The sequence below is a fragment of the Vibrio sp. 2433-A1 genome (assembly GCF_056726085.1).
In genome coordinates this window covers 57,672-173,014 of the sequence record NZ_JBRESC010000007.1, presented here as the reverse complement: position 1 = coordinate 173,014, position 115,343 = coordinate 57,672, and the positions used below count along the sequence as shown (strand labels likewise).

Below are 115,343 nucleotides of genomic sequence, written 5' to 3'. Positions count from 1 at the left end.
TCTCATGCTTCAATGCGCGATGACTTTGAAATCACCGTGCCTGAGATTGATACCCTAGTAGATATCGTCAAAGAGGTAATCGGCGAACAAGGCGGCGTGCGTATGACAGGCGGTGGTTTTGGTGGCTGTATTGTTTCTGTGATGCCGCCTGCGTTGGTTGAACAAGTGAAAGTTGCGGTTGAAGAAAAGTATCAAGCAGCGACAGGGCTGAAAGAGTCCATTTACGTCTGCCAAGCAAAAGATGGCGCAGGCATTGTGGAGTAATGAACGTAGTGACTCATCCTCTTTTTCAAATAATGACTGAGCAGCCTGCCTACGATGGTAAGCCTGCTCAGCTTGTGGAATTGACCAATGCATCGGGGGTTAGCATTGTGTTGATGGACATCGGGGCTACTTGGCTCAGTTGTCGGCTACCCTTGGCATGCGGGGAGCATCGTGAAGTTGTATTGGGTGTAGGGTCCATGTCTGACTTCGAGTGCCAACAAAGTTACATGGGGGTAACAGTTGGTCGTTATGCAAACCGTATTGCCAATGGTCGTTTCCATATCAATGGCCGTGACTATCAATTAGTGACCAACCAAGCGGGTAACTGCTTGCATGGTGGCGTTTCAGGGTTTGATAAATTGCGTTGGAACATCGTCGAACAAAGTACCAGCCGCGTGGTGTTTAGTTTACATTCAGCCGATGGTGACCAAGGTTTCCCGGGCAACTTAGAGGTCTCTGTTCGTTATCAGCTAAATGATGATGGTAAATTCGATATTGAATATATCGCTCATACCGATCAAGCCACGCCAGTGAACTTAACGAATCACGCCTATTTTAATCTTAATGGTACGGGTAGTGAGCTAGATGCGCTTAATCACCAACTGACTATCAAGGCTGATTATTACTTGCCAACCAGTGATGTCGGCATTCCTCTTGGTGAGTTAGAAACGGTACAAGGAACTGGGTTCGATTTTCGACATCCTAAGAGTGTTAGCCAAGACCTTTTGCTAGATGAACAACAGCAAGTTGCTAAAGGCTATGATCACAGCTACTGGTTTGACCCGAATCGTGACACTCAAAGTCCTGTGGCCACTTTAGTCAGTCAAGATCAGCAAGTGAGTGTGTCAGTGATGACCGATAAACCTGCAATGCAACTCTATACGGGTAATTGGTTAGCAGGAACGCCTGCGAGAAATGGTCAAGAGTATGCAGACTATTCAGGGTTGGCGCTAGAGACTCAGTTTTTGCCTGACTCGCCGAATCACCCTGAGTGGCAGCAGCCAAGTTGTATTCTGCTACCGGGCGAAGAGTATTGCTATAAAACCACCTATCAATTTGGTTTTTAGCCTAGGTGAAACAGTGCTTATTATTAAAAACGCCAGTCGAGTGACTGGCGTTCTTTAGGCTTGAAAACTACAAATCTTCAAACTCATCGATGGCGAGTCTCGCCTCAGAAACCGTGCAGCCAGATTGTGCGACCAATTGGTTTAGCGTGATATTGGGTGAATCAGCAATCAGAGCCGCAAGGTCAACCACAGGTGTCGGCAGTGTTTTATCGATCGCGGTTACAATCCATCGCGTATCTTCGGTGGTTAACTGGCTTTTTAGTTGCCGTAACGACGCTTCTTCTCCACTGAGCAGCCAATTACGTGAACGTCGGATACGCTTTATCTGGCAGCCTTGTTCTGTCATAAGCTGAATGACTTGCGCTTTATCTGCGACGCGGTGAACAAAGCTGTTTAGCGGAACCGAAATCATAACTGTTGGAGTAGGGAGGTTGCAGTCAAGAGTGGAACTCACTTTAGCGCAACCTTGTTTAAACTGCTACAGCGCACCTCTAATACAGCATTGCTCTTTTCCTGTTTGATAACTGCTTCCTATTAGCTTCGATAGTTATTCCCTATCAGAGCTATAGAAACGTTCAAATTTACCTATTAAGTCTCTCGGGGCAATATATCTCCATCGACGCAAGGCAGCGTTCACAAACACTAGATTAGAAAGAGAGTAAAATCATGATCAACACAGAAATCAAACCATTCAACGCAACAGCATTCAAAAACGGCGAATTCGTAGAAATCACAGAGCAAGATGTGAAAGGTAAGTGGGCAGTATTCTTCTTCTACCCAGCTGATTTTACTTTCGTATGTCCTACTGAACTTGTTGACCTACAAGAAAAATACGCAGAACTTCAGTCTCGCGGCGTAGAAGTTTACTCAGTATCAACAGATACTCACTTCTCACACAAAGCGTGGCACGATACTTCAGACAAGATCGGCACTATTGAATACTTCATGGTAGGCGACCAAACAGGCACTATCACTAACAACTTTAACGTAATGCGTGAAGGTCAAGGTCTAGCAGACCGTGCTACGTTCCTAATCGACCCACAAGGTGTTATCCAAGCGATGGAAATCACTGCTGAAGGTATCGGTCGTGACGCTGAAGACCTACTACGTAAAGTAAAAGCGGCACAGTACGTTGCAAACAACCCAGGTGAAGTTTGCCCAGCTAAATGGAAAGAAGGTGAAGAGACTCTAGCACCATCTCTAGACCTAGTAGGTAAAATCTAAGCTCTAATTAATTAGAACCTAGTTTAAGGTACATTGAGTCCGCGCTCCTAAAGGGCTCGGTGTACCGCCCTAACTGTAAAGCCACATCGTTATTCGGTGTGGCTTTTTTGTTTTATCCCTAGCTCTGGGCTTATTTGTTTTCTGATAGGTTTTGCCTACCAAAGTGATAGAAACGTTCGAATTTACCAATCTTAGCGATCACGGCAAACTAACTCCATCAGCGCAAAAGAGCGCATCACGAAACAGATTTTATACAAATTCGGGAAGGCACGATTATGTTAGACCAAGCGATGAAGCAGCAGCTTAAAGCATACCTAGAAAACCTAAAAACAGACGTTCAACTTGTTCTTAGCCTTGATAGCAGCGAAACCGCAACTAAGCTACAAGCGCTTGCTGACGATATCGCGTCACTGACTGATAAAGTTCAAGTATTACGTGATGACAGCGCAAGTGCACGTAAGCCAATCATGCAGGTTGTGAACCAAGAGAAAGGTACTGCGATTGGTTTTGCGGGTCTGCCAATGGGTCATGAGTTTACTTCTTTAGTACTTGCACTGCTTCATAGCGGCGGTCACCCGATTAAATTGGAAGCGGACGTAATCGAGCAGATCAAACAGTTAGATAAAGAGCTGAATGTTGAAATCTTTATCTCGCTATCGTGCCAAAACTGTCCAGAAGTGGTTCAGGCATTCAATATGATGTCGGCAATCAACCCGCTAATCAAAACCACTATGATTGATGGTGCGGCATTCCAAGATGAAGTGAAATCACGCGACATAATGGCAGTACCAAGTGTGTTTGTTAACGGTGAGCTATTTGGCCAAGGTCGTATGTCACTGGCTGAGATCCTAAACAAAGTAGACTCAGGCGCAGCAGAGAAGAAAGCGGCGAGCTTAAATGAACAAGCGCCATTTGATGTTTTGGTTGTCGGTGGTGGTCCAGCGGGTTCTTCAGCGGCAATCTACGCTGCACGTAAAGGTATTCGCACTGGTGTGGTTGCAGACCGTTTTGGTGGCCAAGTGATGGATACTATGGCGATTGAAAACTTTATCTCAGTTAAAGCGACAACCGGTCCTAAGTTAGTCGCGAGCCTAGAAGAGCACGTAAAAGAGTACGGCGTAGAGGTGATGACTGAGCAGCGTGCAGCGAACATTATCGACGCAGAAGATAGCGAAGATGGTTACATTCACGTTGAACTTGAAAGTGGCGCAGTACTACGAGCTCGCTCAGTGATCACTAGCACTGGTGCACGCTGGCGTGAAATGAACGTACCGGGTGAACAAGAGTACCGCAACAAAGGTGTCGCTTACTGCCCACACTGTGACGGTCCACTGTTCAAAGGTAAAAAAACGGCGGTTATCGGTGGTGGTAACTCAGGCATTGAAGCGGCGATTGACCTAGCGGGTATTGTTGAGCACGTAACGGTTCTTGAGTTTGCTGACACACTACGCGCTGACCAAGTTCTTATCGACAAAGCTAACGCAACCGCAAACATTGAAATCATCAAAATGGCACAAACGACTCAAGTACTTGGTGATGGCAACCGTGTGACAGGCCTAGAGTACAAAGACCGCAGTACAGATGAGCTTAAGCAGATTGAACTTGCGGGTATCTTTGTTCAAATTGGTTTGATGCCAAACAGCGAATGGCTGAAAGGAACTAAGGTTGAACTCTCTCCTCGTGGTGAGATTGTGATTGACGCTCATGGCGCGACATCAATGAAAGGTGTATTTGCTGCTGGTGATGTAACAACAGTTCCTTACAAGCAGATCATTATTGCGATGGGTGAAGGTGCTAAAGCAAGTTTAGGTGCGTTTGATTACCTAATTCGTACTCCGGCTCCAACTAAGGTCGCCGAGCCAGCGTAATAGATTTATTGTCCATATATATTTGCAAACATTTGGTCGACTATCCGACACCACTTCCAAGCGATTGGAAGTGGTTTTTTTATGTTTGGAGCTATGAGCGAGTTTCAAACCATTGCTGCATAAAATCGGTAAAGGCGGACAGTTTGACGCTGCTTCTTAGCTGCGGCGGGTAGATCAGGTAAATAGCGCTTTCGGCAATCACATAATCTTGCAGTAGTTGAACCAAAGAACCGTTATCGAGTGCTGGTTGAACTAAGTAACAGGGCATTTTTATGATGCCTTTGCCTTTTTCTGCAGCAGCGAGTAATAACTGATTGTCGCTGATCAACATATCACCATGAGTGCTGACTTGTTCACTTTTCCCTTGTTTTGAGAACTGCCACTGGCGCAAGTTTGGATCGGACATGCAGTTGTGTTTAATCAAATCACTCGGTGTCAGTGGTGTTCCTTTGCGGGCTAAATAGTCTGGTGAAGCGCAGCAAATATGCTGATACGGCATCAGCTTCTTCGCCACCATATTATCGGGTGGTGTATTGGTGGCGCGAATGGCTAAATCAAAATGGCTGTTAGCTAAATCTTGTCGGTTATAGCCGATGTCGAGGTCAAACTCGATGTCAGGATGAAGCTGTTGAAATTGATGGCAAATATCGACTAAGAATCGGTGGCTGAAAATGGTTGGAGCGGTAATGCGCAGTAAGCCACTCACCTCAGACTTGGTATGGTCGAGCTCTTTTTCTAGCTCAAGGATTGAGGCGTTGATGCCATGCATTTTGGCTAATATTTTCTCACCTGCCGCGGTGAGTCGCACACTGCGCGTCGAGCGGATCAATAAGCTGGTGGCAAGCTCTTGTTCAAGTTGGTTGATTTGAGAGGATAAGTAGCTGCGAGAAATACCCAGTGACTCTGCGGCTTTCGAAAAGCTTAACTGCTTGGCTACTTCACTAAATAGCGCGTAGCGTTCAAAGCGTTTGTGCATCTTGTGCATGGTTAGATCTCTTAATAGCCGCTAATGATAGTGATTATATCGTGCTATATAAGAAATTAAAGTGAGCCTATTGTGCGTTATATCGAATTATCTTTTCTGGTTAAGTGGTTTAATCGCAGTTAGCGCAGTCAGTATACTGGGTGCAGCACAGCACAGCACGTAGCACGGCTATGTAGCAAACCAAAATAAGGGTATATAACATGCAGAAGACGCATCCGGTATTTTCACCACTGATTCAAGGTTACTGGCGTATGGCCGAGTGGAACATGACCACTCAGCAGCAGCACGCTTTTGTTAAGCAGCATATTGAGTTGGGGATCACTACAGTCGATCACGCGCCTGTATATGGCCCAGAGTCAGCATGTGAGCGCATGTTTGGTGATGTTCTATCGCTTGACCCTAGTCTGCGTGATCAGATTGAAATTGTCTCCAAATGCGGTATTTATCGCGGAGAAGGTAAGCAAGTTAACCATTACGATAGCAGCAAAGCGGCGATTATTGCCTCGGCTGAAGAGTCCCTTTCACGCCTAAAAACAGAGCAATTGGATGTGTTATTGTTGCACCGCCCTGATTTATTGATGGATGCGGATGAAGCGGCTGAGGCTTTTGCCCAGTTAAAAGCGGCGGGTAAAGTGAAACACTTCGGTGTATCGAACTTTACGCCATCTCAGTTTGAGTTACTGCAATCACGTCTAGATACGCCACTGATCACTAACCAAGTAGAGATTAACCCAGTTAACCTGCAGGTCACAGAAGACGGTACTTTAGATCAACTGCAACGTCACCGCGTTCAGCCAATGGCTTGGTCATGTTTAGCGGGGGGGGTATTTTCACTGACAACAGTGAGCAAATGGTTCGTCTGCGTGAAACATTGACTGACATTGCTGAAGAAATTGGCGCAGCATCTATCGACCAAGTGCTGTTTGCTTGGGTAATGAATATGCCGTCAAAGCCAGTACCGATTATTGGTAGCGGTAATATTGAGCGCGTTAAAACGGCAGTTGGTGCATTGGAGCTAACTCTGACTCAAGAGCAATGGTATCGAGTTTGGGTAGCGTCGAAAGGTCACGGCGTTGCGTAAGCCATTTAGATAATCAAAGGGCATCACTGAAAAGTGATGCCCTTTTTGTTTTGATTCAGTTGGAGACTTTTTCGACCGAATTGCGTCTGACTAAAGTTGGTGTGAACACCATCGCATCCGTGCTTGTCTGCTCGGCCTTAGCAAGGTTTAAGGCTAAGTGCGCGGCACGTTCTGCCATCATGGCGATTGGGTAGCGAATGGTTGTTAAGCGTGGGCTCACGTAGCGGGCAATCAAGCCATCATCAAAGCCCATCATTGAAATTTGATCTGGGACCTTAAGACCATTTTCATCCAACACGGACAACGCGCCAGCCGCCATGTAGTCGTTATAGGCAACAACGGCGGTGATATCGACCGACTTAGTCAGCAGGTTAGTCATCGCCACTTCACCGCCATCACTGTCTGGCTCACCATATTCAATGTAGTTATCTGGCAGCGAGATATTGTTTTCACGTAGTGCGGCTAAGTAGCCTTCAACGCGTTGGTTGGAGTCTTCGATGTTGTGTGAAGAGGCGACACAGGCAATTTTTTTGTGTCCGTGTCGAATCAAATATTCCGTCGCAAGATAGGCGCCTTTGAAGTTATCCAGCGAGATACAACGCTCGGCGATTTCTGGGATGTGTCGATTGATCACCACCAAGCCTTTTACCTCTTTGGCGTAGCCGAGTAGTTCTTCATCGGATAAGCCTTTCGAGTGAATTACCAGCGCCTCACAGCGATTGTTGATCAAAAGTTCGATCGCTTTTCGTTCTTGCTCAGGGTCGTGGTAGCCATTGCCGATCAAGATATGTTTGCCGTGCTCGTGCGCGACGCTATCTACCGATTTTACCAGTGTGCCGAAGAAAGGATCCGATACGTCTGATACCAGAATACCGACTGTATTACTGCTTTGACTGACGAGCGCTTTGGCTGCGGCATTTGGTCGATAGCCTAATTGCGCCATCGCTTTGGTGACAGATTCAACCGATGCTTTACTCGCTTTGGGTGATTTGTTGATCACTCTTGATACAGTAGCAATTGAGACGCCGGCTTCTCGTGCTACATCTTTAATGGTCGCCATGTTAGACCTCAATAAATTTCACTGTGACCATTTAACCTTGAGCGTGTAAATAACGCAATATGATTACATTTAAGATTGAAAAAATGAGATCTTTACCACTTGTAATACATGGGATTACTGATAGTGTAAACGTTGTCTTTTAGTAAACTTTTACCAAATCAACAAGCACTGAGGATTATCATGGAAACGATCGCTTATACTGACTTCGCTAAATTGGAAATGCGTACCGGAAAAATCATTGAAGTGGCTCGCCACGAAAACGCAGATAAGCTCTATATTGTGCAGATTGATGTCGGTGAAAAAACGCTGCAGACGGTGACAAGTCTTGTGCCTTACTACACTGAAGAACAATTGATGGGCAAAGAAGTCGTCGTACTGTGTAACCTAGCGAAAGCGAAAATGCGCGGTGAAACCTCTGAGTGCATGTTGCTCTGTGCAGAAACGGATGATGAATCGGAAAGTGTGCTACTTACCCCAGAGCGATCAATGCCTGCTGGGGTTCGTATCGTTTAACTAGAGCTGTCTCTCTATTCGGCTGAGGGTTGTTCAGGACCTTGCTTCAGCCACCAGAGCATCAATAATATTGTGGTGCTCTGATTTTACGCCCGCCAAGTTGCCATATTTCGGTTGGTGACGATCGTTTTCTAATGGGAAGTTCCAACCTATGGTATGTTCAACGAACTCTTTAGCAAATTGCTCTGAGATTTCTAGACAGCCAGCAAGTACGGTATCGACGTAAGTTTGCATGATTGGACTCAATGAACACGGCGGTTCAGGACTATCTTTAACGTAGACCCAGATTTGATCTTGCTGAGCAAAGTTAACTGATGAGTCAATGTTGTTGAGTTCTATCTGAATACGATGATAACCGCGCTCGCGAATATCAAATTCCGCTAATCCTTGCTCACTGACAGCCAATAAAACACCATTGACCTTTCCATGCCCCTTATCGACGACAAGAGGGGAGAGGATATAGCTGTCATCAACTTTACCCCAATAACGTTTAAGGCCAGTCACGGTTGCAGGTTCGGCTTGCGATGTTTGTCCCGTCAACTGACGAGAAGCTGAATTCATTAAGCTTCCGTAGCCAAAAATGTAGTGCGTCATTCATCCCTCCAACTTACAGCGACACTTGAACAATCTAAGCTAGCATCTTTGACCAGAAAATAAATCAATATTTTAAACATGACAGAGTCATAATGACTCGATTTTTATGTGTCGTTATGACTTTTTTATAGGCGTAACCTATGAGAAGTACCTTGTTTTTAAAGTCTTTCACAGTTGGAACACTTCTTGCGATAGTCAAAATAGTTAAACAAGTTTACAAAATCATAGTTAATAGCCGGGAGTTGTTCAGTGCTTAATATTACTGACAAAAAAGTTGAAGAAGCGATTCCGCCCGTATTGCGTCTAGGATTTAGACCATTTTTCTTATTGGGTTCTATATACGCGGTGATTGCCATTGCGTTGTGGGTATGGATGTTTCAAACCGGAAAGCCGTCAGCGCTAAACGTACCAGTCCTGTGGTGGCACGTGCATGAGATGCTGTTTGGCTTTGCGATGGCGATAGTGGCAGGCTTTGTATTGACCGCGGTGCAAAACTGGACCGGAATCAACGGCACTAAACATCATCGATTAGCGATATTGGTGATGTTGTGGGGGCTCCCACGGGTGTTATTTTGGACGCCTGCTCCTCTATGGCTGATTTCGTCTATCGAAGCTCTGTTCCTCGCGTTTACCGCTTATGAAGTGGGCTCTCGGGTAGTGAAAGCAAAAGGATGGCGCAATCTGTTCTTTGTCCCTCTATTCGTCTTAGCAATCGCGGCTAACTTTGCTAGTTACGCGACGATTAAAGGGATGCCACCATTTCCTTCTTCAGCGGTTTGGCATGCGATGCTGTGGTGGTTCACCATGCTGCTATCTATTATGGGTAGTCGTGTGATTCCATTTTTTACTGCGCGACGTTTCAACTTTGAAAAGCCGCAGCCAATTGTTTGGTTAGATTGGGCAGCAAACTTACCTTTAGCGGGTCTGTTTATTTTGAGCTTCTTCCCGATGACGTTTGCCCAGCTTGGTCAACCGCTGATGGTGATTTCTGGTTTGGCTCATTTGGTCAGAGTGATGCGTTGGCAGCCGTGGCGCACATTAAGCGAGCCTTTGGTTTGGTCATTGCACGCAACCTATCTGTGTATTCCGGTGAGTTTGTTATTACGCGGCTTACTGACCAATCCGTTTATGAGTCACAATATGCTACACGTATTTGCAATTGGTGCGATTGGTGGGGTTATCTTAGCGATGATCGCTCGTGTCACCATGGGCCATACTGGTCGCGCTATTTATCAAGGGCCGAACATGAGCATTGCTTTTGCATCGATCGTTTTAGCGGCAATTGTACGCAGTGTTGGTGCTGCTTTCTTCCCTGCCTACCTAATTGAAGTAGTGAATATCAGCGCCTTGTTGTGGGTATTAGCGTTTGCTTTGTATGTGGCGAGATTTGGTAAGATGTTGATTAATGCCCGCGTCGATGGGCATCCGGGCTAACTATATTGAACGACAGAAACGAAAAAGGCTTGGTGTGTACCAAGCCTTTTTGCTTGAGATTAGCCCGCTTTATTGACTTCACTTATTGTCACTACTTTGTCTTGCAGTGATTGGTGAATGTAGTCAGCAATAGCGCTCTGTTCCTCTTCTGATAGATAGAGGCCCAGTTTAGTTCGGCGCCATAAGATGTCTTCTTGAGTGACCGCCAGTTCGTGATTGATCAAGTAATCAATTTCAAGCTGATAAACACCTTGAGCCCCTTGCGAGAACTCGGTTCCCATATCGGCAAGACTGGTTTTTCCATCGAGCATTTTCCACGTATAGGTACCAAATTGAGTTACGTAACGAAGGATCAAGGCTTCAGGCAACCATGAGTATTTGGCTTGAATCGTTTGAGCGAGCTGCTCTCGACTACAGCTAAAGTTACCACCTGGTAAGGTTTGATTTGCGGTCCAAGGGCTGCCCATATTCGATAAATACGGCTCAAGCTTTTTCAGTGCTGCCTCACCCAACTTACGATAGGTAGTCAGCTTACCGCCAAACACAGATAGCAACGGAGCTTGATCGAGTTCTGCCTCCAGCTCCAAGGTGTAGTCGCGAGTGATCGCTTGTGGTGAGTCCGATTCATCATCACACAGTGGGCGAACACCACTGTAAGTCCACACTACATCGTCACGCTCTAGTTGCTTAACGAAGTGCTGGTTGACGATATCAATCAAGTAATCCACTTCATCATCGGAGATCGCTACTTTTCTAGGATCGCCCTTGTACTCAACATCAGTGGTGCCGATGATCGAAAACTTATCCAGATAAGGGATCATAAACACGATACGATTATCTTTGTTTTGTAAGATGTAAGCTTGTGGCTCGTCATGGATACGTGGCACAACAATGTGTGAGCCTTTAATTAGGCGAATGTTACGTGGCGAAGCTTGCTCTAAACCATCATCGAAGAACTGTTTCACCCAAGGGCCAGCGGCGTTCACTAAGGTTTTTGCTTTACGCTCAAAACGCTGATCGGTCATCACATCGTGTACCGTCACATGCCAAATGCCATTTTCTCGGTGCGCTTTTTCTACTCGGCAATAGTTGCGAGCTTCAGCGTTGTTTTCTTTTGCTGCTAGCACGTTTAATAGCACCAAACGAGCATCGTCCACCCAGCAATCTGAGTACTCAAAGCCTTTCTTCATTTCTGGCTTGAGTAGGCCAGACTTAGATAAATCCACCCCTTTACTGGCTGGTAAGGTGGTGCGTTTCCCCAAATTATCGTAAAGGAATAAGCCACAGCGAATCATCCATGCTGGGCGTAAAAATGGGCGATGGGGTAAACGAAAACGCATAGGCCTAGCGACATGAGGTGCTTTTCTTAATAGCACTTCACGCTCTGCAAGTGCTTCAGAGACTAAACGAAACTCATAGTGCTCAAGATAACGTAATCCGCCATGGATCAGTTTTGAGCTTGCAGAAGATGTTGCAGAAGCAAAGTCATTGGCTTCGTATAAGCCGACAGAAAGACCACGGCCGGCAGCGTCTGCTGCGATGCCTGCGCCATTAATGCCACCACCGATAACAATCAAGTCGAGAATTTCTGATGCATTCGATGCAGTCGCATTGTGTTGGATACTCATAAATTTTGACCTCTTGGTGAGCGAACGAGCATTTTGGAACATGGAATTATCGTAACTTAGGTTTCGTTCTTGATCATCCTTTATTTTCGTTTATGAGCGTTTTGTGTGATTTAGGCATGAAAAAACCTTCTATAAAGTGTAGAAGGTTTCGTTTTATGAGCAAGTTTGATTGTTATTCGGCTGAATAACTTTCTATAACTTCCAATGGAATCGAGTGTTCTTTAAGAATGGTTTGAATCTCTTTTGGTGGATGTCGGTTGGTAAACAGCATATGCAGCTGGGAGATATTACCGAGCTTAACCATGGCATTGCGACCAAATTTGGTATGGTCAACGGCTAAGAAGACGCTGCGACTGTTCTCTATGATCGCTTGTTTGACTCTCACCTCATGGTAATCGAAATCGAGCAGTGAGCCATCAAAGTCGATGCCACTGATACCGAGAATACCGAAATCTAAACGGAACTGCTTAACAAAATCGAGGGTTGCTTCACCCACGATACCGCCGTCGCGATTACGAACTTCACCGCCAGCCAAAATGACTTTGAATTCAGGGTTAGGCAACAAAATAGTCGCAACGTTAATATTGTTGGTCACAACACGTAACTGCTTATGGTTTTTGTTCAATGCGCGCGCAACCGCTTCTGGTGTGGTACCGATATCAATAAAAAGTGTGGCACCATCTGGAATATGCTTAACTAACTCTTCGGCAATGAGGTCTTTTTCATTAAAGTTCAGTGATTTACGAGTTGTATAGCTGGTGTTTTCCGAGCTTAGTGGAATCGTTGCGCCACCGTGGTATCGGCGAATTTTATTATCATCCGCAAGCTCGTTGAGATCGCGGCGGATGGTTTGCGGGCTAACATTAAACTTTTCTACCAGTTCATCCGTGCTGACGTAGCCCTGCTGTTGAACCAGCTCAATGATCTGCTGGTGTCTTGGTATTTGCTTCACTTATTACTCCCTGACCGAGGTCGAAACTTTCGAATTGGTGATTTCGAAAAGCCGCACTCGATAATTTTACTACGGCTATTGTGCTCGAATTTGCGTATATAGAGAAGGGGAAGTCATAAGGAATAGGGGATAAGACGCAAAAAGGGCGCAAAATTGCGCCCTTAACTTATTCATTCAACGAGAAATTAATCTTCGTCGTCGTGCATCTCAGCCCAGGTCTGTGCACATTTCACCGCGCGTTTCCAACCTTTGTAGCGACGGCTGCGTTTTTCTTCATCATGGTGAGGAAGGAACGTACGATCCAATACCGCTTTACCTTGTAGCTCGTCGATATTGTTCCAGTAACCTACCGCTAAACCCGCTAGGTAAGCAGCGCCAAGAGCCGTTACTTCGGTCACTTCAGGGCGGTGAACTTCGGTATCGAGTACATCAGACTGGAACTGCATTAGGAAGTTATTCGCCACAGCGCCGCCATCAACGCGTAGGTTAGCCAGCTTAATACCCGAGTCAGCTTGCATTGCGTCAAGAACGTCACGTGTTTGGTAAGCGATACCTTCCAGTGTTGCGCGGATAATGTGGTTAGAGTTAACACCACGTGTTAGACCAACGATTGTGCCACGAGCGTATGCATCCCAATATGGTGCGCCAAGACCCGTAAAGGCAGGAACCACATACACACCGTTTGAAGAGTCGACTTTAGTTGCGAAGTACTCTGAATCTTTTGCATCCGCGAGAAGTTTCATTTCATCACGTAGCCACTGGATTGAAGCGCCGCCCATAAATACCGCACCTTCAAGAGCGTAAGCAGGCTCACCTGTTGGACCACAAGCTAGTGTTGTCAGTAGGCCATTTTTTGAGGTGACTTTCTCTTGGCCGGTATTCATTAGCAAGAAACAACCCGTGCCATAAGTGTTTTTCGCTTGTCCTGCTTCAACACACATTTGACCATAAAGCGCCGCTTGTTGGTCACCAGCAATACCAGCAATAGGAATACGCGTACCGCCTTTACCACCAATGTTGGTTTGGCCGTACACTTCCGATGAGCGTTTCACTTCAGGCATCATTGATGCAGGAATACCAAGCTCATCCAACATTTTTTGATCCCAGCAAAGGTCATTGATGTTGAATAGCATAGTACGAGATGCGTTGGTGTAATCAGTGACATGAACACGGCCTTGAGTCATTTTCCACACTAGCCAAGTATCCACGGTACCGAACAGCAGTTTACCCGCTTCAGCATCTTCACGAGCGCCTTCTACGTTATCAAGAATCCACTTTACTTTCGTGCCCGAGAAATAAGGGTCTAGCACTAAACCTGTGTTATCACGTACGTAATCTTCAAGGCCGCGCTCTTTTAAATCTTCACAGATATCGGCAGTACGACGACATTGCCAAACAATTGCGTTGTAAACTGGTTTACCGGTTTCTTTGTTCCAAACGACAGTGGTTTCGCGTTGGTTAGTGATACCAATACCCACTAATTGGTCGCTGCGGATGCCCGACTTGCCTAATGCCTCAACCAGTGTTGAACTTTGTGTTGCCCAGATTTCCAGAGGATCGTGCTCAACCCAGCCTGCTTTAGGATAAATTTGTGTGAACTCACGCTGCGCTACGCTAACGATATTCGCATCGTGGTCTAGGATTACGGCGCGAGAGCTTGTTGTGCCTTGATCTAGGGCGACAATGTACTTTTGCTCAGTCATGGTAAGAATCCTTTTTGTTTTGTTATTTATATTTTAGTTAATACAGGGTTGGAAAGTTATGCGCGTGCTTCTTGAGCTTCGTCTTCTTGATCGCATTGGTTTGGAATTGTGCAACCTTGACCTTGTTGAGGTAAGTAAGCCGCGATTGCTTTCGGGTATAACCAACCACCGAAACAAGCACCAGCAATAGGAGCAAGAATCGGAACGATGAAGTATGGAATATCTTTCGCACCGGTTAGCGCGTATTCCCAGCCAGCAAAGTAAGCGAATAGTTTCGGACCAAAGTCACGAGCAGGGTTCATTGCGAAACCAGTTAGCGGGCCTAAAGAGCCACCAATCACTGCGATAAGAATACCGATCAGTAGTGGGTTCATTGCACCGCGAGAAGCTCCATTACTTTCATCCCCCAGAGCCAAAATAACGAACATCAGCACAGCAGTAATAACAAACTCCACAGCAAAAGCGCCGAAGAAAGAGAGTGAAGCGTGTGGGTATGTTGAGAAAATACCTGCTGTTGCTAAGGCATCTTTGCTGTCACGAGTAAAGCCATGAGCGATTTCGTAGTCAGTAAATAGGTTGCTGTATAGGGCGTAAACCAGTGCCGCAGAACAGAATGCACCTAATAGCTGTGAGATGATGTAAGGGATGACTTTTGCTTTATCAAAACCATGGAATGCCGCAAGGGCGATGGTTACCGCTGGGTTAATGTGCGCTCCTGATACTCCGGCAGTACAATAGATAGCGATGGCGACGCCGAATCCCCACATGATACTAATTTCCCATTGTCCAAATGTTGCTCCGGTTAATACCAAAGCTGCCACACAGCCAACGCCAAAAAAGATCAGTAGTCCGGTACCGATAAACTCGGCCAAGCATTCACCTAGTAGGGTAGGTTGTTTGTTCGTTGTCATTTTCAAAGTCCTTTGTCGTTTGTGCTTATCTAGCACGGTGATATTGTGCATATTTAAGCGGGTTCGAAAATAAACGAGCATTAAAAGTGAGCGTTTGAGCATAAAATTGTTAATCAACTCCACTTTATTTGTTAAATAACGCAGCTTTTAGAACAAAAGTGAAACTGATATGAACGTAATTGCTCGGAGAGGAAATTAGAAGTGGCTAAATTAACGCTGAATCACGCATATAACAACTGGTAAGATGAGTCTGCAAGCGGGAAGTGTGAAGGTGGTGCGGAATTGGTGAATAGTTATCCAGCCAAACAAGAGCCAAAAAAAAGGCTGGCACTTTCATGCCAGCCATAGTTTATCCGTTTTCGCTTAGTTGTTGCTGTGAAGCTCAGAGTTCAGTTCAACAGCGGTTTTGTTTGCTAGACATTCGATTTGACCAGTCACTGAGTTGCGACGGAATAGTAGGTCAGAAACACCAGCAAGGTCGCGAGCTTTAACCACTTCAACTTCTTTGCCTTCAGCAATCATACGAACTTTAGAACCTGCTGTTACGTACAGACCAGACTCAACCGTACAACGGTCACCTAGTGGGAAACCAAGACCAGCGTTAGCGCCTAGCAGTGAGTTTTCACCGATAGAAACAACCACTGTACCACCACCAGATAGTGTGCCCATGATAGAAGCGCCACCGCCGATGTCTGAACCGTTACCAACAACAACACCTGCAGAGATACGACCTTCAACCATGCTTACGCCAGTTGTACCTGCGTTGAAGTTGATGAAGCCTTCGTGCATAACCGTTGTGCCTTCACCCACGTGCGCACCAAGACGAACGCGTGAAGTATCAGCAATACGAACGCCTGTTGGAACCACGTAATCAACCATTTTAGGGAACTTGTCTACACAATCTACCGACAGCGCGCGACCTGCTAGGCGTGCTTCGATTTGACGATCAGCAAGTTCTGGTAGATCGATAGGGCCTTCGTTAGTCCATGCAATGTTGTGCAATAGACCGAAGATACCATCAAGAACAGTGCCGTGTGGTTGAACTAGACGGTTAGAGATAAGTTGTAGCTTAAGGAAGCCTTCTGCAACCGATGCTGGTTTCTCATCTGTCGCAAGTACAACAAGTACTAGCGGTTGTGAAGATTGCGCTGCTTTTGCTGCGAAAGATGCGTTTGCAGCGTCGCCATTTGCTTCAAATGCTGCCGCTAGATCTGCACTTTGCGCTGCTGAGATCTCGATAGCTTGGTTGCCTTGTTCGTAACCTGCAACTTTCGCTACTGCTTCAACAAGCGCGTCAGCTGGGTTTAGAGCTGGGTTAGGGAAAAATGCTTCAATGACCTTTCCGTCACGGTTTTTCGTTGCCGTACCAAAGGCTAGAGAAAAGTAAGCCATGTTGAATCTCCATGTTTTGAATTTGTTGTGAGAGCGTTTTTGCTCGTTCAAATTAAGTTATAGTCATCATAAAGAGAGGCGATTCGACTTTAAAGAGCAGAGCTGGATAAAGTCTGTAAGCCGATATTTTTTGTCTCTTTAGAGATATGTTTGTCTGTTAAGAAATGTCCGGGTTTCTTGAGTTTGCCCTCGTTAAAACTTAATAACATCAGGTAAATAGAGCTTTATAAGCTTGCTCTATTCCTTCGATGAGCATTTGCATTCCTATCACCGCAAGAATTAACCCCATCATTCGAGTAATCACGTTTAACGCGCTTGGCCCTACCGCTTTTACAAAACGTTCACCGAAAACAAAAAGAACATAGGTCAGTGCGCACAATAGACCGAAAGCAATAATGGTGATGACGGTTTCATACACTCCCCCCGTTGTTGCAAAGTTCATTGCGGTCGCGATAGTGCCTGGGCCAGCTAAGATTGGCATTGCTAACGGCGAAACAGCAATACTCAAGGCGGCATCTTTTTGTGCGTCTGAGTTGACCTTTTCTTTGGTGGTACTGTGTGTTGAGTCCCCTTGCAGCATATGGAAGCCAATTAAAAAGACCAGTATTCCGCCGGTGATACGCAGGGCGTAGAGGGTGATGCCAAACAGATCGAAAATGACTTTTCCTGAAATGGCAAACGTCGACACAATCAAGAATGCGATCAATACCGAGCGAAAGGCTACTGACTTTATTGTTTCTCGGTCATTGCCGTTGGTTAGGCCAAGAAAGATAGGTGTATTCGCGACAGGATTCATGATCGCAAAAAAGCCCATAAAGACTGTTATGGTGTGAATGATCAGCTCTTTCATATTATTCCTTTAATAGAAGTGGAGAGGTGTCACTTTGCTACTTGTGTAGACTAGATATTAAATCAACACTGGACAAAAAACAGCCTATTTATCAGGGGGGGACTAGGTGTTCTCAAAGTGCAGAACGATAAGAAACAAGCGCGAGTGTTGGTGGATGATTTATCTGTTTTGAGCAAAAAGAAAACCCAAAGCAGAGCTTTGGGTTTTGATTTAAGACTTTACTTAGAACTGATTGGCGTTTGCGCTTTTCACGCTTAGTGCTTTTTAGCTTTATATCTACCAACCGTCATACCCGATGAGCGTGGGTATGGTAAGCAAGTAATTACTTGCTTAGGTCTTCTGCGTGCTCAGATAGGAACGCAGCAACACCTTTTGGAGATGCGTCCATACCTGCTTTACCTTCTTCCCATTGTGCAGGACATACTTCGCCGTGCTTCTGGTGGAAGTTAAGAGCGTCAACCATGCGTAGCATTTCGTCGATGTTACGGCCTAGTGGTAGGTCGTTAACAACTTGGTGACGTACTAGACCGTCTTCGTCGATTAGGAAAGAGCCACGGAAAGCAACGCCTGCTTCTGGGTGCTCAACGTCGTAAGCTTTACAGATTTCGTGCTTAACGTCAGCTACTAGTGGGTACTTAACTTGACCGATACCGCCATCTTCGATAGCAGTGTTACGCCATGCGTTGTGAGAGAACTGAGAATCGATTGAAACACCGATTACTTCAACACCTTTAGCTTGGAAATCAGCTAGACGGTTGTCGAAAGCGATTAGCTCAGATGGGCAAACGAAAGTGAAATCTAGTGGGTAGAAGAAAACGACTGCTTTCTTACCTTTAGTGAACTCTGCAAAGTTGAAGTTATCAACGATCTCACCGTTACCTAGAACAGCTGCAGCAGTAAAATCTGGGGCTTGACGACCTACTAGTACCATTTTTTTGCTCCTAAAATATATGGTTAGTTCCAAACCAAGATAAGTATGATTGGTTTGGTCCGTGTTTGTACGCGACAAACTATAGTACAAATTGTACTATGTAAAAAAGCGAATTAAATAGATTAGGTTAATCGAAAAAAGCGATAAGTCGTTTTTTATTAACTTGGTCAATATCCAGTCAGATTTTATCGATATATCTATGAATAAGTGGCCTAGTCTCAAACAATTGCATTATCTCATCACCCTACATGAAACTCGTCACTTTAGTGAAGCGGCTGAAAAGTGTTTTGTCAGTCAGTCGACCTTAAGTAAAGGTATCCAAAACCTTGAAGAACTGATTGGTTGCCCTCTTTATGAAAAGAAAGATAAGAAAAGCCCATTGGTCTTTACTCAAGCTGGTGAGCTGGTGGTCCAGCAAGGTCGTGAGTTGCTGGCTAAAGGGCAAGATCTCGTCGAACTTGGTCGCGTGTGCCAAGGGGGGGAGATGGAAGGGCAGTTGCGGGTGGGTTGTATTCCAACGATCGCTCCTTTTTTATTGTGTGATTTAGTCCAAGAGGTTAATAAGCGTTTTCCGCAATTGAACCTATTACTAAGAGAAGACACCACAACTAACCTTCTTGATGCACTGCGCCATGGTGATCTAGATGTGCTGATCTTAGCCTTACCGGTTGAGATTGATGGTATGGATAGCCGCATTGTCGGTAATGACCCGTTCAGAATGATCATCAGCCAGAATCAAGCGGACGCAATCCAAACCCCAATCAAGTACGCCGACTTGCCCAATGAGTTTGTGTTCTTATTAGAGAAAGAGCACTGTCTAACAGAGCATGCAGTTTCTGCGTGTAAGCTAACTGATAAAGAGAAGATTAACCCATTCTCTGCCACCAGTTTGCACACCTTAGTACAAATGGTTGCCAACGGTATGGGCACCACCTTTATTCCGCAAATGGCCATCGACCATGGTCTGATAGAGAATCAAAACTTAGTCGTGGTTGATGCACCTGGCCAGCAAGCGCATCGTCACATTGGCTTAGTTTGGCGTCCAAGCTCATCGCGTGTGAGCACATTTGATCAATTAGCAGATGTTGTTTCTGAGCTACTTTAGCGATAAGTAGTAGTCCAAATCTCCGTTAAATCCATTAAAAGCACACTAGTTTTAGTGTGTTTTTTAGCATTTTATTCTGTTGGTGAACTTTGACTTGTAAAATTTCACAACAGAACCTTGATGAAGCTTTCATTAAATTGTGAAATTTCACAGTGTGAATTTTACAGTTCATAATTTTCTTCTTGTTTGATTAAGCGGTTGCATATCACCGTTAAGCCCAGTCTCATCTAAGTTTCCCTTCGGGCATTTAAAATTAAACGCCTGTTTGAAACGGTTTTACATGTCTAATTTCACTGTAATTAAATTACGTAACTCATTACGTTTTGGTGATCGGAGTCAATGGTTTGTGCGGCGCGGAATAAAACTTCAAATTTAACGTTTTGTTTACTTTAGTACTTTTACTCTAGCATAGTTTGGTATAGCTTAAATGTAAGCCCAGTAAGACTTATGTCTAGATTGAAAAGCTCGCCTGAGTCGGTCAATCTAACTGGCAAGACAACAAGAAACCTAGTCAATTGACAATCAGTAAGGATGTTTGATTGTTGTTTGATAGTTACAAATGTAATTAAGGTGACGTTCCGCTCGATGTGTTCATCGAAAGGTTCATAAAGGAAAAAGATTATGCTTGCTAATACACCAGATAGAGACAAAACAACAGTAGAAGCCCAAGAAACCCTACTAAACGAAGGCATGCTTAGTGTTACCGGTACCCTTTCACCAGAACACCAAGCGATTTTCCCTGTTGAAGCCCAAACTTTTTTATCTCTGCTGTGTGACAAGTTCGCTAGTCAGGTCGAACAGCTGCTTACTGCTCGTGAAGAGAAGCAAGCAAAGATCGATGCTGGCGAGCTGCCGGATTTCCTAGAGGATACGCAAGATATCCGTGAAGGAAGCTGGAAGATCCAAGGGATTCCAAAAGATCTACAAGATCGCCGAGTCGAAATCACTGGCCCCACAGACCGTAAAATGGTGATTAATGCACTGAATGCCAATGTGAAAGTATTCATGGCGGACTTTGAAGATTCGATGGCACCCGCTTGGAGTAAGGTGCTAGATGGACAGATTAACTTGCGCGATGCAGTTAATGGCGACATCAGCTATACCAATCCGGTTAATGGCAAGCACTATGCGCTGGAGTCCGAACCAGCGGTTTTAATCTGCCGAGTACGTGGTCTACATCTAAAAGAAAAACACGTGACATTCAACGGTCAGATTATCCCTGGGGCGCTGTTTGACTTTGCGCTTTACTTTTACAACAACTACGCCAATTTGTTGAAAAAAGGCAGCGGTCCCTACTTTTATATTCCTAAGTTGCAGTCTCATAAAGAAGCGCAGTGGTGGAGCCAAGTATTCCACTTCACTGAAGACTATTTTGGCCTAGATACTGGCACGATAAAGGCCACTGTTCTTATTGAGACTTTGCCTGCTGTGTTTGAGATGGATGAAATTTTGTTCTCACTCAAAGAGCACATCGTTGGCCTTAACTGTGGCCGTTGGGACTACATCTTTAGCTACATCAAAACTTTGAAGAAACACCCCGACCGCGTGCTGCCGGATCGTCAAGTGGTGACAATGGATAAGCCGTTCCTGAATGCCTACTCGCGTTTACTCGTTCGTACTTGTCATAAACGTGGTGCTTTTGCTATGGGAGGGATGGCCGCCTTTATCCCTGCGAAAGACCCACAAACCAATCAGCAGGTGCTCGATAAGGTACATAACGATAAGTCGCTCGAAGCGAACAACGGACACGATGGCACTTGGGTTGCTCACCCGGGCTTAGCAGATACTGCTCTAGCGGTGTTTGACTTGGCATTAGGAGAGCGTACCAACCAGCTAAACGTCTCACGACATCAAGATGCGCCAGTGACAGCAGAAGATCTTCTCGCGCCATGTGATGGTGAGATCACTGAACAAGGCATGCGTCATAACATTCGTGTTGCGCTGCAATACATCGAAGCGTGGATCTCTGGCAATGGTTGTGTACCGATTTACGGTTTGATGGAAGACGCGGCAACCGCAGAAATCTCCCGCGCCTCAATCTGGCAATGGATTCAACATGGCAAGGCGCTTGATAACGGCCAAACGGTCACTAACGAACTGTTTGAGCTCTACCTTGCGCAAGAAATTGAAGTAGTGAAAGAGGAAGTAGGGCAAGAGCGCTACGAGTCTGGACGCTTTGAAGAAGCCGCAGTGCTGATGGCGAAACTGACCACCAGTGATGAATTAACCAATTTCTTAACTATTCCGGGTTACGACTACTTGGACTAAAGGACTCTGTCATCCTCCCTATAGGGAATGACAAACATATTCAAACAATAACGTGAATCGTCTGCGGCAGAGCAGGAAGTACTGCCAAGGAACAAGGAAACATAGCGCCCGTTACACAACATAAGAAGCGCTCATCAAAAGAGGGATAAACCGATGACTAACTTAACTCGCCGCCAACAAATCGAAGCTCTGGAAAAAGACTGGGCAACTAACCCACGCTGGAAGAACGTTAAGCGTCCTTATACGGCTGAAGAAGTAGTAGAACTACGTGGCTCAATGGTGCCTGCTAACACCATCGCCCAACGTGGTGCTGACAAGCTATGGTCACTGGTCAACGGTGATGCGAAAAAAGGCTATGTGAACTGTCTTGGTGCTCTAACGGGTGGTCAAGCTGTACAGCAAGCGAAAGCAGGCATCGAAGCGATTTACCTTTCAGGCTGGCAGGTAGCAGCAGATAACAACACGGCTTCAACTATGTACCCTGACCAATCGCTATACCCAGTAGATTCTGTTCCTTCAGTGGTTAAGCGTATCAATAACTCATTCCGCCGCGCAGACCAAATTCAGTGGTCAAATGGTAAGTCGCCAGAATCTGAAGGTGGTATTGATTACTTCCTACCAATCGTAGCGGATGCTGAAGCAGGCTTTGGCGGTGTACTTAACGCTTACGAATTAATGAAGTCGATGATTGATGCCGGTGCAGCTGGCGTGCACTTCGAAGACCAATTAGCGTCAGTGAAGAAATGTGGCCACATGGGTGGTAAAGTACTGGTTCCAACTCAAGAAGCGGTGCAAAAGCTAGTCGCAGCTCGTCTAGCAGCAGACGTTTCAGGAACGACAACACTGGTTATCGCTCGTACGGATGCAAACGCAGCTGACCTGATTACTTCAGATTGTGACCCATACGATAAAGACTTCATCGAAGGTGAACGCACTCAAGAAGGTTTCTACCGTGTTCGCGCCGGCATTGACCAAGCTATCTCTCGTGGTCTGGCTTATGCGCCATATGCAGACCTTATTTGGTGTGAGACAGCAACGCCTTGTCTAGAAGAAGCCCGCAAGTTTGCAGAAGCGATTCATGCAGAATACCCTGGTCAATTGTTGGCTTACAACTGTTCACCTTCGTTCAACTGGGAGAAAAACCTAGATGCAGAGACGATTGCTAAGTTCCAGCAAGAGCTGTCTGACATGGGTTACAAGTACCAATTCATCACACTAGCAGGTATTCACAACATGTGGTTCAACATGTTCGAACTTGCGCATGATTACGCACAAGGTGAAGGTATGCGCCACTACGTTGAGAAAGTTCAGCGTCCTGAGTTCCAAGCGGCAGAAAAAGGCTATACCTTCGTAGCTCACCAACAAGAAGTGGGTACCGGTTACTTCGATAAGATGACTAACACGATTCAAGGTGGTAACTCTTCAGTCACTGCATTGACGGGGTCAACCGAAGAAGACCAATTCTAAGAATCCCTAGCCATTAGTACCGCATCTCGTGAGCCACAATACGCAGGCTTTGGCTCACTAGACTTTGGGTATAGATATTCTGTTTAGGCATTAACTTTGACATGCTTTTGAGCGGCTTTCGCCGCTCTTTTTTGTGCCTTAAAGTTTGAAAAAGCTTAACAGATCTTTTTGTTTTACCGCCAAAGAGGCAAGCTCTTCACTGGCGCTCTTACTTTGCTGAATACCGGACACATTTTGGTTGACCAGATCGAAGGTAATAGAAACGTTTTGTGAAATGTCTTGTGTCACACCTGACTGCTCTTCAGATGCGGTCGCAACCTGAGTGTTCATATCAGAAATCAAAGCAACCGACTCAGTAATCGAGGTAAATGCAGATCTAAGCTCTGCACTGTATTTATGTGACTCCTCAGCAAGGGTTAAGTTAGATTGCATAAACTGATTGGCATCTTTTGCTTGAGCTTGTAAGCGCGAGATGATTTCTTGAATATCGACGGTTGATTGCTGCGTTTTCGCTGCCAATGAACGTACTTCATCGGCAACAACAGCAAATCCACGTCCTTGCTCTCCAGCGCGAGCAGCCTCGATCGCTGCGTTCAATGCAAGTAAGTTAGTTTGCTCTGAAATAGAGTTAATCACTTCCACGACCGTACCAATCTCTACAGAGTACTCTTGCAGTTGGTTAACAATTTTCGATGTTTCGCTAATCGAACTGTCCACTTTGCTTGCAATTTGGTCTGAGGAGTCGAGAGAGTTACCGCCATTTTGCACATTAGTGGATGCTTCTGATGCTGCGTTTTCAGCGTTCGCTGCATTTTGGCTCACTTCACTTGCGGTGCTCGAAAGCTCATTGATCGCCGTTGCAATTTGCTCCATTTGGCTCAGCTCTTGACGAGCGTTGTTTTCTGTTTCACCCATTACCGCCGACAGCTCAACTGAAGCGGATGAGACATTGTCTGAGATCTGGTGGAAGCCATCAATGATTCGGCGAAGCTCTGTACGCATTTGCAAGATGTTGGCGTAAATCCCGCTTTCATTGCCTGTTGTTTGGATATGGTTGGATAAGTCACCCTTGGATACGTCTGCGACAATTTTTTCAATATCGCTTGGTTCGCCACCCACAACTTTCAGCACGCTACGATAAATCGCAATGGCAATGCCTAGCGCGATAATGATCACGATTGCAGAAAGTACAAAAATAGTCCACTGAGCATTTGAGAAGCGCTCAACCATTTCAGGGCCGACGGAATCCTGCTTATTCTTGGTGGCGAGCTTTATTTCTTCGATTGTTAGTGCAGCAGAGGCCCCTAATACATCCAAGGTTCCAGAGATGATTTGATTGCGTGAGTTGATGGTTTGGACTACTCCCGCAAAGGTGTTTCGATACTGGTCGAAAGATTGCTGGAATGTTTTTAGGTTCGACACTTGTTGTGCTGATATCAGTTGAGACTCAACTTTATTGACTAGCTCGGCAACGATTGAAAACTCGTTCTCTGCTCGCTCAGCATCACTTTGCGAATTACTGGTTAGAAACTTTGATGCGTAGAGGCGAGAGAGCAATAAGTGTTGTTGTAAGGTACCCGCGCTAATTGCCACGTCTAAGTCATCTTCAGTCGCTGCTCGATTCATAATCTCCGTTACCGACTTACGCATATTTAGGCCCAGAGGAGTAAGGTGTTCATTGACTAATGTATTGCGTTGGTTGACCAACTGAATGACCTGATTAAATCCGTCTTTATATTGCTTGAGCTGATTTTCAATCGAGATGAATTCTGACTTGTGCGCATCGTCAATATGCGAATCAAGCACACCATTTATAAGGTTGATTGAGGTAGTGATGCGTTTATCCAGCTCTGCAATATTCGCAGCGTCATGATTCTTAATGTACTTAAGCGCTGCGAGGCGAGCCTCTAGAACATTGGCTTGAATCCTACCCGTAGAAACACTGGTTAAGGCAAGAGCTCGATAGGTGTTGAAACCGTCACTTGATTGATAAAAGCGCAGTGATGCAACGACGGAAATGATCAAAATTAGGCCTAGGATTACGCCAAACCCTAGAGTTAATAGTTTTTTAAGGCTCATACCAATGTCCCTGTTTGGCTTAGGTGAGAACTGACGAAATGTACAATTTGATTGATATAGTTATAAGTAAATTATAATGGGAATATTTGGATTCTGCTGATCTTGAAACAGGGAAATTTAAATAAACTGATAAGGTAGAGCTTTAATGGCTGTAGGTTTAGGGAAATTGCTGACATAAACATCGTAGATGTCAGCAATTTGGGGAGTTAATGGTCAAGGTAAGAGAGCAATAGTGAGCGGTTTGGCAGAGCACTCATTGCCCCTTTTTTCGTCGTTGCCAATGCGCCACAGATATTGCCCCAACGAACGGCTTCAATCACTTTAGCTTCATGCTGCCAATCATCATGCTGGGAGAGGTAGGCAAGTAAGCCACTGACAAATGCGTCTCCAGCTCCTGTCGTATCGACAACGTTGACGGGTATGGAATCGACTTGGTGTTGTTGACCGTTAACGATCGCCAGCGCGCCATTTCCTCCTAGGGTGATGAGCACCAGAGGAATTGAGTAACGAGATAGCTCTGTTAATCCCTTATCAAGAGAGGAAGTTTCCGTTAAATAGAGTAGCTCTTCTTCTGAAAACTTAACCACGTCGGCCAGTTTTATCGCACTTATTACAACGGGACGAATTTCTTGCGGCTGCTGCCAGACTTCATTACGTAGGTTAGGATCAAAGCTTACAAAACCATTTGCTTCTTTCATCGCTTTCATTGCTGCTAAGGTAGTGAAACGGCTCGGTTCGTTGGCAAGGGCTATTGAACAGCAGTGAAGCCATTGGTTTGCTTCAAACGAGGGAATATCAGTGAGCTGAGTGAATTGGTCAGCGCTTGGCTTAACCATAAAGGTAAATGAGCGTTCACCGTGATCATCAAGGTCAACAATTACGGTTGAGGTGCGCTGCTCATCATCCAGTGTTAGGTGAGTGATATCGATGTTTTCACTGGCTAACACCTCAGCCATAAAGCGGCCTAAAGGATCATCACCCACACGCCCAAAAAATCCACATTGGCCAGAAAGTCTTGCAATGCCAACAGCGACGTTAGCTGGAGCGCCGCCCGGACATTTTAGGTAGGTATTGTCGCCATCTGGAATTAGGTCTACTACAGCATCACCGGTGAGCCAAACTTTGTTCATGATTCGTTCCTTACAAAGGCGCCCATCGGAGCATAGCAAGATGGGCTAGGTCATTGGTGCACCTAGGGGGCAGTACACCAACGAATTTATAGTTATTGACTGTTTTTTACTGGGTTGTAGATGCGGGTCAGGACAAAAGCGGTCGCAAACGAACTTGCAATAACCGTTAGATAGCCCAGAACTGCTGTTAATGATTGCGAGTAAAGCAAGATTCCTGGAATGAAGGTAATACCCATACCGGTCGCACTGATGTTTAGTACGTAAGTAACCAAACCACCCACAGCGCCACCGACCATACCGAACATGAACACTTTACTGTATTGAAGGTTGACGCCAAACAATAGTGGTTCAGTGATACCAAACAGTGTCGACATTGACGCACTGTAAGCATTACCTTTCTTGATCTTGTCTTTTAGCAGCGTCGCCACCGCGATAGCAGCACCAAATTGACCAGCCATTGAAGCCGTACCTAGAGGCTGAAGTGGGTTTACACCTGTTTCATTAAGCAGGCCGATTTCAATCACGCCTAATGCGTGGTGCAGTCCGGTGATCACGATCATTTGTTGAACAGCACCATAAAGGATATAACCTAGGCCAAGCGGAAGGTCGAGTGCCATGCGTACCAATGAAGTACAGCCGTGCTCAATGGTTTGTAAGATTGGGCCAAAGCCGAACAGGATGACGAACACGGCAATTGTGATGGTCAAAAATGGAGTAAAGACTAAGTCCATACTGGCTGGAACAAAGCGGCGCAGGTTGCGTTCTAAGTAAGAGACAAACCAACCAGCAAATATCGCCGGCAGTACCGTACCTTGGTAGCCCACCAGTGGGAAGTTGATACCAAGCAGATTGACCATCATCGGTTCTGCGCCACCATTAGCAACCACCCAAGCATTAGGCAGTTGCGGGGCAACCATCATCAAACCGACGACAATGGCGATAATCGCATTACCACCAAATTTCTTTGCCGCAGAATAAGCGATTAAAACGGGTAAGAAGGCAAAGGCGGTATCGGTCAGCATGCTAAACAGCGCGAGTGTCTCTGGTGAGAAATCGACGCCTGAGTGCAGCATCATGCCACGCAAACCCATTAATAAGCCGGTAGTGACCAGTGCAGGGATCAGCGGAATCAAAATGTCAGCAAGAGTACGAACGATTTTTTGACTCGCCGTCATATCGGCAAACGCATCTTGTTTGAAATCGTTAGTGTCAAACTCGCCACCCAAGGCACGCTTGAGCGAATCATAGACATGAGAAACCTTGCCAGTACCAATAATGAACTGGTGTTGGCCTGACTGATAAAAGTAACCGCTGATTTGGCTAATCTCTTTGGCTTTATCAGTATTGACCTTGTCATTGTCTTTAAGGATAAGTCGCAGACGCGTAGCACAATGCTCTGCGTTGCGGATGTTGTCTAGGCCTCCGATACTATCCAGTATCTCGTTCACGGTAGCGTCATAATTCATTTTGTTCACCACTTTATTATATTGTAAGGTAGGTTAGCTGGGTATCGATGTCTGCACCTTTTTTAGTCGATATAATTAGCTGGTGGTTTTCTTGCTCGGGGAAGAAAAGACAGGTAAATACATCTCGGCCATCATTAATATAAATTTCAATAATGCTTTGATCGCAAATGAAGTGAATATTGTTAATGTCGTAATCTGTTTGGTGTTGACGTTTATTTCCATACTCCCAATCTTGGGTATGATGGTCATATAGCGCTCTATCTAAAGTAATGGTGTTATTATTGATAGTCAGCGTTAACTCTTTACCACTTTGTGTGTTCAAAGAAATGGTTATATTTTCCTCTTTCGATAAGTTATTAACCTCTAGAGAAAAAGATAAACTTTCTAGTTCAACTCCTTGATGTTTTGATTTATATCCAATTTGTTTTATTAATGAATCGGAATTAATAATGTTTGGTCGTTGAATAAGTCGATTATTTTCAACGGCTAGTTCTCTAGTGAGAGTCAAGCAGTGAATCCAACCCTGTTGTTCGCTCGGCAAGTGTTCATCTGTCCCGGCCCATGCAATCAGTGTTTGTTTCTTTGGCGCATTCGCCATGGTTTGCGGTGCGTAGAAATCAAAGCCACGGTCGAGTTCATCCCAATGACGAACAGTGAACGTAAGCTGCTCGAAATCCACTTGGCCTAAGCAGTAAATAACGTTGAATTTATTGTGGAAGCGAGTTCCATCAACAGTCACACCTTGTGGAGAAAATATCAGCACGTCATGACCATCGACTTCTAGCAGGTCAGGGCACTCATACATGTAGGCATCAAGAAAGTCGCCGCTGACTTGAATGTCCAGTGTCCCTTTGAACTCCCAGTCGAGTAAATCAGGCGATTGGTACACGATGATCTCACCGCTTAAATTAGACTCTCGCTGAGCGCCTAGTAACATAAAGTAGTGACTACCACGTTTAACGATTTTTGGATCGCGTACATGGCCAGTGTAGCCTTGTGGTACTGATTCAATCAGCGGATTGAGAGCGTGTTTAGTCACTTGATTGTTTTTATCTAAGATCGCTAAACACTGGTTGGCATCGCGTTCATCACCACGTTTAACATTACCGGTGTAGAATAGGTAACTACGATCATTTTCAACCACAGCACCACCTGAATAAGCACCGTGAGACTCATAATCTTCTAACGGGGTTATTTTTGAACCATGCTCTGTCCAATTTAATAAATCATCAGAGGCTAAATGCATCCAATGTTTCATTCCATGGTAAGTATCAAATGGAAACCATTGGTAAAATAAGTGATATTGATTATTAAAATAACAAAAACCATTCGGGTCGTTTAACAACCCATGTGGTGGGTTAATATGAAATAGTGGACGAAATGAATTTTTTGATTTTATTTCTTCAAACTTTTTAATATCTAATGCCGTTGCCGTGTTGATGGTTTTATATTTTTGTTGTTGCACGTTACTTACCTAATCACCTTGGGTTGAAGAAATCATAGAGAGCTTGATAAGGGGTGAAAATAGTGACGCACTTTTATTCATTAAATTTGACGGCATTTTGAACAAATAGAGAACAGGTTGTGATGTAACACAAAGTCTTGTTACATGGTAAGGGGTAATATCTGACGTTGATTGATAGAAACGTTGGATGGAAGTGCAATGACGATTCGTGATGTAGCTAAAAGGGCAGGAGTCTCTATTGCGACAGTGTCTAGAGTGCTCAATGGTAGTGAGGGTGTTTCTGTTGAAGCAAAGCAAGCGGTAGAGTCGGCTATGACAGAACTGAATTATCAAAAGCCTCCGCAGAAGCGCAAAAAGCCAACCAAGCTGTTCGCCGTCATTGTGCGCAATATGTCTAACCCGTTTTTTTCACAACTGGTCGATGTATTGGAAGAAGAGGCATACAAGCATGGCCGCAGCTTACTGTTGTTTAATAGTCGCAATAACCTTCAGCTAGAAAAGACCTTTTTGTCTGAGTGTATTAATCACAAAGTGGATGGGGTATTTCTTATCCCTCGTTCGCTAAAAGAGGAGCATTTAGCGCCTTTGAAAGCGCTGCCTTTTCCGGTTGTATTGCTGACCGCAACCGCAACCGGCACCATTAGTATTGGTACTCATCATCAGCACGGCGGAGAGCTTGCAGCTAAACACTTTGTTCAGCAGGGCTATCGGAAGCTGGGTTACATCGGAGCCAGTGACACAAAGTCTGATCGACTAATCGGTTATCAAAACGAGTTGTCTAGGCTAGGGATAGAGTTGCCACTGGAATCGGTTCTTGCTCCGTATGATTCTGACTCTTTACGTAATTACATTGAAAAGTGGATCACGCAAAATCCCCAGCCTATCGAGGGAGTGTTTTGCTCCGACGATATTTCTGCCAGCCATTTGCACAATGCGCTACAAGAGCAAAAAGTGAGTCATAGGGTCGACATCATAGGTTTTGATGACACCTTTATTGCTCAGTCACTTGGCTTCTCAAGTATTAAACAGCCAATTAGAAAAATTGCTTTATTGGGCTTTGATATGATGATTGAAGCGATTCAGCAAGGTGAGGTAGTGCAGCGTTTGGTGCTATTAGAGCCAACGCTGTCGGTTAGAAGCCATCCTTCATTGCAAACCGTGTCTCGTCGACCTGAAATCTTGCGTAACGATTAGCAAGCATCATCACGCTATCAACAGCTGCATATTTATAAGGGCAGCTGATTTAGCGTGATGACATTGATGTGATTAATCGACTTCCTCGGGCTCAACTTCTTCTTGAAGCTCAAGCAAGTTGATCGCAATAGAGACAAAGTCGCTATCCGTAATGATGCCCACTAGCTGCCCTTTTTCAACCACAGGTAAGCAACCCACTTTGTGTTTTTGCATGTAAATTGCGCTTTCTTTCAAACCTGCTTGTGGTGCCACTGACATAATACTGGTCTTCATGACTTCATAGAGTGGTGTATTGAGCGTGTAAGATTGACTTTCTGGGAGCTTTTGTAGGCTAGATTCTTGAGCGGCGAGTACATCACGTTGCGAAACGACGCCAAGCAACTTTTTATCCGCATCGATGATCGGAACATGGCGGATGTCGAGCGCTTCCATCATGCTTTTGGCATCGGCGAGATTGTGAGATCGAAGAAGCGTATGCGGGTTACGCGTCATCATGTCTTCTACCTTAATCATTGCTGCCTCCTGAGTTATTATTCTTTGCTCTTTAAATATAGTGATTTTCTTGGTCTGAGTTTGAGAGATAAACCTGTTTTTAAAGCTATAACCACGATTTTTTTGCGGTAAATCAATTGATGAATAATTCAGCAGAAAAATAGATGCGCTTTAGAGCAAAGTAGCGCAAATGATTACAATAATTCACATCTCTTTTCTTGCTATTGCTCGCACGGACAATATACTAGTCGGCTGCGAAAAACTCGTCGTCTGTTTGTGACAGAATCAGTTCGACTTCCATTACGACATAAGAAACCACGGCTAAAGATTAGTAACATGCAAGTATCAGATTTTCACTTTGACTTACCGGATGAGCTTATTGCTCGTTACCCACAACCTGAGCGTACTGCAAGCCGTTTACTACAAATGGATGGCAATACCGGTGAGCTTGTTGATGGCACATTTACTGATGTGTTAGGGCAAGTTCAGCCAGGCGACTTAGTTGTATTTAACAATACACGAGTGATTCCAGCACGTATGTTTGGCCGCAAAGAGTCAGGCGGAAAATTAGAAGTGTTGGTTGAGCGTGTTGTTGATGAAAAAAGCATTCTTGCTCATGTTCGCTGTTCAAAGTCACCAAAGCCGGGCAGTACAATTTTTGTCGGTGAGAATGATGAGTTTTCTGCAGAAATGGTCGCGCGTCATGATGCACTGTTTGAGTTAAAGTTTAACTCAGAGCAAAACGTTCTGGCGGTACTGGAAGAGATCGGCCACATGCCACTTCCACCTTACATTGACCGTCCAGACGACGATTCAGACAAAGAGCGCTACCAAACGGTTTATAATCAAAAGCCGGGTGCCGTAGCCGCGCCAACAGCGGGTCTTCATTTTGATGAACCTTTGCTTGAGAAGATCAAAGCAAAAGGTGCTGAGTTTGCTTACGTTACTTTGCATGTAGGTGCAGGAACGTTCCAGCCAGTGAAAGTAGATAACATTGATGAACACCACATGCATGCCGAGTACGTTGAAGTACCGCAAGAAGTGGTCGATGCAATCAATGCAACGAAAGCTCGTGGTGGTCGAATCATTGCTGTGGGTACGACATCGGTGCGCTCGCTAGAAAGTGCAGCGCAAGATGCGATTAAGAAGGGCACGGAACTGGTTCCGTTCTTCGGTGATACCGAGATCTTTATCTACCCTGGTTACGAATATCAGTTAGTAGATTGCCTAATCACTAACTTCCACTTGCCTGAGTCAACGCTCATCATGTTGGTGAGCGCTTTTGCAGGTTATGACAATACGATGAACGCATATAAGCACGCTGTAGAGAACAAGTACCGCTTTTTCTCGTATGGCGATTCAATGTTCATTAAAAAGAAAACGGTGTAGATTACTTTGAGAGATTCCTGACATCTCGTACCTCGATTCAGCAATGACAAACGTTGGTTTTGATAGCCTAATATGTTATTCGATGAGTGAGATACTCAAACTCAGTCATTCCATAGAGTGAGGAACGAACGAGTAGGGAATCTCTTATGTTCAGCAAGGAGCTGAACGCAAACAATTTACGAGTGCTAGCAGCAAGCTAGGAAGTAGGGTAGAAGGCTACCTTATCTCTCGCATGGAAGGCGACCGCTCCTCATAGAGCTTAAAGCTCTGAACTTAATGTCAGACTGTTTCTCTGACAACCGGAGGCTTCGTGAAGTTAAAATTCGATCTTAAGAAAAAAGACGGTGTTGCGCGTCGTGGTCAACTGACCTTTGAACGTGGCACAGTCCAAACACCAGCATTCATGCCAGTAGGTACTTACGGTACTGTTAAAGGTATGACTCCTGAAGAAGTAAAAGGCACAGGTGCTGAAATTCTTCTTGGTAACACTTTCCACCTATGGCTACGCCCGGGTCAGGAAGTCATGAAAATGCACGGTGACCTACACGACTTTATGAACTGGCAAGGTCCGATCCTTACTGATTCAGGCGGTTTCCAAGTATTCAGCCTAGGTAAGATGCGTACTATCACTGAGAAAGGTGTACATTTCCGTAACCCTGTAAACGGTGACAAGATCTTCATGGACGCGGAAAAGTCGATGGAAATCCAAAAAGACCTAGGTTCTGACATCGTAATGATTTTCGACGAGTGTACGCCATACCCAGCGACACACAACGAAGCGAAGAAATCGATGGAAATGTCACTACGTTGGGCACAGCGCTCACGTGACCACTTCGATAAACTAGAAAACCCGAACAACCTATTTGGTATCGTTCAAGGTGGTGTTTACGAAGATCTACGTGATGTGTCTGTCAAAGGTCTAACTGAGATCGGTTTTGACGGTTATGCAGTCGGCGGCCTAGCAGTTGGCGAGCCAAAAGAAGACATGCACCGTATTCTTGAGCACACATGTCCTCAGTTACCAGAAGACAAGCCTCGTTACCTAATGGGTGTAGGTAAACCTGAAGACCTAGTTGAAGGTGTTCGTCGTGGTATCGATATGTTTGACTGTGTAATGCCAACGCGTAACGCACGTAATGGTCACCTATTTGTGACTGGCGGTGTGATCAAGATCCGTAATGCGAAACACAAAACAGATACAACTGCATTAGATCCGCACTGTGACTGTTACACTTGTCAAAACTACTCTAAGTCGTACCTTCACCACCTAGAGCGTTGTAACGAAATTCTAGGTGCTCGTCTAAATACGATTCACAACCTACGTTACTACCAGCGTCTGATGGAAAGCATTCGTACGGCAATTGATGAAGATCGTTTTGATGAGTTCGTGCAAGAGTTCTATGAGCGTCGTGGCCGTGAAGTTCCGCCACTGGCAAAAGAGCAATAATCGGCACATTTAAGAATTAGAGCCTTTGGCATTACGCCAGAGGCTTTTGCTAATAAAGTAGGCAAACGCACGCTATTTTTGAGAGAGCGATCTCTATTGGTCACTCTCAGACTTGAAACTAATTGGCGAATGCCCAACTTGGACACTAATAAAAAATAATAGAGGATATTTTAATGTTTATTTCTCAAGCTCACGCAGCATCAGAAGGCGCACCAGCAGGCGGCGGTTTTGAAATGCTAATCATGCTAGGTATGTTCGCGGTGATCTTCTACTTCATGATCTACCGTCCACAAGCTAAGCGTGTAAAAGAGCACAAGAACCTAATGGGCTCGATGGGTAAAGGTGATGAAGTGCTAACTAGTGGTGGCCTAGTGGGTAAAATCACTAAAATCGCAGAAGACAACGACTACATCTCTATCGAGCTGAACACAAATAACGAAGTTGTTATCAAGAAAGACTTCGTTACTGCAGTGCTACCAAAAGGTACGCTAAAGTCTCTATAAACAGCTAAAGGATCTCCGCTGTGCTAAACCGCTATCCAATATGGAAGTATCTGATGGTGGTGTTTACCATCGCTATCGCAGCATTGTATGCACTTCCAAATCTCTACGGTGAAGATCCGGCTATTCAAGTTACAGGGGCGCGTGGCGCCTCTGTAGATATGTCAACGCTGGATTCTGTCACTAAAGCTCTTGATGATCAGGGCTTATCTCATAAATCCATTGCTCTAGAAAATGGATCTATTCTTGTTCGTTTCAATGACACTGACACTCAAATCAGTGCTCGCGATATCATCAACGAATCGCTCGGCAAAGACAAAATTGTTGCTCTAAACCTTGCTCCTGCAACCCCTGACTGGCTTGAATTAATTGGTGCTGCACCAATGAAGCTGGGTCTTGACCTACGTGGTGGTGTTCACTTCTTAATGGAAGTGGATATGGACGCTGCAATGGAAAAGCTGGTTGGTCAACAGGAAGAAGCATTCCGTAGTGAACTACGTGAAGCAAAAATTCGTTACCGCTCAATTCGCCCTGCAGGTAAAGATGGCGTTGAAGTTCTCTTGCGTAATGCAGAACAACTTGCTGAAGCAGAAGCACTGCTAAAGAAAAACCATCCAGACATGATCTTTGTTGATTCTGAATCGAATGGTCGCTTTGCATTGAGCGCAACCTTTACTGAGCAACGTCTAACTGAAATTCGCAACTATGCGGTAGAGCAGAACATTACGATTCTACGTAACCGTGTAAACGAATTAGGTGTTGCTGAGCCTCTTGTTCAGCGTCAAGGTGCAAGCCGTATCGTAGTTGAGCTGCCAGGTATTCAAGACACCGCTCGTGCCAAAGAAATTCTTGGTGCGACTGCAACGCTAGAGTTCCGTGAAGTGGACTCGAAAGCAGACCTTGCTGCAGCGGCCAATGGTCGTGCGCCGGCAGGCAGCGAAATCAAGCAAGATCGTGATGGTCGCCCTGTTGTGCTTAAGAAGCGCGTCATTCTAGGTGGTCAAAGCATTACTGACGCAAGTTCAAGTGTTGATGAATATGGTCGTCCACAAGTTAACATCTCGCTAGACAGTGAGGGTGGTAACAAGATGGCTGCGTTCTCTCGCCAGAACATTGGTAAGCTAATGGCAACGGTTTTCGCAGAATACAAAGACAGTGGTCGCCGTACTCCTGAGGGCCGCGTAATTCTGAACAAGCATGAAGAAGTGATTAACCAAGCAACGATTCAATCGGCTCTTGGACGTAACTTCCGTATTACTGGTATCGACTCAGCTGCAGAAGCGCACAACCTGGCACTTCTACTTCGCGCAGGTGCTTTGATTGCGCCTATCTCGATTGTTGAAGAACGTACCATCGGTCCATCTATGGGTCAGCAGAACATCGATATGGGTATCCAAGCGATGATCTGGGGTATGGTTGCGGTAATGCTATTCACGCTGATGTACTACCGTAAGTTCGGTCTGATTGCTAACGTGGCGCTAATGGCGAACCTAGTGTTAATCATTGGTATAATGTCGATGATTCCAGGGGCAACCATGACGCTACCAGGTATTGCCGGTATCGTTCTGACCGTTGGTATGGCCGTCGATGCGAACGTACTGATCTTTGAACGTATCCGTGAAGAACTTCGTGATGGCCGCAGCCCTCAGCAAGCGATTCACCAAGGTTACGCCAACGCGTTTAGTACTATCGCCGATGCAAACATCACCACGCTGATCACCGCGATTATCCTATTTGCAGTGGGTACAGGTGCGATCAAAGGTTTCGCCGTGACACTGTCTATCGGTATCTTAACTTCTATGTTTACAGCTATTGTAGGTACACGTTGTATTGTGAACCTTGCATATGGTGGTAAGCGAATCAACAAACTGTCGATCTAAGGCTAGGAATTAGTATGTTTCAGATTCTAAAAGCAGAAAAAGCGATCGACTTTATGCGTTGGTCGAAGCTGGCATTTGTGTTCTCAATTCTGATGATTGGTGCGTCAATCTTCACTCTTTCAACCAAGTGGTTGAACTGGGGTCTAGATTTTACGGGCGGTACCTTGATTGAAGTGGGTTTTGAGCAACCAGCAAACCTTGAAGATATTCGTGGTGCACTTGAAGCAAAGGGCTTTGGTGACGCAACGGTACAGAACTTCGGTAGTGCGCGTGACGTAATGGTTCGTCTACGTCCTCGTGATGACATGGCGGGTGAGACTTTGGGTAACCAGATTCTTAACGCCATCAAGGACGGTACGGGCGAAAGTGTTGAAATGCGACGTATTGAATTCGTTGGCCCTAACGTAGGTGATGAGCTTACTGAAGCTGGCGGTCTTGCGATTCTTGTGTCTCTAATCTGTATCCTGATCTACGTATCGGTTCGATTTGAGTGGCGTCTAGCGGCGGGTGCGGTATTAGCTCTAGCACACGACGTTATTATTACACTGGGCGTGTTCTCTATGATGCAAATCGAAGTGGACTTGACCATTGTCGCAGCACTACTAACGGTTGTCGGTTACTCGCTCAATGATACTATCGTTGTATTTGACCGCATTCGTGAAAACTTCCGTAAGATGCGTAAAGGCGAAGCCGCTGAAATTATGAACAGCTCGATCACCCAAACATTGAGCCGTACATTGATTACATCGGGTACTACTTTATTCGTAGTTATTGCTCTGTTTACGCAGGGTGGTGCGATGATTCACGGTTTCGCAACTGCACTTCTACTCGGCATTACAGTAGGTACTTACTCTTCAATCTATGTTGCTTCCGCACTAGCATTGAAGCTAGGTATTACTAAAGAGCACCTAATGCCACCTCAAGTAGAAAAAGAAGGTGCAGAGTTTGATGAGATGCCATAAGGTATTAAGTCAAAGATCTTAATCAAAGCCGCTGTTATTCAGCGGCTTTTTTGTTTTATAGAGGAATAGACTTCTGGTCTGTTTTATTGAGTGATATACATATCACGCGAGTAACGAATATGGCTTGGATTGTTTGTACTATAGCCACCGACATTTGTGTGTTTCAAAATAGCTTTTGTTTCAAAGTAAATAGGTGCAACAGGCATTTGGTCAATCAAAAGAGCTTCTGCTTGATGATAAATTGAGTTGCGTAGTTCTAAATCCATGGTGACTTTTGATTGTGCTATCAGCTTATCGTATTGTTTGTTGCTCCATTTTCCTGGATTGTATCCACCTGTTGTAAACATATCTAAGAAAGTTGATGCTTCATTGTAATCGCCGCCCCATTGGAAGCTAAATAGAGTCACATCCCCTTGTCGTACTTTCTGCAAGAAGCTTTTAATATCTTGCTTATGTAGATGAACCTTTATCCCAAGATTAGCTTTTAGCATCGCTGCCACTGCATTACCTAATTTAGTTAACTCGCTATCGCTACTATATTCAAAAGTGACTTCAAGTGGGTGCTGTTGGTCATAACCTGCTTGTTTGATTAACTCGCGAGCTTTTTCCGCTCGTTGTTTTTGCGTCATTGCTTTCCATGGAGCATCTGGCAGTGAATAATTAGCCGTTGCTGGAGGAACAAAGCTATAAGCAGATTGATAGTCTTTATGAAATAGCTTTTGCGTAATGACATCACGATCAATGCTGTAACTAAAGGCTTTACGGACACGAGGATCGTTAAAAGGTGCTTTGGTTGTATTGAAGCCGATAAAGTACTCACCAATTTTGGGACTAATGATGAGATTTTCTGGAGCGGTTGCTTTTATATGCTCAATTTGTCCGACAGGAACATGGCCAGTAATACTGATCTCTTTAGTACGAAAACGGTTATATTCTGATGTAGCATCTGATAGGGCAAGGTAAGTGACCTTGTTTAGCTTGGTATTTTCATTATTCCAGTACTTAGGGTTTCGTACCGCCTCTATTCTTTCGTTAAGAACATGCTTTGATAGGGTAAAAGCTGAACTGACAACAATATGCTCAGGTGTCGTCCACTTTTCTCCATACTTTTTTACCACTTGTTCTGGAACTGCAAACATACTTTCATGGATCAACATAGAGGTAAAGTATGGCAAAGGTTTATCTAACTCAATCACAAGTGTGAGGTCATCTATTGCATGAATGCCTAACTCAGCGACAGGTAATTGTCCATTGATTATCTTTTGAGCATTCTTGATGTGAGCTACTTCGTAGTACCAGGAATATGGTGCACCAGACCTCGGATTGGCGACTCGCTTGAAAGCAAATTCAAAATCAGATGCTTTAATTGGCGTCCCATCAGACCATAGGGCTCCATGACGCAAATGAAAGGTGTAAGTAAACCCATCATTCGATACTTCCCAGTTTGTCGCAAGTGCAGGGATAATATTTCCATTTGAATCTTGTGTTACTAGCCCCTCAAACATGTCATTGACGATCGATGAACTTGAGCCTGTAGATGAATAAGCAGGATCGAGACTTGGTGGCTCATCAAAATTTCCACGAACTAATTCTTGTTTGACAGCCAGCTTCACTCCTTTTGGTATTTCAGCTGCGAAAAGGGGAGAAGACTGTATAAAAATGATGCTTGCTGAAAGCAATAAACTGGAAGTTTTATTTAACATTAGATTCTCATCATTACATTTATATTGGTGGCTTATTTGCTACCCTTTTGTATATTGGTGGTGAGTGGATTATCTTGTAACAAAATGTTACGTATAGAGCTATGTCACACTATTTTTAATTCATTTACAAATACCCACTTTGCATAATATAGATGCAAAGTTTCTACTGAGTGTTTGACTGTGATGCAGTTGGGGAAAGGATTAATACGACGATTGACGGCGTTTATCACCTTCGCAGCTTTACCCCAAATCGCATTGAAGAAACTGATATGGATATCTTCGCCTTGGACGGGAAGTTAATCAGTGACAGTGAGATGATTTCATTGCGCTTTGTGTCTTGCGATTGAGCAGAGAGAATTTGTTGGGTGAATATTGTGCGATCTTGTCGCACACTTAAATAGAGGCTACAGACTTCGAATGATAACTTGCTATGATGAATGAAAATAATAAATAGGAAGCAAGTTATGCCACATTTACGTTTTCGTGCAGTCGAGCCACAAACGGTTCAAACACTATCTAAGCCTTTAATTGATGAACTTCAACCTTTAATGGACTGTCCTCGAGAAGACTTTACCTGCGAGTATATCTATTCAACATTTTTCCACGAAGGAGAAGTGAGCAGCGCTTACCCGTTTGTAGAGGTGTTGTGGTTTGCTCGTGGCCAAGAAGTTCAAGATGCAGTCGCTAAGGCGATTACCTCGCAAGTTCGTGGTGTGATTGGTGAAGATATCGATGTCGCAGTGATTTTTATCGCGCTTGATGCCAAGGGCTATTACGATAATGGTGAGCATTACTAAGTAAGTTCAGTTAACCAGTTTTCATCAGGGGAGAAAGCGATGCAGGCTAGTATGGATACATGGCGTAAACTGTCTTTGTTATACTCTTCTTTGCTGTTTGCTTCCACGGTAGCTGCGACTCCGTGGGAGAAAATAGACGCCCCTTCAAATGGTTCACCCCAAGCGATTGGCAGCTACGCTAATGGCTGTTTGTCCGGTGGTGCAGCATTACCGCTAAAAGGAGAGGGCTATCAAGTTATCCGTAGTCAACGTGAGCGTTACTATGGTCACCCGAATGCGATCGGTTTTATTGAGCGTTTAGCTTATTTGTCACGTAATGAACTAAAAACCAATATCTTGATTGGTGATATATCTCTGCCTCAAGGTGGGCGATTTTCATCAGGGCACTCTAGCCACCAAACGGGGTTAGATATCGATATTTGGCTTAAGTTAGCGGACACGCCGCTTTCCGAACCTCAGTTAGCACAGCCGACGCCTCATAGTGTGGTCAGCTTAAAGCAGTACCAGCTACTCAAAAACAACTGGGACGAACGTCATTTCGAGTTAGTAAAATTTGCCGCCAGCGATGAGCAGGTTGCACGTATCTTTGTCCACCCGGTGATAAAAGAAAAATTGTGTACGACTGAGCAAAGTAATGAGCGAGAGTGGCTGCGAAAAGTGCGTCCATGGTGGGGGCATCATTACCATATGCATGTCCGTTTGAACTGCCCTGAAAGAAGTCAAAACTGCAAACCTCAAGCTGAGCCGCCTAAAGGGGATGGTTGCGGTGCTGAGCTAACAAGTTGGAAACCACAGCCTAAGCCAGCAGGCCCTAAAGTTGCCTCTATAAAAACGAAGAAGAAATCACCGAAAGTGATGCCCGAACAGTGTCAACAACTTCTGGTCGTAAATGGGCGTTGATAAATTCATAATAGCCACACTGTTACTCTTGTTTTTGTAATTTTATTTCACATATCCCGAACTCTAAGTACGAATAATTCGAACTCTGATTCCTTGTCTCTGTTTGGTTACATTTCCTTTCTTTTTTTGTAATTTTAGCTACACTTTTGCGTCTTTTGTGACGATTTTGACGGCTCTTTTTGCCACTTTAGTTGATATAAATCATGGCTATAGAGAACCAGGACGCCTGATTTTCTCTGACCATAAATCCAAACGGTCTCTTTTTTCGTAAATAAATTACAGTTAACTACGTTTTAAGCACGACACGTTATTGAGGAACCGAGATGTTAGATACCCTCATGCTGTCGCGGATTCAGTTCGCGGCCAATATCAGCTTTCACATTCTTTTTCCGACCATCACCATCGCTTTGGCTTGGATGTTGGTCTTTTTTAAGTGGCGCTACAATCGTACTCAAGCGCCTGTTTGGCTCGATGTTTATTATTTCTGGGTCAAAGTTTTCGCGCTGACATTTGCTTTGGGCGTCGTGTCGGGCATTACGATGAGTTTTCAATTTGGTACAAACTGGCCTGGCTTTATGGAGCGAGTCGGCAACGTCGCAGGACCGCTATTAGGCTATGAGGTGATGACCGCATTCTTTATGGAAGCGACTTTCCTTGGGGTGATGTTGTTTGGTCGAGGCCGCGTCCCTGATTGGTTTCATACCCTTGCCACTGTGTTGGTTGCAGTGGGAACAACCATGTCAGCGTTTTGGATTTTAGTACTCAACAGTTGGATGCATACGCCAAGTGGCTATGAAGTGGTCGATGGCATTGTGCACGTCACCAGTTGGAAAGAAGTGATTTTCAACCCTTCGCTTCCTTACCGCTTTGCTCACACTTTGTTCGCCTCCGCCTTGACGGCAAGCTTCTTAATCGCAGGTATCTCTGCTTATCAAGTGATTAAGCAGCCGAACCATCGAGCCGCGAAATTGGGCTTGAAAGTCTCTCTATTTGCGGCAGCAGGATTTATACCGCTGCAGATATTAGTTGGGGATTTGCATGGATTGAATACCCTAGAGCATCAACCTGCCAAAATCGCTGCGATGGAAGGGGTTTGGGAAACGGAGCAAGGCGCACCTTTGCTGTTGTTTGCAATGCCGAACGAAGAGACGCGAAGCAATGATTTTTCTGTTGGTATTCCTAAGCTCGCGAGCCTGATATTGACGCATGATCTTAACGGCGAGATTGCGGGGTTGAATGAGTTTGCGCCGGATCACCCACCGGTTAAGCCGCTTTTCTTTGGTTTCAGAGTCATGGTTGGGGTCGGTGTGTTGATGTTATTGGTCAGTTGGTTTGGGGCGGCTAGGTTGGCTCGCAAAAAAGCACTGCCGAAGCCCTATCTTTATACCGTGATGGCGATGACGTTTTCCGGCTGGGTAGCAACATTGGCGGGATGGTACGTGACAGAGATAGGCAGGCAGCCGTGGCTTGTGAGTGGAGTTCTGAGAACCTCTGAAGCCGTGACCCCAGTTGCTAGCAGCCAAGTCATGATTTCGCTGGTTATGTATTTAGTGATCTACGCGATTTTGCTGGTGGCGTACATTCACACTCTGTTCTATTTGGCACGTAAAGACGTGGCAGCGCATCAAGTTACTCTAGAGCAACAAGAGGCCTAATCATGCTCGACTATTTACCAGAAATTTATCTTTTGCTGCTTGGCTTTTCGGTCTTTATGTATGCAGTGCTAGACGGCTACGATTTGGGCGTGGGGATCTTGTTGCCCAGTGATAATGAAGTTCAACGCGATAGGATGATCGCCTCGATTGGACCATTTTGGGATGCCAATGAAACCTGGTTGGTACTCGCAGTGGGTATTTTGTTAATCGCCTTTCCTAGCGCACACAGTTTGATCCTTACCGAGCTTTATCTGCCAACGGCGATTATGCTGATTGCGCTAATCATGCGAGGGGTGGCTTTTGACTTCCGAGCCAAAGCAAACGCTGATCATAAACCACGCTGGGATTGGTGTTTTAGGATTGGATCATTGGTGACCGCGCTGACTCAAGGTTACATGGTCGGCCGCTACATCATGGGCTTTGAGCAAAGCAGTGAGGCGTTTGGCTTTGCTTGGTTAAGTGCTTTATGTGTTGCTTCCGCGTATGTCTACATTGGTGGTGCTTGGTTGGTATTAAAAACTGAAGGGGATTTACAGGTCCGTTCAGCGCGATGGTCAAGGCGCGCGGGGTGGCTTGCCGCTCTGGGCATTCTGGCTGTGAGTGTGATTAACCCTATCGTCAACGAGCAGGTTGCTCTTCGTTGGTTCAGCTTCCCAGAGATCTTGTTGTTAACCCCGATACCGCTTGTGGTGCTGGCGACGATATTTCTCGTCGACCGTTATTTGCGTCAAGTCCCTATGGTCAATGACCTCGGTGTTCGTTGGCCATTCTTTGGCGTTACTCTGATTTTTGCTCTCAGCTTCCTTGGCTTAGCGTACAGTTTCTTCCCAGAGGTGGTTCCGGGCATAATGACAGCGAAAGAGTCGGCGTCTTCTCCTGCAACTTTGATGATTGTCGGTTATGGGGTGATGATCGTGATGCCGATGATCTTGCTTTATACCTTCGCGGTGTATCGAATCTTTAAGGGGAAAGCGACGGAGTTGAGCTACAAGTAAAACATCAGATATGAAAACGCCGCTCACTGAGCGGCGCTTTTGTTAGCCAATATTAGGCTAAACCCTGAATAATAACGAACTTCTCTAGCAGTTCTTCTTCAGTCTCAACATGGTCTGGATCGGTGATGATGCACTTAGTGATCGGGCAGACTGATTGACATGTTGGCTTCTCATAGTGACCTTTACACTCGGTACATAGGTCAGGATCGATCTCAAAGATTGAGTCGCCCATTGAAATAGCGCCGTTAGGGCACTCAGGGTCACACATGTCACAGTTAATGCACTTATCAGTGATCAGTAAAGCCATGTTTATTTACCTGTTGGGTTACGGGTATCCTGACCGTCGTTTAAGTTACGCATTAATAGGCCGTATTCTAGGTCCATATCTTGTGGAACTGGAATGAATACGAAGTGGCCGTTTCCTTTTGCGTCGTCGATAACTTCTGACTTACGGTTTTCCATCGCTTCAAGCGTGAAGATTACATTGCCTTTTGGCGTCATTAGCTCAAGGCTATCACCGACAACGAATTTGTTCTTCACTTCAACTTCCGCGAGGTCACCACGGCGTTTGCCAGTGAATTCACCAACAAATTGCTGAGCGTCAGATACAGAGTAACCGTAGTCGTAGTTTTGGTAAGCATCATGCGTGTGACGACGCAGGAAGCCTTCCGTGTAACCACGGTGTGCTAGGCTCTCGAGTGTACCCATTAGGCTCTCATCAAATGGTTTGCCAGCAACAGCATCATCAATCGCTTTACGGTAAACCTGAGCAGTACGAGCACAGTAGTAGAAAGATTTAGTACGACCTTCGATCTTCAGTGAGTGAACACCCATCTTCGTTAGACGCTCAACGTGCTGGATAGCGCGTAGGTCTTTCGAGTTCATGATGTAAGTGCCGTGCTCATCTTCGTAAGCTGCCATCTTCTCTTCTGGGCGGTGCGCCTCAGAAAGCAGAACCACTTCATCAGTTGGTTTGCCACGACCGATAGTCGTTTCAGGACGCTCGTCCTGAACTTCAACCGCTTGCGCTTCTGCTGGGTCAAACTTCTCTACGATGTCACCAGTGTCGTTTTCTTTGCCTTCTTCAACTTTGTATTCCCAGCGACATGCGTTAGTACATGTACCTTGGTTAGGGTCACGTTTGTTGATGTAACCAGACAGTAGGCAGCGGCCAGAGTAAGCCATACATAGAGCACCGTGAACGAACACTTCTAGTTCAGTTTCAGGACAGTGCTCACGAATTTCTTCGATCTCTTCTAGAGAAAGCTCACGAGATACAATTACACGCTCAACGCCGTTAGCTGCCCAGAACTTAACGGTTGCCCAGTTTACTGCGTTCGCTTGAACTGACAGGTGAATAGGCATCTCTGGGAACGCTTCACGAACCATCATGATTAGACCTGGGTCAGACATGATTAGTGCGTCTGGGCCCATTTCTACAACCGGCTTAAGGTCGCGGATGAAGGTTTTTAGCTTAGAGTTGTGCGGTTGGATGTTACATACCACGTAAAGCTTTTTTCCTTGGGCATGAGCTTCGTTGATACCGATTTGTAGGTTCTCGTGGTTGAACTCGTTGTTACGTACGCGAAGGCTGTAACGAGGTTGGCCAGCGTATACCGCGTCTGCGCCGTAGGCAAATGCGTAACGCATGTTTTTAAGGCTACCTGCAGGTGACAGTAGCTCTGGTATGAATGCTTTCTCAGTCATGTGTAATTCTCTTAATCTGATCTCAAGTCAGGCCGATTCCACCACATGGGATCGGGGGCGCAAATTTTACGTCAAAACGTGACCTGTGACCAGAACAGAATGTACACGAAATTTGTTCAAGGCATGAATGACCAGTATAGCTATTGCTTTCCAAGTCGCGAGAGGTGAGTTGTATATTTGAAATGATGCGCAGAGCAATGTCTGCGCATACTTGTTGCTATGTCTAGTTGAATACTATAAATAGCTAACAGGTCATTCTTAAATGCCCTGTAGCACCGTTTTATGCGTTTGGATGAGGCAAGCCACCAAGGCATTCGTATAGATTTGGCAGGAATGCACTGAATTCACCACACATTAAAGAGAAGTCTGCATCAAAGCGAGCAGCTTGGTCTTCACGTGGGATGTCATCGTTTTGATCTTTAAGTTCATCAGAGAACTTGAGGCGTTTGATGCTGCCATCTTCAGCTAGAATACACTCGATGCGCTCTTGCCACCAAATCGCCAGCTTCGTCACCATCTTGTCGGCTTCGATGTGGCTGCGAATTTCATCGGCTGTCAGTTCTTGCTTCTTACAACGGATCACGCCGCCTTCTTCAAGTACCGATTTAAGCTCAGCTTCATCTAACATCTGAATGCCAACGGGCGTTTCACCTGTTTTCACCCATTCGGTTAATGTGGTTTCAATTGGCTTTTCAGGAATCGCTGGTACAACGGGTAGGCTACCCATCGTTTTACGCAGTAGAGCCAATACATCTTCAGCTTTTTTCGAGCTGCTTGCATCGACTAAAATGAAGCCTTCTTTTGGTAGGATCAGCACGTAAGTATGGCTACTGCGACTAAATGCACGTGGTAGAAGATCCATGACGATGTCGTCTTTCAGATTGTCTTTCTCTTTCTTTTTAAGAGGGCGACCTTCCTGTACTTCCATCGCTTCAATTTTTGCGTTCAATGAGTCTTTAATCACTGATGCAGGGAGCATTTTTTCTTCTTTCTTAGCACAAACTAGAATGCGGTTTTCAGACACGTGAGTCATCATGTCGCCATGTTTACCCATCGCTGTAACCCAGCCGAATTTTTGCTTATCTTGGCTACCACAAGGCGTAAAACGAAACTCAGCCAGTTGTTTTTCTAGTTGATCAGCGTTGAATTCGATTTCGCGGTTGAAGCGATAAACCAGACAATTTTTAAACCACATATTCTTTCTCTATACCTTTATCCGATCTGCCAATAATAAAGACTTTTGCACGTCTTGTCTTACTGCAAATACACAATAGTGGGATGAAAGTTATATGAAAATTTGTTTTCAAAGGTCACAAAAGTGTCATAATTGCTAGTGATAATGCTTAGCGTTGCCAAGAGCTGAATATGCTCAAATAAACTAACTTACATAAGGTTATTCAATTATGTCTAGAAGGATTCTGGTTGTTGAAGACGAAGCACCAATTCGCGAAATGCTTTGCTTTGTACTTGAACAAAAAGGTTACCAAGCAGTAGAAGCAGAAGATTACGACAGCGCGGTAACTAAATTGTCTGAACCCTTCCCTGATCTAGTGCTACTAGATTGGATGTTACCTGGTGGTAGCGGTATCAACTTCATTAAACACATGAAACGTGAAGAGCTGACACGCAACATTCCAGTTGTGATGCTAACGGCACGCGGCGAAGAAGAAGATAAAGTGCGTGGCCTTGAAGTGGGCGCTGATGACTACATCACTAAGCCATTCTCACCAAAAGAGCTGGTTGCTCGTCTTAAAGCGGTAATTCGCCGTGTGACGCCAACCGCACTAGAAGACGTAATTGATGTTCAAGGACTAAAACTTGACCCAGTTTCGCACCGAGTGACAGCAAACGATGCGCCATTAGATATGGGGCCAACGGAATTCAAAATGCTGCATTTCTTCATGACTCACCAAGAGCGTGTTTACAGCCGTGAACAGCTACTCAACAATGTTTGGGGCACTAACGTGTATGTGGAAGACCGCACGGTAGATGTACATATTCGTCGCCTGCGTAAAGCATTAGAAGCGGCAGGTCATGATAAGTTGATTCAGACGGTTCGCGGCGCGGGCTATCGTTTCTCAACGAAGGCGTAATGGGTTTTACCATTTGGAGAGGTAAGTGGTCGAACGGTTAACTTGGAAAAAGCTAGCCTGGGAGCTGGCTTTTTTTTACACCCCATGGGTGATAGTAGGCTGGATTTTCGGATACATGCCGTGGTTGCTGTTAGCTGCCACGGTTTTGCAGCTTGTATGGCATCTACATAATCAAATGCGCCTGTCGACTTGGTTGTGGGATGAGAAGCGTCTAACACCGCCGTCTGGCAGTGGGAACTGGGAGTCTCTGTTTAACGGTATCTACCGTCTTCAGCAGCGTCAGCGTAAAAAGCGTAAAGAGTTAACCAACCTCATTCGTCGTTTCCGTAATGGTGCCGAATCCCTACCAGATGCTGTAGTGGTATTTCGTAGTGAAGGCAATATTGTTTGGTGTAACAAGCTTGCTCAACACCTATTGGGTTTCCGTTGGCCAGATGATTCAGGTCAGCCGATTTCGAACCTGATTCGTACCCCTGATTTTATCAAGTACCTCAATAAGCAAGACTTCTCAGAACCGCTAGAGATGCGTTCGCCATTGAACGTCGAGCGCATGCTTGAGCTACGTATCGTACCTTACACAGAAGGTGAGCACTTGATGGTGGTACGTGATGTTTCTCAGCTTAAGCAGCTTGAAGGCATGCGTCGTAACTTCTTTGCTAACGTTTCCCATGAACTGCGTACGCCAATGACCGTGCTGCAAGGTTATCTGGAGATGACTGAAGATCCAGATATGGTGGTTGGCCCGATGTGGACTAAAGCACACGGGGTGATGACCGAGCAGCTTAACCGCATGAATAGTCTTGTGAATCAGCTGCTGACGCTGTCGAAGATCGAAGCTGCGCCAATGCATGAACTAGAAGATGTAGTTAACGTGCCAGCGATGCTTGAAGTGTTGGAGAAAGAAGCGGCGAGTCTGAGTGGTGATTTAGGCCATAAGCTCTCTTTTGATGTTGATAGCAACTTACGTGTACTAGGCGATGATGATCAATTGCGTAGTGCGATCTCTAACCTTGTCTACAATGCGGTGAAATATACCCCAGCAGGAGCTGATATTAAGGTACGTTGGTATCAATCTGCTCAAGGGGCGCATTTAGAAGTGGAAGATAGTGGTGACGGTATCGAGCCACAGCACTTACATCGACTGACTGAACGATTCTATCGAGTAGATAAAGCACGCTCTCGTGATACGGGTGGTAGTGGTTTAGGCCTTGCGATTGTAAAACATGCTCTGACTCACCATGACTCTCATCTAGAGATCAGCAGTGAAGTTGGTGTGGGCAGTAAGTTTGCCTTTACGCTTCCTGTTCGTTTAGTGGTGAGTTAATGAAAAAGCTCATTGGTGTATTGTTGCTTTCACTCTCTCTATCAGCGCCAAGTTTAGCTGAAGGAGAGAGCTTACCTAAATACAGTAAAGTCGCTGGGATCACAGGTGACCTGACCACCGTTGGCTCTGATACCTTAGCGGGGATGACCACGCTGTGGGTTGAAGAATTTAAGCAGCTATACCCAAGTGTTAATGGACAGGTTCAAGCGTCTGGCTCCTCCACCGCACCTCCGGCTTTGACTGAGGGAACGGCGCAGTTTGGCCCAATGAGCCGAGCGATGCGCAACCGAGAAGTGGAAGCTTTTGAGCGTGAACATGGCTATAAACCGACAGTACTTCGCGTCGCTATCGATGCGATTGGTATCTTTGTTCACCGCGACAATCCGATTAAAGGCTTGAACTTTAACGAGCTTGATAGCATTTTCTCAGCGACCTTAAGGTGTGGCTCGACAGACTCGATCAATACTTGGTCTGAACTAGGTTTAGACTACCAATGGGCCAAACGAGGAATACAGCTGTTTGGCCGTAACTCGGTATCGGGGACTTATGGTTACTTTAAGAAGAACGCGTTGTGTGGTGGTGATTTTAAGAGTAGCGTTAATGAACAACCGGGCTCAGCATCTGTAGTGCAGTCCGTCAGCTCTGCGATCAATACTATTGGCTATTCCGGTGTGGGTTATCAAGTCTCTGGCGTAAAGCTTTTGCCGATTGCTAAATCAGGCGACCAATACGTAGAAGCAAGCCAAGAAAATATCTTGTCAGGTAAGTACCCACTATCACGATACCTTTATGTTTACGTGAATAAGCACCCATTTAAACCACTGAGTCCAATTGAGCGCGAGTTCATTCGTTTTATCTTCTCTCGTCAAGGTCAGGAGCTGGTGGCAAAAGATGGCTATGTGCCGATTTCTCCTGAAATTGCGCGCAGAGAGTTAGAAAAAGTCGGTATCACCAACTAAGTCCTTTATGTTGTTTTTTACTTAGAAAATCAGAGTCCAACCTGCTTGCTGCCAATACTCTTGTTCATTGATGAGATCCGCATGCAGCAACTTGTTGTTAGTCAGCCAATCTTTATTTGAACAAGTGAGTACCCACTTATCTTCGTCAGTCATAATCGATAGTGGGGGAAGTGGGTCATTATTTCGTTGACCATTAAGCAAAATCGATAAACGAAGAATACGAATTAAGCCAATGATGTGCTTTTTCTTAAATAGCGTGAATTGCTCCATCTCGCGCAGTTTTAGTGCTTTGCGCTGAAAACGTACTAGTATCGCTAAGACCTGTTGTTGTTCTTGATTGAAGCCGGGCATATAGGTGTGACGCAGGATATAGGCGGAATGACGGTGGAAGGCTTGCAAGCTGATACTGAGTCCTACTTCGTGAAGTAATGCACTCCACTCAAGTAGATCAAACAACGGCGAATCTGTTTTTATGCCTAAGTTCTCGTGTACTTGCTGAAAAAATTGTTTGGCTTGGTCTTTAATCTTGGCGGCATGCTCTAAATCGACCAAGTGTTTATTGGCGAGGTTTTCAGTGGTGCGCATACGTATATCGGTACGCTTAAACCTCTCTTCCATTTCGAACAGTAGCCCTTCACGCAATGCACCTTGAGAAAACTGCATTTCAACGATATTGAGGCTGTGAAAAATCGCGTGCAAGATAGAAACACCTGCGGCGAAAACAGGCTTTCTTTCCGCCGTTAAGCTCACTAATTCTATATCGTCGATGCTCTCCCACTGACAAAGAGTATCGGTCAGTTTAGCTAAGCGTTTGCGGGTAATGATGCCATCATCGTAGCCAAGTCCAATTAAGACTTCTCGTATTGCTTTAATCGTTCCGGAAGAACCAAAGGCGACTTCCCAGCCTTTTTGGCAATAACGATGAGCGAGAGGTTCTAACTTTTGCTCGGCAGTCAGAGTCGCTTTCGCAAAGTTAGCTGCTGACAGTTTACCATCGGCAAAAAATCGTTTGGTGTAACTGACACAGCCCATCTGTTTGCTGTTAATTAGTTCTGGTTGGAAACCCTGACCGATGATCATTTCTGTACTACCGCCACCAATATCAATCACCAATTTCGATTTCGATTGTGGCTGGGTATGGGCAACGCCTAAATAAATCAGTCGAGCCTCTTCCACGCCGGGAATAATTTCGATTGGAAACGGCAGTATCTCACGTGCTCGTTGTAGGAAAATATGCGCATTATTGGCTTGACGAAGGGTATGCGTTGCAGCAATTCGAACATTTTGCGCATCGAATCCTTGCAGCCGCTCAGCAAAAATCGCTAAGCATTCTAGGCCGCGTTCAATAGAGGCATTGTCTAAGTTATTTTGCGCATCTAGCCCAGCTGCTAAGCGCACTCTTTGTTTATGACGACTCACTAGCTGTAGGTCTTGCTCAATGACTTTTGCTACCACCATATGGAAACTGTTCGAACCAAGGTCGATGGCAGCGACATCACGAATGTCATGTGTTTGCGTCATGCTGTTTCCGCTTCTGATTCTTGGTTTGTTTTTCTATGCTTTTAAGATAGTCGTAAATCGCGATTTGCGAGCGGACTTTGTCTTGGTTGTCACGTTGAACATATTGATTGCTCATCTCTTTATCGATCCATCTCGCTTTCACTGTATCGGTAAAGTGGATGTTAATGATATCAATAATGCGTTGCTTCAGGCGCTCGTCACGCACGGGAGCTGCGACTTCAATTCGATGATCTATGTTGCGAGTCATCCAATCTGCTGAAGAGATATAGACCTGAGGATCGCCATTGTTGTGGGCGATGATAACCCGTGGGTGCTCCAAGAAGCGATCGACGATGCTGATGATTTCAATGTTGTCACTCACCCCTTCAACTCCGGGTACTAAAGAACACATACCGCGAATGATCATCTTAATGTTTACCCCAGCTGCACTCGCTTCATAGAGCTTATTAATTAAACCTTTATCGACAAGGTTGTTGGCCTTGATAATGAGCTCAGCTTTGCTGCCTTGCTGGGCATTGGTGACTTCGTTGTTAATCAGGCGATACAGCTGTTTACGAGAGTTTCTTGGCGAAACAATTAAATGATGAAATTTAATTGTTTGATATGGCTTTTCGATGTAGTTAAAGACACCGCGTACTTCGTTGGTCAGCTCTGAATCCGCAGTGAGCAATGAAAAGTCGGTATAGCTTCGCGCGTTCTTTTCATGAAAGTTTCCGGTGCCAATGTGCGCGTAGTGACTGATCTCATCATTCTCACGGCGACTAATCAGCAATAGTTTTGAATGGATCTTCAACCCAGGCACGCCAAACACCACATGAACGCCAGCCTCGGTTAATACCTTGGACCATTCGATATTGGCCTCTTCATCAAATCGTGCTTGCAGCTCGACCACAACGGTGACCTGCTTGCCATTGTGGACAGCATCAATGAGTGACTTCATTAAACGAGAGCCTTTCGCCACACGGTAGATGTTAATCTTGATGCTGGTGACTTTAGGATCAAACGACGCTTGCCGTACCCATTCACTTATGTGTTCAAAGGTGTGGTAGGGGTAATAGAGTAAGATGTCTTGTGCTTTTATTGCATCAAACGTGTTGGCAAAGCCGATAAAGTCAGCGCAGTGCATTGGGGGCAGGGGCTTGTGCTCCAGGTACTGTTTGCCGACATTGGGGAAATTGATGAAGTCTTTAAAGTTGTGGTAACGACCGCCGGGGATCAGACTGTCGTAATTGGATACCTGTAGCTTGCTGCATAAGAAGTTCAGCATTTGTTCCGGCATTTCTCGCTCGTAGACGAAACGTACGGGCATGGCGGTAAGTCGTTGGCTAACCCCTTCAGACATCTGCTCAATTAAGCTGTGCTCGACTTCGTAATTGAGGTCATACTCAGCGTCACGCGTTACTTTCATTGCGTAGCCATTGAGTTCATCGTAATCGAAAAATCCGCTGAATAGCTCATCTAGACAGTATCGAATGATGTTATCGAGCAAGATAATGGTATTACGTGGTTTGCCTTTTTGTTCAGGCACCATGACAAAGCGTGGTAGTTGATCGGTAGGGATCTCTATTAAGGCGTATTGGCTGTGTTCGGCTTTACTTAACTCGACAGCAATGTAGGCGTATTCATCTTTGAGAAATTGAAGAACATCGATATCTTCTCGTAACAATATCGGCGTAATGTGGGGAAGTAACTTTTTGCGAAAGTACTTTTTTACCCACTTTTGCTGCGATGGAGTGAGTTGCTGCTCGTTGACTAAAAAGATACCGTGTCGAGCCATGTCACGTATCAGCTCGGTGTAAAGCTCATCAAAACGCTCATTCAGTTTGAGTGCTTTGGTTTGCATCTTGGTCAGTAAGTGTTTGGAGTTGTCGTTGCCGCCACGTTCTTGATTGATCAGAATTCGGCGTTTTACATCGGCGAATCTAACCTTATAAAACTCATCTAAGTTATTGGAAAATATGCCAAGAAATCGAATTCTTTCGATTAAAGGCACTTGTTTATCCGCCGCTTCTTGTAAGACTCGCTCGTTAAAAGAGAGCCAACTGAGCTCCTTTTCGATATACAGCTTTTCTGTACTCATAATCTTACCTTCTGCGGAATGACAAGGGGGCGTTAGCAACTTAAGGTCTTAATATGACACTTTTATTACGAAACTTTATTGCATTGTTTTCAGTTGTTTAATGCGAACTGTAATATAATTGTCACCTAATAGAAATATTATACCCTTGGACGAAAATAGGTAAGAGACAGGAATGACCCAAGCAGAATTCTCATTGCGAGAGCGAGATCGAAAGCGACTAATCAAAGATCGGTTAGTTCGATTTACTGTATCTGCAGGTGGTGTTGGCGTATTGGCCGCTCTAGTATTGATCTTTGTTTACCTAGCGATCATGGTGTTGCCGCTATTTAGTGACGCTAAAATCACCCCCAATGTCAGAAGTATTCCGGTTAGCGTTAGCCAGCCAATTGCAGCAGGTGTTGATGAGTATGGCGAAAATGCGTTCGTCATTTCTGCTGATGGTAGGATTAACTTCTGGTCACTGATTAATCATAATCCTCAGCCGGTTCTTTCCGAGCAAGTCGCTTCGTCTAACAGTTTATTTGCGAGCTCACTAAGCTCTCTCGGTTGGTATGCCTTTGCGAGCAAGCAGGGTGAGGTGCGGTTATTTAAACCGAGAATGGACTCTGAACTTACGAAAGAAAGTAGAGAGTTTGCTCCGAACGTGCTGGATAAATCGATGCCGTTTGATTTGCATGTTGAAGGAAACGAGCTTAAGAAATTTGCCTTCTCAACGCAGAAGCAACTCACTTTAGTTGGTTGGTACCAAGACAATACAGTAAAGGTTCGCTGGCAAAGTGATGATGGTGCACACAGTTATGAGTTTGCCGAGCCTATTACTCAGCTCGATCAAATCTTAGTCACTCCGGATGGTCGAACCATCTACCTTCGCTCGGGCTCTGAACTGGTGATTGCTACTAAGCAGGACGATAGATTCAATGTGCGTGAAATCGTCGATCTTAGCCAAGGCAAACCACAACACGCAGTAACGGACATTGATCTTCTTTCCGGCGCCTATTCGTTGCTGGTAACTCATAAAGATGGTTTGGTCTCGCAGTGGTTTGATGTACTGGCTGATGGGCAGCGTTCTCTAACTGATATTCGTCAGTTTAAGCTGGCCTCTGAATTGCAGTTTTTATTGCCAGACAGCTACCGTAAAGGCTTTTACAGTTTCTATATTAATGGCACGGTCCAAAGCCATTACACTACCAGTGAAAAGTTGGTGATTTTCAAACGTGCTTACCAACAAGCACCTCAGTTAGCGGCAATGTCGCAAAACGAAAACTACTTGCTGGCTGTGAAAGAGAGTGAGCTGAGTATTGCTGAAATCGACAATCCATATCCAGAGGTCTCGCTGTCCTCTTTGTGGCAAAAAGTGTGGTATGAAAGTTACCCTGAGCCGCAGTTTGTTTGGCAAACTACCTCCGCAAGTGACGAGTTTGAAGCTAAGTTCAGCTTAGTGCCTATCGCGTTCGGTACATTGAAGGCGGCGGCATTTGCAATGCTGTTTGCAGTTCCTATTGCCGTGTTTGGCGCTATCTATACCGCTTACTTTATGACGCCAAAGATGCGTCGTGTGGTTAAGCCCTCTATCGAGCTGATGGAAGCGTTACCAACCGTCATTATTGGTTTCTTAGCCGGATTATGGTTTGCACCATTCGTCGAGACACACTTAGCTGCGGTTGTAACCTTAATGCTGTTCTTACCTATTTCAACGATTTTGTTAGGAATGGGCTGGCATGCATTACCAAAGCATTGGACTGGGCGCTTCGCTAATGGTTGGCATGCGGCTATTTTGATGCCAGTGCTGGTGGTGGTTGCTGTGGTGGTGTTATCGCAAAGTGGCAATATTGAAGCTTGGCTGTTTAATGGTGATGTTAGAGTTTTCTTAGCTGATAAAGGGATCGACTTTGATCAGCGTAACGCGCTTGTGGTTGGTTTTGCTATGGGCTTTGCCGTTATTCCTACCATTTTTACCATTGCCGAAGACGCGATATTTTCAGTGCCGAAACACTTGTCGGATGGTTCTCTGGCGTTAGGTGCAACGCAATGGCAGACCTTAACTCATGTTGTGTTACTGACGGCAAGTCCCGGTATTTTCTCTGCGATTATGATGGGATTAGGTCGTGCGGTAGGTGAAACCATGATTGTACTGATGGCGACGGGTAACACGCCGATTATGGATTGGAATATCCTCGAAGGGATGCGCACACTTTCGGCGACTATCGCAGTCGAAATGCCAGAGTCCGAAGTTGGTAGCTCGCATTATCGTATTTTGTTCTTAGCGGCGTTGCTGCTGTTGATGTTTACCTTCGCGGTGAACTCGTTAGCAGAATGGGTACGTCAGCGCCTTCGCGAAAAATATCGCTCTCTCTAATTTAAATTTAGGAAACCTTGTACGTGTTTAAGTGGTTAAAATCAGGCTCTCCTTGGATATGGCTAACAGGTGGTGCAGTAAGTATCAGCCTGCTGTCTGTATTGGGGCTATTGCTGCTTATTGGCTGGAAAGGTCTCTCTTACTTTTGGCCTGCGCCGCTCTATCAATGGCAAACCAAAGATGGCGAACTTCTGGTTGGACAAATTTATTCGCAAGAGTACGTGCCAATTACTCACCTTCGTGAGATGGATATTGATTTACCTACAAGCGTCAAAGAAAAAGGCCTAGCCAAGCGAGTTAATATCAAAGTCGCCAATCGCGATCTGTATGCGGCGGATTTTGTTTCTTTACTCGAAATCGATTTAAACCCTCCAACCTTGCCGCAGCACTGGGCGGTGATTGAGCGTACTCGGGGCGGAGATTTCTTTGGTCAACCAGTTGGTTACCTGCATCCTGATGGTCGAATCAGCACAGATGTCACGCAAGATATTACCTCTGGCCTTGCCTATGCACAGACACTGCGTAAAGAAATCGACCGTTTGATTCAACAAGAAGTGCGTGTGATTAGCGGCCAAGCGGAACGGTTAAGACTTGAAAAGCGTAAGCGCAGTTTGAATGACAATCTAGACGAGGAGTTTCTCGCTCAATACCAGATCAAAAATGAGCAGTACCTTGATGCTTTGGCTAAAGTGGAAGCCAAACTGGATAACTTACGTGGCAAGTTAGAAAACCAAGGACTCTTGGTCGAAGATATGACGGGCCAAAGAGTGAGGATTCCTCTGAGTCATGTTTTAGACTTGTGGTATCCAAACCAAATGTCGATGGGCGAGAAATTAATCCGTTGGGGCAAGCAAGCGTGGAAGTTTTTATCCGAAGACCCGCGTGAATCGAACTCTGAAGGTGGGGTATTCCCAGCAATGTTTGGTACTGTGTTGATGGTATTGATCATGTCTGTAATCGTTATGCCACTGGGTGTGATTGCGGCAATTTACCTGCACGAGTATGCCAAGAACAATGCCTTCACCCGTTTGATTCGTGTCGCGGTAATTAACCTCGCGGGTGTGCCTTCAATTGTTTATGGCGTATTTGGCCTAGGTTTCTTTGTCTATACCTTAGGTGGCTCAATCGACTCACTGTTCTATCAAGAGCGCTTACCAGCCCCAACCTTTGGTACACCTGGCCTATTGTGGTCAGCACTGACGTTAGCGGTTTTAACTTTGCCTGTTGTGATTGTCGCGACAGAAGAGGGCTTAACCCGAATTCCTAACTCAGTGCGCCATGGGTCTTTGGCACTAGGCGCGACGCAGTTTGAGACCATGTGGCGCATTGTTTTACCCATGGCAAGCCCTGCGATGATCACTGGACTGATTTTAGCGGTAGCTCGCGCCGCCGGTGAGGTTGCTCCGTTAATGTTGGTGGGTGTGGTAAAACTCGCCTCAAGCTTACCTGTAGACAGCCAGTTCCCATTTTTACATTTAGAGCGTAAGTTCATGCATTTAGGCTTCCATATTTACGATGTTGGCTTCCAAACGACTAATATTGAAAGTGCCCGACCGCTGGTTTATGCCACCTCTTTATTGCTGGTGACGGTAATTATCGGTCTTAACCTGACTGCGATTAGTATTCGTAATAACCTGCGCGAGAAATACCGAACCTTAGGACAAGATTAACCATGTTTTCTGTGAATCAAACTCTTGGCTATCCGACCCCGTTAGACGTGAATAATCTTAGTGATGATTTAACGGCTATCTCGATTGAGGGGTTAGACCTGCACTATCAAACTGCGCAGGCGTTAAGTGATATTTCTATGCGCATTCCTAAAGGCCAGGTAACCGCCTTTATCGGTCCGTCGGGTTGTGGTAAGTCGACTTTACTTCGCTGCATCAATCGTATGAATGATCTGGTGGAAGGTTGCCGCGTTAAAGGCAAAGTGAAGCTGCATGGTAAGAATGTCTATGATCCTGATGTGGACGTCGCAACCTTACGCCGCCGTGTTGGTATGGTGTTTCAAAGGCCAAATCCATTCCCTAAATCAATCTATGAAAACGTGGTTTATGGTTTGCGCCTTCAAGGCGTCAACAACAGTCGTGCACTTGATGATGCGGTCGAGCGTTCGCTGCGAGCGTCGGCGTTATGGGATGAAGTGAAAGATCGTCTCCATGAAAATGCATTTGGATTGTCTGGTGGTCAGCAGCAACGCTTGGTGATTGCTCGCGCGATTGCGATAGAGCCGGAAGTGTTGTTGTTGGATGAACCGACTTCGGCGCTCGATCCTATTTCAACTTTGACGATTGAAGAACTGATCAACGATCTAAAAACCCAATACACTGTGGTGATTGTCACCCATAACATGCAGCAAGCGGCTCGCGTGAGTGATCACACTGCATTTATTCATATGGGTAAGTTGATCGAGTACTCAGATACAGATTCTATTTTTACTTCGCCATTGAAAAAGCAAACGGAAGACTACATTACTGGTAGATACGGCTAGGTTTATTTTTCATATTTGAAACCGTAGCGGCGTTAACTGCGAAATTTCCCCCTAATCACATAGACGATCTATGCTCATAGGGCTGAAATTTCTTGTTGCCTTGTTACAGTTCCAACTATTTAGAACAATGACAGTTTGCTACTTAGCTAATACGCAACGTTTCCTATTAATCAGCAAAAGGGACTAACTTTATTTATGAATTTTGGGCGCCATATTTCAGGCCAATTTAATGTCGAACTAGAGTCGATCCGAACTCATGTATTAACTATGGGCGGATTGGTTGAGCAACAGTTGTCGTTTGCGATGCAAGCACTACACAAAGAAGACATTGAGCTAGCACGAAAGGTTGTTCGAGATGATCATAAAGTAAACTCAATGGAAGTATCGATTGATGAAGCGTGTACGCGCATCATTGCTAAACGTCAGCCAACGGCGAAAGATCTACGCCTTATTATGGCGATCATCAAAACCATTACAGACCTCGAGCGTATCGGTGATGTTGCAACCAAAATCGCCTATGTTGCTATCGAAAGCCCATCTTCTAAAGAGCGTCAGTTTCAAGTTTCTCTAGAGCCATTATGTCGCCAAGCGATCAGTATGCTACATCAAGTGTTAGATGCATTTGCGCGTATGGATGTCGATGCAGCGGCAGAAGTGTACAAGCTCGATGATAAGATCGATGCTGAGTACGAAGCGGTGATTCGTCAGTTGATGACTTACATGATGGAAGACCCGAAGAATATTCCAAATATCTTACAGGTGATGTGGTCTGCACGCGCGATTGAGCGAGTAGGCGACCGCTGTCAGAATATTTGTGAGTACATCATCTACTTTGTGAAAGGAAAAGATGTTCGCCACTTGGGCGAACAGAGCATAGATGATGCACTTCGTTGAGGTTAAAGGTATTCGTGATTCCGATTAACCAAGAGCTTTGACGACTTTTTCAATCGCAGCGCTATTGGTCACTGGAACGATGAAGTCATCAGTATTTTGGTTACCCATTTTTGCATCTTCACTGATATTGAGCATATGGCTTGGGCGAGTGCTCTTTCCTGACAAGTGAACTTCTCTAACGCCAGTCGCATGTACAATCGCTTGTACATTTTCAGCGGTGAGCCCTGCACCAGCCATAATTGATACTCGTCCATCAGCCTGTGCAACCATCTCTTTTAAGGTCGTGATACCTTGTTCAACATTCGCAGCTAGGCCTGACGTTAGGATACGTTCAGCACCGAGGCTAATAATATCCTCAAGTGCTTGCTGCCAATCACTGCTTTGATCAATCGCGCGGTGGAAGGTAATGCCCAATCCATACAGGTTTGCGCGTTCAGCCAATTGTTGGGCGAGTGGTAAATCAATCAGCCCATCCGCTGTTAATACTCCGAATACCACCCCTTGTAGACCCGCCTCAGCAGCGGCTTCAATATCGAGTAGCATTGCATCAATATCATCTTGATTGTAAAGGAAATCGCCTTGTCTCGGCCTGATCATAGCATAGACAGGAATGGTCGAGATTTGTGCCGCTTTCTTCATAAAACCAAAACTTGGTGTCAGTCCGCCAAGCGCGAGCGAGGAGCAAAGTTCAATACGTGTTGCGCCACCTGCGATGGCTAAGTGTAAGGATTCTAGGTTATCAATGCAGACTTCAATGTGGTATTTCATCAAGAGGCACTCAATTAGGTAGGTGAAGGTTTATTCTAGCAGTCTGTGAGCAAGATATTAGGGTAAAGATAAGTGCTTTCGTTTCCTCAAAAACAAAAAACCTCAGCAAAGGCTGAGGTTTAAATCGTTTGAGCAAGAGTGAAGTTATGCAGCGTCGTCTTGCGCTTCTTCTGCGTCTTCAACAGCTTCTACTTTCTTAGGCTTCTTTGGCGCAGGTTTGCGTTTAGCACCTAGAGCGTAAAGCACTTCTTCTTTGTTTTGTGCTAGGAACATAGCCAAGTCTTCTTTCTTGCCTTCATCTTCTAGCAGTTCACTTTTACCCAGTAGCTCAAAAAGCTCATCCGCCATATCAAGCATCTTGTCATATGCGTCAGCTTCCGCTTTAGAGGTAAAAGTCATTTTCTCTTCTCCGTTGCGTTCTACCACGTACTTGACGATTACAGCCATGGTTGGTCCTCTAACTCAAATTATTGAAAATATTCACTGTCTGTTTATACAGTTTTTGACCAGTTAAGTCTAGGCGGAGCGCCCATTCTGAGATCTAAGTGGTCAGTCTTTACGCCATTGGTGACAGTATTCGATAAACGTTTTAAGTAATGGGCTTTGATACTTTTCTCTGTGGACCAGTAACCAGAAGCGTCGCTTCATATCTAGCGGGAGCCGCAACTCGACTACTCGCCCTGCGTTGATTGCGGGTTCTGCCGACAGTTTTGATAAACAACCTAGCCCAAGCCCAGCCGAAACACTGTTGATCAAGGCTTCTGTTGTATTCAGTTGAAAGGACTCTTGCCAGTGCTCGATACGTGGAGCAACAGTGCGTAAGAAGAACTCTCTTGAGCCAGAGCCGGGTTCGCGCAATATCCAATCACTATTTTCAAGATCGCCAATGGTCAGCGGCAGTTGGCTAACTAATGGGTCATTGGGTGTGCAGACGATGCACATCTCGTCTTCACTAAACTGAGTTGAGATGAGCTGAGGGTGAAGGGTTTTGCCTTCGATCAACGCTAGATCGAGCTCATAGTCGATCAGCTTTTCACAGATCAATGCTGAGTTTGAGATAAATAAGCTTTGTGATGTGTGTTGAGTTTCTGCGCGAAATTCTCGCAGCAGATACGGAGCGACCTGATTACCTATCGTATCACTGGCACCAATCTTTAACTCTCCGGTTAATGTCTGGTCATTATCGAAAAGTTGCTCGATATCTTGCGCTCGCTCAATAAGCTCATCGGCTAATGGCAGTAACTTCTGTCCCTCCTGATTAAGGATAAGGCGATTGTTAACCCTATCAAACAGAGAGTGACCAATCTGCTTTTCTAATTCAGACAACGCCATACTCACCGCCGCTTTGGATAAAAACAATGCTTCCGAAGCAGAAGTGAGCGTCTCGTGCTGAGTGATGGTTATGAACACCTTGAGCTGTTTGAGAGATATATTAGTCGCCATAAGATTCGTTAAGTTTGTTTGAACACCTGTTTTAAATAATTAGATATTATCGAACAATTAGCAAGCGTAAACTGGCTCTGTACTAAAGAGATTGAGAGGCAACAATGATTCAAGCAGCAAAAGCAAAAGTGATGGGAGCACCCACTCCAATGGCAGGCTTAGCGCTAGGGATTGCCAGTTTAGGTTGGTGCTGGGAAAATGCCGCGCCATTTCACGGTTATGCTCAATGGGGCGGAGCAGCGATTGCCAGCCTACTATTGGCAATCTTAGCGGTGAAGTTTCTATTTCATAGCCACTTATTGCGTGAAGATTTAGCGCATCCTGTGGTGGGGAGCGTAGTACCAACATTTGCGATGGGTACTATGGTCGTCTCTGCATCAATAGGGCACTTTTACCCTGTGGCTGGTGACCTAGTATGGCTAGCGGCTGTTGGTTTGCATGTGGTGTTCCTTGCTAGTTTCGTTTACCACCGTGCGCAGAGCTTTGAACTGCACCATATGGTGCCAAGCTGGTTCGTGCCTCCTGTCGGTATCATAGTGGCGGATGTCTCTTTCTCAGGTAATCTTCATTTGGTAATGGTTGCAAATGCAGCATTAGTGTTTGGTATTGCGGCTTATGCGGTGATGCTACCTATGATGATTTATCGCTTTATGTTTACTCATGAAGTGCCAGATGCAGCGAAACCAACCATGGCAATTATGGCCGCGCCGGCAAGCCTTTCTTTGGCAGGCTACTTAACCGTGACTGCAGAACCTTCACCAGTGATTATTGGGGTGTTATTTGGTATCGCGGTATTAATGACAGCGATTATTTACCTCGCATTCTTTAAGCTATTACGGCTACCGTTTAGCCCTGGTTATGCGGCTTTTACCTTCCCGATGGTGATTGGCTCAACAGCGCTATTTAAATTATCCGCTTGGATGGAAAGCGTTGGTGTAGCGCAGCAATATGTTGAGCAAGTACACTGGCTTGCAGGGTTAGAGCTCGTGGTTGCCACGCTAGTGGTAGGTTATGTTGCAGCACGTTACTTCCACTTCTATCAGCCTCATCGACATGTAGTGCGTAACGCGTAACCTTTTAAGCTTTTCTAAGCTTATATTTATCAAGAAAACCGTGCACTTATGCTAATCTCAATCCTAATTACGGCGAGAATAGTGTGAGTGCATTTTGTTTACTGTCTACCATTCCAACCAAGTAGATGTTTTAAAGTCTCTACTTGTCGAGCTGGTTCGGCTCAACCCTCTAGCAAATCCATTTGAAAAAGAGCAAATCTTGGTGCAAAGCCCGGGGATGTCTCAATGGTTAAAAATGGAGTTGGCCAAAGAGTTTGGGGTAGCGGCGAACATAGACTTTCCACTCCCCGCGACTTTCATCTGGAATATGTTTACCGAGGTCCTGCCAGATGTGCCTAAGCGCAGTGCATTTAATAAAGAGTCGATGACTTGGAAGCTGATGCACATCTTGCCGGGTATGCTCAACACGCCAGAGTTTGAACCACTTAAACGCTATCTAGAGCAAGATGAAGACAGCTCTAAGCTCTATCAACTATCAGAAAAAATCGCCGATATTTTTGATGGTTACTTAGTGTATCGCCCTGAGTGGATAGCCGCTTGGGAAGCGGGTCAAACCGTGGCTGAGCTAGAAGAAGAGCACCCTTGGCAGCCAATCTTATGGCAAGCGCTTTATGATCACACCTTAGCGTTAGGCCAATCGCCATACCACCGTGCTAATTTGTACGAACACTTTATCGATACGCTCGAAAACTATCAGGGTAACTTTGACCATTTACCTAAGCGCCTATTTGTATTCGGCATCACCTCTTTGCCACCGCGCTATATGGATGCGTTAAAAGCGATTGGCGAGCATATTGATGTGCATCTGATGTTCACCAACCCATGTCGTTACTACTGGGGTGAAGTGCGAGATAGAAAGTTTCTCGCTCGTTTAGCGGCAAAACACCGTAAACATGTGGTGTGGAATCAAGACCATTCTGAGCAGCACGGCGAGAGTGAACAACTTAAAGGTTCATTGGAAGAGAATTTACTCGATGAGCTGCATACTGACGCGGTTGGTAACAGTCTATTGGCGTCAATGGGTAAGCTTGGCCGTGACAATATGTATCTGTTGTCGCAGCTAGAGTCGCATGAAATTGAAGCCTTTGTCGATGTCGAGCGCGATTCGCTGCTGCATCAATTGCAAGCCGATATCCTTAATCTTGAAGAGCACCAAGATGACCATCAGCTAGAGAGCAGTTCACATAAACAAGTGGTCACGCTAGGGGATAAATCTCTCAGCTTACATGCCTGCCATAGTCCGATGCGTGAAGTGGAAGTGCTGCATGATCAGCTACTTGCGATGTTCGATGCTGACCCGAGTCTAAAGCCGCGCGATATCATAGTGATGGTCGCCGATATCAACGCCTATAGCCCAGCGATTCAGGCGGTATTTGGTAATGCGCCGGGTGAACGTTTTATTCCTTATTCGATTTCGGATCGAACTGCTGACCAAGAGAGCCCAATCCTTAATGCTTTCATGCAACTGGTTAATCTGCCGAATACGCGCTGCCTAGCATCAGAGCTATTGGAGCTACTGGAAACACCGGCAATATTGGCGCGATTTGAATTAAACGAAGATGAATTTATCTTAGCCAAACAGTGGGTAGAAGAGTCAGGGATCCGATGGGGACTGAACCCGTCCACTGGGCATGAATTTGATCTGCCTGAAACAGCGCAAAATACCTGGCAGTTTGGCATTGAGCGCATGCTGTTAGGTTATGCGATGCCAGAATCAGCAGGTCTGTTTGAGTCATCAACGGGTACTTTAGCCCCCTATAACCAAGTACAAGGCTTGGGTGCTGAGCTCGCGGGTAAGCTGGCGCACTTTATTGAAAATGTCAGCGAGTATCGTCAAAAGCTAGTACAAACGCAGTCGATTGATGAGTGGCGAGAAGTATTAACTCTGCTTCTTGATGCATTTTTCAAAGTTGAACTAGAAGGCGAAGCGGCGCTTAAATCGATTCGCGATACTTTAGCTAACCTAAAAGAGCAGCTTAGCGATGCCGCGTTTGAACAGCCATTAGCGCCAGCTATCATTGCTCAGTATCTACAAAATAAACTCTCAGGCACTCGGGTTAGTCAGCGTTTTCTCGCCGGACAAGTAAACTTTTGTACCTTGATGCCAATGCGCTCGATTCCATTTAGAGCAGTCTGCTTGCTTGGTATGAATGATGGCGTCTATCCACGAACGGTGCCGCCGGAAGGGTTCGATCTGATGAATGGCCGAACCAAACCCGGTGATCGTTCTCGTCGCGACGATGACCGATACCTATTTTTAGAAGCGATGCTCTCGGCGCAGCAGTCCTTGTATATCAGTTATGTTGGCCGCTCGATTCAAGACAACACTGAGCGAGTGCCGTCAGTACTAGTGTCGGAATTAATGGAGTATTGTCATCAGAACTATTGCCTAGAGGGTGACGAGCAATTGGCCTGCGATGAGTCAGGAGAAAAGCTGCTTGATGAGTTACTGACTCAGCACTCGATGGTGCCTTTTAGTAGCAGTGCTTTTTTAGGTGATTCGCCAAGCTATGCCAAAGAGTGGCTTCCTGCCGCTAACCGCCAAGGTCAGGTAAGTGGTGAGTTTAACCAGCGCCTGCAAGATTACCTGCTTGATGTGACTTACCCACTTGATTTAGATCTGGTTGAGCTGCAACGCTTTTGGCGCTTACCAGTACAGTACTTCTTTAACCGCCGCTTAAAGGTGATGTTTGAGCCGCCTTTACCGGTAATGGAAGATGACGAGCCATTTATACTTAATGGTTTGGAAAGCTATCAAATGCGTGATGGTTTACTGGATAGCTTACTCAAGTGTCAGTTAGATAATGGCCAAGGTTCGGATACTAAAGCGATCATTAAAGCATTTGTTGATGAGCAACGTGCGCAAGGTAAACTTCCCGTTGGCGCGTTTGGCGATATTGAGTTTGAGACCAATCGAGTGCAAGCCGAAGAGCTGGTGGAGAAACTGACTTTCCTTTGCGGCGCTGACAATGATGACTTGGAAGTAAAACTGACACTGGATGTGTTAGGTGAAGATAAACAAATCCACCTAACTGGCTGGCTAACCCAGCACTATCAGTCAGGCCTAGTCCGTTACCGCAGCGGTAAAATACGCTCACAAGACTATCTATCGGCGTGGATCGATCACCTAGCGATGTCTGCAATGGGTGAAAGTAAACGCACCCATATGATTGGCTATGACAAAAAAGAGGGTGTGGTGCACTTAGTTTACCCACCAATAGCTGATGCAAGTTATGCACGCTCGTTATTGTCGGAGTTAGTCCGCTTGTTCTATCAAGGCATGACAGAGCCGTTAGCTTATTTCCCTAAAACAGCATTGGCTTGCGTCGAGGCAGGATTTAGTCGCGGTAAATGGGTGGATGATGAAGAGAAGTCACTCAAGAAGATGGCCGATACATTCAACGACAGCTTTATGGCTGCGGGTGAAGGAAATAACCCGTACATTGCGCGTATTTGGCCAAATTGGAATGATGAGCTGGCGGCAAACTTGCGAACTATGAGTGCACTAGTGCTGCAAACGGCACGCTTAGAAGCGATGATAAATGAAGATATGCAATAAAGCCTTTGGAAACAAAGCAGTAAGGAAAGTAGGTGGCCGCCAGTAAATCATTATAGTGTAGGGCGTTCGCTGTACGGCCACAGGTCAGAGGGACCATGATTCTTTTGGTTTGTTGCAACGTTAAAGCTGCTCAACACATGGCGCGCATACTAACGGCTAGACACAGCTTCTGCCGTGAGAAAGATCGCATAACATCCTAACTTTTGTAGGATAAATATGAATAACAACAGTTTTTAAGTCTGGATCACACTTATGTCTCACGGGATCCATAAGTTTTCAGCAAAAAGGCAGAATTTTATGACAGCTACGTCAATGGTTACTCCGCTTAACACCATGACTTTTCCTCTTCATGGCGCTCGATTGATTGAGGCGTCAGCCGGGACGGGTAAAACCTTTACCATCGCAGGTTTATACCTACGATTGCTTTTGGGTCATGGTAGTCCTGAAACTAAGCATCAAGTGCCATTGACGGTTGATCAAATATTGGTGGTAACCTTTACCGAGGCCGCCACGGCTGAGTTGCGCGATCGTATCCGAGCGAGAATTCACGATGCGCGTTTAGCCTTTGCGCGCGGACAAAGTAGTGACCCGGTTATTGCGCCACTTTTGGATGAAGTGAGTGACTACAAACAAGCTGCGGAAATTCTCCTCCAAGCTGAGCGCCAAATGGATGAAGCAGCGGTCTATACAATTCACGGCTTTTGTCAGCGCATGCTTACTCAGAATGCCTTTGAGTCTGGCTGCCGTTTCAACAATGAGTTTGTTACCGATGAGAGTCATCTAAAGGCGCAAATTGTCGCTGACTACTGGCGCAGAAACTTCTATCCGTTACCGCTTAACCTCGCTGGTGAAGTTCGCCGAATTTGGAATTCACCTGCCAATCTACTGGGCGATGTGTCGAGCTATTTAACTGGTGCCCCCCTGAGTTTATCCGTTGCTGCGATGAGCGGTTCGCTCGCAGAGCTTCATCAACAAAACTTAGCTAAGCTAGATGAGCTGAAAGTACTATGGCGTGAACATCAAGATGATCTGCTCGCTCTGATCAGTGATTCTGATGTCAATAAACGTAGCTACACTAAGAAGTCATTACCGACTTGGTTAGAAGCGGTGAACCTGTGGGCGGCGACGGAAACAACAAGTTACGACTACCCTGACAAGCTAGAAAAGTTTGCCCAAAACGTATTGATAGAGAAAACGCCTAAAGGTACACCTCCTCAGCATCCAGTATTTAGCGCGATTGAAGAGTTCTTAGCTGCGCCGATCAGTTTAAAAGCCCCGATTCTGGCCCATGCGATTGAACATTGCCGCGACATGCTGGCCAAAGCGAAACAGCAGAAACAGTGGATGTCGTTTGATGATCTGCTGACGAATTTATCTGCCGCCATCGATCAAGATGAAGCGGAGCTGCTAGCGACTCGGATTCGCCAGCTGTATCCGGTCGCGATGATTGATGAATTCCAAGATACCGACCCATTGCAATACAGTATTTTTAGTCGTATTTATCTTAATAATCCAGAATGTGGCCTATTTATGATCGGCGATCCGAAGCAGGCGATTTATGGCTTCCGCGGTGCCGATATCTTTACTTATATCAAAGCGCGTAATCAGGTATCTTCTCACTTCACGTTAGGCACGAACTGGCGCTCAAGCGCCGATATGGTCGCAGCAGTAAACCAAGTCTTTGCCTTGCCGAACAGTCCATTTATCTACGATCAAGATATTCCGTTTCATCCGGTTAACCATAGCCCGAATGCTGAAAAACGCATTTGGACCATGGGTGGCCAAAAGCAACCTGCATTGACCTATTGGCTACAAGATGCAGAGGATAAACCCTTACCAAAAGGTGAATATCTGCAAGCGATGGCGAAAGCGACTGCAGATCAGATTCAACAGGTGCTCACTGCAGCGCAGCAAGATTTGGCGTTTTTCGAAGACGGCAAAGGTAAGCATCAGATTCAAGCGGGTGATATTGCCGTTCTGGTACGTACGGGGAATGAAGGCCGTATGGTCAAAGACGCTCTAGCCAAGCAGGGAATTGCCAGTGTCTACCTTTCGAACCGCGATAGCGTATTTACTTCAATGATTGCTCAAGACTTGCAGCGTCTTCTTCAAGCGGTATTAACGCCAGAAAATGACCGTGCGCTGCGTGCGAGCTTAGCTTCTGAAATGTTCGCGCTTGATGCTGGGGCTTTGGACAAGCTTAACAACGACGAGAATGAGTGGGAAAGCGCCATCAATGAGTTTAAAGAGTACCGTAAGCTTTGGACTCAACGTGGTGTACTACCCATGCTTCGCGCTGTGATGAGTAAACGTCATATTGCGGAACGTTTATTGGAAGAAGAGGGCGGAGAGCGCACCCTTACCGATCTGATGCATATTGGCGAGTTATTACAGCAAGCAAGCCAAGAGCTCGATAGTGACCATGGTCTGCTACGTTGGTTAGCGCAAGCAATCAGTGATGCTGAAAATGGTCTCGGTGGCAGTGAGGATCAGATCCAACGTCTAGAGTCTGAGCGGAATCTGGTGCAGATCGTTACGATTCATAAATCGAAAGGTTTGGAATATGACTTGGTGTTTTTGCCATTTGTACTTAGCTACCGAGAAGCGAGTGAAGCCAAGTATTACGATGCAGCGCAAGACCAGACTATTTTAGATATCACTAAGCAAGATGCGTCATTAGCGCAAGCAGACAAAGAACGTTTGGCTGAAGACTTACGCTTAATTTATGTGGCGTTAACCCGTGCCGTCTATGGCTGCTTTATTGGTGCTGCGCCGCTGCGAAATGGTCGTTCGATCAAAGAGCCTACCGGTGTCCATCACAGTGCGATGGGCTACTTACTCCAAGATGGACAGGAAGGGGGCATCAGCGATTTGACCATGGCGATCCAAAAGCATGTTGATGGTCTTGATGCTGTCCAGCTTTCATCATTGCCAGCAGAGCAACAACAGGCCTTTACTCAAGTTGTGGGCGAGTCGCAGACATTGACGGCTCGGACTCTATCTAATGAAATTGATCGTCACTGGCGTATCACCAGTTACTCTGGCTTAATCAAGCAAGGCTCACATCACAGTGATGAGGCCTACACCGACTTAATGCACCTTGATATCGACTCTTCTGATGAGCAGGATGAAGAAGAGTTGGTTGAGCCAGAACAATCTATCTTCACCTTCCCGCGTGGTGCTCGACCAGGTACCTTCTTGCATACGCTATTTGAAGAAGTTGAGTTTACCCAAAGCGCGACTTGTGAAGAGAACACAGAAGTTATTATTCGTCTGTTGGAGAGTGAGCAATTAGATCACAGCTGGCTACCAGTTTTACAGCAATTGATTGATACCGTTCTAGCGACACCTCTCGATGGTAAGCAATTACTCCTCAACCAAAAAGGACCAAGTCAAAGATTGGTTGAGATGGAATTCCTCCTGCCGATTGAAGTGTTGGTCGCTCCAGCTCTAAACCGTGTTATTCAACGCCACGATACTTTATCAGCCAAAGCGGGCGATCTCGGTTTTCATACCGTGCAGGGCATGTTGAAAGGCTTTATCGATTTGGTGTTTGAACATCAAGGTAAGTATTACGTCCTCGACTGGAAATCGAACCACTTAGGTGATGATGTGAGTTACTATCACGGCCAGGCACTTAGTGGTGCGATGGCCGATCATCGTTACGATCTCCAGTACCAAATTTATGCTCTGGCTCTGCATCGATTCTTACGCAGCCGTATTGCTAACTATGACTACGAACAGCATTTTGGTGGCGTCTATTACCTGTTTTTAAGAGGCATGGATGGTGCGAGTGACCACGGTATTTTTTCTGCCAAACCGAGTCTCGAATTTCTTGATGATATGGACAAATTGATTGATGGTCAGCCGATTGATACTAAGCATAATAATGCTGGCCAAATGGAGTTACTGTAATGCTCGCAACCTCGACTTCTCTATTAGATACACTCAAACAGCTGGCCACTAAGGGCAATATTAGGCAATTGGATTATCAGTTTGCGCGATTCATTCAAGCTCAAACGCAAGATGAGGCTCTGGCTTTTATTGCAGGAGTCGTGAGTAGCGAACTTGGCAAGGGGCATATTTGTCTGCCTCTGTTTGACCTACAAGCTCAACCTGTCGATCTAGCCGCTAAGTTGGGTCTATTTGGTGAATCTGCGTTAGCGCTCAATCAAGAGTTAGTCACGATAGATTGGGTTGGCAAGTTAAACAGTGCGGCGATTGTTGGCTCAGACGGTGAAGCACTACCACTGATATTTGATGGTTCTAGGCTCTATCTACATCGCTATTGGCACTATGAAGTGACGTTAGCGGCGCGCTTAAATAGCTTTGGGTTACCCATGATCCTAAAGCCTGATGAAGTGCAAAAACTGACAGAGTTACTCAATCACTTATTTGCTAGAACATATCGCTATCTATTTGATTCGTTAAATAAATCTCTTCAGTCAGGAGAGAGCTCTGCGGTTGTTCGTCAACGCATGGTGTGTGATCATCTGGACGTAGTAGCAGAGGAAATATTGGATTGGCCTACCATAGACCAAAAGCTTGTCGCGGCGAAAACGATTGAACAGCTTTCTGTGTTAAATGAGCTTGTTCCTCAGTCTGCGTGTGTTAACTGGCAGAAGGTCGCTGCAGCGGTTGCTTTAACTCGAAAGTTTGCGGTGATTTCTGGCGGGCCGGGAACAGGTAAAACGACCACTGTAACCAAATTGCTAGCCGCACTGATCGAACAAGCGCAAGGCTATGGCTCTCAACCCTCCATCAAACTGGTTGCGCCTACGGGTAAAGCCGCCGCGCGTTTAACGGAATCTATTGGAAAGGCAGTAGCACAGCTTCCTGTAGCGCAGGATCTGAAAGAAAGCATTCCAACCGACGCAAGTACATTACATCGACTATTGGGTGCAATTCCTAACAGTGCCGAGTTTCGACATAGCCGTGACAACCCATTGCATCTCGACATTTTAGTGGTTGATGAAGCCTCCATGGTCGATTTGCCTATGATGTACAAATTGATTGATGCACTGCCTAAGCATGCAAGGCTTATCTTACTGGGTGACAAAGACCAATTGGCATCGGTTGAAGCTGGCGCGGTGCTTGGCGATATCTGTTCATTCAATCAATTTGGCTTTAGTCATGGCCAAGCAGCTCAAGTTGCTAAGCTTACTGGCTTTACTACTTTGGCTCATGGAACACACAATCAAGCCAACATTGCAGATAGCTTATGCATGCTGAAGAAAAGTTACCGATTCGATGCTCGTTCGGGGATTGGACAATTGGCTCAAGCCGTCAATAGTGGCTCAGCGCAAAAGGTGGATTGGGTGTGGCAGAAAGAGTTTGCCGATATCAGTAAATTCCCAATCGACAACCAACACTACAATCAACTGATTCAAACGTTGGTTTCGGAATACGCTCATTACCTTAAACGTATCGAGTTGCAGCTGCTAGACCCGAATACCAATGAGCCTGAAACGCAGCAGCAGCGAGCTAAAGCGGTATTAGACCTGTTCGCGCGCTGTCGCTTGTTGTGTGCAATACGGGAAGGGGACTTTGGCGTTAAAGGGTTAAACCATCGTATTGAACGTGCGTTGGCGGCGCGTAAGCTGATTCAAACTCAAGATGAGCTTTGGTATCACGGCAGGCCTGTGATGGTGACACGTAACGACCATGCTTTGGGTCTGTATAATGGCGATATCGGCATATGTCTGCTTGATAGCTCTGAGCAAGAAGCAAGGCTTAAGGTCTACTTCGAATTGCCAGATGGCAGTGTAAAGTCTGTTTTGCCAAGCCGAGTGCCTGAGCATGAAACTGCCTATGCAATGACGATTCACAAATCTCAGGGCAGTGAGTTCGAGCATACCCTCATGATCTTGCCACCGGACTTTACGCCAATCTTAACACGCGAATTAATCTATACCGGTATTACCAGGGCGAAAAAGCGTTTGAGTTTTTATGCTGACGATCGAGTGATGAAGCGTGGGATAAAAGTGCGAACTGAGCGAGCAAGTGGATTGGTTGAGCGATTACAGGCAAGTGGATAACCATCCATGGCTATCAGATTTCAACTAAAGTGCTGAAGAGAAGGAGATACTGCGGATGCGGTACTTCTCTTTATAGTTGAGGATGAATGCTTTTAAGCCTTCAGTGACGGGAAAGACACAATGAACATCTAGGTTTTCTAGCAGTTCATTATCGGCCATATCCCAGAAACTCTGTACTGAGTTACAGATGATTTTCTTCATCGATAGTTTGCTCTTAGTGACGTTGTGTGTAACCTCAAGCAATCCTTGCAACCTAGCAAGCCGCGATATCAGCCTGCAAAGTGGTGAAGTTGATCCTATCTAGCTTCCAGTGGTAAATATTACCCCCACGAACTGGAAGCTGAAATTTTAACCAATTCAAGATATGAAATAAAGACAATAATGTAGGCAGTTTCGTCAATCTTGTATCAAGAATAAGAATTCAATTGAGCTAGAGCTCCAGCGCCAGAATTTTCGACTTACGCTGGTAGTTATAGAGATTTTGTTTATGCGATGGCAAAAAGTTCACGTCCATCTCATGGAAACCTTGTTCTCTGAACCAGTGTAGGCTATGGGTAGTGAGCACAAAAATATGCTCAATGCCCTGCGCTTTGGATTGCAGCCGCATGTGGTTGAGTAGCAGCAAGCCTCGGTTACCATCTCGATACTCTGGGTGAATCGCAACACAAGCCATTTCGGCCATACGTTCATTGTGATAAGGGTAAAGCGCTGCACAACCTATGATAAGGCCATCTTTTTCAATAATAGTGAATTGATGGATCTCTTGTTCTAACTGTTCACGAGAGCGGCGCACAAGAATACCTTGCTCCTCCAATGGATAAATCAGATCCAAAATACCGCCAATGTCGTCAATGTTAGCAACGCGTACTTGCTCAGCACTTGCTTCAACGATTTGTGTGCCGATACCGTCAAGAGAAAATAGCTCTTGGATCAGTGCGCCATCAACTTTGTAACTGATTAAGTGACTACGCGGTACTCCAGCTCGGCAAGCCGCGGTTGCCGCACGTAAAAATCGTAATGTACCCGATGAGTTTTCTATTCCTGACTCAGTCTGATTTTCTAAGCTAGATAGCATTTTCTCTGCATCTTTTGGGAACAACTCCGCAACCGCATTGCCTTCTTCATCGATGATGCCTTGCTCTGAACAAAAGCCGATCAGTTTATCTGCTTTGAGCTTGATGGCGACTTTGGTTGCGACCTCTTCTGATAGTAGATTGAAAGACTCACCAGTAACGGAGCTTGCAATAGGGCCCAGCAGCACAATCGAGCCTTGGTTAAGCATGCGATTGATACCTTCAACGTCGATACGGCGAATACGACCGCTATGGCAATAATCAACACCGTCATCAACCCCTAGGGGCTGTGAAATAACAAAGTTACCGCTAACGACATTTAGTTGAGTACCTGCCATTGGCGTGTTACTCAAACTCATCGATAACTGGGCTGTGATCGCAAGTTGTAATTGCCCGGCCGCTTGCATGACATAATTTAGTGAGGTCTCGTCGGTAACTCTGATCCCTTTATGGTATGGCGTCGAATGGTTATTTTGCTCAAAAAGATGATTGATTTGTGGCCGCGCTCCATGAACGAGAACAATTTTCACACCTAAGCTATGTAGTAAAGCTAGATCGCTGATAATATTGGAAAAATTACCATCCGCTACAGCCTCTCCACCTAGCATGATAACCATGGTTTTATCTCTATGTGCATTGACATATGGGGCAGACTGTCGGAACCCTTTGACGAGAGCGGTACTACGAATTTTCACAACGCCATCCATTTTATGAATTTATATACAAATATACTGCAATTTTATTCGTTGGTCAGCAAGTGTTTTTTACGGGTGTAGCTGCGATAGATACAGTGCGACTTTGTCTCGTGGATAAGTCAGCTCAACTGCCATCATCGTTTGATGTAAAATTATTAGCCAACTGCATATTTTTAATTCAGACTCATGCTTTGGGAGATGTATTCGGAATACCGCAATAAGAAGTAAGGTGAATGGATCTGTGATCACGAAGAAGAAGCTGATAGAGCTACTTATCATCGTTGGGGCGATTGTTGCTAGCATTGCGGCTGTGATGCTAGGTAGTAAGCTATATGACTACTACTTAACAGTAACCTATCCAAAATCGAGCCTTTATGGCACTTGGGTCGAGCAAAATGTCGCGTCCTATGCTGCAAGTGAATTTGTTTTGGGACCAACGGGCGTCATGATTGATGGTGGCAATGTTGCGACCAGTTATAGCTGGGATGGAACCTACCTAGAATATAGTGTTGGCGATGAAAAGCGCCGCTTTATCATACTCAATGAAGCCTCTACTGAAATGCGTTTGATCTCTCAGCCTCACTATCAAGCGGTTTTCCATGTCAGAGAAAACCAAAAATAGCTGCCATTGACCACTGCTGGATTGCGTATTTTTGTTAAGTTTGTCATGCTCATAGCATCGCTTGAAAGGGATCAAACTAGTGTTCAAAAAATATCTTCCTATTGCAGCTGCCGCTGTTCTTTTTGGCTGTGCTCAACCTACCGAACGTGCTCAGCAATATACGGGTGAAGAGTTCAATACCATTTTAAATAAGTCTGTTGCCGTAGAGTCGGATAAACCGCGAGACTTTACTGAATTCCATCGTCAGGCTGAGCAGGTTGTCACTAACTCTCCTTCGATGGCCAAAATCTATCAACCTCTGTATGAAAAGCTCAATGAGTGGGTATTACAAAGTGGTGATCCTGCTGATTTAGCCAATTTTGACATTCAGGCTGCTCAGCTTGGTGGCGGCGACAAAAAAGGTAATGTGCTGTTTACTGGTTATTTTTCGCCAGTGATGGAGTTACGTCATCAGCCAAACGAAAAGTTTAAGTACCCTGTCTATTCTAAGCCGAATTGTGAAAGTGACTGTCCAACGCGTGCGCAAATCTATGATGGTGCGTTAGAAGGGCTGGGACTAGAGCTCGGTTATGCGGCTAATCGAATTGACCCATTTTTGATGGAAGTGCAGGGCAGCGGCTTTGTCCATTTTGAAGATGATGACACTCTAGAGTATTTTGCTTATGGCGGTAAGAACAATAAAGCTTATGTCAGTATCGGCCGAGTGTTGATTGAACGTGATTTAGTGCCACGTGAAAAAATGTCGATGAAGGCAATTAAAGAGTGGGTACTGGCAAATGATGAAGCAACAGTTAAAGAACTACTAGAGCAAAATCCATCGTTTGTCTTCTTCGAGCCGCGTGCCGATGCGCCAGTGACTGGTTCTGCTGGTATTCCACTATTGCCAATGGCATCTGTCGCCGGAGACCGCTCAATATTCCCTATGGGCACCCCAATCTTGGCAGAAGTCCCGCTATTAAAACCTGATGGTACTTGGAGTGGTACGCATCAATTACGCTTATTGATTGTGTTAGATACGGGCGGTGCAGTGAAGCAGAACCATTTGGATCTTTATCATGGCATGGGGCCAAGAGCAGGTATCGAAGCGGGTCATTACAAGCACTTTGGTCGAGTATGGAAACTAGGGCTTGATGGCTCAGCGACACAAGCGCCTTGGGCATTGCCGCCAGAGAAGTTACAATAGACCTTCATATCTAGACTTTTTAATAAAGAGTGCGTATAAATCGCACTCTTTATTTTTGCACCGAGCGGACAATCAATATGCGTGAACTCGACACTTCAGCTTCTGAAAACTATAACCAACGTTTTGGTGGGACTCGTCGCCTTTATGGTAACAATGAAGTCGAAGTATTACGCGCGGCGCACGTTTGTGTGATTGGTATTGGTGGCGTTGGTTCGTGGGCGGTAGAAGCTCTGGCACGTACTGGTGTTGGTGAGCTGACCCTAATTGATATGGATGACGTTTGTGTGACTAACATTAACCGTCAAATCCATGCAATGTCAGGTACAGTTGGTCAAAGTAAAATCGAAGTGATGGCTGAGCGCGTTAAGCTGATCAACCCTGAGTGTAAGGTTAACTTGATTGATGACTTTATTACTCCTGATAACCAGCATGAGTATCTAAGTAAAGAATATGACTATGTGCTTGATGCGATTGATAGTGTCAAAGCCAAAGCATCACTGCTAGCTTACTGCCGCAGCAACAAAATTAAAGTGATCACTACTGGTGGCGCTGGTGGCCAAGTTGACCCGACTCAAATCAAAGTGGCAGATCTGACCAAAACCATCCAAGATCCGCTGGCGAAAAAAATCAAAGACACGCTACGACGTCACCACAACTTCCCAACTAACCCCGCGCGAAAGTTCGGTATTGATTGCGTCTTTTCGACTGAGCAACTTAAGTATCCTCAACCTGATGGTTCAGTATGTGGGGTTAAATCTACTGCAGAAGGGCCAAAGCGCATGGATTGTGCCAGTGGCTTTGGCGCAGCGACGGTTGTGACTGCGACGTTTGGCTTTGTGGCGGTATCTCGCATTGTCGAAAAACTTTTGCTTAAGCACGCCAAATAGTTACCAACGAGGAAAGTTCTATGTCACCGTTTCCGTTATCTCCGTTTGGCGCAGACATCAAAGCTGATGATATTGTGGCCGTGATGCAAGGTTTCAAAGGCTGGGAAGACCGCTATCGTCAGGTTATCCAATGGGGTAAACAGCTGCCTAAGATGCCTGAGGAGCTAAAGTCTGAACAAGTCACCGTATCAGGCTGTGAAAGCCTTGTTTGGCTAGTCAGTCAGCAAGTGGATAGCAGTTGGTATTTCTGTGCTGATTCTGATGCTCGCATTGTACGTGGCTTGATTGCTTTAGTGATGGCCGCATACGATGGTAAGTCCGCAACAGAGATTCAAGCGTTTGATATCGATGGCTACTTTGAACAGCTCGGCTTAATTGCCCATCTAAGCCCCTCACGTGGTAATGGTTTAAAAGCGATTGTTGAACAGATACAGCAAGCTACTCGGATCTAACCCCTCATCACATGAGAGGCACACCTCAAATTATCTAATGATTAAAACATAAGCTTGTTCGAGAGCGTAAATAAAGAGATTTGTTCCACTTGACCTTTACCTTGGGGAAAGCCCTAGCCTTTCTTTATTGAGTCGTGATAAAGAGGAATTCTTATGGGAATGTGTCATCACAGTGGTTCTGACGTTTCTGAAACCAAACCAATTTGGCGAATACTGCTCATTCTAAGTGCAATCGTTCTATTGCTTGTTTTGTTATTTGGATAAACAATGAATTAGATGTGAAGTACACTCATTAAGACATGAGCACACAATGCAGACTAGGACAACGCTTGTTGTCACTGCGTAAAGGCTGTACAATTCGCGCCCTTAATTAATGTTCCGTCGTTTGAGAGGCCACATGACCACTGAAAAAATCAATCTACTCGACTTTGATCGCCAAGGTATGCGTAAGTTTTTTGCTGAGGAGCTCGGTGAAAAAGCATTCCGTGCCGATCAGGTAATGAAGTGGATCTACCATTTCGGTGTCGATAACTTCGATAACATGACCAACATTAACAAGAAGCTACGTGAGAAACTGCTTCATCGTTGTGAGATTAAAGCGCCAGTTGTTGCTGAAGCTCAGCACTCTTCAGACGGCACCATTAAATGGGCGATGAAGGTTGGCGATCAAGACGTTGAGACGGTATACATTCCTGAAGATGACCGTGCGACGTTATGTGTTTCTTCTCAGGTTGGTTGTGCACTTGAGTGTAAGTTCTGTTCAACTGCTCAACAGGGTTTCAACCGAAACCTTAAAGTATCTGAGATTATTGGTCAGGTTTGGCGTGCTGCACGTGAAATCGGCTTAGAAAAAGAGACGGGGCGTCGTCCAATTACTAACGTGGTAATGATGGGCATGGGTGAACCACTGCTTAACATGAAAAACCTTATCCCTGCATTAGAACTTATGCTAGATGATTTAGGTTTTGGCCTATCGAAGCGCCGTGTAACGGTATCGACTTCCGGTGTTGTATCTGGTCTTGACCAGATGACAGGCAAAATTGATGTGGCGCTAGCTATTTCTCTACACGCACCAAACGATGAATTGCGTAGCCAAATTATGCCAATTAACGACCGTTGGGATATTCAAGATTTCTTAGCGTCAGTACGTCGTTACATCCAGTCGTCAAATGCAAACCGCGGTAAAGTGACGGTAGAGTACGTACTGCTTGACCATGTGAACGATGATATGGACCATGCGCGTGAACTTGCAGAGCTATTAAAAGACACGCCGTGTAAAATCAACTTGATTCCATTTAACCCATACCCAGGTTCACCATATAAAAAGCCAAGTAACTCTCGTATTGACCGCTTCCAGAAAACATTGATGCAATATGATCACACAGTGACGGTTCGCAAGACCCGTGGAGATGATATTGATGCCGCTTGTGGCCAGTTAGTTGGTGATGTTATCGACCGTACTAAGCGCACGGCAATTAATAAAGCCGCAAAAGGCGATACAATTGAAGTGAAAGCAGTTTAATAACGCGTTCAATATTTTCCGAAAGCCAGAGCCTAGCTCTGGCTTTTTCGTTACATCCTGTAGCGATATCTTTGTCAAATTATCGAAAAACCTTGAGCTGCTTGTAAATTATGCACTTTGTCTATGTTGTTTCGTCTAAGATATCTATTAGAATTAAGGGTTAACGCTTTAGGGTAATTCCCTGTCTATTGAGTGAAGCGAGAGTATTGACCTGCGAGGCTATGTCCTCCCACTAATTTTTGAGTTTGTTCGACGCACAACAAAAATGAATAACTAAGACGTAAGAAACAGATTCTAACTTAAAGAGAATGATTAAATCATGACTGCTGAACAACAAGCACCAATGAACAACGAAGAAAATGTAGAAAGAGTAGAAGCTGGAACTATTCTAAAAAATAAACGTGAAGAGCTTGGTCTTAGCCAAAAACAAATCGCTGATCGTCTACGTTTACGCGTCTCTATTATTGAGAATATTGAAGAGAACAACTTTGCTTCCGATCAGGTCGCAACATTTACTAGGGGTTACCTACGTTCATACGCGCGTGCCGTTGGTATTAAGGAGTCTGTAGTCCTGTGTGCGCTAGATGGTTGTGAAGAGACTCAGCCAGAAGAGCAAGAAATGAAAAGCTTCTCGCGCAAGACCAATCGCGAAAAGCACGATAGCCGTATTATGACGCTCACATGGGGCATTTTTGCGGTAATCGCGGGTATTTCTTCTGTTTGGTGGTGGCAAAATCAAGAGACCAGTCTGGTTGAACTGACTAGCAAAACTGAGCAAGAGAGCAAAATTGAGCAGCATCAAGCCAGTGACCCTGAGCTTGACTTTACGACGCTAGGTACCGAAGAGTCTCCTGTGAAAGCGACCGATAGTAATATTGAACAAATTATCGGAACAGAAGTAGATCAAACGTCGAGCACTGAAATCATCGCTGAGCCAGTAGAGGCTCCAGCGGAACAAACCACGACGATTGATGAAGCTCAACCACACCAAGCGGCAGAGCAACAACCAGAATCTCACCAGCAACAAGCGGAAGTGGTTAAAAACCTTCTGACAATGTCATTTAGTGATGATTGCTGGATTCAAGTCAAAGATGCTACGGGTAAAACCCTCTCAACTGGCGTGAAAAAAGCGGGTCAAAGCTTAGATCTCACCGGAAATATGCCATATAGCGTGATTTTAGGTGCACCTGAAAACGTTTCAATGACATTAGCGAGTGAACCTGTCGACCTTTCTGGGTATACTTCAGGCAAAGTAGCAAGATTCAACTTACCTTAGAAATTACTATGCAATACGAATCTCCGATCAAACGTCGTCCATCGACGCGTATCTACGTGGGCGATGTGCCTATTGGTGATGGCGCACCAATTGCGGTGCAGTCAATGACAAACACCAGAACAACAGACGTTGCGGCGACTGTTGCTCAAATCAAAGCACTGGAAAATGTCGGTGCAGATATCGTTCGCGTGTCTGTTCCAACAATGGACGCAGCAGAAGCGTTCAAACAGATTAAACAGCAGGTGAATATCCCACTGGTCGCGGATATTCATTTTGACTACCGCATTGCGCTGAAAGTCGCAGAGTATGGTGTTGATTGTCTGCGCATTAACCCTGGCAACATCGGTAATGAAGACCGCATTCGTTCCGTAGTCGACTGTGCGCGTGATAAGAACATTCCGATACGAATTGGTGTGAATGGTGGTTCTCTGGAAAAAGACATCCAGATGAAATATGGCGAACCAACACCAGCAGCACTTGTTGAATCAGCTATGCGTCATGTCGACATTCTTGAACGCCTGAACTTTGACCAGTTTAAAGTCAGTGTAAAAGCGTCGGATGTCTTCCTAGCTGTCGACTCATACCGCCTGCTTGCTCAGAAGATTGATCAGCCATTGCATTTGGGTATTACCGAAGCGGGTGGTGCTCGCGCAGGTGCAGTTAAGTCATCAGTTGGCCTTGGTATGCTTCTAGCGGAAGGCATTGGTGATACGCTACGTATTTCGTTGGCAGCCGATCCTGTTGAAGAGATCAAAGTCGGTTTCGATATTCTGAAGTCACTGCGTATTCGCTCTCGCGGTATTAACTTTATTGCCTGCCCAAGCTGTTCTCGTCAAGAGTTTGATGTGATCGGAACAGTAAACGCTCTTGAGCAGCGTCTAGAAGATGTGATTACGCCAATGGACGTATCGATCATCGGTTGTGTCGTCAATGGCCCGGGTGAAGCTGAAGTCTCTCACCTAGGTTTAGCGGGTAGTAATAAGAAGAGTGCTTTCTACGAAGATGGTAAGCGTCAGAAAGAGCGATTTGATAACGAAGATCTAGTCAATCAACTAGAAGCGAAGATTCGCGCTAAGGCGTCGGTACTCGACGAAGCGAATCGCATCGATATCAAACAACAAGATTAATCTCAACGTAATGTAAATTACGGTACCTATTTTACGGTAAATGACTGTGGCAAAGAAAATCCAAGCAATTCGAGGCATGAACGACTGCCTTCCAACTCAATCACCACTGTGGCAAAAACTTGAAAACACAGTGAAGAACGTAGTTAGCGCATACGGTTACAACGAAGTGCGCATGCCAATCGTTGAGATGACACATTTATTCAGTCGCGCTATCGGTGAAGTGACCGACGTGGTTGAAAAAGAAATGTACACCTTTGAAGACCGTAACGGTGATAGCCTGACGCTACGCCCAGAAGGTACAGCAGGTTGTGTGCGTTCTTGTATTGAAAATAGCCTTATCAATCGTGACGAACAGCGTCTTTGGTACATGGGCCCAATGTTCCGTCACGAGCGTCCACAAAAAGGTCGTTACCGTCAATTCCACCAGTGCGGTGTGGAAGTGTTTGGTCTAGATGGCCCAGATGTTGATGCAGAACTTATCATGATGACTGCACGTCTATGGCGTGAGCTAGGCATCGATAAGCACGTTCGTCTAGAGCTTAACTCTATCGGTTCTCTAGAAGATCGTGCGAACTACCGTACTGCGCTGATCGCATTCTTAGAACAGCATATCGATATTTTAGATGACGACTGTAAGCGTCGTATGCACACTAACCCACTGCGTGTACTGGATACGAAGAACCCAGATGTTCAAGCAATCCTTGGTGATGCACCACGCCTGTCTGATTACCTAGGTGAAGAGTCGAAAGAACATTTTGCTGGTCTTTGTGAACTTCTTGCCGCTGCAGGTATCGAATACACAGTTAACGAGCGTTTAGTTCGTGGTTTGGATTACTACAACCGCACTGTATTTGAGTGGATCACTGAAAGCCTAGGTGCTCAAGGCACTGTATGTGGTGGTGGCCGTTACGATGGTCTAGTTGAGCAGCTAGGCGGTAAAGCAACGCCAGCAGTTGGCTTCGCGATGGGTCTAGAGCGTCTAGTGCTAATGCTAGAAACTCTTGAGCTAACAGAAGTTCGTCGTAGCGTTGATGTTTACATGGTTACAGCTGGTGAAGGCACTATGATGGCGGGCATGAAGCTAGCTGAGTCTTTACGCGAGCAAGTTTCAGGTCTACGTGTAATGAACCACTTTGGTGGCGGTAACTTTAAGAAGCAGTTTAAGCGTGCTGATAAAGTAGGTGCAGCGGTAGCGCTGGTTCTTGGTGAGAACGAAGTGGCTGATAACACAGTAGTATTGAAAGACCTGATTGGCGGTACGCAAGAGACTTACAGCCAAGCAGACGTTATCGCTAAGCTATCTGAGCTAGTTTAATTAATTTATCAATTTTCGAAGTAGCGATGTTTATCGCTACTTTTTTGAGATGTATGAGGACAGGAAGTGGAACTCTACGATACTGAAGAACAACAAGTAGAAGCGATCAAAGATTGGTGGAAAGAGAACGGCAAAGCAGTCATTTTGGGTGCTGTTGTTGGTCTTGGCGGCCTGTTCGGATGGCGTTACTACCAAGACTCTGTGACTGCGGCTCAAGAAGCGGCGTCAGAAAGCTACACAAAAGCAGTGCAAGCTCTTGCTGAAAAAGGCGCATCTGCTGAAGGTGACATTCAAGCCTTTATTGATGGCAACAAAGAAACGGAATACGCAACTCTAGCTGCTCTTCAACTAGCGAAAGTACAAGTTGAAGCGGGTAACTTTGATGAAGCGATTGCGCAACTAGAATGGGCAAAGTCTGCGACCAAAGATACGGCAGTATCTTCAGTTGTTAATTACCGTCTAGCTCGCGTTAAAGCGGAGCAGGGCGAATTTGATGCTGCTGTTGCTGAGCTAGCAAACATCACTGATGAAAGCTGGGCTGGCCGAGTAGCAGAGCTTAAAGGTGACATCTTACTGCGTAAAGGCGATGAGCAAGCAGCGTATGCCGCTTACACAGAAGCGCAGCAATCTGGCGGCGCAAGCCAAGCATTACAGATGAAACTGGACGATCTAGCCAAGTAAGGGCAAAGCATGAAGAATATGCTGAAGAAAGCGCTCACTGCGGCGATGTTCGCTGGTATCCTTACTGGTTGTGCGAGTGAGGAAGATACCGTCATCATGGCCCCTGTTCCTGTTGTACAAAGTGAATTTACACCAAGTACAGAGTGGAAAGCGTCGGTAGGTAATGGTGTTAGTCAATATTACTCTAAGCTCACGCCTGAATACGCTTATGGCAAAGTCTTTGTTGCTAGCCGTGATGGTGTGGTTAAAGCGTTAGACCCAGAAACGGGTAAAACCCTGTGGGAAACCGACGTTGAATCTGATGTTTCTGCACGTCTATCTGGTGGAATTGTGGCTGCGTACGGTCAAATCTTCATCGGTAGCGAAAATGGTCGAGTGTTAGCATTCAACGAAGAGACTGGTGAGCAAAACTGGACGGCTGAAGTTGATGGTGAGGTACTGACTTCTCCTGCAACAGACAACAACTTTGTTATTGTTCATACTAACAGCGGAATACTGACTGCGCTTGATCAGGTGACGGGTGAAAGTAAGTGGACGATTAGCACTGAAGTGCCGAACCTGACACTGCGTGGTAACAGTACCCCAGTAACGGCTTCTGGTGGTGTCTTCTGGGGCACGGCAAATGGTCGTTTAGCAGCAGCGATTGTTGAGCGTGGTCAGCTTATTTGGCAACAGCCTATTGGCATGCCTCAAGGTGCGACTGAAATTGACCGCCTTGTAGATGTAGATGCTTCGCCGCTGATTTTAGGCAGTAACCTGTACATCATCGGCTACAACGGTCAGTTAACGGCTATCGACTTACGTTCTGGCAAACCAGTCTGGAAGCGTGCGTTCTCATCGGCGACAGATATCGCTAGTGATGGTAGCCGCCTATATATAGTAACCGAGCAAGATCACTTAGTGGCATTTGATGCGCGTAGTGGTACTGAGTTATGGAATAACGATCAACTAGAGAACCGTTTACTGACAGCACCGACTATTATCAACCAGTATGTGGTTGTGGGTGATAGCGAAGGTTATCTGCATTGGATTGATCGCAGCAGCGGTGAGTTCGTTGCTCAGCAAGAAGTAGATAGCAGTGGCTTTGCGGTTGCACCAATCACAATCCCTGGTGGTTATGTCTTAATGACTCGCAATGGCGATGTAAAGAAACTAACGATCAGCGAATAGTTTCGTGATACAATTCACATTCGGCTCCTCGCTGGTAACAGTTGGGAGCCGTTTGCTTGTTTTAGAACCCCAAAGTTACATGTGGTTATAGGTAAAGTGCTCATAAAGTGGACTCTGCTGAGTTGTTACCTATAACTACATAAAGAAAAGAATATTGTAGAGGTTATTATGGTTCCTGTTGTTGCTCTGGTAGGGCGTCCTAACGTTGGTAAGTCAACGTTATTTAACCGATTGACTCGTACACGCGACGCGTTGGTTGCGGATTTCCCTGGCTTAACTCGTGACCGTAAATATGGCCAAGCGAAGCTTGGCGAACATGAATTCATTGTTATCGATACCGGCGGTATTGACGGCACAGAAGAAGGTGTAGAAACCAAAATGGCTGAGCAATCGCTAGCGGCGATTGATGAAGCTGACGTTGTGCTATTTATGGTTGATGGCCGTGCTGGCTTAACTCCATCTGACATCGCTATTTCTAACCACCTTCGTAAGATTGAAAAGCCTTCAATGCTGGTTGTAAACAAAGTTGATGGTATTGATGCTGACGCAGCATCCGCTGACTTCTGGCAACTTGGTGTTGAAAACATGTACCAAATTGCTGCGTCTCACGGCCGTGGTGTTGGGGCTTTGATTGACCGCGCACTTAACCCATTTGCAGAGAAAATGGCAGAAGAAGTGAAAGGCGAAATCGAAGACCTAACTGAGTTTGAAGATCTTGATGAAGAGAAGCTAGACTACACCGAAGAAGAAGCTGAGGAAGAGTTTAAGCGTCTGCAAGATCAGCCAATCAAACTGGCTATTATCGGTCGACCAAACGTAGGTAAATCGACGCTAACTAACCGTATTCTTGGTGAAGAGCGCGTAGTTGTCTACGATATGCCAGGTACAACACGTGACTCTATCTACATTCCAATGGAACGTGATGGTCGTGAATACGTACTGATCGATACGGCGGGGGTTCGTCGTCGTAAGCGTATCAATGAAACTGTTGAGAAGTTCTCAGTGGTTAAAACGCTAAAAGCGGTTGAAGATGCGAACGTTGTTCTACTAGTGATTGACGCACGTGAAAACATTTCAGACCAAGACCTTAGCCTACTAGGTTTTGCGTTAAATGCAGGTCGTTCAATTGTTCTTGCCGTGAACAAGTGGGATGGCCTTGATACCGACGTGAAAGAGCACGTGAAGAAAGAGCTAGACCGCCGTCTAGGTTTTGTTGACTTCGCGCGCATCCACTTTATTTCTGCGCTGCACGGCACTGGTGTTGGTCACCTGTTTGAATCTGTGCAAGAAGCTTACAAGTCAGCGACAACTCGTGTAGGTACATCAGTACTGACTCGTATTATGAAAATGGCAACTGACGATCACCAGCCACCATTGGTTCGTGGTCGCCGCGTTAAGCTTAAGTACGCGCACGCGGGTGGTTATAACCCACCAATCGTAGTTATTCACGGTAACCAAGTTAATGAACTGCCAGATTCATACAAACGTTACCTGATGAACTACTACCGTAAGTCTCTAGAGATCATGGGTACACCGATTCGTATTCAGTTCCAGAGCAGCGATAACCCGTTTGAGGGTAAAACGAATAAGATGACTATGTCTCAGGAGCGTAAACGTAAGCGCCTAATGAGCATGATGAAAAATCGTAAGAACTAATTACCTGAGTCGGAGTACACAGGAAAGAGTTTATTGATAAAAAGCGCCTAGTTAACTAAGGCGCTTTTTTTATAGGACAAGAAATGCAAATTAAACCGACTATCACCCAATTTTGTCACAACACTTGGCAGCTTGATGCTGTTGTTCAGCTAACCCAGCAAGGTAGCGAGTATCTATATGTGGTGACGGACACCACGCCTTTTCATCCCATTAGTCATATTTGGCCAGATCATCCTGCGGATAGAGGCACATTAGATAGCCACAATGTACTTGATTGCCAAGTGGGCGCCGTTGAGCTTGCAAGCGGTGAACTTTATGTCGGTCAAACAATCCCTGTAAAGCGTGATGAGCCGGGCTGGAGCTTTGTTGTCGTCCATTGTTTAGCCAAGGAATCTGTCGAACTAGAGCTTGGTCAGAGTGTCTGTTTATCGGTGGATAAGCCTTACCAGCAATCATTAAGCCGCGGACATAGTGCAGGACACCTTTCATACCTCGCGTTAAATAAGGTACTTACTGAGCATGGTTATTGGCGTAAAGATGCAGACAGAAAAGATCCGCACGGCAACTACGACTTTAATAGCTATGCGCAGGTAACAAGCTTTGTCACAGAGGACAAATGTCTAGATACTTATCGACTGGGTAAGACGCTACGTAAGCGCGGTTTAAACAGTGGCGATTTGCTAGAGAACTTAGGTCAGATAGAGACCCTAGTGAACGCACAATTGATCGAATGGCTAAAGTTAGACTCTGACATCTTGGTTGAGTGTTATGGCGATGCATTGACGGACTCTCGATACTGGTCGTGTGACTTAAAAGAGAGCGCAATCGCTGTTATTCCTTGCGGTGGCAGTCATGCGAGTTCTTTAAACGATTATGCTGTGATTGAGGTGAAACTGGTTCAAGTAGATGCGAGTAATATTGAAATGCACACTGATGTAAAACCGTCATTATGAATTCGATCGTTTTTATAATATTCCGATAGTGGCGTTTTTTTAAACTTAATTTAGTTTTTTATGCTTCTTAAAATCCAAATGCAGAACATGTAACTTATGCTTTCGGTGTGTGGTTATATAAATGTTCTTTTTGGGGCAGATCGCTGATCACTTTGGATTTAGCCGATGATCAGAGTTTGATCTTTACTATAGTTTAGATCGTTCCCAGAGTTTTATTCTAATTAGTTATAAATGAGGTTGGGATCAGGTTATAAATAGAGTCTTTATGCTACTGTTTTCCCATAAAATAGAATGTATTAAAGATCAGTCATATGAGTCACCTTAAGCTTCTTACAGCTCACAGAGAAGTCAATAAGTTACTCGCTAAGCTTGCATTAGGAATGGGAAGATCCGAGCTCAATCGCTGTGTGCTTGAGCTTTCTGAGTGCTGGTTTGGTGAGAGAAAAGCATCAATATTAAGGCTTGATGCCAGCAGTCGCAGACTTTATCTGGAATCTGCTCCAAGCCTGCCTGAATTCTATAATGAAGCCATTGAAGGCGTCGCTATTGGTCCGAAAATAGGATCGTGTGGCGCTGCGGCTTACCTAAAGCGAAACGTTGTCGTCGACAATATCAATACTCATCCCAATTGGGCTCCCTTCACTTCATTGACAACTGAGGCGGACTTACATGCTTGTTGGTCAGTGCCGATTTTGTCGAGCAAAGAAGCGGTTATGGGGACATTCGCAATATACAGTGGAGAACCGTCTTTACCTGAACCTCATGAACTGGAAGTGTTGGAGATGCTGGCGTCACTTTACGCCGTAGCTTGGGAGAAATATCAGCTAGAGGATCAGCTTTACTACCATGCTCGCTACGATAGCTTAACAGGGTGCTTGAATCGTAGGGCGTTGTTGCAGCAAGCCAACGACTGCTTAAATACCGAGCTCAAATACATAGCATGCTTTTTTGCCGATATCGATAAGTTCAAACAAATCAACGATCGCAATGGCCATGAGGTCGGAGACAAAGTGCTTGCCGCTGTTGGTGAGGTGTTCAATCAGACATTTGAGATTAGTAGTTTGAGCGGCCGTTATGGCGGTGATGAGTTTGTGGCCTTTTCTTGGTCTGATTATCCAGAAACCTTTTCGCGATTGGCGACAGAGTTCAATCAACGATTACAAAATATCTCTCCAGTCGATGGGGTGACGATTCGTGTAAGTGTTGGCATGGCTGTGTGTGAAATGACGCGAATGACCTCATTGCAGCGATTGATAAAGCGAGCGGATCATGCAATGTATAAAGTAAAGCATCTCGGTGCGCTTGATAAAGATCATAGTAACTTTGCCCAAAAAAGTTAAAGTGGGCGTGATACAGACACAGTAAAGAAGCCGTTATGAATGAGAATAGTTGCCCAATTTGTCATGATGAATTGAGCTGGACTGGCAAATATTATTGCCAAGCTTGCGATGAAAGCTTTAAAAAAGTTGGCTTTTGTCCTGATTGCGATGCGGAGTTAGAGAAGCTGCAAGCATGTGGAGCGGCAAACTATTTTTGCAACGCTTGCAATGAGCTTAAATCAAAGTCAAAAGTACGCTTTGAATTCCAACCTAGTTAACGGTTGAGCGGATTTCTCCATCAGATAAACGGGTGACCAAGGTGTCGCCTGTTTTTATATCTGATGTCTTAGTCAGAACTTTACCTTGCTCAGTTTGCGAAATGCTGTAGCCGCGCTTTAAGGTTGCTAATGGGCTGACGGTATCTAACTTTTCTGCAGCTAATGCCAGTTGATGACGAGTGTTCAGTAGGCGTCTATCCATTGCATCAAGTAATTTTTGCTCCAATCGTTGCAGACTCGACTTTTGCTCTGATAGACGTTTAATTGGTGAGTTAAGCTCTAAACGGTGCTGCTGGCGTTCAACTTTTTGGCTACGTTGAGAGAGGTAGCGTTCCATTGAGCGATGCAAACGAACTTCAAGATCATCCATTTGCTGGCTTTGACGCTGTAATTGGTAGTTTGGGTGTTGGCGCTCTAAGCGGTGTTGGAGTAAGGCGTTATGGCGCTTTTGTTCGCTTAGGTAATAGCGCATTGCACTGACGAGCTTATTTTGACGGCTCAGAAGCGCTTGATCTTTATGGCTATTATCTCGGCTAACCAGTTCGGCAGCTGCAGATGGCGTTGGCGCGCGCATATCAGCGACAAAGTCAGCGATAGTCACATCCACTTCATGACCTACGGCACTGATAATCGGGATCTGACTGGCTGCAATAGTGCGGGCCAAGATTTCATTGTTAAAACACCATAAATCTTCCAGTGAGCCACCACCACGGCCAACGATTAATACATCACATTCATTGCGGCTGTTAGCGCAGCCAATTGCTTGGGCTATTTGAATTGCAGCCTCTTCACCTTGAACCATAGTAGGGTAAACCACAACAGGTAGCGAAGGATCACGGCGTTTCAATACATCAAGAATGTCGTAAAGCGCAGCGCCAGTCTTAGAGGTGATCACACCAACACGTTTTGGGTGTTCCGGGAGTGGCTTTTTACTGGTTTGAGCAAACAGACCTTCGCCCGCCAATTTGATTTTCAGCTCTTCAAATTGCTGCTGAAGTCGGCCGTCACCTTCTGGCTGCATATTCTCGATGATTAGTTGGTAGTCACCACGCGGTTCATACAGTGATAAACGAGCTTTAACTAAGACTTGATTGCCGTTTTGTGGCTTAAACGTAACGCGGCGATTGTTACCACGGAACATAGCACATTTAACTTGAGCACGAGAGTCTTTAAGAGTGAGGTACCAGTGACCAGAGACAGGAGCAGAGAAGTTTGAAATCTCGCCAACTAACCAAACAATCCCCATTTCATTTTCAAGTAATAGGCGCACTTCTGCATTAAGACGAGAAACTGTGAAGATGTTTTGATTGGTCAGAGATGACAAGGCTAATCTCGCGGACGTGAATATGGAAATTAGCGGCAATATAATACATATCAAGGGGTGTAATGCAAGAAAAAAATTAAAAAATTAGTGGTCAAGCGATTGCGTAGGCCGTATAATCCGTCCGCAATATCTAATCCAAATGTAGTTAAGTTCGTAAAACTGACTGCCCTCATTATGCGAAACGATGAGACCGGATTGTTCTTTTTACTCCTCTAATTGTGAGATATTGCAAATGCTAAGAATTGCCAAAGAAGCGCTGACATTCGATGACGTACTACTTGTGCCAGCACACTCCACCGTTCTCCCAAACACAGCTGATCTTCGCACTCAGCTGACCAAGAACATCACCCTAAACATCCCAATGATTTCGGCGTCTATGGACACCGTAACTGAAGCTCGTCTAGCGATTGCGCTAGCGCAAGAGGGTGGCATTGGCTTTATTCACAAGAACATGCCTATTGAGCAGCAAGCTCAGATGGTTCACCAGGTTAAGATTTACGAAGCAGGTGTGGTTTCTCACCCTGTAACAGTAAGCCCTGATGCAACTATTGCTGATGTTGTTGCCCTAACAGAAAAGCATGGTTTTGCAGGTTTCCCAGTGGTAACGGATACTAACGAGCTTGTTGGTATTATCACTGGCCGTGACGTTCGCTTTGTAACTGACCTTTCTAAGAAAGTAGATGTTGTGATGACGCCTAAAGAGCGCCTAGCAGCAGTAAAAGAAGGGGCAACTCGTGAAGAAGTTCAAGAGAAAATGCACAAAGCGCGCGTAGAGAAAGTACTGGTAGTGAACGATGAGTTCCAACTAACCGGTATGATTACCGCAAAAGATTTCCACAAAGCAGAGCGTAAGCCTAACGCATGTAAAGATGCACAAGGTCGTCTACGCGTAGGTGCTGCAGTTGGCGCTGGCGCAGGTAACGAAGAGCGTGTTGCTGCTCTCGTTGAAGCGGGCGTTGACGTTCTACTTATCGACTCTTCACACGGTCACTCGGAAGGTGTTCTAAACCGTATCCGCGAAACTCGCGCTGCATACCCAGATCTAGACATCATCGGCGGCAACGTAGCGACAGGTGCTGGTGCTAAAGCACTTATCGACGCAGGTGTAAGTGCAGTTAAAGTAGGTATCGGCCCTGGTTCTATCTGTACAACTCGCATCGTAACAGGTGTAGGTGTTCCTCAAGTAACTGCGATTGCAGATGCTGCAGAAGTAGCAAACCAGCACGGTATTCCAGTTATCGCAGATGGCGGTATCCGTTTCTCTGGTGATATCTGTAAAGCTATCGTAGCAGGCGCATCATGTGTAATGGTTGGTTCTATGTTCGCGGGTACAGAAGAAGCACCTGGTGAAGTTATCCTATACAACGGCCGTTCATACAAAGCTTACCGTGGCATGGGTTCACTTGGCGCTATGTCTCAAGGTTCTTCTGACCGTTACTTCCAGTCTGACAACGCAGCAGACAAGCTAGTACCAGAAGGTATCGAAGGCCGTATCGCATACAAAGGTCGCCTAAAAGAGATCGTTCACCAACAAATGGGTGGTCTACGTTCAAGCATGGGTCTAACAGGTTCTGCAACTGTTGAAGATATGCGTACTAAAGCTGAATTCGTACGTATCTCAGGGGCAGGCATGAAAGAGTCTCATGTCCATGACGTTCAAATAACCAAGGAAGCACCAAACTACCGTCTAGGTTAATCTCAATAGAGAATTACACACCTAACGTAAACGTTTGCTTTTTTCCTTGAAGCATTAAGAAGAGGCGAGTACACTCGCCTCCGTTTTAATCACTTAGCTTATAAGACTGCTCAAAATGACTAAAAATATTCATGACCAACGTATTCTGATCTTGGACTTCGGTTCTCAGTACACTCAACTAGTAGCTCGCCGCGTACGTGAAATCGGCGTTTACTGTGAACTTTGGAGCTGGGATGTTGAAGAAGCGGATATTCGTGAATTCAATCCAGACGGTATCATCCTATCTGGTGGCCCAGAAAGCGTAACGGAAGAAAACTCTCCACGTGCGCCTCAATATGTATTTGACTCAGGTGTTCCTGTACTTGGTGTATGTTACGGCATGCAAACTATGGCAGAGCAGCTAGGTGGTAAAGTAGCAGGTTCTACTGAACGTGAATTTGGCTACGCACAAGTAAAAGTTTCTGGTGAATCTGCACTGTTTAAAGATCTTGAAGCAACTCAAGACGTATGGATGAGCCACGGTGACAAAGTTGTAGAAATTCCAGCAGACTTCGTGAAAGTTGGCGAGACAGACACATGTCCTTACGCTGCGATGGCGAACGAAGAGAAGAAATACTACGGCGTTCAGTTCCACCCAGAAGTAACACACACTAAAGGTGGCCTACAAATGCTAGAGAACTTTGTTCTTGGCGTATGTGGTTGTGAACGTCTTTGGACTTCAGAGTCAATCATCGAAGATGCTGTTGCTCGTATTAAAGAGCAAGTAGGTGACGACGAAGTTATCCTAGGTCTATCTGGTGGTGTTGATTCATCGGTTGTTGCTATGCTGGTTCACCGCGCAATCGGCGACAAGCTAACATGTGTATTCGTTGATAACGGTCTGCTTCGTCTTAACGAAGGTCAGCAAGTAATGGATATGTTTGGCGACAAGTTCGGCCTAAACATCATTAAAGTTGATGCTGAAGATCGCTTCCTAAAAGCACTTGAAGGCAAATCTGATCCAGAAGAGAAGCGTAAGACTATCGGTCACGTATTCGTAGACGTATTTGATGAAGAGTCGAAGAAGCTGAAAAATGCGAAATGGCTAGCTCAAGGTACTATCTACCCAGACGTTATCGAATCAGCGGCATCTAAGACAGGCAAAGCACACGTAATCAAATCTCACCATAACGTTGGCGGTCTGCCAGACGATATGGAGATGGGTCTTGTTGAGCCACTACGTGAGCTGTTTAAAGATGAAGTACGTAAGATTGGTCTAGAGCTAGGTCTACCTTACAACATGCTTTACCGCCACCCATTCCCAGGTCCTGGTCTAGGTGTTCGTGTTCTTGGCGAAATCAAGAAAGAGTACTGTGACTTGCTACGCCGTGCTGACGCTATCTTCATTGAAGAGCTACACGCTGCGGATCTTTACAACAAAGTATCGCAAGCGTTCACGGTATTCCTACCAGTACGCTCTGTAGGTGTTATGGGCGATGGCCGTAAGTACGACTGGGTTGTTTCTCTACGTGCTGTAGAAACTATCGATTTCATGACTGCGCATTGGGCGCACCTACCGTACGACTTCCTAGGTAAGGTATCTAACCGCATTATCAACGAAGTTGACGGTATTTCACGAGTTGTTTACGACATCTCTGGTAAGCCACCAGCAACTATCGAGTGGGAATAATCTTCGCGATTAATCACTAATAGTAGAACCAGCCTTCGGGCTGGTTTTTTTTGCCTGAAACTTTGGAGTGAGATTACAGATTCTCAATCTCTGTTTGTTCCCCCTTCTGTTGTAAGCTTAAATTGCGTCGCATCTTGACGTAACTTTAAGTTATTCATCGTGCTTATTTTTTCGCTATTTCCTAACCTTTTGTCAGTTGAAAACACAAGGAAATGCACCATGAAAAAGGTAAGCTTCTTAACCGCTGCACTTTCGTTAGCGGCCACGTCGTCGAGTTGGGCGGCGATGAACATTCAACCCGATCCGCAAAACCCGACAGGGTACGTGATTGCTCGGTCTGATGTTCAGGCGGTAGAAAGTCAGAAAACGGCTGACCCTATGTATGAAATCTGGTCCCAAGCACTGCGCACTGCCCCAAACAGCGTTGTTGAGGCGATCGATTCTGGTCTTGCAACAAACCCTGAAAACGTGCAGCGAGCAGAGCGAGTATTTCCTCGTTCAGAGTGGGACTTTCTAACTGGTATGGCGGCGCCAGAGTACACCTACACACGTTTCTTAAGAGCGATTGGTAAATTCCCAGCGTTCTGTGCTGAATATTCCGATGGCCGTGATTCTGATGCGATCTGTAAACGATCTATTGTCACGGCGTTTGCGCACTTTGCTCAAGAGACTGGTGGTCATATTGCGCTAGACAATACCTCTGACAATCCTCTTGGACTGGAAGAGTGGCAACAAGCGTTAGTCCACGTGCGTGAAATGGGTTGGTCAGAAGGGCAAGAAGGTTACACCACAGGTTGTGGCCAGAATGATTGGCAGAATAAGAAGTGGCCATGTGCGGCAGGACAAGGCTACTTTGGCCGTGGTGCAAAACAGCTTTCTTATCATTTTAACTACGGTGCTTTCTCTGAAGTCATGTTCGATGGCGACGCATCAGTCCTGCTCAATAATCCAGGTTTAGTTGCGGACTCATGGTTAAACCTTGCGTCAGCTATCTGGTTCTTCTTAACGCCACAAGCGCCTAAACCAGCCATGCTGCATGTTATCGACAAAACATGGTCACCTTCACAGCGTGAAATTGATGCTGGCATTGGTTACGGCTTTGGTACCACAATCAATATTATCAACGGTGGTATCGAGTGTGGTGAGCAAAACAAAGATAAGGGTCAGCCAGTTAACCGTATTCGTTACTGGGAAGGGCTATCTTCCCACTATCAAATCCCACTTGATGCGGACGAGAAGAATACTTGTTGGCAGCAAACACCTTACGGTAGTTTAAACCTAAATGGCGCAACAGATGTGCTTTACACCAACTGGGATGGTAACTGGAAGTACTATGCTGACCGTCCGGGTGGTTATTCATTTGAGTGTGAGCTGGTGGGCTTCCAAACAGCTTATTCCGCTTTGGTTCCGGGTGATTACGAGAAGTGTGTGACCAACTTCTACGGTTCTCACTCAAGCTGGCCTGAAGTGCGTATAGTCGATAAGCTTGATCCAGTTGACCCAGGCACTGGCCCGGGAACAGGTACCGATTGGGACGTGAACAAAGTGTACAATGCTGGTGAACAAGTCACTTACCAAGGTGCGACTTATCAAGCGAAGTGGTGGACTCAAGGTGATGCCCCTGCTCTTGGTGGGCCGTGGGAATTAGTATCAGGTATGCCGACTGAACCAGCGCCTGAGCCTACTCCAGATCCAACGCCAGATCCAACTCCGGATCCTGAGCCAACACCAGACCCAACTCCAGTTCCAGATACCTTTATTCAGTGGGAGCCAGGGGTAACTCAGGTGGCTGACGGTGACAAAGTGACTTATAACGGTAAGTGCTTTATTGCTAAAAATGGCCCAGGAGTGTGGGAGTCACCTGTTCAGTCTAACTGGTTCTGGGACGAAATCTCTTGTCAGTAAATTACAGCAGCTAAGTCTGATTTAATATCGGTGTAGCCTTGCAATAACTCATTAGTCGCTTAAGACATTCATCGTTCTTAAGCGGCTTTTTAGTTTCAGCAGTATGGTTTTTGTGCCGAGATAGCGAGGGGAAAATGGTTGGTATGTTCAGAAATTGAATGATAAATAACTCTTTATAGTTAACTGTGCTATTTGTGAAATCTTAGATTGCAAATCCCTGATCTATCTTTTTTTATCCACATGAATAAAATCTGCGCGTAAATTTTATTAACTTTTTTTAAAGGTGTGCAAAATGTCAACAAAACTGGCAAACCCGGCTCCACTGGGCCTAATGGGTTTCGGTATGACGACCATCCTGCTAAACATCCACAACGCAGGTTTTTTCCCAATGGATTCTATGATCCTAGCAATGGGTATCTTTTATGGTGGTCTTAGCCAAGTACTTGTTGGCATGATGTGTTTCAAACGTGGTGATACGTTTGGTACAACAGCATTCACTTCATACGGTCTATTTTGGCTAACATTGGTTGGTTTAATCGTAATGCCTTACATGGGGTTACCTGCTAGCCCAGCAAGTTTCATGGGGTGGTACTTGCTTCTATGGGGCGTGTTCACCGGCTTTATGTTTATTGGTTCACTGTGCTATCCAGTAGCAAAACAAGTGGTATTTGGTTCACTAACGATCCTATTCTTCCTACTTGCAGCACATGACTTCACTGGTAGCCATCTGATTGGCACAATCGCTGGTCTAGAAGGAATCTTCTGTGGCGCAAGTGCAATCTACTTTGCTATGGCTCAAGTTCTTAACAACGAATATGGCCGTACAATCCTGCCAATCGGTGAGAAGAAATCAGCTCAAGTTGAACTAGAGCAAGTTGCCGCTTAACCAAATTTAAAATTTAGTTGTCGAATTGCCTGAAGTACGACAGCTGATATTGGGAACCTAAATACGAAAGGGGTTAGCATTTGCTAACCCCTTTTTCTTACCACTGCTTTTTATTTATAGCTTGCCGCTATTAGGTTGAAGGTTGTTCAACCGGTTTAGAATCTAGTTCGGATTCTGGCTCTTTACCTGTCTTACGACGGTACTTCTCTTCCCAATAGTCCGCGCCTTTGATACCAAGTTTCACTGGGTTAAATGTGTACTCAGTGACACCTTGTCTTTGTTGCTCTTCGTAATCATGCAGTGCTTTTAGTGCTGGCTTAGACATGAAGAAGATAATCAAGATGCCGACGATGTTTAACCACGCCATTAGGCCTACACCCACGTCACCCATTGCCCAAGCAAGGTTTGCGGTCTTAACTGTACCGTAGAACACAACTGCGATTAATGCGACTTTTAGTAGGAACATTAAGCCATTAACTTTGAAGGTACGACGGATATACGCGATGTTTGTCTCTGCGATGTAGTAGTACGCAAGAATGGTAGTGAAGGCGAAGAAGAACAGCGCAATTGCGATGAACGGCTTACCAATACCCGGTAGCGCACTTTCGATTGCCATCTGAGTAAACACAGGACCATTCGCTGCGATGTCTGCAGCTACGTTTTGCACTAGGAAACCTTCAGCGCCATGAACGTTGTACGCACCAGTGATGATGATCATAAATGCAGTTGCTGAACATACTAGTAGCGTGTCAATGTAAATAGAGAATGACTGTACCAGACCTTGCTGCGCTGGGTGATCAACACTTGCTGCTGCCGCTGCGTGAGGACCTGTACCTTGACCCGCTTCGTTAGAGTAAACACCACGTTTAACACCCCAACCAATTGCAGCACCAATACCCGCCATCGGAGTGAACGCGTCACCAACGATCATTGCGAACACACGTGGCACTTCACCGATGTTTAATAGAATGATGATGAACGCTGTTACGATGTAAGCAAGCGCCATGAAAGGAACAACAATCTGGGTGAAGTTTGCGATACGCTTAACGCCACCAAAGATGATGAACGCAAGAATCACAGCAATGATTGTACCTGTTAGGATCTTAGCGAAGCTGAATGTACCGATTGCCGTCTCAATCATTGCGCCAGAACCGAATGCTGCTTCTACTGCGTTACCGATACTGTTTGATTGAACACCCGGTAGTAAGAAACCACAAGCAAAGATAGTCGCGATAGCAAAGATCCACGCGTACCATTTTTGACCCATTGCTTTTTCAATGTAGTAAGCAGGGCCGCCACGGAACTCGCCGTTATCTTCTTCTTTGTAAATTTGTGCCAGTGTTGATTCTGCGTATGCCGTTGCAGCACCGAAGAAGGCTACCACCCACATCCAGAATACTGCACCTGGGCCACCGAAACCGATCGCCGCCGCAACACCTGCGATGTTACCTGTACCTACACGACCAGATAACGATACCGCTAATGCCTGGAACGATGAAATACCCTTTGATGAGCTTTTACCTGATAGAAGTAAACGCCACATTTCAGTGAAGTGACGGATTTGAACAAATCGTGTCATGACTGAGTAGAACAGACCTGCGCCCAAGCAAAGGTAGATCAATACCGGGCTCCAGATGATTCCATTCAAAAAATCAACAATTGACTGCATAAGAAGTTTCCCTGTTTGTTTTGTAATGGTTGTTTTCTGAGCAGGATATTAACCTGCCTGTATTTTAATTGTTAATTTATTTGTCTATTGATGTTAATGGGCGTGATCTGAAACACAAAGTGCTAAAATATTGTTAAAAAACTAGAGTAAGAGTTCTTGAAGGCGAGAGTTGGCTGAGTATCTGATGAATTGAGCGTCATTTGTGGTGTTTTATATTCATAAAAAACACAAATGACGTATTTGTATATGTTTTGCTTATGAGGGTTATGTGAGTGGATTGTATTGTGGTTGGTTACTGATAACGCTCGACACTCAGTTCTGAAAATTGCTTTTGACCTTGAGTAGCAAGGATCTCGGTCAGGATGTTGGCCGAGCCACAGGCCATGGTCCAACCTAGCGTGCCGTGGCCAGTATTGGTATACAGGTTAGAAAATGAGGTTTTGCCAATGATTGGTGTTCCATCTGGCGTCATTGGACGAAATCCACTCCAATAGTCAGCTTGGCTGAAATCGACACCCTTAGGAAAGAGTTGGCGAACAACGTGATTGAGTGTTGCCAACCTTCTATCTGGCAAACTCGGATCAAACCCAGCAAGTTCGGCGGTACCTGCGACCCGAATACGTTGATCAAATCGAGTCACTGCGACCTTATGCGTTTCGTCCATAATAGTGGAGTGAGGGGCGTTGGCCTCGTCAATAACTGGCAGGGTTAACGAGTAGCCTTTAACCGGATAAACGGGAATATCGATACCAAGAGGCTGAAGAAGGTGCTTAGAGTAACTACCCAGCGCCATGACATAGCTATCGGCTTCAACGATGCCTTGTGATGTTTTAACGCCACAAACACGCTTATTGTCGGTGAATAACTGCTTAATCTCGGTATTAAACATAAATTGCACACCCGCTTGTTCAGCCATACTTTGCAGTTGTTGGCAAAATAGATAGCAATCCCCTGTTTCGTCATCGGGCAAATAGAGTCCGCCGACAAGATTACCTTCCATGTTTGATAACCCAGGCTCTTGAGTTAAACACTCTTCAGGCGACATTAATTGGTAGCGGATATCGCTTTCTTCTAGCAGGGCGATATCTTTTTTGATCGCGGTAAGCTGAGACTGTTTGCGAAATATTTGTAGCGTCCCTTCGGTCTTACCTTGGTAGTTCAATTGATGTTTGTGATTTAACTCTGCTAAACACTCTCGACTGCGATTCGCTATGGTCAGCATTCTTGCCTTATTGATTCTGTATTTATCAAGTTGGCAATTAGCAAGCATTTTGGTTGCCCAACCGACTAACTCTGGGCTTAGGTTCGGCTTAATTTTTAGCGGAGCATGCTGCTCAAAGAGCCACTTTATTGCTTTGGTCGGAATACCCGGCGCTGCCCATGGGGACGAGTAACCATAGGAGATTTGACCAGCATTGGCAAAGCTTGTCTCTTCAGCGGATCTGGCTTGTCTGTCGATAACGGTGACTTCAAACCCCGCTTGAGATAAATACCATGCGCTGGTTAGCCCTACGACACCACTTCCTAAAACAACGACTTTCACGTTTGATTCTCACACAATTAAATTTTGCATAGCATCGGCAATTTACATTCGTTTAACAATCGATAAGAATTGATGTTAGGTTTTAGTTTTTTTAAAGGCTCGCTATGAAATCAGCCATTCTGCAAGGGGTGAATTTAGTCTGTATGGTTGCTCGTCACCAAAGTTTGACCAGTGCGGCGAAAGAACTGAGTTTAACCGTTGGCGCGGTGAGCCAGCAGCTGCAACAGATAGAAGATAAGCTTGGATTTACGGTGTTTGAGCGTCATGCTCGCGGCATACGATTGACCGAACAGGGCAGTAAGCTAGTTGAATCGACCTGTCATCACCTAGCGGCAATTGAAGAAAATGTGTTCCAGCTTACCCATGTATCTGAGCGTAAGCAGATACGATTAAAGTTGACGCCATCTTTTGCTTTTAAATGGCTTGTTCCTCGCTTAGATAAGTTCCATAAACTCTATCCTGATGTGCAAATACATACCTTTGCTGAAGGGGCGCTGGTTGATAGTGATAACCGCAACTTTGATATCGCTATTGATTATGGACCGATACCTTATAAGCACCAAAGCGCAGAACTGCTTATGGAAGAGTCCTTAATACCTGTGATGAGTCCTAGCTACCAACAATATCATCCGGTGCAGTTAGATAATGACAGCTGGAATGGAGTTGTGCTGCTGCATGACTTAATGCCATGGGCAAGCGCGGCGAAAGATCATGAATGGCACTATTGGGCTGAACAGCAACAGCTGAATTTTGAGACAAACCAAGGCCACTTCTTTAATCGCACCGATATGGCGATGTCAGCGGCAGAGGCTGGGGTAGGGATTGCACTCGCACGATCAGCGCTGCTGAGTAATGAACTAACAGAAGGGCGATTGGTGGCTCCTTTTGCCGCTATTTCTGCCCATGCGGGTTACTTTGTTTTAACCCACACCGATAACCCCTATACGCGCTTATTTAAAAATTGGCTGAAAGAACAAGTTTTTATTGATTAATTTGTAAATATCAATGGCACCCCGATATGCACCCACTACACTTAGTAATGAGCTTGATTCTGCCTTAATTAAATCAAGCGAATGTAGGGGCAGCGCATTATGGAATCTCATCAAGGCCGATGCAGCTATCAAAACCCTGATGGCTGGTGCTGCGATCAACCGAGTGGTGAGTCAGGACTCTGTTACTGGCATGATCCAAAAGTCGATAAAAGCAATGATGATGTAAAAGACAAGGTTGAACAATGGGCCGCAGCAGGTAAACCTTTAGACGGATTTCAGTTGGCAAGAACGAATTTAGAAGATCTCAATTTAGTTAACCGCGGCAGTAAAGAAGGTTATCTATGTCGAGATGTCGACTTCTACCGAGCAGATTTAACCGATGCTCACTTTTTTGGCTTAGATTTACGTGGCTCATCTTTAATGAAAGCCAAGTTAATTGGTGCGAATTTACATTGCGCCAAGTTGGATAATTGCAATTTGCTTGGCGCTTCGCTCTCTCGTGCTAAGTTGGAAAATATAGAGTGGGGAGGCGATCTAAAGCAAGAAAGGGCAGCGAGACGTGCGATTCGAGGCCATAAACGAAAAGAAGCGGTGATGTATTGCCAAGAAGCGGAAGAGGTGTGTCGAAACATCCGCAAACAATGTGAGAAACAAGGTTTGTTTGAAATGGCTGGCGATTTCTTTAAACGAGAAATGCGTTTCCGCCGTTATCAAATGCCGCTGTTTAGTGTTAAACGCGGGATTTCTAAGCTGGTGGATGTATTTTGTGGCTATGGCGAAGATCCGATTCGTGTGGTTGGCTTCTCCATTTTCCTAATTTTGCTCTGCGCGCTGGCTTACTTCTTTTTAGATACTACGGGCGCACACCCCGTTTATGAGGGAATCAGTGGTTGGAAGTTTTACGCATTGGAGTTTCTTAACTCGCTCTATTTTAGCGTCGTAACCTTTACCACCTTGGGATACGGAGATATATCCCCCGTAGGGTTAGCGAGGTTTATCGCTGCCTGTGAAGCCTTCTTAGGCAGCTTTACCATGGCGCTGTTTGTGGTGGTCTTTGTAAAGAAGATGACCCGTTGAGTGAAGATAGGGGGGTTATTTAAAGCCACTGGCTAACCAATCAGACAGAATGATCTGATCGTCTTTGTATTGATTAGAAAAGTGCTCAATCAGCGCGGCAAGGTTGTGGCCATTATCACACATGGTTTGTGCCACTAAATCTTCAGAAACAACAATCGTGCCGCCTTGCGGGGTGGCGTGAGTTTCAATACTGACTGGAATAATAAACTTGCTCTCACTGGCTATGTGATGTTGTTTTAACTCGTTCGCCTGCTGGTGTAGCGCAGCTAAGACCTTAGGCTGATAGTCACTCGCTTCGAAACCAACTGCGACAACAAATACTAACCCTCGATACAAAATAATCACCGAGCTGATCGATGTGGTGGCTTGATTAGTAAACTCAAGAATAACGTCACCGGCTAAGTGAGGCAGTTGCGCAAATTGCTGTTTTAATAACTCAATTGTTGCTGACCATTGGCTGTTTTGCTCTGATGGGAATGGCATCAATATGGATGAAGTGTCGGTTTGGGTGAACTGCAAAATAGGTGCAGCGTAGAGAGTGCTCGCGGTCATGATATTTTATTGGAAGGTGGAGATATCACAGAGGCTAACGGAGAGGAGGCGATGGAGCTAGAAGTTACGCTAAATAGTTTGAACCAGTTGGCGCAGTATCAAGGTTTAGATAAGAAAAAGGTTACCAAATCATCGACCTGGTAACCTAAATTTGATTATGCTGCAGTAGCAAATTCCGCTAAGAAAGCATCTTTACGAGCATTGAAACGCTCTACTAGATCATCAACAGCTGCTTGGTCGTAAGGTTTTAGACCGCTTGCTACCATGCGCTTTAAGCCCTTACCGACGATCTCACCATTCTCTTTGAAGTCGAAGTTTAGCGTTACCAGACCACGTTTACCTTCAACGTCGAATGTTGCACCAGCAAAGACGACTTCAGGATGAGTTAAGTCTAAACGAGAGAACTCCACTTCCATGCTTTCGTAGATGACTAATGGACGTTGGCAGTTGATCATCATCTGCTGCTTTTCCATTAGCGGAACCATGATGTGTGGGAAGTTCATACCAGAGAACTGAACGTAGCTTGTTACTACGTGCTCAATGAACTCTGGATTTGTGATGACTTCGCCTTCACGTGACATGTGTAAGTACTCTTTTGCATTAGTATCAACTAACGCACTTTCTTTAGCACACTTATTTTCAATTGATAGAGATACGCTATCGCTCACCATACCCGAGAATTCAAAACGCATTTTTTGGCTGATGCCTTCTTTGCTTAGTAGAACAGCAAAAAGTAGATCACCTGGCACACAGAAGCGTTTGCTGTCTTCATCATGGATAGGGTTAAAGTCTCCCGCAACCTTTTTAGCAAAGTGACTTGCTTGTTGGCGAGTGAACTGGAACTGATTGTTATCTTGTGAAAAATAAGGTGTAAGAAACATACTTTTATTCATGTGGCTATAACTGCCGCGCAGTATACATGAAGCTATGCTATTAAATGGTCTATCCAGATGAATCACTAAAGAATTGACGAAACTTTAACCTGCAAAATTCGGCTCGACGTTACCGCCAGTACTTCAAACTGCCACTCATCGCAGACAATCACTTCGCCACACTGGGGCACTTTGCCCGCTTTCCAAGTGATGTAACCATTTAGAGTTTGAAAGCCTTCACTCTCTTCACCTTCGATTGAAATAATATCTAGGCGGCGTTTAAGCTCATTCAGAGGGATCAACGCATCCATCCACCAACTGCCATCTTGGTGCTGTCTTGCCCACACATGTTGCGGTGCTAAGCCTAGTTCACCTGCGACCGATTCCAAAATATCGTAGTGAGTAACAATACCTTGAATATCGCCATACTCATCGACAATAAATGCCATCTCACAATTGTTTCTTTGCATCTGATTTAACAGCGGTAAGCCTTTCATCGACTCTGGGAAATAGCGTGGTTTTCTGACCAGTTTGACTATTTTAGTGGTCGACAACTGTTCATATTGGTCGAGCAATACTTTCGATGAGATCGTGCCGATGATCTTATCTAAACCGCCATGGCAGACAGGCCAAACCGAGTGCTGAGTCTGACGAATACGTTTGAGGATTTGCTCAATCGGCTGCTCTACATCCAGAAAGTCCATATCGCAACGAGGCGTCATCAGTGACGTTACCAAGCGGTCGTTAAGATAGAGAATGTTTTGGATCATCTGTTGTTCTTGCGGTTCTATCGCACCGGACTCAGAGCCCTCGGTCATGACCGCAAAGATATCTTCTTCAGTGACCTGATCGTTATCATCACCATGCTGACGAAACAGCTTCAGCAGCGCATCAGTTGAGGCGCTCAGTAGCACCACAAACGGAGTGGTTAGGATCGCCAGCCAATGGATTGGATAGGCAACAATCACAGCAATACGTTCGGCGTTGCGTTGGGCAAAGCGCTTGGGTACTAGCTCACCGACCACAATTGCAAAGTAAGTGATGATCACCACCACACTTGCTGTCGCGACAATAGAGGCGAGATCAGCTTCGAAACCTTGTTGGATTAGCCATTGTGCCAATGGGCCAGATAATGTCGCTTCACCGAAAATACCACTAAGGATACCAATCGCGGTGATGCCTATTTGGATAGTAGATAAAAAGCGTGTTGGGTTGTTTTTTAGCTCAAGAGCAAGCCTTGCGGAAGATTGGGTTTCTGCGAGCTTTTTAAGACGGCTCGATTTTGCAGCGACAAGCGCAAGTTCTGACATGGCAAAAATGCCGTTTAGGGTGATAAGCCCCACCAGTATGAAAATGTCCATTAATTGGTCCAGTTATAAACACCTTGAAAGCATAGCTATAGCTCTGGGGAAAAGATATCGATTATTTAACCCCTACGCTCAATTATTTTTAAGGTGGCGATTAGCAATTGTTATCCAATCAACAGCGCCGATATTGATCTGTTCGTTAGCGGTGTGAGCGAAATAATCCAACAAGAAATCAAGGCTCGAACAGGTATAGAGAGATGCTCGCGATTAAGCCGAAATTGGGTGCCGATTTTAGTTTAGAGCTTGGCGCGCAAGTACATAAAAAAGAGACGACTTGGTAAGTGAAACTAAGTTGAAGAGTGAGCTTGATTAATCTGCCAAGCTCACTCGTAAGCAGATTAGCCTAACTAAACGACATGATAACCGAGCTGTTTCAGCGTGTTGGCGAAGGTGTCCTGAGTATTTGGTTCACCATGAATCAAATGCACCGCTTTGGGCTTAGATTCAATACCCTGAACAAAGCGAAGTAAATCGTCTTTGTCTGCATGGGCAGAGTAGCCAGACATGGTATGAATCTGCGCATTTACTTCGACTTCTTGTTGATCAATCTCTACCGCCATTGCGCCAGACTGAATTGCTCTTCCAAGCGTTCCTTCCGCTTGATATCCCGCAAGCAAGACATCAGTGCGTTCATCAGGTAACAGCGCTTTAAGATAGTCCATGATTCGGCCACCTTGGCACATACCAGATGCGGCAACCACGATCGCTGCTTCTCTTGTGGATTGCAGTCGATTAACCAGCCTTTGGTGTGTGCGGTAATCTTCTACTGTAATGCATTGCTCAAAGGCTAGCGGGTGGCGGTGCATTTTAAGGCGCTGTTTGGCTTCTTGTCCCCAAAGCTGTTTGAAGCGCCGATAAGAACGGGTCACACGCTGTGCCATCGGCGAGTCCAAAATGATCGGAATCGAAATATCGATTTGGTGCTCATGAATCAGCTGTTCAATGTCAAATAGTAGCTCTTGAGTTCGTCCGACGCTAAAGGCGGGAATTAATATTGTGCCGCCATCTTCAAGTGAGCGATCAATGATTGCCTTAAGTCGCTCAGAGCGAGTCGCAATATCATCATGTGGTTTGTCACCATAGGTGGTTTCAATCAGCAGGTAATCCGCTCGCTCAGGCGGTAATGGATCAGGTAATAGAGGCGTGTTACTCGGACCTAAATCGCCAGAAAAAAACACCACCTCTTGATTGGCTAATCGCACTTCAATATAGGCAGAACCGAGTATGTGCCCAGCAGGCTGGAAACGGATCGCCATTGAATCTGGTAATACGGGCTCTAGCTCAATCCACTGATTATATGGCTGCGGCTTAAGCAACTTACGGAGCCTATTGAGTACCCGTTGAGCTTGCTTTGGCTTTAACCCGAGTTGAAGCTTCAAGCTGTCTTCGAGCATTAACGGAATTAGCTCAGCAGTGGCTTCACTGCAATAGATAGGCTGATTAAATCCGGTTGCGAGTAACCAAGGCAAACGCCCGATATGGTCAATATGCGCGTGGGTAATGATTAAGGCGTTGAGGTGTGAGGTAGTAAATTCAACCTCAAGTGGGCGAGCATCGGCACCTTGAAACAATCCGCAGTCGATAAGAATCGCTTGCTGTTCATCTCTTAACTCATGGCAAGAGCCGGTGATGGTGTGCTTACCACCATGATGAATGATTTCCATGTAACCCCCTCGCAAAACTTCGCTACGACAGTGCCGACAAAGCTATTTTACGACAAGTTGCTGAACGAGAAATGCGAGGGCTTAGCAGTTTTCAAAGTAATTTATCGACTTCTCAGTAGGTTATCTGCGAGTGATTCGCTATTGCTTTCCTACTGAGGCGCTTGTGTTGGCTGCTTTTGCGCTTCAAGTTGTGCGACTTCTGCATCAAGCTCAGCAATCTTTTGTGCCATTAATTGATGACAATGATTGGCCAAGGCGCGCGCATCATTGATGGTATAGCCCGTGACATCAATTGGCTCAAGCATTTCAGTAATCACCACGCCATTGTTACGGCGATTTAAGTTGATCTTATTGTGGGTGGTACTGACCACCATTGGCGTAATTGGCACGCCCGCTTCAATCGCCATACGAAAAGCGCCCGTCTTAAATGGCAATAGCCCACGCCCTTTACTGCGCGTTCCTTCAGGATAAGCCCAAACTGATAGATCTCGCTGGTGGATTGCTTCGGCGACTTGTTTAATCGTATCGCGCGCTTTGGACTTATCTTGGCGATCAATCAAGATGTTGCCGGTAATCCAATACAGTTGGCCGAAAAACGGTACCCAAATCAGCTCTTTTTTACCCAATGAAACCGTGCGCGGTCGTAACATTCCCGGTGAGGTGACAAAGTCATAGACGCTCTGATGGTTAGAGATATACACGCTATTGTTTGGCGTCGGCGCATGCTCCAATCCACGCTGGATAAGTTCAATACCGACCAGTTTATGCAGTTGATTAAACCAGCGACAAAAGAAGTAAACGTGCTTTGGATTTCTTGGGCTAAACAGGCAGTACAGCAAAGCAAATAGGGTGGTAAACACCACAAAGATCCCAGCCAAGATAAGACGAATAATAGTCAGCACAACACACTCCTCGATTAAACCTATCGGTGAATTTAGAGTTTTAGGTCTAGTTAACTAAATTGCAACATTTTTGGCGGGAGGTTTAGTTAGACGATGAAAAGGTGTGAAGTGGGATCGAAAAATATCCAGATACTGTATTTAACTTATTATTTTAAAAAGAAAAAAAGTGAACACTTGTTCGCTGAGTCGAAGCTGAGGGGGGAGTTTGCTAGTGATTAAAAAGCAAAAAGCCCAGCGTGAACTGGGCTTAGAATGATTACAGCTTAGATTGAGCTCGATTCAATCGGTCATGGACCGCAAACCACTCTTCGCTCACTGGTGGGCGTTCGACCCATATCTCATCACAGCCCCATTTATCGGCTTCATCAAGCGCGCGGTAAAGGTCATGTGAGTACTGCGCGACATCTTGTGGCATTAGCTTAGATTTAAAGCCTAGTGATGCTTCAATTGCTGAATAGTGTAGACAAGCGATGTTGTTGCCGTTTGCTGACTTAATATCGCTCAGATCAACCAAGCGCACTTTAGTGTTCGGTTGATAGTGGCTCGTGACATTGCCCGGTACTGCAACCGCGTGAGCTTTAGGTGCAAGAACTTCTTCAGCTAAGGTTTCTGATAGTTGTGTCGCCGTCACTGGGCCTGTGCGAAGAACTCGAAATGGCTTTTGAGTCAGGTCGATAATGGTCGACTCTAGGCCGTGAACGCAATCGCCGCCATCAAGTACCGCAGCAATCTTGCCACCTAGCGAGTTCATCACATGCTCGGCGGACGTTGGGCTCAGCTTCTTGTATGGGTTCGCCGATGGAGCTGCTACCGCCATACCTGAAGATAGTAGTGATGCAAACACATCGTGCGCTGGCATGCGAATACCAATCGTCTCTAAACCACCGGTTACCACTGGCGTTGCTTGCTCTGCTTTGTTGAGTAGTAACGTAACAGGGCCCGGCCAGTAAGCATTAGCGATAGTATAAGCTTCTTGAGGAATATCCGTTGCCCAGTCAGTTAATTGCTCCACACTGCCGATGTGAACGATAAGCGGGTGGTTTGCTGGGCGGCCTTTGGCTGCGAAGATCTTTTTCACTGCTTCAGGGTTTGAAGCATCGGCAGCAAGGCCATAAACGGTCTCGGTCGGAATCGCAACAAGTTCGCCAGAAGCGAGAATCTTTTTGGCTTGTTCAATATCTTTACTATTGCTTGTTGCAAGGTGTTGCGTCTTCAATGTCTTTTCCTCAAAGAACCGATGGATAAAAATCTGAGCCGGCTATTTTAACCATGTTTCACAAAGTTTCGATGTTTAATTGAACATGAATTGTATCGATTGATAATATTTCGCTATATAACGACTACTTTCAACTGTTTAGCGGCTAAGAAAGTTTCTCTACGTGTGAAAGCTTGCTAACCGATACGCTGAACCGAGCCAAAAGGGACAAGAGATTGAAGCAGACTTACGATTATATTGTTGTTGGCGGCGGGATTGTTGGCGTGTCGACGGCTTGGCAGTTACAGCAACGTCATCCACATAGCTCTATTTTGCTGCTTGAGAAAGAGCAGCACTTGTCGTCTCATCAAACAGGGCATAACAGTGGCGTGATTCACGCTGGGGTGTATTACGCCCCCGGCAGTTTAAAAGCTGAGTTTTGTAAAGCGGGCGTCGCGGCGACCACCGAGTTTTGCCGCAAGCATTCTATTGCGGTTGAGAATTGCGGTAAGCTATTAGTTGCAACCACATCCCAAGAAGTCGAGCGTATGAATGCACTATTCAAACGTTGCCAAGACAACCAAATCGACGTTGAACTAATTGATCAGCAAGAGCTAAAGCGCAGAGAACCGAACATCACCGGACTCGGCGCGATTGCGGTCTCTGCAACCAGTATTGTCGACTATCGTAAAGTAACTCAAGCCATGGCGCAGGAGTTCCAACAAGCGGGTGGCGAGATACAGCTAAGTAGCGAAGTGATTGGTATTGATGAACATGCAGACCGCGTCGAGGTTAAGGTTCAAAGCCAATCGCAATCCACCATTTTAAGCGGGCGTTTCTTAGTGTCATGTTCTGGGTTAATGGCTGACCGAATCACTAAAATGATGGGGCTTGAGACTGATTTTCAAATCATTCCTTATCGCGGTGAATACTTCCAACTGCCAGCAAAGCATAACCAAGTGGTGAAACACCTTATCTACCCAATTCCTGATCCAGACTTGCCGTTCTTAGGTGTCCATTTAACTCGTATGATTGATGGTAGCGTCACCGTTGGGCCGAACGCAATACAAGGTTTCAAGCGAGAAGGGTATGGGCGATTTAACTTTGATATCAAAGATACTCTAGAGATGCTGAGCTTTACCGGCTTTTGGAAGGTGACCGCCAAGCATTTTAAAACCGGGCTGGTGGAGTTTAAAAACTCGTGGTCGAAAGCGGGCTATCTAAAGTTGGTTAACAAATATTGCCCACAGATAGAGGTTGAAGATTTGCAGCCATATCCCGCAGGTATAAGGGCGCAAGCCGTGCTTAAAGATGGCAGTTTAGTGCATGACTTTTTGTTTGCTGAAAGCCCGCGCTCTTTGCATGTCTGTAATGCACCCTCGCCAGCGGCAACTTCTGCTATCCCGATCGGTGGTTATATTTGCGATAAGATTGCAGACAAGCAAAATCTATAGCTGAGGTTTTAGCTCAACCACATTCCCTTCAGGGTCTTCAATATAGATAGAGCGGCCAAAGCCTTGCGCGCCGTATCGCTCGACAAAGTCATTGGTAGTAATACGGTGTGACTCAAGGTAGTTACGTAGCTGTTGCTCATCAAACTCGCTTGTTTGCAGGCAGAAATGATCAATGTTGCGCCCGTTTTGTGTGGGCGCTTTCCCTCCCAGCTGTCCTAATTCGCTATCAACCGTCACAATATCGATCAATGCATTACCTGCTCTTAGTTGAGTTAGGCCAAGTTCGGGTAGCTCTCTTTCTATTGGGCAAGCAAGAATGTCTTGATAAAAGGCGAGCATTTTCTTTAAGTTAGAGGTTCTAAGTACAATATGGTCAATCGCAAGTATGCGAATGGGATTTGATGCAGTCATAACTAGCCTTAGTCGTTTGGTTGTTTTAACTATACGAAAAAATGGCTCGGCTCGATTGGCTATCTGAATAAACGATGGAGACAAGATGCGATATCTTGGGATTGATGGTTGCAAAGCAGGGTGGGTTGTTTGGCTGCTCAACGGTGGTTCGCCATCTTTTCAAATAGTGACTTCCTTAAGTGACATAGCGGATGTACTTACCCAGAGCAGAGCCTTGATCGACATTCCGATTGGCTTTAGTGATAGTGCGCAGCCAGATAGGTTATGCGATAAAGCCGCAAGAAAGTTCTTAGCGCCTAAGCGAGGTTCTTCGGTATTTCCTGTTCCTTGCCAAGAGGCCGCCTATGCGGAGACTTATCAGCAAGCATGCCAAATCAATATGGAACAATTGGGTAAAAAGCTTTCTAAACAAACCTGGTATATCTTGCCGAAAGTACGCGAAGTCGACGCGCTATTAAGGCAATACCCTAAAGTTATGCTTCGAGAATCTCACCCTGAAGTCGTCTTCAAAGCTCTCAATAAACAGCCGCTATCTCACAGCAAAAAGACGATTGAGGGTAGGGAAGAGCGCCTTGCTATTTTGAGTCACTATTGCCCAGAGTGGGTTTCGGTACTGACTGCCTCTATAGTGCAAACCAAACGTAGTATGGCTCAACCCGATGATATGATTGATGCCTTTGCATTGATGCTTATTGCTTCAAAGTGGCCGCAATTGTCGACGCTGCCTGAAACAGAAGAGTCGTTGGATAATGAAATTGTGTATTGGCAAGCGAATTAAATGAAACAGAGAATAATGACGATAAAAACAGTGGTTACAGCTTTACTGCTACTATTCAGCGCAGCAGCGAGCGCAAACGTTGCACCTATTTCAGAGTGGCAATGCGGTATGATGAAAAAGACCGGAGTTTTGCCAAGCAGCGCACCGATTGGGTGCGAACGGTTAAACAAAGTCGATTTTGAGTTTGTGAATTTTGCCGGTGAAACCAAGTCAGGAAGTGTGATTGTCTTGGATATCGTGGCACCTTCTGTCGAGCAAGTCTTTAAGGCATTGAAGCAGCGTAAATTTCCGCTCCACTCTGCGCGATTAATGCGTGAGTTTAAAGGCGATGATAATGCCTCGATGGACGCCAACAACAGCAGCGCTTTTAATGCTCGGGCGATAACAGGCGGTAGTAGTTGGTCTAAGCATGCTTACGGTGTCGCGATTGATATTAACCCAGTGCAAAACCCATTTTTAGAGTTTGGTGATAACGGCACTATCAAAGTGAAGCCGACTCAATCTGCGACCAAGTACATCAACCGAACTCAGTTTCGTGCTCGCTCTGAGCTAAGCCGAACAGGTATGGCGGAAGAGGTAGTCGATCTATTTGCCCATCACGGCTTTCTGATTTGGGGCGGGGATTGGAACACACCTATCGATACTCAGCACTTTGAAGTTGGCTCAAGGAAGTTCGTTAATCAATTAGTCTCCAAACCTAAGCCAGAAGCGACACAACTGTTTAACCGTTACATCAGTTCCTACCGAACGTGCTATCAGCAAAACAAAGCGCTAGGTGCTGAGAAAGCTAGGGCTATGTGTGCTTATAAGATGGTGAGGGCGTTTTAGGTTAGTACCAATATTTAGTACAACGGATGGATTTCATTGGTGATAGCGGTAGATCAGAAAACAATACATTCTGTGTATACACTTTCCCCTAAGATGGGCTTCGGAACTCAGCCATAAAAAAAGCACCACTACTGAGCAATACAAAAAGATTAGGCTTCATATAACTAAATTTTGTTAATGATTTTTTGAGTATTCTCAAAAATAGAGTCTGCGATATGCGTAGGAAAGTCTTCAGGCAGTGCAGCACTTACTTGTAGCATAGCCTTGGGTAAGGCATCTTTCATATCATCAATTATCTCTTGCATCGTGTCTTGACTAAAGTTTACCGCTTTAGCTGTATCCAAAAAGTGACGAGGCAGGATTTTACTGATTTCATACTTCTTGCCCTTGGTTGCTTTTAACCCCATCGCCAGCTTTAACTTTCTGATATTGAGCCCTTTTCCTCCCAGTAGTGGGTAGGCTGACAAAATATCGTAGAATGGAGTGAGTCTGTAGCTTCCGCCTTTATCAATATAGATAGAGAAGTTCTTAGCGTGTCCATCCGTCGCTCCAATGAGCCATTGAAATACTTGGAACCTCATGAAGTTATATCGATCTTCTAGAGCATTACTTGAACCCATTAACAACTCCATGATCTGAACTATGTCAGGGCCACCTTGAGATTCGTATTTAATGGATGATGGCATACCAAATACCTGACAAAAATCTTCTTGTGGCAAGCGTAGCAGGCCTACTTTGCCTTTTGTCGAGCGTCTATCAAAGCGTTCTACTGCTAAAGCTTTAATACTGTCTGTTTTGATTATATTGACGTTGGGAACGGCCAATCCCAGTGCTCTAGCTAGCTCAATACAAAGGTACTCGTTTTCTACGCTATCTTTGAGATCTAGGGTCGCGTTAGCTTGTTGTATTTTGCCTATTGGCAGTTTGATGATGTGAGTGGTGGGTGTGTTTCCTTTCGGTATACACCATTGCTCATCTAGGAATAGGAGAGCCGTTTTCTCTTGAGCACCTGCAACGGAGATTCTAAAGTCTTCTTCTTCTTCGAGCATCCCGAGCGGAATATTAGATTTGTATGCAGAAAGAACCGTTTCTAGTTTTTTGTCATCTAGGACTTCGTAGTTAAGTGGTTCTTTTTTATAAGGGAGTTCAGGAGGAAGTAAAGTAATCGCGCCAACACTGTCTTTTCCAATTTCTTTCAGGAGATCAAATGGTTGTTTGGATGACGCCTTGTACCTTGCAACGATTCTATCTCTGACTTGAGGGTTGTCTGGCAAGAGATTGTCAAAATAGTTTATAACCGCATCGGAAGTGATAGTTGGTAACTGAAGTTTCAAAGACAGTGATAATGGTCGAGTCACCGCATTGGTTATCCAGTATTTATCATATTGAAAAGTGTGAGCACCATTTTTATGTTTCTCTAAAGTGCCAACAAGTTCACCATTCATGTATGCGATTAATTTCTGCATTACCAACTCTCATCATCATTTTCATTTAACGAAGTTGCCTGTGCTTTTTCTTGGATATACATTGTTAGATTCATTGCTTGGGCAAGCTTAAAGAAGGTAGAAAGCGTTGTTTTGTTTGGGTTGTTCTCGAAGTTCGAGATCGTCGCTTGCTTTATACCGACTTTCTTTGCTAGTTCTGATTGTGTCCATCCATTCTTTTGACGTATTAGTAGCATCATGTCTGCTAATTGTTTTGGACTATATATCATCTGTTCTAGCTCTCTGTAGAGTTGAGGTACACCTTCAATATGTTTAATTATCCCTCAGTAAGGATAAATTAAAGTATATCCCCACAAGAGGATAAAGTCTATTTTATCCTCTTGTTGGGGTAAGGGATGCCTTATCCCTTGGTGGGGATACAAAGGAAGCGATAGGGCTTGTCTTTTGCTCAACAGCTTTAGTGTTTCAGAGTCGCGAAAAGCTTGGCGTGACAAATACAAAAAGGGCCAACTCTTTCAAGTTGGCCCTTTCCAAACGTTTGGTGGGCTGGCGGGAGTTGAATGGTTGTCTCATTTGTATAGGATTCAATGATTTAAAACAGTTGTTTGAATTTAGTGTTACATTGAATGTTACATGAAAATCCTACTTCAAAAGGAACTGAACCCCCGTCCGCTTATATAAATAACCGTTAAGATCCTGGTTTTCATATAGCTAAATCTTCTTAATTATTTTTTGACTATTCTCAAAAATAGAGTCTGCGATATGCTTAGGAAAGTCCTCAGGCAGTGTTTCACTTACTTGTAACATTGCCTTAGGTAAGGCATCTTTCATTTCATCGATTATCTCTTGCATCGTGTCTTGACTAAAGTTTACAGCTTTAGCAGTATCCAAAAAGTGACGAGGCAGGATTTTACTGATTTCATACTTTTTGCCCTTTGTTGCTTTCAACCCCATCGCCAGTTTTAGCTTTCTGATATTGAGCCCTTTTCCTCCCAGTAATGGGTAGGCTGACAAAATATCGTAGAATGGAGTGAGTCTGTAGCTTCCTCCTTTATCAATATAGATAGAAAAGTTTTTAGCATGTCCATCTGTAGCGCCAATGAGCCATTGAAATACTTGGAACCTCATGAAGTTATATCGATCTTCTAGAGCCTTACTTGAACCCATTAACAACTCCATGATCTGAGCTATATCAGGGCCTCCTTGAGATTCGTATTTAATGGATGATGGCATACCAAATACTTGGCAGATATCTTCCTGAGGTAAGCGTAGCAAGCCTGCTCTGTCTTTTGTCCAGCGTCTATCAAAGCGTTCTACAGCTAAAGCTTTAATGTTGTCTGTTTTGATTATATTGACATTGGGAACTGCGAATCCCATAGCTCTAGCTAGCTCGATACAAAAGTACTCGTTTTCTACGCTATCTTTGAGATCTAGTGTTGCGTTAGCTTGTTGTATTTCGCCTATTGGCAGTTTGATGATGTGAGTGGTGGGTGTGTTTCCTTTAGGTATACACCATTGCCTATCAACGAATAGGAGAGCCGTTTTCTCTTGGGCACCTGCTACTGATATTCTAAAGTCTTCTTCTTCTTCGAGCATCCCGAGCGGAATATCAGACTTGTATGCAGAAAGAACAGTTTCTAGTTTTTTGTCATCTAGGGCTTCGTAGCTAAGTGGTTCTTTTTTATAAGGGAGTTCTGGAGGAAGTAAAGCAATCGCTCCAACACTGTCCTTTCCTATTTCTTTTAAGAGATCAAATGGTTGCTTGGATGAGGCTTTGTATCTTGAAACGATCCTATCTCTGACTTGAGGGCTGTCTGGTAATAAATTGTCAAAATAGTTTATTACGGCATCGGAAGTGATAGTTGGTAACTGAAGTTTCAAAGACAACGATAGTGGTCGAGTCACCGTATTAGTTACCCAGTTCTCATCGTATTGGAAAGTGTGAGCACCATTCTTATGCTTCTCTAAAGTGCCAACAAGTTCACCATTCATGTATGCGATTAGCTTCTGCATTACCAACTCTCATCATCATTTTCATCTAACGAAGTTACCTGTGCTTTTTCTTGGATACTCAATGTTAGATCCATTGCCTGAAGAAGCTTAAAGAAGGTAGAAAGCGTTGTTTTGTTTGGGTTGTTCTCGAAATTCGAGATCGTCGCTTGCTTTATGCCGACTTTCTTTGCTAGTTCTGATTGTGTCCAACCATTCTTTTGGCGTATCAGTAGCATCATGTCTGCTAATTGTTTTGGACTATATATCATTTGTTCTTGTCTTCAATAGGTTAAGGATGCATTTCGAAGATATCTCATTATACCCATTAAAGGATAACTGTATAGCTATCCGTTAGTGGGTATAAATTGTAGCGTATCCTTACAAGAGGATAAAGCACTCTGCATCCCCACTGGGGGATATTTTGTAGCTTATCCCTTAGTGGGGTTAAGGTGCTCTAGCTTTACAAAGAATTAATCTCACTAGCATACAAATGGCTATGGCATTTAGGGCAGATTGGTTGCCCAGGAAATGTGCCTTGTCACTGACACTTACACATGATGCATTCAAATGTTGCTATCTTTTTCGGCATTGGGCAGGAGGTATAGTCGATGTATTTCTTGGCGCAAGCCAAGGGGTATTGTGTTGATGGGAAATCTATTTCCATGTTTTGCATGAGTAGGTTTGGAGTGACGTTGAGGTTTATAGTTAGCGATACTCGAATTTAAACGCCCATATGCTTCCTATTCCATCGACGCCTTTCGTAGATGGAATCCCCAATTCTTAGAGTTATTATGCTGAGGGGCGCTATTCACTATGTTTCTAAAGGTGATTGTGCTTAAATGTCTCTATGAAATTACTTTAATATTTACTGAAAGGACGAGATATGGTGGACATAGAAAATGTATTCGGTGATTTCTATCAAAATGTAAAGGATCGTCGCCAAAATGTTGTCAAGGCAAATTCCATTTCAATCGAATCATCGGATTCTTCACTGGTTCACGAATCTCTCCAAACACTCCCAAGCGGCCCCCAAGAAGAGTACTTACTGCAAACTCAAATACGACCTTTATTCGGTAAAGAAGGGGTTAATAACTTTCCCATCGGCACACACCCTGACTTTGTTGCTCTTGAAGGAACATCTGAAACTCAACATCACTATATGTGTACAATGTTTGTGGACATAAAGGGATCTACACGCTTGTCGCTGCTTTACGATTTGGATTCTGTATTCATCTTCAAAAATGCTGTTATTCAAA

96 protein-coding genes and 1 pseudogene (2 of these 97 cut by a window edge) are annotated in these 115,343 nt (G+C 45.2%); 56 read left to right on the top strand and 41 right to left on the bottom strand.

Going from position 1 to position 115,343, the window contains the following annotated elements:
- On the top strand, nt 1–264 hold the 3' end of the coding sequence (galK, locus tag ACU01J_RS09505) for a galactokinase (RefSeq protein WP_481085478.1). The gene continues 891 nt to the left of window position 1, outside the view; the window shows 264 of its 1,155 coding nt (coding positions 892–1,155); its start codon lies beyond the left edge, outside the window; its stop codon occupies nt 262–264.
- An 8-nt stretch (nt 265–272) separates the two neighbouring features.
- Nucleotides 273–1,331 (top strand): galactose-1-epimerase, encoded by a 1,059-nt coding sequence (gene galM, locus ACU01J_RS09500; RefSeq protein ID WP_481085517.1) that lies wholly within the window; start codon nt 273–275, stop codon nt 1,329–1,331.
- A gap of 67 nt (nt 1,332–1,398) precedes the next feature.
- Here the strand turns inward: galM and ACU01J_RS09495 are convergent, their stop codons facing one another.
- Nucleotides 1,399–1,743, bottom strand: coding sequence for a ribosome recycling factor family protein (locus ACU01J_RS09495; RefSeq protein ID WP_481085516.1), 345 nt, complete (start codon nt 1,741–1,743; stop codon nt 1,399–1,401).
- Between the two features lie 254 nt (nt 1,744–1,997).
- Here ACU01J_RS09495 and ahpC point away from each other — a divergent pair, with 254 nt between their 5' ends.
- Entirely contained in the window at nt 1,998–2,555 is a 558-nt protein-coding gene (gene ahpC / locus ACU01J_RS09490) for an alkyl hydroperoxide reductase subunit C (RefSeq protein ID WP_004413034.1), read from the top strand.
- Nucleotides 2,556–2,830: 275 nt separating this feature from the next.
- Entirely contained in the window at nt 2,831–4,423 is a 1,593-nt protein-coding gene (ahpF, locus tag ACU01J_RS09485) for an alkyl hydroperoxide reductase subunit F (RefSeq protein ID WP_481085477.1), read from the top strand.
- 91 nt (nt 4,424–4,514) lie between these two features.
- Here ahpF and ACU01J_RS09480 read toward each other — a convergent pair whose 3' ends face one another.
- The gene (locus ACU01J_RS09480) at nt 4,515–5,408 is read right to left on the bottom strand and encodes a LysR family transcriptional regulator (RefSeq protein ID WP_481085476.1); all 894 of its coding nucleotides are present in this window, start codon (nt 5,406–5,408) and stop codon (nt 4,515–4,517) included.
- Nucleotides 5,409–5,608: 200 nt separating this feature from the next.
- Here ACU01J_RS09480 and ACU01J_RS09475 point away from each other — a divergent pair.
- Nucleotides 5,609–6,489: pseudogene (locus tag ACU01J_RS09475) on the top strand (aldo/keto reductase).
- A gap of 55 nt (nt 6,490–6,544) precedes the next feature.
- Here ACU01J_RS09475 and ACU01J_RS09470 read toward each other — a convergent pair.
- The gene (locus ACU01J_RS09470; protein WP_481085475.1) at nt 6,545–7,549 is read right to left on the bottom strand and encodes a substrate-binding domain-containing protein; all 1,005 of its coding nucleotides are present in this window, start codon (nt 7,547–7,549) and stop codon (nt 6,545–6,547) included.
- 180 nt (nt 7,550–7,729) lie between these two features.
- Between ACU01J_RS09470 and ACU01J_RS09465 the strand changes: the two genes are divergently transcribed.
- Entirely contained in the window at nt 7,730–8,062 is a 333-nt protein-coding gene (locus ACU01J_RS09465; protein WP_053440651.1) for a tRNA-binding protein, read from the top strand.
- Between the two features lie 33 nt (nt 8,063–8,095).
- Here ACU01J_RS09465 and ACU01J_RS09460 read toward each other — a convergent pair whose 3' ends face one another.
- The gene (locus ACU01J_RS09460) at nt 8,096–8,656 is read right to left on the bottom strand and encodes a gamma-glutamylcyclotransferase family protein (protein WP_481085474.1); all 561 of its coding nucleotides are present in this window, start codon (nt 8,654–8,656) and stop codon (nt 8,096–8,098) included.
- Between the two features lie 249 nt (nt 8,657–8,905).
- Here ACU01J_RS09460 and ACU01J_RS09455 point away from each other — a divergent pair, with 249 nt between their 5' ends.
- Nucleotides 8,906–10,090, top strand: a complete 1,185-nt coding sequence (locus tag ACU01J_RS09455) for an NnrS family protein (RefSeq protein WP_481085473.1) — start codon at nt 8,906–8,908, stop codon at nt 10,088–10,090.
- A gap of 59 nt (nt 10,091–10,149) precedes the next feature.
- Here the strand turns inward: ACU01J_RS09455 and glpD are convergent, their stop codons facing one another.
- The 6 genes from glpD to ACU01J_RS09425 all read right to left on the bottom strand — a co-directional run bounded on the left by glpD (nt 10,150) and on the right by ACU01J_RS09425 (nt 17,526).
- Nucleotides 10,150–11,718: a glycerol-3-phosphate dehydrogenase gene (gene glpD, locus ACU01J_RS09450; protein WP_481085472.1), complete on the bottom strand. Its 1,569-nt coding sequence runs from the start codon at nt 11,716–11,718 to the stop codon at nt 10,150–10,152.
- Nucleotides 11,719–11,890: 172 nt separating this feature from the next.
- Nucleotides 11,891–12,670 carry a DeoR/GlpR family transcriptional regulator gene (locus ACU01J_RS09445; RefSeq protein ID WP_481085471.1) on the bottom strand — a complete coding sequence of 260 codons (780 nt, stop codon included), beginning with the start codon at nt 12,668–12,670 and terminating at the stop codon, nt 11,891–11,893.
- A gap of 185 nt (nt 12,671–12,855) precedes the next feature.
- Nucleotides 12,856–14,373 (bottom strand): glycerol kinase GlpK, encoded by a 1,518-nt coding sequence (glpK, locus tag ACU01J_RS09440; RefSeq protein WP_481085470.1) that lies wholly within the window; start codon nt 14,371–14,373, stop codon nt 12,856–12,858.
- 56 nt (nt 14,374–14,429) lie between these two features.
- A complete protein-coding gene (locus ACU01J_RS09435; protein WP_481085469.1) occupies nt 14,430–15,284 on the bottom strand; it encodes an MIP/aquaporin family protein in 855 nt (284 codons plus the stop codon).
- A 363-nt stretch (nt 15,285–15,647) separates the two neighbouring features.
- Nucleotides 15,648–16,676 carry a 2,3,4,5-tetrahydropyridine-2,6-dicarboxylate N-succinyltransferase gene (dapD, locus tag ACU01J_RS09430; RefSeq protein ID WP_481085468.1) on the bottom strand — a complete coding sequence of 343 codons (1,029 nt, stop codon included), beginning with the start codon at nt 16,674–16,676 and terminating at the stop codon, nt 15,648–15,650.
- Between the two features lie 208 nt (nt 16,677–16,884).
- Nucleotides 16,885–17,526, bottom strand: a complete 642-nt coding sequence (locus ACU01J_RS09425) for a MarC family protein (RefSeq protein WP_481085467.1) — start codon at nt 17,524–17,526, stop codon at nt 16,885–16,887.
- 117 nt (nt 17,527–17,643) lie between these two features.
- On the opposite strand from ACU01J_RS09425, the gene ACU01J_RS09420 reads away from it, so the two are divergent.
- Nucleotides 17,644–17,784: a hypothetical protein gene (locus tag ACU01J_RS09420; RefSeq protein WP_481085466.1), complete on the top strand. Its 141-nt coding sequence runs from the start codon at nt 17,644–17,646 to the stop codon at nt 17,782–17,784.
- Between the two features lie 64 nt (nt 17,785–17,848).
- On the opposite strand, the gene ACU01J_RS09415 is transcribed toward ACU01J_RS09420, so the two are convergent.
- Complete coding sequence (locus ACU01J_RS09415; protein WP_004413049.1) at nt 17,849–18,457, bottom strand: peroxiredoxin C; 609 nt, start codon at nt 18,455–18,457, stop codon at nt 17,849–17,851.
- A 199-nt stretch (nt 18,458–18,656) separates the two neighbouring features.
- On the opposite strand from ACU01J_RS09415, the gene ACU01J_RS09410 reads away from it, so the two are divergent.
- The 3 genes from ACU01J_RS09410 to aceA all read left to right on the top strand — a co-directional run bounded on the left by ACU01J_RS09410 (nt 18,657) and on the right by aceA (nt 23,297).
- A complete protein-coding gene (locus ACU01J_RS09410; RefSeq protein ID WP_481085465.1) occupies nt 18,657–19,562 on the top strand; it encodes a hydrogen peroxide-inducible genes activator in 906 nt (301 codons plus the stop codon).
- 621 nt (nt 19,563–20,183) lie between these two features.
- Complete coding sequence (aceB, locus tag ACU01J_RS09405) at nt 20,184–21,830, top strand: malate synthase A (protein WP_481085464.1); 1,647 nt, start codon at nt 20,184–20,186, stop codon at nt 21,828–21,830.
- Nucleotides 21,831–21,983: 153 nt separating this feature from the next.
- Nucleotides 21,984–23,297: an isocitrate lyase gene (gene aceA / locus ACU01J_RS09400; RefSeq protein ID WP_481085463.1), complete on the top strand. Its 1,314-nt coding sequence runs from the start codon at nt 21,984–21,986 to the stop codon at nt 23,295–23,297.
- A 138-nt stretch (nt 23,298–23,435) separates the two neighbouring features.
- Here aceA and ACU01J_RS09395 read toward each other — a convergent pair whose 3' ends face one another.
- The 4 genes from ACU01J_RS09395 to ACU01J_RS09380 form a co-directional block, all read right to left on the bottom strand.
- Nucleotides 23,436–25,376, bottom strand: coding sequence for a HAMP domain-containing methyl-accepting chemotaxis protein (locus tag ACU01J_RS09395; protein ID WP_481085462.1), 1,941 nt, complete (start codon nt 25,374–25,376; stop codon nt 23,436–23,438).
- Between the two features lie 206 nt (nt 25,377–25,582).
- Nucleotides 25,583–26,506: an aminoimidazole riboside kinase gene (locus ACU01J_RS09390; RefSeq protein WP_481085461.1), complete on the bottom strand. Its 924-nt coding sequence runs from the start codon at nt 26,504–26,506 to the stop codon at nt 25,583–25,585.
- 92 nt (nt 26,507–26,598) lie between these two features.
- A complete protein-coding gene (locus ACU01J_RS09385; protein WP_481085460.1) occupies nt 26,599–27,972 on the bottom strand; it encodes a PTS transporter subunit EIIC in 1,374 nt (457 codons plus the stop codon).
- Nucleotides 27,973–27,988: 16 nt separating this feature from the next.
- Complete coding sequence (locus ACU01J_RS09380; RefSeq protein ID WP_481085459.1) at nt 27,989–29,437, bottom strand: glycoside hydrolase family 32 protein; 1,449 nt, start codon at nt 29,435–29,437, stop codon at nt 27,989–27,991.
- 198 nt (nt 29,438–29,635) lie between these two features.
- Between ACU01J_RS09380 and ACU01J_RS09375 the strand changes: the two genes are divergently transcribed.
- Nucleotides 29,636–30,631: a LacI family DNA-binding transcriptional regulator gene (locus ACU01J_RS09375; RefSeq protein ID WP_481085458.1), complete on the top strand. Its 996-nt coding sequence runs from the start codon at nt 29,636–29,638 to the stop codon at nt 30,629–30,631.
- Nucleotides 30,632–30,703: 72 nt separating this feature from the next.
- Here ACU01J_RS09375 and ACU01J_RS09370 read toward each other — a convergent pair whose 3' ends face one another.
- Complete coding sequence (locus ACU01J_RS09370; protein WP_481085457.1) at nt 30,704–31,144, bottom strand: CBS domain-containing protein; 441 nt, start codon at nt 31,142–31,144, stop codon at nt 30,704–30,706.
- 315 nt (nt 31,145–31,459) lie between these two features.
- Between ACU01J_RS09370 and queA the strand changes: the two genes are divergently transcribed.
- The 5 genes from queA to secF all read left to right on the top strand — a co-directional run bounded on the left by queA (nt 31,460) and on the right by secF (nt 37,301).
- Nucleotides 31,460–32,512, top strand: a complete 1,053-nt coding sequence (gene queA, locus ACU01J_RS09365; protein ID WP_481085456.1) for a tRNA preQ1(34) S-adenosylmethionine ribosyltransferase-isomerase QueA — start codon at nt 31,460–31,462, stop codon at nt 32,510–32,512.
- Nucleotides 32,513–32,822: 310 nt separating this feature from the next.
- Complete coding sequence (gene tgt, locus ACU01J_RS09360) at nt 32,823–33,959, top strand: tRNA guanosine(34) transglycosylase Tgt (protein ID WP_481085455.1); 1,137 nt, start codon at nt 32,823–32,825, stop codon at nt 33,957–33,959.
- Nucleotides 33,960–34,132: 173 nt separating this feature from the next.
- Nucleotides 34,133–34,462, top strand: a complete 330-nt coding sequence (yajC, locus tag ACU01J_RS09355) for a preprotein translocase subunit YajC (RefSeq protein WP_481085454.1) — start codon at nt 34,133–34,135, stop codon at nt 34,460–34,462.
- Between the two features lie 20 nt (nt 34,463–34,482).
- Nucleotides 34,483–36,339: a protein translocase subunit SecD gene (gene secD / locus ACU01J_RS09350; RefSeq protein WP_481085453.1), complete on the top strand. Its 1,857-nt coding sequence runs from the start codon at nt 34,483–34,485 to the stop codon at nt 36,337–36,339.
- Between the two features lie 14 nt (nt 36,340–36,353).
- Entirely contained in the window at nt 36,354–37,301 is a 948-nt protein-coding gene (secF, locus tag ACU01J_RS09345) for a protein translocase subunit SecF (RefSeq protein ID WP_481085452.1), read from the top strand.
- Between the two features lie 83 nt (nt 37,302–37,384).
- Here the strand turns inward: secF and ACU01J_RS09340 are convergent, their stop codons facing one another.
- Complete coding sequence (locus ACU01J_RS09340) at nt 37,385–39,004, bottom strand: peptide ABC transporter substrate-binding protein (RefSeq protein ID WP_481085451.1); 1,620 nt, start codon at nt 39,002–39,004, stop codon at nt 37,385–37,387.
- Between the two features lie 464 nt (nt 39,005–39,468).
- Here ACU01J_RS09340 and ACU01J_RS09335 point away from each other — a divergent pair, with 464 nt between their 5' ends.
- The 4 genes from ACU01J_RS09335 (at nt 39,469) to ACU01J_RS09320 (ending at nt 43,351) form a co-directional block, all read left to right on the top strand.
- Nucleotides 39,469–39,801 (top strand): DUF1904 domain-containing protein, encoded by a 333-nt coding sequence (locus ACU01J_RS09335; protein WP_481085450.1) that lies wholly within the window; start codon nt 39,469–39,471, stop codon nt 39,799–39,801.
- Nucleotides 39,802–39,840: 39 nt separating this feature from the next.
- Nucleotides 39,841–40,701, top strand: a complete 861-nt coding sequence (mepA, locus tag ACU01J_RS09330) for a penicillin-insensitive murein endopeptidase (RefSeq protein ID WP_481085449.1) — start codon at nt 39,841–39,843, stop codon at nt 40,699–40,701.
- 323 nt (nt 40,702–41,024) lie between these two features.
- A complete protein-coding gene (locus ACU01J_RS09325; RefSeq protein ID WP_481085448.1) occupies nt 41,025–42,356 on the top strand; it encodes a cytochrome ubiquinol oxidase subunit I in 1,332 nt (443 codons plus the stop codon).
- A gap of 2 nt (nt 42,357–42,358) precedes the next feature.
- Nucleotides 42,359–43,351 carry a cytochrome d ubiquinol oxidase subunit II gene (locus ACU01J_RS09320; protein WP_481085447.1) on the top strand — a complete coding sequence of 331 codons (993 nt, stop codon included), beginning with the start codon at nt 42,359–42,361 and terminating at the stop codon, nt 43,349–43,351.
- 52 nt (nt 43,352–43,403) lie between these two features.
- Here the strand turns inward: ACU01J_RS09320 and ACU01J_RS09315 are convergent, their stop codons facing one another.
- The 3 genes from ACU01J_RS09315 to rdgC form a co-directional block, all read right to left on the bottom strand.
- The gene (locus ACU01J_RS09315; protein WP_481085446.1) at nt 43,404–43,658 is read right to left on the bottom strand and encodes a YfhL family 4Fe-4S dicluster ferredoxin; all 255 of its coding nucleotides are present in this window, start codon (nt 43,656–43,658) and stop codon (nt 43,404–43,406) included.
- Nucleotides 43,659–43,660: 2 nt separating this feature from the next.
- On the bottom strand, nt 43,661–45,058 hold the full coding sequence (gene trhP / locus ACU01J_RS09310; protein WP_481085445.1) for a prephenate-dependent tRNA uridine(34) hydroxylase TrhP: 1,398 nt from the start codon (nt 45,056–45,058) through the stop codon (nt 43,661–43,663).
- A 280-nt stretch (nt 45,059–45,338) separates the two neighbouring features.
- Nucleotides 45,339–46,253: a recombination-associated protein RdgC gene (gene rdgC / locus ACU01J_RS09305; protein ID WP_481085444.1), complete on the bottom strand. Its 915-nt coding sequence runs from the start codon at nt 46,251–46,253 to the stop codon at nt 45,339–45,341.
- Nucleotides 46,254–46,461: 208 nt separating this feature from the next.
- Here rdgC and phoB point away from each other — a divergent pair, with 208 nt between their 5' ends.
- Genes phoB through ACU01J_RS09290 form a run of 3 tightly spaced genes read left to right on the top strand, consistent with a single transcriptional unit; the run spans nt 46,462 to nt 49,434 of the window.
- A complete protein-coding gene (gene phoB / locus ACU01J_RS09300) occupies nt 46,462–47,151 on the top strand; it encodes a phosphate regulon transcriptional regulator PhoB (protein WP_481085443.1) in 690 nt (229 codons plus the stop codon).
- Nucleotides 47,152–47,176: 25 nt separating this feature from the next.
- Entirely contained in the window at nt 47,177–48,475 is a 1,299-nt protein-coding gene (gene phoR, locus ACU01J_RS09295) for a phosphate regulon sensor histidine kinase PhoR (RefSeq protein WP_481085442.1), read from the top strand.
- Nucleotides 48,475–49,434 (top strand): PstS family phosphate ABC transporter substrate-binding protein, encoded by a 960-nt coding sequence (locus tag ACU01J_RS09290; protein WP_481085441.1) that lies wholly within the window; start codon nt 48,475–48,477, stop codon nt 49,432–49,434. Before phoR ends, ACU01J_RS09290 begins: the two co-directional genes overlap by 1 nt.
- A 21-nt stretch (nt 49,435–49,455) precedes the next feature.
- Here ACU01J_RS09290 and ppx read toward each other — a convergent pair whose 3' ends face one another.
- Nucleotides 49,456–50,955 carry an exopolyphosphatase gene (gene ppx / locus ACU01J_RS09285; protein ID WP_481085440.1) on the bottom strand — a complete coding sequence of 500 codons (1,500 nt, stop codon included), beginning with the start codon at nt 50,953–50,955 and terminating at the stop codon, nt 49,456–49,458.
- Nucleotides 50,939–53,035, bottom strand: a complete 2,097-nt coding sequence (gene ppk1, locus ACU01J_RS09280; protein ID WP_481085439.1) for a polyphosphate kinase 1 — start codon at nt 53,033–53,035, stop codon at nt 50,939–50,941. Before ppk1 ends, ppx begins: the two co-directional genes overlap by 17 nt.
- Nucleotides 53,036–53,207: 172 nt before the next feature.
- On the opposite strand from ppk1, the gene ACU01J_RS09275 reads away from it, so the two are divergent.
- The 4 genes from ACU01J_RS09275 to phoU all read left to right on the top strand — a co-directional run bounded on the left by ACU01J_RS09275 (nt 53,208) and on the right by phoU (nt 58,776).
- Nucleotides 53,208–55,391, top strand: a complete 2,184-nt coding sequence (locus tag ACU01J_RS09275; RefSeq protein ID WP_481085438.1) for an ABC transporter permease subunit — start codon at nt 53,208–53,210, stop codon at nt 55,389–55,391.
- A gap of 23 nt (nt 55,392–55,414) precedes the next feature.
- On the top strand, nt 55,415–57,061 hold the full coding sequence (gene pstA / locus ACU01J_RS09270; protein WP_481085437.1) for a phosphate ABC transporter permease PstA: 1,647 nt from the start codon (nt 55,415–55,417) through the stop codon (nt 57,059–57,061).
- 2 nt (nt 57,062–57,063) lie between these two features.
- Nucleotides 57,064–57,882, top strand: a complete 819-nt coding sequence (gene pstB, locus ACU01J_RS09265) for a phosphate ABC transporter ATP-binding protein PstB (RefSeq protein WP_481085436.1) — start codon at nt 57,064–57,066, stop codon at nt 57,880–57,882.
- A 195-nt stretch (nt 57,883–58,077) separates the two neighbouring features.
- Nucleotides 58,078–58,776, top strand: coding sequence for a phosphate signaling complex protein PhoU (phoU, locus tag ACU01J_RS09260; RefSeq protein ID WP_004413083.1), 699 nt, complete (start codon nt 58,078–58,080; stop codon nt 58,774–58,776).
- A gap of 24 nt (nt 58,777–58,800) precedes the next feature.
- On the opposite strand, the gene ACU01J_RS09255 is transcribed toward phoU, so the two are convergent.
- From ACU01J_RS09255 to ACU01J_RS09245, 3 genes are all read right to left on the bottom strand, one after another.
- The gene (locus ACU01J_RS09255) at nt 58,801–59,544 is read right to left on the bottom strand and encodes a copper homeostasis protein CutC (RefSeq protein WP_481085435.1); all 744 of its coding nucleotides are present in this window, start codon (nt 59,542–59,544) and stop codon (nt 58,801–58,803) included.
- Between the two features lie 144 nt (nt 59,545–59,688).
- Nucleotides 59,689–59,991, bottom strand: coding sequence for a YebG family protein (locus tag ACU01J_RS09250; RefSeq protein ID WP_053440613.1), 303 nt, complete (start codon nt 59,989–59,991; stop codon nt 59,689–59,691).
- A 102-nt stretch (nt 59,992–60,093) separates the two neighbouring features.
- Nucleotides 60,094–60,987 (bottom strand): LysR substrate-binding domain-containing protein, encoded by an 894-nt coding sequence (locus ACU01J_RS09245; protein ID WP_481085434.1) that lies wholly within the window; start codon nt 60,985–60,987, stop codon nt 60,094–60,096.
- A gap of 104 nt (nt 60,988–61,091) precedes the next feature.
- On the opposite strand from ACU01J_RS09245, the gene ACU01J_RS09240 reads away from it, so the two are divergent.
- The 4 genes from ACU01J_RS09240 to recD all read left to right on the top strand — a co-directional run bounded on the left by ACU01J_RS09240 (nt 61,092) and on the right by recD (nt 71,657).
- Nucleotides 61,092–62,060 (top strand): TDT family transporter, encoded by a 969-nt coding sequence (locus ACU01J_RS09240; protein WP_481085433.1) that lies wholly within the window; start codon nt 61,092–61,094, stop codon nt 62,058–62,060.
- A gap of 94 nt (nt 62,061–62,154) precedes the next feature.
- The gene (gene recC, locus ACU01J_RS09235) at nt 62,155–65,619 is read left to right on the top strand and encodes an exodeoxyribonuclease V subunit gamma (RefSeq protein WP_481085432.1); all 3,465 of its coding nucleotides are present in this window, start codon (nt 62,155–62,157) and stop codon (nt 65,617–65,619) included.
- 297 nt (nt 65,620–65,916) lie between these two features.
- A complete protein-coding gene (gene recB, locus ACU01J_RS09230; RefSeq protein ID WP_481085431.1) occupies nt 65,917–69,534 on the top strand; it encodes an exodeoxyribonuclease V subunit beta in 3,618 nt (1,205 codons plus the stop codon).
- Nucleotides 69,534–71,657, top strand: a complete 2,124-nt coding sequence (recD, locus tag ACU01J_RS09225) for an exodeoxyribonuclease V subunit alpha (protein ID WP_481085430.1) — start codon at nt 69,534–69,536, stop codon at nt 71,655–71,657. The genes recB and recD overlap by 1 nt, the downstream gene beginning before the upstream one ends.
- A gap of 24 nt (nt 71,658–71,681) precedes the next feature.
- Here the strand turns inward: recD and ACU01J_RS09220 are convergent, their stop codons facing one another.
- Both ACU01J_RS09220 and argA read right to left on the bottom strand, forming a co-directional pair.
- Nucleotides 71,682–71,858 (bottom strand): hypothetical protein, encoded by a 177-nt coding sequence (locus tag ACU01J_RS09220; protein ID WP_004413096.1) that lies wholly within the window; start codon nt 71,856–71,858, stop codon nt 71,682–71,684.
- Between the two features lie 229 nt (nt 71,859–72,087).
- Entirely contained in the window at nt 72,088–73,425 is a 1,338-nt protein-coding gene (gene argA / locus ACU01J_RS09215; protein WP_481085429.1) for an amino-acid N-acetyltransferase, read from the bottom strand.
- 241 nt (nt 73,426–73,666) lie between these two features.
- On the opposite strand from argA, the gene ACU01J_RS09210 reads away from it, so the two are divergent.
- The 14 genes from ACU01J_RS09210 (at nt 73,667) to ACU01J_RS09145 (ending at nt 87,866) form a co-directional block, all read left to right on the top strand.
- Nucleotides 73,667–74,047 carry a DUF2850 domain-containing protein gene (locus tag ACU01J_RS09210; RefSeq protein WP_481085428.1) on the top strand — a complete coding sequence of 127 codons (381 nt, stop codon included), beginning with the start codon at nt 73,667–73,669 and terminating at the stop codon, nt 74,045–74,047.
- A gap of 79 nt (nt 74,048–74,126) precedes the next feature.
- On the top strand, nt 74,127–75,230 hold the full coding sequence (gene mltA, locus ACU01J_RS09205) for a murein transglycosylase A (protein WP_481085427.1): 1,104 nt from the start codon (nt 74,127–74,129) through the stop codon (nt 75,228–75,230).
- 77 nt (nt 75,231–75,307) lie between these two features.
- Nucleotides 75,308–76,117, top strand: a complete 810-nt coding sequence (tcdA, locus tag ACU01J_RS09200; RefSeq protein WP_481085426.1) for a tRNA cyclic N6-threonylcarbamoyladenosine(37) synthase TcdA — start codon at nt 75,308–75,310, stop codon at nt 76,115–76,117.
- Between the two features lie 20 nt (nt 76,118–76,137).
- Nucleotides 76,138–76,569, top strand: coding sequence for a cysteine desulfurase sulfur acceptor subunit CsdE (gene csdE / locus ACU01J_RS09195; RefSeq protein WP_481085425.1), 432 nt, complete (start codon nt 76,138–76,140; stop codon nt 76,567–76,569).
- A gap of 397 nt (nt 76,570–76,966) precedes the next feature.
- Nucleotides 76,967–78,091: a dual-specificity RNA methyltransferase RlmN gene (gene rlmN / locus ACU01J_RS09190; RefSeq protein WP_481085424.1), complete on the top strand. Its 1,125-nt coding sequence runs from the start codon at nt 76,967–76,969 to the stop codon at nt 78,089–78,091.
- 319 nt (nt 78,092–78,410) lie between these two features.
- Complete coding sequence (rodZ, locus tag ACU01J_RS09185) at nt 78,411–79,367, top strand: cytoskeleton protein RodZ (protein ID WP_481085423.1); 957 nt, start codon at nt 78,411–78,413, stop codon at nt 79,365–79,367.
- Between the two features lie 8 nt (nt 79,368–79,375).
- On the top strand, nt 79,376–80,494 hold the full coding sequence (gene ispG / locus ACU01J_RS09180) for a flavodoxin-dependent (E)-4-hydroxy-3-methylbut-2-enyl-diphosphate synthase (RefSeq protein ID WP_481085422.1): 1,119 nt from the start codon (nt 79,376–79,378) through the stop codon (nt 80,492–80,494).
- A 46-nt stretch (nt 80,495–80,540) separates the two neighbouring features.
- On the top strand, nt 80,541–81,809 hold the full coding sequence (gene hisS, locus ACU01J_RS09175) for a histidine--tRNA ligase (protein WP_481085421.1): 1,269 nt from the start codon (nt 80,541–80,543) through the stop codon (nt 81,807–81,809).
- Between the two features lie 66 nt (nt 81,810–81,875).
- Nucleotides 81,876–82,490: a YfgM family protein gene (locus tag ACU01J_RS09170; protein ID WP_481085420.1), complete on the top strand. Its 615-nt coding sequence runs from the start codon at nt 81,876–81,878 to the stop codon at nt 82,488–82,490.
- A 9-nt stretch (nt 82,491–82,499) separates the two neighbouring features.
- Entirely contained in the window at nt 82,500–83,660 is a 1,161-nt protein-coding gene (bamB, locus tag ACU01J_RS09165) for an outer membrane protein assembly factor BamB (RefSeq protein WP_481085419.1), read from the top strand.
- A 168-nt stretch (nt 83,661–83,828) separates the two neighbouring features.
- Complete coding sequence (gene der, locus ACU01J_RS09160) at nt 83,829–85,316, top strand: ribosome biogenesis GTPase Der (RefSeq protein WP_481085418.1); 1,488 nt, start codon at nt 83,829–83,831, stop codon at nt 85,314–85,316.
- A gap of 83 nt (nt 85,317–85,399) precedes the next feature.
- Nucleotides 85,400–86,269 (top strand): alanyl-tRNA editing protein, encoded by an 870-nt coding sequence (locus ACU01J_RS09155; protein ID WP_481085417.1) that lies wholly within the window; start codon nt 85,400–85,402, stop codon nt 86,267–86,269.
- Nucleotides 86,270–86,580: 311 nt separating this feature from the next.
- Complete coding sequence (locus ACU01J_RS09150; protein WP_481085416.1) at nt 86,581–87,609, top strand: sensor domain-containing diguanylate cyclase; 1,029 nt, start codon at nt 86,581–86,583, stop codon at nt 87,607–87,609.
- 35 nt (nt 87,610–87,644) lie between these two features.
- Nucleotides 87,645–87,866 carry a zinc ribbon domain-containing protein gene (locus tag ACU01J_RS09145; RefSeq protein WP_481085415.1) on the top strand — a complete coding sequence of 74 codons (222 nt, stop codon included), beginning with the start codon at nt 87,645–87,647 and terminating at the stop codon, nt 87,864–87,866.
- Here the strand turns inward: ACU01J_RS09145 and xseA are convergent.
- Entirely contained in the window at nt 87,859–89,190 is a 1,332-nt protein-coding gene (xseA, locus tag ACU01J_RS09140; protein WP_481085414.1) for an exodeoxyribonuclease VII large subunit, read from the bottom strand. The genes ACU01J_RS09145 and xseA overlap by 8 nt on opposite strands.
- Nucleotides 89,191–89,422: 232 nt before the next feature.
- On the opposite strand from xseA, the gene guaB reads away from it, so the two are divergent.
- The 4 genes from guaB (at nt 89,423) to ACU01J_RS09120 (ending at nt 95,346) form a co-directional block, all read left to right on the top strand.
- Nucleotides 89,423–90,886, top strand: a complete 1,464-nt coding sequence (gene guaB / locus ACU01J_RS09135) for an IMP dehydrogenase (RefSeq protein ID WP_481085413.1) — start codon at nt 89,423–89,425, stop codon at nt 90,884–90,886.
- Between the two features lie 115 nt (nt 90,887–91,001).
- Nucleotides 91,002–92,555, top strand: a complete 1,554-nt coding sequence (gene guaA / locus ACU01J_RS09130; RefSeq protein WP_134835710.1) for a glutamine-hydrolyzing GMP synthase — start codon at nt 91,002–91,004, stop codon at nt 92,553–92,555.
- 219 nt (nt 92,556–92,774) lie between these two features.
- On the top strand, nt 92,775–94,460 hold the full coding sequence (locus ACU01J_RS09125; RefSeq protein WP_481085412.1) for a chitinase: 1,686 nt from the start codon (nt 92,775–92,777) through the stop codon (nt 94,458–94,460).
- 292 nt (nt 94,461–94,752) lie between these two features.
- Nucleotides 94,753–95,346: an acetate uptake transporter gene (locus ACU01J_RS09120; RefSeq protein ID WP_481085411.1), complete on the top strand. Its 594-nt coding sequence runs from the start codon at nt 94,753–94,755 to the stop codon at nt 95,344–95,346.
- Between the two features lie 130 nt (nt 95,347–95,476).
- Here the strand turns inward: ACU01J_RS09120 and ACU01J_RS09115 are convergent, their stop codons facing one another.
- The gene (locus ACU01J_RS09115) at nt 95,477–97,015 is read right to left on the bottom strand and encodes an alanine/glycine:cation symporter family protein (RefSeq protein WP_481085410.1); all 1,539 of its coding nucleotides are present in this window, start codon (nt 97,013–97,015) and stop codon (nt 95,477–95,479) included.
- 292 nt (nt 97,016–97,307) lie between these two features.
- Nucleotides 97,308–98,558, bottom strand: coding sequence for a D-amino acid dehydrogenase (locus ACU01J_RS09110; protein WP_481085409.1), 1,251 nt, complete (start codon nt 98,556–98,558; stop codon nt 97,308–97,310).
- Between the two features lie 104 nt (nt 98,559–98,662).
- Between ACU01J_RS09110 and ACU01J_RS09105 the strand changes: the two genes are divergently transcribed.
- Both ACU01J_RS09105 and ACU01J_RS09100 read left to right on the top strand, forming a co-directional pair.
- Nucleotides 98,663–99,550, top strand: coding sequence for a LysR substrate-binding domain-containing protein (locus ACU01J_RS09105; protein WP_481085408.1), 888 nt, complete (start codon nt 98,663–98,665; stop codon nt 99,548–99,550).
- A 99-nt stretch (nt 99,551–99,649) separates the two neighbouring features.
- Nucleotides 99,650–100,627, top strand: coding sequence for an ion channel (locus tag ACU01J_RS09100; RefSeq protein WP_481085407.1), 978 nt, complete (start codon nt 99,650–99,652; stop codon nt 100,625–100,627).
- Between the two features lie 15 nt (nt 100,628–100,642).
- Here the strand turns inward: ACU01J_RS09100 and ACU01J_RS09095 are convergent, their stop codons facing one another.
- The 6 genes from ACU01J_RS09095 to ACU01J_RS09070 all read right to left on the bottom strand — a co-directional run bounded on the left by ACU01J_RS09095 (nt 100,643) and on the right by ACU01J_RS09070 (nt 107,200).
- On the bottom strand, nt 100,643–101,179 hold the full coding sequence (locus ACU01J_RS09095; RefSeq protein WP_481085406.1) for a hypothetical protein: 537 nt from the start codon (nt 101,177–101,179) through the stop codon (nt 100,643–100,645).
- A gap of 155 nt (nt 101,180–101,334) precedes the next feature.
- The gene (locus tag ACU01J_RS09090) at nt 101,335–102,060 is read right to left on the bottom strand and encodes a DUF3581 domain-containing protein (RefSeq protein WP_481085405.1); all 726 of its coding nucleotides are present in this window, start codon (nt 102,058–102,060) and stop codon (nt 101,335–101,337) included.
- 77 nt (nt 102,061–102,137) lie between these two features.
- Nucleotides 102,138–103,412 carry a hemolysin family protein gene (locus ACU01J_RS09085; protein WP_481085404.1) on the bottom strand — a complete coding sequence of 425 codons (1,275 nt, stop codon included), beginning with the start codon at nt 103,410–103,412 and terminating at the stop codon, nt 102,138–102,140.
- Between the two features lie 353 nt (nt 103,413–103,765).
- Nucleotides 103,766–105,082, bottom strand: a complete 1,317-nt coding sequence (locus ACU01J_RS09080; protein ID WP_481085403.1) for an MBL fold metallo-hydrolase RNA specificity domain-containing protein — start codon at nt 105,080–105,082, stop codon at nt 103,766–103,768.
- Between the two features lie 149 nt (nt 105,083–105,231).
- A complete protein-coding gene (locus ACU01J_RS09075) occupies nt 105,232–105,984 on the bottom strand; it encodes a 1-acylglycerol-3-phosphate O-acyltransferase (protein ID WP_481085402.1) in 753 nt (250 codons plus the stop codon).
- Between the two features lie 256 nt (nt 105,985–106,240).
- On the bottom strand, nt 106,241–107,200 hold the full coding sequence (locus ACU01J_RS09070) for an L-threonylcarbamoyladenylate synthase (protein ID WP_481085401.1): 960 nt from the start codon (nt 107,198–107,200) through the stop codon (nt 106,241–106,243).
- 215 nt (nt 107,201–107,415) lie between these two features.
- Between ACU01J_RS09070 and lhgO the strand changes: the two genes are divergently transcribed.
- Nucleotides 107,416–108,633: an L-2-hydroxyglutarate oxidase gene (gene lhgO, locus ACU01J_RS09065; protein WP_481085400.1), complete on the top strand. Its 1,218-nt coding sequence runs from the start codon at nt 107,416–107,418 to the stop codon at nt 108,631–108,633.
- Here the strand turns inward: lhgO and ACU01J_RS09060 are convergent.
- On the bottom strand, nt 108,628–109,044 hold the full coding sequence (locus tag ACU01J_RS09060) for a VOC family protein (RefSeq protein ID WP_481085399.1): 417 nt from the start codon (nt 109,042–109,044) through the stop codon (nt 108,628–108,630). The two genes, lhgO and ACU01J_RS09060, sit on opposite strands and share 6 nt — an antisense overlap.
- Nucleotides 109,045–109,129: 85 nt before the next feature.
- Between ACU01J_RS09060 and ACU01J_RS09055 the strand changes: the two genes are divergently transcribed.
- The gene (locus tag ACU01J_RS09055) at nt 109,130–109,822 is read left to right on the top strand and encodes a DUF429 domain-containing protein (protein ID WP_481085398.1); all 693 of its coding nucleotides are present in this window, start codon (nt 109,130–109,132) and stop codon (nt 109,820–109,822) included.
- Nucleotides 109,823–109,837: 15 nt separating this feature from the next.
- Nucleotides 109,838–110,650, top strand: coding sequence for a M15 family metallopeptidase (locus tag ACU01J_RS09050; RefSeq protein WP_481085397.1), 813 nt, complete (start codon nt 109,838–109,840; stop codon nt 110,648–110,650).
- 164 nt (nt 110,651–110,814) lie between these two features.
- Here ACU01J_RS09050 and ACU01J_RS09045 read toward each other — a convergent pair whose 3' ends face one another.
- The 4 genes from ACU01J_RS09045 to hipB (ACU01J_RS09030) form a co-directional block, all read right to left on the bottom strand.
- Nucleotides 110,815–112,116: a type II toxin-antitoxin system HipA family toxin gene (locus ACU01J_RS09045; protein ID WP_481085396.1), complete on the bottom strand. Its 1,302-nt coding sequence runs from the start codon at nt 112,114–112,116 to the stop codon at nt 110,815–110,817.
- Nucleotides 112,116–112,364, bottom strand: coding sequence for a type II toxin-antitoxin system antitoxin HipB (gene hipB, locus ACU01J_RS09040; protein WP_481085395.1), 249 nt, complete (start codon nt 112,362–112,364; stop codon nt 112,116–112,118). The genes ACU01J_RS09045 and hipB (ACU01J_RS09040) overlap by 1 nt, the downstream gene beginning before the upstream one ends.
- A 442-nt stretch (nt 112,365–112,806) precedes the next feature.
- The gene (locus ACU01J_RS09035) at nt 112,807–114,108 is read right to left on the bottom strand and encodes a type II toxin-antitoxin system HipA family toxin (protein ID WP_481085394.1); all 1,302 of its coding nucleotides are present in this window, start codon (nt 114,106–114,108) and stop codon (nt 112,807–112,809) included.
- Entirely contained in the window at nt 114,108–114,356 is a 249-nt protein-coding gene (gene hipB / locus ACU01J_RS09030; RefSeq protein ID WP_239842372.1) for a type II toxin-antitoxin system antitoxin HipB, read from the bottom strand. The genes ACU01J_RS09035 and hipB (ACU01J_RS09030) overlap by 1 nt, the downstream gene beginning before the upstream one ends.
- 614 nt (nt 114,357–114,970) lie before the next feature.
- Here hipB (ACU01J_RS09030) and ACU01J_RS09025 point away from each other — a divergent pair.
- Nucleotides 114,971–115,343: the 5' end (the start) of a nucleotide-binding domain-containing protein gene (locus ACU01J_RS09025; protein WP_481085393.1), read on the top strand. It continues 983 nt past the right edge of the window; only the first 373 of its 1,356 coding nucleotides appear in the window; it begins with the start codon at nt 114,971–114,973; its stop codon lies beyond the right edge, outside the window.

Coding starts and splice junctions, on each gene's coding strand:
- ACU01J_RS09495 (WP_481085516.1), bottom strand. CDS start 1,743: ATGATTTCGGTTCCGCTAAACAGCTTTGTTCACCGCGTCGCAGATAAA.
- ahpC (WP_004413034.1), top strand. CDS start 1,998: ATGATCAACACAGAAATCAAACCATTCAACGCAACAGCATTCAAAAAC.
- ahpF (WP_481085477.1), top strand. CDS start 2,831: ATGTTAGACCAAGCGATGAAGCAGCAGCTTAAAGCATACCTAGAAAAC.
- ACU01J_RS09480 (WP_481085476.1), bottom strand. CDS start 5,408: ATGCACAAGATGCACAAACGCTTTGAACGCTACGCGCTATTTAGTGAA.
- ACU01J_RS09470 (WP_481085475.1), bottom strand. CDS start 7,549: ATGGCGACCATTAAAGATGTAGCACGAGAAGCCGGCGTCTCAATTGCT.
- ACU01J_RS09465 (WP_053440651.1), top strand. CDS start 7,730: ATGGAAACGATCGCTTATACTGACTTCGCTAAATTGGAAATGCGTACC.
- ACU01J_RS09460 (WP_481085474.1), bottom strand. CDS start 8,656: ATGACGCACTACATTTTTGGCTACGGAAGCTTAATGAATTCAGCTTCT.
- glpD (WP_481085472.1), bottom strand. CDS start 11,718: ATGAGTATCCAACACAATGCGACTGCATCGAATGCATCAGAAATTCTC.
- glpK (WP_481085470.1), bottom strand. CDS start 14,373: ATGACTGAGCAAAAGTACATTGTCGCCCTAGATCAAGGCACAACAAGC.
- ACU01J_RS09435 (WP_481085469.1), bottom strand. CDS start 15,284: ATGACAACGAACAAACAACCTACCCTACTAGGTGAATGCTTGGCCGAG.
- dapD (WP_481085468.1), bottom strand. CDS start 16,676: ATGGCTTACTTTTCTCTAGCCTTTGGTACGGCAACGAAAAACCGTGAC.
- ACU01J_RS09425 (WP_481085467.1), bottom strand. CDS start 17,526: ATGAAAGAGCTGATCATTCACACCATAACAGTCTTTATGGGCTTTTTT.
- ACU01J_RS09415 (WP_004413049.1), bottom strand. CDS start 18,457: ATGGTACTAGTAGGTCGTCAAGCCCCAGATTTTACTGCTGCAGCTGTT.
- ACU01J_RS09410 (WP_481085465.1), top strand. CDS start 18,657: ATGAATAAGTGGCCTAGTCTCAAACAATTGCATTATCTCATCACCCTA.
- aceB (WP_481085464.1), top strand. CDS start 20,184: ATGCTTGCTAATACACCAGATAGAGACAAAACAACAGTAGAAGCCCAA.
- aceA (WP_481085463.1), top strand. CDS start 21,984: ATGACTAACTTAACTCGCCGCCAACAAATCGAAGCTCTGGAAAAAGAC.
- ACU01J_RS09395 (WP_481085462.1), bottom strand. CDS start 25,376: ATGAGCCTTAAAAAACTATTAACTCTAGGGTTTGGCGTAATCCTAGGC.
- ACU01J_RS09390 (WP_481085461.1), bottom strand. CDS start 26,506: ATGAACAAAGTTTGGCTCACCGGTGATGCTGTAGTAGACCTAATTCCA.
- ACU01J_RS09385 (WP_481085460.1), bottom strand. CDS start 27,972: ATGAATTATGACGCTACCGTGAACGAGATACTGGATAGTATCGGAGGC.
- ACU01J_RS09375 (WP_481085458.1), top strand. CDS start 29,636: ATGACGATTCGTGATGTAGCTAAAAGGGCAGGAGTCTCTATTGCGACA.
- ACU01J_RS09370 (WP_481085457.1), bottom strand. CDS start 31,144: ATGATTAAGGTAGAAGACATGATGACGCGTAACCCGCATACGCTTCTT.
- queA (WP_481085456.1), top strand. CDS start 31,460: ATGCAAGTATCAGATTTTCACTTTGACTTACCGGATGAGCTTATTGCT.
- yajC (WP_481085454.1), top strand. CDS start 34,133: ATGTTTATTTCTCAAGCTCACGCAGCATCAGAAGGCGCACCAGCAGGC.
- secF (WP_481085452.1), top strand. CDS start 36,354: ATGTTTCAGATTCTAAAAGCAGAAAAAGCGATCGACTTTATGCGTTGG.
- ACU01J_RS09340 (WP_481085451.1), bottom strand. CDS start 39,004: ATGTTAAATAAAACTTCCAGTTTATTGCTTTCAGCAAGCATCATTTTT.
- ACU01J_RS09335 (WP_481085450.1), top strand. CDS start 39,469: ATGCCACATTTACGTTTTCGTGCAGTCGAGCCACAAACGGTTCAAACA.
- mepA (WP_481085449.1), top strand. CDS start 39,841: ATGCAGGCTAGTATGGATACATGGCGTAAACTGTCTTTGTTATACTCT.
- ACU01J_RS09325 (WP_481085448.1), top strand. CDS start 41,025: ATGTTAGATACCCTCATGCTGTCGCGGATTCAGTTCGCGGCCAATATC.
- ACU01J_RS09320 (WP_481085447.1), top strand. CDS start 42,359: ATGCTCGACTATTTACCAGAAATTTATCTTTTGCTGCTTGGCTTTTCG.
- ACU01J_RS09315 (WP_481085446.1), bottom strand. CDS start 43,658: ATGGCTTTACTGATCACTGATAAGTGCATTAACTGTGACATGTGTGAC.
- trhP (WP_481085445.1), bottom strand. CDS start 45,058: ATGACTGAGAAAGCATTCATACCAGAGCTACTGTCACCTGCAGGTAGC.
- rdgC (WP_481085444.1), bottom strand. CDS start 46,253: ATGTGGTTTAAAAATTGTCTGGTTTATCGCTTCAACCGCGAAATCGAA.
- phoB (WP_481085443.1), top strand. CDS start 46,462: ATGTCTAGAAGGATTCTGGTTGTTGAAGACGAAGCACCAATTCGCGAA.
- ACU01J_RS09290 (WP_481085441.1), top strand. CDS start 48,475: ATGAAAAAGCTCATTGGTGTATTGTTGCTTTCACTCTCTCTATCAGCG.
- ppx (WP_481085440.1), bottom strand. CDS start 50,955: ATGACGCAAACACATGACATTCGTGATGTCGCTGCCATCGACCTTGGT.
- ppk1 (WP_481085439.1), bottom strand. CDS start 53,035: ATGAGTACAGAAAAGCTGTATATCGAAAAGGAGCTCAGTTGGCTCTCT.
- ACU01J_RS09275 (WP_481085438.1), top strand. CDS start 53,208: ATGACCCAAGCAGAATTCTCATTGCGAGAGCGAGATCGAAAGCGACTA.
- pstB (WP_481085436.1), top strand. CDS start 57,064: ATGTTTTCTGTGAATCAAACTCTTGGCTATCCGACCCCGTTAGACGTG.
- phoU (WP_004413083.1), top strand. CDS start 58,078: ATGAATTTTGGGCGCCATATTTCAGGCCAATTTAATGTCGAACTAGAG.
- ACU01J_RS09255 (WP_481085435.1), bottom strand. CDS start 59,544: ATGAAATACCACATTGAAGTCTGCATTGATAACCTAGAATCCTTACAC.
- ACU01J_RS09250 (WP_053440613.1), bottom strand. CDS start 59,991: ATGGCTGTAATCGTCAAGTACGTGGTAGAACGCAACGGAGAAGAGAAA.
- ACU01J_RS09245 (WP_481085434.1), bottom strand. CDS start 60,987: ATGGCGACTAATATATCTCTCAAACAGCTCAAGGTGTTCATAACCATC.
- ACU01J_RS09240 (WP_481085433.1), top strand. CDS start 61,092: ATGATTCAAGCAGCAAAAGCAAAAGTGATGGGAGCACCCACTCCAATG.
- recB (WP_481085431.1), top strand. CDS start 65,917: ATGACAGCTACGTCAATGGTTACTCCGCTTAACACCATGACTTTTCCT.
- recD (WP_481085430.1), top strand. CDS start 69,534: ATGCTCGCAACCTCGACTTCTCTATTAGATACACTCAAACAGCTGGCC.
- ACU01J_RS09220 (WP_004413096.1), bottom strand. CDS start 71,858: ATGAAGAAAATCATCTGTAACTCAGTACAGAGTTTCTGGGATATGGCC.
- tcdA (WP_481085426.1), top strand. CDS start 75,308: ATGCGTGAACTCGACACTTCAGCTTCTGAAAACTATAACCAACGTTTT.
- csdE (WP_481085425.1), top strand. CDS start 76,138: ATGTCACCGTTTCCGTTATCTCCGTTTGGCGCAGACATCAAAGCTGAT.
- rlmN (WP_481085424.1), top strand. CDS start 76,967: ATGACCACTGAAAAAATCAATCTACTCGACTTTGATCGCCAAGGTATG.
- rodZ (WP_481085423.1), top strand. CDS start 78,411: ATGACTGCTGAACAACAAGCACCAATGAACAACGAAGAAAATGTAGAA.
- ispG (WP_481085422.1), top strand. CDS start 79,376: ATGCAATACGAATCTCCGATCAAACGTCGTCCATCGACGCGTATCTAC.
- bamB (WP_481085419.1), top strand. CDS start 82,500: ATGAAGAATATGCTGAAGAAAGCGCTCACTGCGGCGATGTTCGCTGGT.
- der (WP_481085418.1), top strand. CDS start 83,829: ATGGTTCCTGTTGTTGCTCTGGTAGGGCGTCCTAACGTTGGTAAGTCA.
- ACU01J_RS09155 (WP_481085417.1), top strand. CDS start 85,400: ATGCAAATTAAACCGACTATCACCCAATTTTGTCACAACACTTGGCAG.
- ACU01J_RS09150 (WP_481085416.1), top strand. CDS start 86,581: ATGAGTCACCTTAAGCTTCTTACAGCTCACAGAGAAGTCAATAAGTTA.
- ACU01J_RS09145 (WP_481085415.1), top strand. CDS start 87,645: ATGAATGAGAATAGTTGCCCAATTTGTCATGATGAATTGAGCTGGACT.
- guaB (WP_481085413.1), top strand. CDS start 89,423: ATGCTAAGAATTGCCAAAGAAGCGCTGACATTCGATGACGTACTACTT.
- guaA (WP_134835710.1), top strand. CDS start 91,002: ATGACTAAAAATATTCATGACCAACGTATTCTGATCTTGGACTTCGGT.
- ACU01J_RS09125 (WP_481085412.1), top strand. CDS start 92,775: ATGAAAAAGGTAAGCTTCTTAACCGCTGCACTTTCGTTAGCGGCCACG.
- ACU01J_RS09120 (WP_481085411.1), top strand. CDS start 94,753: ATGTCAACAAAACTGGCAAACCCGGCTCCACTGGGCCTAATGGGTTTC.
- ACU01J_RS09115 (WP_481085410.1), bottom strand. CDS start 97,015: ATGCAGTCAATTGTTGATTTTTTGAATGGAATCATCTGGAGCCCGGTA.
- ACU01J_RS09105 (WP_481085408.1), top strand. CDS start 98,663: ATGAAATCAGCCATTCTGCAAGGGGTGAATTTAGTCTGTATGGTTGCT.
- ACU01J_RS09100 (WP_481085407.1), top strand. CDS start 99,650: ATGGAATCTCATCAAGGCCGATGCAGCTATCAAAACCCTGATGGCTGG.
- ACU01J_RS09095 (WP_481085406.1), bottom strand. CDS start 101,179: ATGACCGCGAGCACTCTCTACGCTGCACCTATTTTGCAGTTCACCCAA.
- ACU01J_RS09090 (WP_481085405.1), bottom strand. CDS start 102,060: ATGTTTCTTACACCTTATTTTTCACAAGATAACAATCAGTTCCAGTTC.
- ACU01J_RS09085 (WP_481085404.1), bottom strand. CDS start 103,412: ATGGACATTTTCATACTGGTGGGGCTTATCACCCTAAACGGCATTTTT.
- ACU01J_RS09080 (WP_481085403.1), bottom strand. CDS start 105,082: ATGGAAATCATTCATCATGGTGGTAAGCACACCATCACCGGCTCTTGC.
- ACU01J_RS09060 (WP_481085399.1), bottom strand. CDS start 109,044: ATGACTGCATCAAATCCCATTCGCATACTTGCGATTGACCATATTGTA.
- ACU01J_RS09055 (WP_481085398.1), top strand. CDS start 109,130: ATGCGATATCTTGGGATTGATGGTTGCAAAGCAGGGTGGGTTGTTTGG.
- ACU01J_RS09050 (WP_481085397.1), top strand. CDS start 109,838: ATGACGATAAAAACAGTGGTTACAGCTTTACTGCTACTATTCAGCGCA.
- ACU01J_RS09045 (WP_481085396.1), bottom strand. CDS start 112,116: ATGCAGAAATTAATCGCATACATGAATGGTGAACTTGTTGGCACTTTA.
- hipB (WP_481085395.1), bottom strand. CDS start 112,364: ATGATATATAGTCCAAAACAATTAGCAGACATGATGCTACTAATACGT.
- ACU01J_RS09035 (WP_481085394.1), bottom strand. CDS start 114,108: ATGCAGAAGCTAATCGCATACATGAATGGTGAACTTGTTGGCACTTTA.
- hipB (WP_239842372.1), bottom strand. CDS start 114,356: ATGATATATAGTCCAAAACAATTAGCAGACATGATGCTACTGATACGC.